119 protein-coding genes, 2 tRNA genes and 3 pseudogenes (2 of these 124 running past the window's edge) are annotated in these 110901 nt (G+C 73.4%); 63 read left to right on the top strand and 61 right to left on the bottom strand.

Annotated features, from left to right (window positions below; translation table 11 throughout):
- The 10 genes from RVR_RS29985 to RVR_RS30020 form a co-directional block, all read right to left on the bottom strand.
- Nucleotides 1-537, bottom strand: partial view of a restriction endonuclease gene (locus RVR_RS29985; protein ID WP_202237042.1) — the 5' portion only. The gene continues 78 nt to the left of window position 1, outside the view; only the first 537 of its 615 coding nucleotides appear in the window; its start codon is at nt 535-537; its stop codon lies beyond the left edge, outside the window.
- The gene (locus tag RVR_RS29990) at nt 534-1295 is read right to left on the bottom strand and encodes a hypothetical protein (protein WP_202237043.1); all 762 of its coding nucleotides are present in this window, start codon (nt 1293-1295) and stop codon (nt 534-536) included. The genes RVR_RS29985 and RVR_RS29990 overlap by 4 nt, the downstream gene beginning before the upstream one ends.
- Nucleotides 1292-1792 (bottom strand): hypothetical protein, encoded by a 501-nt coding sequence (locus RVR_RS29995; RefSeq protein WP_202237044.1) that lies wholly within the window; start codon nt 1790-1792, stop codon nt 1292-1294. The genes RVR_RS29990 and RVR_RS29995 overlap by 4 nt, the downstream gene beginning before the upstream one ends.
- Complete coding sequence (locus RVR_RS30000) at nt 1789-2160, bottom strand: hypothetical protein (protein WP_202237045.1); 372 nt, start codon at nt 2158-2160, stop codon at nt 1789-1791. The genes RVR_RS29995 and RVR_RS30000 overlap by 4 nt, the downstream gene beginning before the upstream one ends.
- 149 nt (nt 2161-2309) lie before the next feature.
- Complete coding sequence (locus RVR_RS30005) at nt 2310-3278, bottom strand: DUF2637 domain-containing protein (RefSeq protein WP_202237046.1); 969 nt, start codon at nt 3276-3278, stop codon at nt 2310-2312.
- Nucleotides 3279-3344: 66 nt separating this feature from the next.
- Nucleotides 3345-3515 (bottom strand): hypothetical protein, encoded by a 171-nt coding sequence (locus tag RVR_RS30010; RefSeq protein ID WP_202237047.1) that lies wholly within the window; start codon nt 3513-3515, stop codon nt 3345-3347.
- 9 nt (nt 3516-3524) lie between these two features.
- Nucleotides 3525-3653 (bottom strand): hypothetical protein, encoded by a 129-nt coding sequence (locus tag RVR_RS38730; protein WP_272933118.1) that lies wholly within the window; start codon nt 3651-3653, stop codon nt 3525-3527.
- A complete protein-coding gene (locus tag RVR_RS30015) occupies nt 3650-3808 on the bottom strand; it encodes a hypothetical protein (RefSeq protein ID WP_202237048.1) in 159 nt (52 codons plus the stop codon). The genes RVR_RS38730 and RVR_RS30015 overlap by 4 nt, the downstream gene beginning before the upstream one ends.
- A gap of 70 nt (nt 3809-3878) precedes the next feature.
- Nucleotides 3879-4010 carry a hypothetical protein gene (locus RVR_RS38735; protein ID WP_272933119.1) on the bottom strand — a complete coding sequence of 44 codons (132 nt, stop codon included), beginning with the start codon at nt 4008-4010 and terminating at the stop codon, nt 3879-3881.
- A complete protein-coding gene (locus tag RVR_RS30020) occupies nt 4007-4291 on the bottom strand; it encodes a hypothetical protein (protein ID WP_237405038.1) in 285 nt (94 codons plus the stop codon). Before RVR_RS30020 ends, RVR_RS38735 begins: the two co-directional genes overlap by 4 nt.
- Before the next feature lie 225 nt (nt 4292-4516).
- Between RVR_RS30020 and RVR_RS30025 the strand changes: the two genes are divergently transcribed.
- Entirely contained in the window at nt 4517-4840 is a 324-nt protein-coding gene (locus RVR_RS30025; protein WP_202237049.1) for a hypothetical protein, read from the top strand.
- Nucleotides 4833-5225 carry a DUF6221 family protein gene (locus RVR_RS30030; RefSeq protein ID WP_202237050.1) on the top strand — a complete coding sequence of 131 codons (393 nt, stop codon included), beginning with the start codon at nt 4833-4835 and terminating at the stop codon, nt 5223-5225. Before RVR_RS30025 ends, RVR_RS30030 begins: the two co-directional genes overlap by 8 nt.
- 60 nt (nt 5226-5285) lie before the next feature.
- Here RVR_RS30030 and RVR_RS30035 read toward each other — a convergent pair whose 3' ends face one another.
- From RVR_RS30035 to RVR_RS30085, 11 genes are all read right to left on the bottom strand, one after another.
- Nucleotides 5286-5831, bottom strand: a complete 546-nt coding sequence (locus RVR_RS30035; RefSeq protein WP_202237051.1) for a hypothetical protein — start codon at nt 5829-5831, stop codon at nt 5286-5288.
- 468 nt (nt 5832-6299) lie between these two features.
- Complete coding sequence (locus RVR_RS30040; RefSeq protein WP_202237052.1) at nt 6300-6605, bottom strand: hypothetical protein; 306 nt, start codon at nt 6603-6605, stop codon at nt 6300-6302.
- 78 nt (nt 6606-6683) lie between these two features.
- A complete protein-coding gene (locus RVR_RS30045; RefSeq protein ID WP_202237053.1) occupies nt 6684-6863 on the bottom strand; it encodes a hypothetical protein in 180 nt (59 codons plus the stop codon).
- Nucleotides 6860-7075 (bottom strand): hypothetical protein, encoded by a 216-nt coding sequence (locus tag RVR_RS30050; RefSeq protein ID WP_202237054.1) that lies wholly within the window; start codon nt 7073-7075, stop codon nt 6860-6862. Before RVR_RS30050 ends, RVR_RS30045 begins: the two co-directional genes overlap by 4 nt.
- Nucleotides 7076-7223: 148 nt before the next feature.
- Complete coding sequence (locus tag RVR_RS30055) at nt 7224-7493, bottom strand: hypothetical protein (RefSeq protein WP_202237055.1); 270 nt, start codon at nt 7491-7493, stop codon at nt 7224-7226.
- Nucleotides 7490-7681, bottom strand: a complete 192-nt coding sequence (locus tag RVR_RS30060; protein WP_202237056.1) for a hypothetical protein — start codon at nt 7679-7681, stop codon at nt 7490-7492. Before RVR_RS30060 ends, RVR_RS30055 begins: the two co-directional genes overlap by 4 nt.
- An 83-nt stretch (nt 7682-7764) precedes the next feature.
- Nucleotides 7765-8043, bottom strand: coding sequence for a hypothetical protein (locus tag RVR_RS30065; protein ID WP_202237057.1), 279 nt, complete (start codon nt 8041-8043; stop codon nt 7765-7767).
- Nucleotides 8044-8279: 236 nt separating this feature from the next.
- Nucleotides 8280-8432: a hypothetical protein gene (locus RVR_RS30070; protein WP_202237058.1), complete on the bottom strand. Its 153-nt coding sequence runs from the start codon at nt 8430-8432 to the stop codon at nt 8280-8282.
- Between the two features lie 91 nt (nt 8433-8523).
- Nucleotides 8524-8781: a hypothetical protein gene (locus tag RVR_RS30075; protein ID WP_202237059.1), complete on the bottom strand. Its 258-nt coding sequence runs from the start codon at nt 8779-8781 to the stop codon at nt 8524-8526.
- Nucleotides 8782-8799: 18 nt separating this feature from the next.
- Nucleotides 8800-9165: a hypothetical protein gene (locus RVR_RS30080; RefSeq protein ID WP_202237060.1), complete on the bottom strand. Its 366-nt coding sequence runs from the start codon at nt 9163-9165 to the stop codon at nt 8800-8802.
- Nucleotides 9166-9173: 8 nt separating this feature from the next.
- Entirely contained in the window at nt 9174-9512 is a 339-nt protein-coding gene (locus RVR_RS30085) for a hypothetical protein (RefSeq protein WP_202237061.1), read from the bottom strand.
- Between the two features lie 148 nt (nt 9513-9660).
- On the opposite strand from RVR_RS30085, the gene RVR_RS30090 reads away from it, so the two are divergent.
- Both RVR_RS30090 and RVR_RS30095 read left to right on the top strand, forming a co-directional pair.
- Nucleotides 9661-9906 carry a hypothetical protein gene (locus tag RVR_RS30090; protein ID WP_202237062.1) on the top strand — a complete coding sequence of 82 codons (246 nt, stop codon included), beginning with the start codon at nt 9661-9663 and terminating at the stop codon, nt 9904-9906.
- A gap of 181 nt (nt 9907-10087) precedes the next feature.
- On the top strand, nt 10088-10369 hold the full coding sequence (locus RVR_RS30095; protein WP_202237063.1) for a hypothetical protein: 282 nt from the start codon (nt 10088-10090) through the stop codon (nt 10367-10369).
- Between the two features lie 114 nt (nt 10370-10483).
- On the opposite strand, the gene RVR_RS30100 is transcribed toward RVR_RS30095, so the two are convergent.
- The gene (locus RVR_RS30100; protein WP_202237064.1) at nt 10484-10882 is read right to left on the bottom strand and encodes a hypothetical protein; all 399 of its coding nucleotides are present in this window, start codon (nt 10880-10882) and stop codon (nt 10484-10486) included.
- Between the two features lie 399 nt (nt 10883-11281).
- Here RVR_RS30100 and RVR_RS30105 point away from each other — a divergent pair, with 399 nt between their 5' ends.
- Nucleotides 11282-12118 carry a DUF3800 domain-containing protein gene (locus RVR_RS30105; RefSeq protein ID WP_202237065.1) on the top strand — a complete coding sequence of 279 codons (837 nt, stop codon included), beginning with the start codon at nt 11282-11284 and terminating at the stop codon, nt 12116-12118.
- Between the two features lie 222 nt (nt 12119-12340).
- Here the strand turns inward: RVR_RS30105 and RVR_RS30110 are convergent, their stop codons facing one another.
- From RVR_RS30110 to RVR_RS30130, 5 genes are read right to left on the bottom strand one after another with little or no spacing between them, the layout of a single operon-like run.
- Nucleotides 12341-12562 carry a hypothetical protein gene (locus RVR_RS30110; RefSeq protein ID WP_202237066.1) on the bottom strand — a complete coding sequence of 74 codons (222 nt, stop codon included), beginning with the start codon at nt 12560-12562 and terminating at the stop codon, nt 12341-12343.
- Nucleotides 12563-12612: 50 nt separating this feature from the next.
- Nucleotides 12613-12756 (bottom strand): hypothetical protein, encoded by a 144-nt coding sequence (locus RVR_RS30115; RefSeq protein WP_202237067.1) that lies wholly within the window; start codon nt 12754-12756, stop codon nt 12613-12615.
- 44 nt (nt 12757-12800) lie between these two features.
- Nucleotides 12801-12980 carry a hypothetical protein gene (locus tag RVR_RS30120; RefSeq protein WP_202237068.1) on the bottom strand — a complete coding sequence of 60 codons (180 nt, stop codon included), beginning with the start codon at nt 12978-12980 and terminating at the stop codon, nt 12801-12803.
- Between the two features lie 39 nt (nt 12981-13019).
- The gene (locus tag RVR_RS30125) at nt 13020-13559 is read right to left on the bottom strand and encodes an NUDIX hydrolase (RefSeq protein WP_237405039.1); all 540 of its coding nucleotides are present in this window, start codon (nt 13557-13559) and stop codon (nt 13020-13022) included.
- 52 nt (nt 13560-13611) lie between these two features.
- Complete coding sequence (locus RVR_RS30130; RefSeq protein WP_202239365.1) at nt 13612-14946, bottom strand: NsdA family TPR-like regulatory protein; 1335 nt, start codon at nt 14944-14946, stop codon at nt 13612-13614.
- 128 nt (nt 14947-15074) lie between these two features.
- Between RVR_RS30130 and RVR_RS30135 the strand changes: the two genes are divergently transcribed.
- Together RVR_RS30135 and RVR_RS30140 are read left to right on the top strand one after the other, a co-directional pair.
- Nucleotides 15075-15356 (top strand): hypothetical protein, encoded by a 282-nt coding sequence (locus tag RVR_RS30135; RefSeq protein WP_202237069.1) that lies wholly within the window; start codon nt 15075-15077, stop codon nt 15354-15356.
- A 142-nt stretch (nt 15357-15498) separates the two neighbouring features.
- Nucleotides 15499-15654 (top strand): hypothetical protein, encoded by a 156-nt coding sequence (locus RVR_RS30140; RefSeq protein ID WP_202237070.1) that lies wholly within the window; start codon nt 15499-15501, stop codon nt 15652-15654.
- A gap of 386 nt (nt 15655-16040) precedes the next feature.
- Here RVR_RS30140 and RVR_RS30145 read toward each other — a convergent pair whose 3' ends face one another.
- Nucleotides 16041-16277 carry a helix-turn-helix transcriptional regulator gene (locus RVR_RS30145; protein ID WP_237405040.1) on the bottom strand — a complete coding sequence of 79 codons (237 nt, stop codon included), beginning with the start codon at nt 16275-16277 and terminating at the stop codon, nt 16041-16043.
- Nucleotides 16278-16640: 363 nt separating this feature from the next.
- On the opposite strand from RVR_RS30145, the pseudogene RVR_RS30150 reads away from it, so the two are divergent.
- The 3 genes and pseudogenes from RVR_RS30150 to RVR_RS30160 form a co-directional block, all read left to right on the top strand.
- Nucleotides 16641-17051: pseudogene (locus RVR_RS30150) on the top strand (thaumatin family protein); the annotation flags it as partial.
- A 270-nt stretch (nt 17052-17321) separates the two neighbouring features.
- Entirely contained in the window at nt 17322-18029 is a 708-nt protein-coding gene (locus tag RVR_RS30155) for an alpha/beta fold hydrolase (protein WP_202237071.1), read from the top strand.
- Nucleotides 18030-18367: 338 nt separating this feature from the next.
- Nucleotides 18368-19228, top strand: a complete 861-nt coding sequence (locus RVR_RS30160) for a L,D-transpeptidase family protein (RefSeq protein WP_237405042.1) — start codon at nt 18368-18370, stop codon at nt 19226-19228.
- A 233-nt stretch (nt 19229-19461) separates the two neighbouring features.
- On the opposite strand, the gene RVR_RS30165 is transcribed toward RVR_RS30160, so the two are convergent.
- The gene (locus RVR_RS30165) at nt 19462-20550 is read right to left on the bottom strand and encodes a phosphatidylinositol-specific phospholipase C domain-containing protein (protein WP_237405043.1); all 1089 of its coding nucleotides are present in this window, start codon (nt 20548-20550) and stop codon (nt 19462-19464) included.
- A 341-nt stretch (nt 20551-20891) separates the two neighbouring features.
- Between RVR_RS30165 and RVR_RS30170 the strand changes: the two genes are divergently transcribed.
- Nucleotides 20892-21815 (top strand): LysR substrate-binding domain-containing protein, encoded by a 924-nt coding sequence (locus tag RVR_RS30170; protein ID WP_202237072.1) that lies wholly within the window; start codon nt 20892-20894, stop codon nt 21813-21815.
- Between the two features lie 126 nt (nt 21816-21941).
- Nucleotides 21942-23153 carry an allantoicase gene (gene alc, locus RVR_RS30175; RefSeq protein ID WP_202237073.1) on the top strand — a complete coding sequence of 404 codons (1212 nt, stop codon included), beginning with the start codon at nt 21942-21944 and terminating at the stop codon, nt 23151-23153.
- A gap of 37 nt (nt 23154-23190) precedes the next feature.
- Here the strand turns inward: alc and RVR_RS30180 are convergent, their stop codons facing one another.
- The 3 genes from RVR_RS30180 to RVR_RS30190 are packed head-to-tail and all read right to left on the bottom strand — an operon-like array spanning nt 23191 to nt 25262.
- Entirely contained in the window at nt 23191-23628 is a 438-nt protein-coding gene (locus RVR_RS30180; RefSeq protein WP_202237074.1) for an ankyrin repeat domain-containing protein, read from the bottom strand.
- A gap of 9 nt (nt 23629-23637) precedes the next feature.
- A complete protein-coding gene (locus RVR_RS30185) occupies nt 23638-24432 on the bottom strand; it encodes a hypothetical protein (protein ID WP_202237075.1) in 795 nt (264 codons plus the stop codon).
- 32 nt (nt 24433-24464) lie between these two features.
- Entirely contained in the window at nt 24465-25262 is a 798-nt protein-coding gene (locus RVR_RS30190; RefSeq protein WP_202237076.1) for a maleylpyruvate isomerase family mycothiol-dependent enzyme, read from the bottom strand.
- 216 nt (nt 25263-25478) lie between these two features.
- On the opposite strand from RVR_RS30190, the gene RVR_RS30195 reads away from it, so the two are divergent.
- Nucleotides 25479-27734: a DUF5107 domain-containing protein gene (locus RVR_RS30195; RefSeq protein WP_237405044.1), complete on the top strand. Its 2256-nt coding sequence runs from the start codon at nt 25479-25481 to the stop codon at nt 27732-27734.
- A gap of 30 nt (nt 27735-27764) precedes the next feature.
- Here RVR_RS30195 and RVR_RS30200 read toward each other — a convergent pair whose 3' ends face one another.
- Nucleotides 27765-28751 carry a ketopantoate reductase family protein gene (locus RVR_RS30200; RefSeq protein WP_202237077.1) on the bottom strand — a complete coding sequence of 329 codons (987 nt, stop codon included), beginning with the start codon at nt 28749-28751 and terminating at the stop codon, nt 27765-27767.
- A 195-nt stretch (nt 28752-28946) separates the two neighbouring features.
- Between RVR_RS30200 and RVR_RS30205 the strand changes: the two genes are divergently transcribed.
- A complete protein-coding gene (locus tag RVR_RS30205; protein ID WP_202237078.1) occupies nt 28947-30014 on the top strand; it encodes an RNA ligase (ATP) in 1068 nt (355 codons plus the stop codon).
- 150 nt (nt 30015-30164) lie between these two features.
- Entirely contained in the window at nt 30165-30593 is a 429-nt protein-coding gene (locus RVR_RS30210; RefSeq protein ID WP_202237079.1) for an SseB family protein, read from the top strand.
- A gap of 248 nt (nt 30594-30841) precedes the next feature.
- Here RVR_RS30210 and RVR_RS30215 read toward each other — a convergent pair whose 3' ends face one another.
- Nucleotides 30842-32299: a bifunctional phosphatase PAP2/diacylglycerol kinase family protein gene (locus RVR_RS30215; protein ID WP_202237080.1), complete on the bottom strand. Its 1458-nt coding sequence runs from the start codon at nt 32297-32299 to the stop codon at nt 30842-30844.
- A gap of 666 nt (nt 32300-32965) precedes the next feature.
- Between RVR_RS30215 and RVR_RS30220 the strand changes: the two genes are divergently transcribed.
- Together RVR_RS30220 and RVR_RS30225 are read left to right on the top strand one after the other, a co-directional pair.
- Nucleotides 32966-34189 carry an aminotransferase class I/II-fold pyridoxal phosphate-dependent enzyme gene (locus RVR_RS30220; protein ID WP_202237081.1) on the top strand — a complete coding sequence of 408 codons (1224 nt, stop codon included), beginning with the start codon at nt 32966-32968 and terminating at the stop codon, nt 34187-34189.
- Nucleotides 34190-34226: 37 nt separating this feature from the next.
- A complete protein-coding gene (locus tag RVR_RS30225; protein ID WP_202237082.1) occupies nt 34227-35348 on the top strand; it encodes an MBL fold metallo-hydrolase in 1122 nt (373 codons plus the stop codon).
- Between the two features lie 80 nt (nt 35349-35428).
- Here the strand turns inward: RVR_RS30225 and RVR_RS30230 are convergent, their stop codons facing one another.
- On the bottom strand, nt 35429-36109 hold the full coding sequence (locus RVR_RS30230) for a DedA family protein (protein WP_430393195.1): 681 nt from the start codon (nt 36107-36109) through the stop codon (nt 35429-35431).
- On the bottom strand, nt 36106-36906 hold the full coding sequence (locus RVR_RS30235) for an MBL fold metallo-hydrolase (protein ID WP_202237083.1): 801 nt from the start codon (nt 36904-36906) through the stop codon (nt 36106-36108). The genes RVR_RS30230 and RVR_RS30235 overlap by 4 nt, the downstream gene beginning before the upstream one ends.
- Nucleotides 36907-37265: 359 nt before the next feature.
- On the opposite strand from RVR_RS30235, the gene RVR_RS30240 reads away from it, so the two are divergent.
- Both RVR_RS30240 and RVR_RS30245 read left to right on the top strand, forming a co-directional pair.
- Nucleotides 37266-39362 carry a phage holin family protein gene (locus RVR_RS30240; RefSeq protein ID WP_237405045.1) on the top strand — a complete coding sequence of 699 codons (2097 nt, stop codon included), beginning with the start codon at nt 37266-37268 and terminating at the stop codon, nt 39360-39362.
- A gap of 77 nt (nt 39363-39439) precedes the next feature.
- The gene (locus RVR_RS30245; protein WP_202237085.1) at nt 39440-40276 is read left to right on the top strand and encodes a Clp protease N-terminal domain-containing protein; all 837 of its coding nucleotides are present in this window, start codon (nt 39440-39442) and stop codon (nt 40274-40276) included.
- A gap of 91 nt (nt 40277-40367) precedes the next feature.
- On the opposite strand, the gene RVR_RS30250 is transcribed toward RVR_RS30245, so the two are convergent.
- Nucleotides 40368-41099 carry a class I SAM-dependent methyltransferase gene (locus RVR_RS30250; protein ID WP_202237086.1) on the bottom strand — a complete coding sequence of 244 codons (732 nt, stop codon included), beginning with the start codon at nt 41097-41099 and terminating at the stop codon, nt 40368-40370.
- A gap of 147 nt (nt 41100-41246) precedes the next feature.
- Between RVR_RS30250 and RVR_RS30255 the strand changes: the two genes are divergently transcribed.
- Nucleotides 41247-41966: an SLATT domain-containing protein gene (locus RVR_RS30255; RefSeq protein ID WP_202237087.1), complete on the top strand. Its 720-nt coding sequence runs from the start codon at nt 41247-41249 to the stop codon at nt 41964-41966.
- Between the two features lie 98 nt (nt 41967-42064).
- Here the strand turns inward: RVR_RS30255 and RVR_RS30260 are convergent, their stop codons facing one another.
- Complete coding sequence (locus tag RVR_RS30260) at nt 42065-43891, bottom strand: AMP-dependent synthetase/ligase (RefSeq protein WP_202237088.1); 1827 nt, start codon at nt 43889-43891, stop codon at nt 42065-42067.
- Nucleotides 43892-44223: 332 nt separating this feature from the next.
- Entirely contained in the window at nt 44224-45114 is an 891-nt protein-coding gene (locus tag RVR_RS30265) for a LysR family transcriptional regulator (RefSeq protein ID WP_430393196.1), read from the bottom strand.
- Nucleotides 45115-45340: 226 nt separating this feature from the next.
- Between RVR_RS30265 and RVR_RS30270 the strand changes: the two genes are divergently transcribed.
- Nucleotides 45341-46333: a bile acid:sodium symporter family protein gene (locus RVR_RS30270; RefSeq protein ID WP_237405047.1), complete on the top strand. Its 993-nt coding sequence runs from the start codon at nt 45341-45343 to the stop codon at nt 46331-46333.
- Here the strand turns inward: RVR_RS30270 and fdhD are convergent.
- Nucleotides 46276-47130 carry a formate dehydrogenase accessory sulfurtransferase FdhD gene (gene fdhD / locus RVR_RS30275; RefSeq protein WP_202237090.1) on the bottom strand — a complete coding sequence of 285 codons (855 nt, stop codon included), beginning with the start codon at nt 47128-47130 and terminating at the stop codon, nt 46276-46278. The genes RVR_RS30270 and fdhD overlap by 58 nt on opposite strands.
- A gap of 165 nt (nt 47131-47295) precedes the next feature.
- Here fdhD and RVR_RS30280 point away from each other — a divergent pair, with 165 nt between their 5' ends.
- On the top strand, nt 47296-47649 hold the full coding sequence (locus tag RVR_RS30280) for a chorismate mutase (RefSeq protein ID WP_202237091.1): 354 nt from the start codon (nt 47296-47298) through the stop codon (nt 47647-47649).
- 257 nt (nt 47650-47906) lie between these two features.
- Nucleotides 47907-47994 (top strand) — tRNA-Leu (locus tag RVR_RS30285).
- 242 nt (nt 47995-48236) lie between these two features.
- Here the strand turns inward: RVR_RS30285 and RVR_RS30290 are convergent.
- Nucleotides 48237-48563 (bottom strand): hypothetical protein, encoded by a 327-nt coding sequence (locus RVR_RS30290; protein WP_202237092.1) that lies wholly within the window; start codon nt 48561-48563, stop codon nt 48237-48239.
- A gap of 290 nt (nt 48564-48853) precedes the next feature.
- Nucleotides 48854-49303, bottom strand: coding sequence for a hypothetical protein (locus tag RVR_RS30295; protein WP_202237093.1), 450 nt, complete (start codon nt 49301-49303; stop codon nt 48854-48856).
- Nucleotides 49304-49473: 170 nt separating this feature from the next.
- On the opposite strand from RVR_RS30295, the pseudogene RVR_RS30300 reads away from it, so the two are divergent.
- From RVR_RS30300 to RVR_RS30325, 7 genes and pseudogenes are all read left to right on the top strand, one after another.
- Nucleotides 49474-49905, top strand: a pseudogene (locus tag RVR_RS30300) (transposase family protein); the annotation flags it as partial.
- A gap of 73 nt (nt 49906-49978) precedes the next feature.
- Nucleotides 49979-50104, top strand: coding sequence for a hypothetical protein (locus RVR_RS38740; RefSeq protein ID WP_272933152.1), 126 nt, complete (start codon nt 49979-49981; stop codon nt 50102-50104).
- Between the two features lie 218 nt (nt 50105-50322).
- Nucleotides 50323-53838 (top strand): helicase-related protein, encoded by a 3516-nt coding sequence (locus tag RVR_RS30305; RefSeq protein WP_202237094.1) that lies wholly within the window; start codon nt 50323-50325, stop codon nt 53836-53838.
- Nucleotides 53835-56636, top strand: coding sequence for a DUF1156 domain-containing protein (locus RVR_RS30310; RefSeq protein WP_202237095.1), 2802 nt, complete (start codon nt 53835-53837; stop codon nt 56634-56636). Before RVR_RS30305 ends, RVR_RS30310 begins: the two co-directional genes overlap by 4 nt.
- 53 nt (nt 56637-56689) lie before the next feature.
- Nucleotides 56690-60070 (top strand): DUF499 family protein, encoded by a 3381-nt coding sequence (locus tag RVR_RS30315; RefSeq protein ID WP_202237096.1) that lies wholly within the window; start codon nt 56690-56692, stop codon nt 60068-60070.
- Nucleotides 60071-60160: 90 nt separating this feature from the next.
- Complete coding sequence (locus tag RVR_RS30320; protein ID WP_202237097.1) at nt 60161-61135, top strand: hypothetical protein; 975 nt, start codon at nt 60161-60163, stop codon at nt 61133-61135.
- Nucleotides 61136-61192: 57 nt separating this feature from the next.
- Nucleotides 61193-61756, top strand: coding sequence for a hypothetical protein (locus RVR_RS30325; protein ID WP_237405048.1), 564 nt, complete (start codon nt 61193-61195; stop codon nt 61754-61756).
- Nucleotides 61757-62610: 854 nt separating this feature from the next.
- On the opposite strand, the gene RVR_RS30330 is transcribed toward RVR_RS30325, so the two are convergent.
- Nucleotides 62611-62835: a DUF397 domain-containing protein gene (locus tag RVR_RS30330; protein ID WP_202237098.1), complete on the bottom strand. Its 225-nt coding sequence runs from the start codon at nt 62833-62835 to the stop codon at nt 62611-62613.
- A complete protein-coding gene (locus tag RVR_RS30335) occupies nt 62832-63701 on the bottom strand; it encodes a helix-turn-helix domain-containing protein (RefSeq protein WP_202237099.1) in 870 nt (289 codons plus the stop codon). Before RVR_RS30335 ends, RVR_RS30330 begins: the two co-directional genes overlap by 4 nt.
- Nucleotides 63702-64003: 302 nt before the next feature.
- On the opposite strand from RVR_RS30335, the gene RVR_RS30340 reads away from it, so the two are divergent.
- The 3 genes from RVR_RS30340 (at nt 64004) to RVR_RS30350 (ending at nt 66591) form a co-directional block, all read left to right on the top strand.
- The gene (locus RVR_RS30340) at nt 64004-64909 is read left to right on the top strand and encodes a helix-turn-helix domain-containing protein (protein WP_202237100.1); all 906 of its coding nucleotides are present in this window, start codon (nt 64004-64006) and stop codon (nt 64907-64909) included.
- Nucleotides 64906-66108 (top strand): methyltransferase domain-containing protein, encoded by a 1203-nt coding sequence (locus RVR_RS30345; protein ID WP_237405049.1) that lies wholly within the window; start codon nt 64906-64908, stop codon nt 66106-66108. The genes RVR_RS30340 and RVR_RS30345 overlap by 4 nt, the downstream gene beginning before the upstream one ends.
- 96 nt (nt 66109-66204) lie before the next feature.
- The gene (locus tag RVR_RS30350; RefSeq protein WP_237405050.1) at nt 66205-66591 is read left to right on the top strand and encodes a hypothetical protein; all 387 of its coding nucleotides are present in this window, start codon (nt 66205-66207) and stop codon (nt 66589-66591) included.
- Nucleotides 66592-66633: 42 nt separating this feature from the next.
- Here RVR_RS30350 and RVR_RS30355 read toward each other — a convergent pair whose 3' ends face one another.
- Nucleotides 66634-67500, bottom strand: a complete 867-nt coding sequence (locus tag RVR_RS30355) for a helix-turn-helix domain-containing protein (RefSeq protein ID WP_202237102.1) — start codon at nt 67498-67500, stop codon at nt 66634-66636.
- A 304-nt stretch (nt 67501-67804) separates the two neighbouring features.
- On the opposite strand from RVR_RS30355, the gene RVR_RS30360 reads away from it, so the two are divergent.
- A complete protein-coding gene (locus RVR_RS30360) occupies nt 67805-68791 on the top strand; it encodes an alpha/beta hydrolase (RefSeq protein WP_202237103.1) in 987 nt (328 codons plus the stop codon).
- Nucleotides 68792-68947: 156 nt separating this feature from the next.
- Here RVR_RS30360 and rpsN read toward each other — a convergent pair whose 3' ends face one another.
- The 8 genes from rpsN to RVR_RS30400 all read right to left on the bottom strand — a co-directional run bounded on the left by rpsN (nt 68948) and on the right by RVR_RS30400 (nt 75630).
- The gene (rpsN, locus tag RVR_RS30365; protein ID WP_202237104.1) at nt 68948-69253 is read right to left on the bottom strand and encodes a 30S ribosomal protein S14; all 306 of its coding nucleotides are present in this window, start codon (nt 69251-69253) and stop codon (nt 68948-68950) included.
- 13 nt (nt 69254-69266) lie between these two features.
- Complete coding sequence (gene rpmB / locus RVR_RS30370) at nt 69267-69503, bottom strand: 50S ribosomal protein L28 (protein ID WP_202237105.1); 237 nt, start codon at nt 69501-69503, stop codon at nt 69267-69269.
- A gap of 127 nt (nt 69504-69630) precedes the next feature.
- Nucleotides 69631-70071, bottom strand: coding sequence for a Fur family transcriptional regulator (locus tag RVR_RS30375; protein ID WP_202237106.1), 441 nt, complete (start codon nt 70069-70071; stop codon nt 69631-69633).
- 121 nt (nt 70072-70192) lie between these two features.
- On the bottom strand, nt 70193-70498 hold the full coding sequence (locus RVR_RS30380) for an ArsR/SmtB family transcription factor (protein ID WP_202237107.1): 306 nt from the start codon (nt 70496-70498) through the stop codon (nt 70193-70195).
- A gap of 155 nt (nt 70499-70653) precedes the next feature.
- The gene (locus RVR_RS30385) at nt 70654-71460 is read right to left on the bottom strand and encodes a class I SAM-dependent methyltransferase (RefSeq protein ID WP_346731485.1); all 807 of its coding nucleotides are present in this window, start codon (nt 71458-71460) and stop codon (nt 70654-70656) included.
- Between the two features lie 60 nt (nt 71461-71520).
- The gene (locus tag RVR_RS30390; RefSeq protein WP_202237108.1) at nt 71521-72795 is read right to left on the bottom strand and encodes an aminotransferase class V-fold PLP-dependent enzyme; all 1275 of its coding nucleotides are present in this window, start codon (nt 72793-72795) and stop codon (nt 71521-71523) included.
- A 1-nt stretch (nt 72796) separates the two neighbouring features.
- Nucleotides 72797-74146: a pyridoxal-phosphate dependent enzyme gene (locus RVR_RS30395; RefSeq protein ID WP_202237109.1), complete on the bottom strand. Its 1350-nt coding sequence runs from the start codon at nt 74144-74146 to the stop codon at nt 72797-72799.
- Entirely contained in the window at nt 74143-75630 is a 1488-nt protein-coding gene (locus RVR_RS30400) for a type III PLP-dependent enzyme domain-containing protein (RefSeq protein ID WP_202237110.1), read from the bottom strand. The genes RVR_RS30395 and RVR_RS30400 overlap by 4 nt, the downstream gene beginning before the upstream one ends.
- A gap of 492 nt (nt 75631-76122) precedes the next feature.
- Between RVR_RS30400 and RVR_RS30405 the strand changes: the two genes are divergently transcribed.
- The 9 genes from RVR_RS30405 to RVR_RS30445 all read left to right on the top strand — a co-directional run bounded on the left by RVR_RS30405 (nt 76123) and on the right by RVR_RS30445 (nt 83769).
- Nucleotides 76123-77106: a metal ABC transporter solute-binding protein, Zn/Mn family gene (locus tag RVR_RS30405; RefSeq protein ID WP_202237111.1), complete on the top strand. Its 984-nt coding sequence runs from the start codon at nt 76123-76125 to the stop codon at nt 77104-77106.
- Between the two features lie 2 nt (nt 77107-77108).
- Nucleotides 77109-78155 carry a metal ABC transporter ATP-binding protein gene (locus RVR_RS30410; RefSeq protein WP_237405052.1) on the top strand — a complete coding sequence of 349 codons (1047 nt, stop codon included), beginning with the start codon at nt 77109-77111 and terminating at the stop codon, nt 78153-78155.
- Complete coding sequence (locus tag RVR_RS30415) at nt 78142-79083, top strand: metal ABC transporter permease (RefSeq protein WP_237405053.1); 942 nt, start codon at nt 78142-78144, stop codon at nt 79081-79083. The genes RVR_RS30410 and RVR_RS30415 overlap by 14 nt, the downstream gene beginning before the upstream one ends.
- On the top strand, nt 79080-79943 hold the full coding sequence (locus RVR_RS30420) for a metal ABC transporter permease (protein ID WP_202237112.1): 864 nt from the start codon (nt 79080-79082) through the stop codon (nt 79941-79943). The genes RVR_RS30415 and RVR_RS30420 overlap by 4 nt, the downstream gene beginning before the upstream one ends.
- A 279-nt stretch (nt 79944-80222) precedes the next feature.
- Nucleotides 80223-80678, top strand: coding sequence for a Fur family transcriptional regulator (locus tag RVR_RS30425; RefSeq protein WP_202237113.1), 456 nt, complete (start codon nt 80223-80225; stop codon nt 80676-80678).
- Between the two features lie 65 nt (nt 80679-80743).
- Entirely contained in the window at nt 80744-80944 is a 201-nt protein-coding gene (gene rpmF / locus RVR_RS30430) for a 50S ribosomal protein L32 (protein WP_202237114.1), read from the top strand.
- Complete coding sequence (locus RVR_RS30435) at nt 80944-82098, top strand: CobW family GTP-binding protein (RefSeq protein WP_202237115.1); 1155 nt, start codon at nt 80944-80946, stop codon at nt 82096-82098. The genes rpmF and RVR_RS30435 overlap by 1 nt, the downstream gene beginning before the upstream one ends.
- A 69-nt stretch (nt 82099-82167) precedes the next feature.
- Nucleotides 82168-82410 (top strand): 30S ribosomal protein S18, encoded by a 243-nt coding sequence (rpsR, locus tag RVR_RS30440; protein WP_202237116.1) that lies wholly within the window; start codon nt 82168-82170, stop codon nt 82408-82410.
- A 195-nt stretch (nt 82411-82605) separates the two neighbouring features.
- Complete coding sequence (locus tag RVR_RS30445) at nt 82606-83769, top strand: cation diffusion facilitator family transporter (RefSeq protein ID WP_202237117.1); 1164 nt, start codon at nt 82606-82608, stop codon at nt 83767-83769.
- A gap of 40 nt (nt 83770-83809) precedes the next feature.
- On the opposite strand, the gene RVR_RS30450 is transcribed toward RVR_RS30445, so the two are convergent.
- Both RVR_RS30450 and RVR_RS30455 read right to left on the bottom strand, forming a co-directional pair.
- Nucleotides 83810-84334 (bottom strand): flavin reductase family protein, encoded by a 525-nt coding sequence (locus tag RVR_RS30450; protein WP_237405054.1) that lies wholly within the window; start codon nt 84332-84334, stop codon nt 83810-83812.
- 105 nt (nt 84335-84439) lie between these two features.
- A complete protein-coding gene (locus RVR_RS30455) occupies nt 84440-85036 on the bottom strand; it encodes a cupin domain-containing protein (protein ID WP_202237118.1) in 597 nt (198 codons plus the stop codon).
- 135 nt (nt 85037-85171) lie between these two features.
- Here RVR_RS30455 and RVR_RS30460 point away from each other — a divergent pair, with 135 nt between their 5' ends.
- From RVR_RS30460 to RVR_RS30510, 11 genes and pseudogenes are all read left to right on the top strand, one after another.
- On the top strand, nt 85172-85606 hold the full coding sequence (locus RVR_RS30460) for an RrF2 family transcriptional regulator (RefSeq protein ID WP_202237119.1): 435 nt from the start codon (nt 85172-85174) through the stop codon (nt 85604-85606).
- A gap of 140 nt (nt 85607-85746) precedes the next feature.
- Entirely contained in the window at nt 85747-86637 is an 891-nt protein-coding gene (locus RVR_RS30465; protein WP_237405433.1) for a DsbA family oxidoreductase, read from the top strand.
- A gap of 543 nt (nt 86638-87180) precedes the next feature.
- Nucleotides 87181-88755, top strand: coding sequence for an ABC transporter substrate-binding protein (locus RVR_RS30470; protein WP_202237121.1), 1575 nt, complete (start codon nt 87181-87183; stop codon nt 88753-88755).
- Nucleotides 88756-88792: 37 nt separating this feature from the next.
- Nucleotides 88793-89854 carry an ABC transporter permease gene (locus tag RVR_RS30475; RefSeq protein WP_202237122.1) on the top strand — a complete coding sequence of 354 codons (1062 nt, stop codon included), beginning with the start codon at nt 88793-88795 and terminating at the stop codon, nt 89852-89854.
- Nucleotides 89855-89858: 4 nt separating this feature from the next.
- Nucleotides 89859-90749: an ABC transporter permease gene (locus tag RVR_RS30480; protein ID WP_202237123.1), complete on the top strand. Its 891-nt coding sequence runs from the start codon at nt 89859-89861 to the stop codon at nt 90747-90749.
- Nucleotides 90746-91690 (top strand): annotated as a pseudogene (locus RVR_RS30485) (ABC transporter ATP-binding protein); the annotation flags it as partial. The gene RVR_RS30480 and the pseudogene RVR_RS30485, both read left to right, overlap by 4 nt.
- Before the next feature lie 215 nt (nt 91691-91905).
- Nucleotides 91906-92769 carry an ABC transporter ATP-binding protein gene (locus RVR_RS30490; protein WP_202237124.1) on the top strand — a complete coding sequence of 288 codons (864 nt, stop codon included), beginning with the start codon at nt 91906-91908 and terminating at the stop codon, nt 92767-92769.
- 61 nt (nt 92770-92830) lie between these two features.
- A complete protein-coding gene (locus tag RVR_RS30495; RefSeq protein ID WP_202237125.1) occupies nt 92831-94171 on the top strand; it encodes an NtaA/DmoA family FMN-dependent monooxygenase in 1341 nt (446 codons plus the stop codon).
- An 11-nt stretch (nt 94172-94182) separates the two neighbouring features.
- On the top strand, nt 94183-95910 hold the full coding sequence (locus tag RVR_RS30500; protein WP_202237126.1) for an FAD-dependent oxidoreductase: 1728 nt from the start codon (nt 94183-94185) through the stop codon (nt 95908-95910).
- A 261-nt stretch (nt 95911-96171) separates the two neighbouring features.
- Nucleotides 96172-97287: an LLM class flavin-dependent oxidoreductase gene (locus RVR_RS30505; RefSeq protein WP_202237127.1), complete on the top strand. Its 1116-nt coding sequence runs from the start codon at nt 96172-96174 to the stop codon at nt 97285-97287.
- Nucleotides 97288-97373: 86 nt separating this feature from the next.
- Nucleotides 97374-97865 (top strand): transketolase-like TK C-terminal-containing protein, encoded by a 492-nt coding sequence (locus RVR_RS30510; protein WP_202237128.1) that lies wholly within the window; start codon nt 97374-97376, stop codon nt 97863-97865.
- A 91-nt stretch (nt 97866-97956) separates the two neighbouring features.
- Here RVR_RS30510 and RVR_RS30515 read toward each other — a convergent pair whose 3' ends face one another.
- Nucleotides 97957-98952 (bottom strand): LysR family transcriptional regulator, encoded by a 996-nt coding sequence (locus tag RVR_RS30515; RefSeq protein ID WP_202237129.1) that lies wholly within the window; start codon nt 98950-98952, stop codon nt 97957-97959.
- Between the two features lie 70 nt (nt 98953-99022).
- Between RVR_RS30515 and RVR_RS30520 the strand changes: the two genes are divergently transcribed.
- Nucleotides 99023-99340, top strand: coding sequence for a hypothetical protein (locus RVR_RS30520; RefSeq protein WP_202237130.1), 318 nt, complete (start codon nt 99023-99025; stop codon nt 99338-99340).
- A 246-nt stretch (nt 99341-99586) separates the two neighbouring features.
- Here the strand turns inward: RVR_RS30520 and RVR_RS30525 are convergent, their stop codons facing one another.
- The gene (locus RVR_RS30525) at nt 99587-101104 is read right to left on the bottom strand and encodes a glycoside hydrolase family 3 protein (protein WP_202239383.1); all 1518 of its coding nucleotides are present in this window, start codon (nt 101102-101104) and stop codon (nt 99587-99589) included.
- Between the two features lie 501 nt (nt 101105-101605).
- On the opposite strand from RVR_RS30525, the gene RVR_RS30530 reads away from it, so the two are divergent.
- From RVR_RS30530 to RVR_RS30550, 5 genes are read left to right on the top strand one after another with little or no spacing between them, the layout of a single operon-like run.
- Complete coding sequence (locus tag RVR_RS30530; RefSeq protein WP_202237131.1) at nt 101606-102673, top strand: phytanoyl-CoA dioxygenase family protein; 1068 nt, start codon at nt 101606-101608, stop codon at nt 102671-102673.
- A 2-nt stretch (nt 102674-102675) separates the two neighbouring features.
- Nucleotides 102676-104037, top strand: a complete 1362-nt coding sequence (locus RVR_RS30535) for a DUF6271 family protein (RefSeq protein WP_202237132.1) — start codon at nt 102676-102678, stop codon at nt 104035-104037.
- An 8-nt stretch (nt 104038-104045) separates the two neighbouring features.
- Complete coding sequence (locus RVR_RS30540) at nt 104046-105224, top strand: type III PLP-dependent enzyme (protein WP_202239385.1); 1179 nt, start codon at nt 104046-104048, stop codon at nt 105222-105224.
- Nucleotides 105221-105829 (top strand): GNAT family N-acetyltransferase, encoded by a 609-nt coding sequence (locus tag RVR_RS30545; RefSeq protein WP_202237133.1) that lies wholly within the window; start codon nt 105221-105223, stop codon nt 105827-105829. Before RVR_RS30540 ends, RVR_RS30545 begins: the two co-directional genes overlap by 4 nt.
- 5 nt (nt 105830-105834) lie before the next feature.
- Nucleotides 105835-107037, top strand: coding sequence for an MFS transporter (locus RVR_RS30550; protein WP_202237134.1), 1203 nt, complete (start codon nt 105835-105837; stop codon nt 107035-107037).
- Between the two features lie 125 nt (nt 107038-107162).
- On the opposite strand, the gene RVR_RS30555 is transcribed toward RVR_RS30550, so the two are convergent.
- A complete protein-coding gene (locus RVR_RS30555) occupies nt 107163-107465 on the bottom strand; it encodes a hypothetical protein (protein ID WP_202239386.1) in 303 nt (100 codons plus the stop codon).
- Between the two features lie 244 nt (nt 107466-107709).
- Between RVR_RS30555 and RVR_RS30560 the strand changes: the two genes are divergently transcribed.
- Nucleotides 107710-107783, top strand: a tRNA-Met gene (locus RVR_RS30560).
- Nucleotides 107784-107881: 98 nt separating this feature from the next.
- Here the strand turns inward: RVR_RS30560 and RVR_RS30565 are convergent.
- On the bottom strand, nt 107882-108256 hold the full coding sequence (locus tag RVR_RS30565; RefSeq protein ID WP_202237135.1) for a DUF6343 family protein: 375 nt from the start codon (nt 108254-108256) through the stop codon (nt 107882-107884).
- Nucleotides 108257-108524: 268 nt separating this feature from the next.
- Here RVR_RS30565 and RVR_RS30570 point away from each other — a divergent pair, with 268 nt between their 5' ends.
- Nucleotides 108525-109484, top strand: coding sequence for a GNAT family N-acetyltransferase (locus tag RVR_RS30570; protein ID WP_202237136.1), 960 nt, complete (start codon nt 108525-108527; stop codon nt 109482-109484).
- Entirely contained in the window at nt 109456-110055 is a 600-nt protein-coding gene (locus RVR_RS30575) for a DUF1349 domain-containing protein (protein WP_237405055.1), read from the top strand. The genes RVR_RS30570 and RVR_RS30575 overlap by 29 nt, the downstream gene beginning before the upstream one ends.
- A 104-nt stretch (nt 110056-110159) precedes the next feature.
- Here RVR_RS30575 and RVR_RS30580 read toward each other — a convergent pair whose 3' ends face one another.
- Both RVR_RS30580 and RVR_RS30585 read right to left on the bottom strand, forming a co-directional pair.
- Nucleotides 110160-110798, bottom strand: coding sequence for a TetR/AcrR family transcriptional regulator (locus RVR_RS30580; protein WP_202237137.1), 639 nt, complete (start codon nt 110796-110798; stop codon nt 110160-110162).
- On the bottom strand, nt 110786-110901 hold the final stretch of the coding sequence (locus tag RVR_RS30585) for an enoyl-CoA hydratase family protein (RefSeq protein ID WP_202237138.1). It continues 628 nt past the right edge of the window; 116 of the gene's 744 nt are visible here — the last part of the coding sequence; its start codon lies off the right edge, out of view — the gene reads right to left on this strand; the stop codon is at nt 110786-110788. The genes RVR_RS30580 and RVR_RS30585 overlap by 13 nt, the downstream gene beginning before the upstream one ends.

The following is a 110901-nucleotide window of genomic DNA, read 5'->3' on the forward strand; positions in this document are numbered from 1 at the left end:
GGCCGCGTAGTCCTCCGCGGCCTCCGTGTACCCGGCCGTCGTGACGACGAGGGCGAGGTCGGCCCGGTGGACGATCGAGTACGTCCCGCCGACGCGCTGCACCTCGGGGCTGCCGACGCGGCGCCCGACGACGTACCGCTTGCACTGGATGAGCATGCGCCGCCCGTCGGGGAGGGTGGCGAGGATGTCCGCGGCGAGGTCGCCGGCGCCCCCGACCACGGTCACGTCACGGCAGCCGTCACGCCAGCACAGGCCCGCGACGGCCTGCTCGAAGTCGGACGGGTCGAGCGTGTGGAAGTCGTCGACGGCCGCGGCCTGTTCGGCGCTGCGCCGGGCGGCCCGGACGGGCGCCGCGGACTGGTACCAGGATGCCCCGCCGACCACGACGATGACCGTGGCGAGGACGGCGGGATGGGTCTCGATCCAGGTGGCGATGGACCGCAGCACGAGCCACGCCCCCGCCGCGGTGACGGCGAGGGCGAGCAGGATCGACGAGCAGTCGGGGCGCCACCGGCGGCGGCGCGAGCGGCGGTTCATCCGGTCCTCTTCCGGCGCGGGTCGAGGACCGTCACATGGGTCCGCGCGGGGTTGTCTGGATCGCCCTGGGCGACGATCCGGAGTCCCCCGTGCTCGGTGACAGTGGGCGTAGTTCGTGTAGTTGGAGCACCCGTAGTTGGGGTTGTAGTTGGGGACGTAGTCGCAGGTCGGGGCCGGGATTCGCTGTCAACTACAGCCCCTTCCGAAAGGGGCTGGGGGAGGGGTGGAAGGTCGGCCCGATACACACCCACGGTGGGCTTACCACCGGGGGCCCGGACGGTGGGGGTGACGGCCACCTCGGCGGCCTCGCACAGGCGCCGCACGTCGGCGATCTCCCAGGCGCCTCCGTGGCGGGTGGTGAGGGCTGCGGCGAGGGTGCGGAGGTGGACGCCTTTGGCGACCCCGAGCACGTCGTAGAGGAGGCCCAGGAACTCGCTCGGAGACACCTCGGGAAGACCGTCCCTGGTCTCCTCCGGGGCACCCTCAACGGGCGTCGTCGGCGCCTTCTTCGGGGGGCTTTTCGCGGCTTTGGTGGCGGCCCGCAGGGCGATCAGGCACACGATGACGACCGTGGCGATGAGGGTCTTCCACGACGACGACACGACCCCCCACAGCACATACCCGGGCACACCAATCATGACGGCACGGATGGCCGTGTCGAGCGGGTTCTCCCCTGCGAGAATCCACCGCCGGGGCCGGTCGAACCAGCGCTCCCCCAGCAGGCGCAGGCCCGCGGCAAGATGTCGGCTGTAGCTCATGCTGCACCCCCGTTGAACCAGCTCAGGACGGGGTTGCCCATGCCGTTGACGAGGTTCACGACGTGCACGAACAGACCCGCCATGCCCACCGTGACCACGAGCGTCGCCCCGCAGAAGAACCCGCCCAGCAGGCGGCGGCGCACCGTCTTGCTGGCGGCCCGCCAGGCGATGATGAATCCGATGAGCAGCAGGAACGTGATGACCGCGCCGCCCGAGGTGAGGGTCCCGGCCGTTCCGCGGTTGAGGGCCTGCGCCGTGTTGCCCGTCGCGCCGGATACGGCGTGCTTCCCAACGCCGTTACCTGCGGCGACGGACCATCCGGCGAGCACGCCGAGGAGACCGGTGCACACGGTGGCGAGGCCACCGAGGGCGAAGCCGCCGCCGAAGTGGGCAAGGTTCTTGGGGTCTTTGCCGGCCTTGTGCCACTGCCACAGGTTCGCCCCGGCGATGGCGAGAGAGACGGCGAGGGCACCGGCGGTCAGTGCGGGACTGCTCATTTCGTGACTCCAGTAACGAGGGTGACGATGTCGAAGGGGCTGGACTGGGCGAGGAGTCCGAAGCCGGCGATGGCGCACAGGGGTGTCGTCCACCAGCGGGAACGCCACCGGGCAAGCCCGATCGTGGCGCCGAGGACAATCGAGCCGAGGCACCAGCCGGCGAGGACGGACTCCGTGGCGCGGCAGTCACGAATCTGGTCGGCCCACCATCCGGCGAGGGAGTGCCCGTGGTACGGGGCGAGCGCGACGACCGCGCTCGCCAGGTGGTACCAGGTGAACCAGTCGTACAGGCGGTGCCACTGCCACTGCCGCTCCGGTAGGTGCACGGGCTGCGGCTGGACCGGGTACTGGACCTCGACGCGGACCACGATCTCCTGCGGGCCCGGAGGCGGTGGTGTGGGAGTGTGCGTCCACCACGGCGGGCGCGGCGGAGGCGGCGGGGGCGCATCGGCAGGTGCGGGCAGTGGCGCACCCGACCCGCCCGGCCAGATACGGGTAGGGGTGATCGGTTGCTTGCTCACGGGTAGTACCCCGTTCCGGTATCGGTGGCCCGCTTGTCGCGGGACAGGACGGTCCGCACGTACTTGGCGTCAGCCGCGATGCCATTGCGCATCAGCGCATCAGCGATCTGCGGCGCGGCCGCATCAGGAAGCGCCGCACGGACCGCACGGACCGCATCGGCCTTCGACAGCGCCTTGCCGCGCAGCGCATCGTCTGCCGCGGCCTGCGCATCGATCGGCATCACGGGCGCGGGCCGCAGGGGCGCATCAGTGGCTTGACCTGCGGGCATCGTGGGCGCATCACGCCGCGGCGGCACGGCCGGCTCGGGGGTCGGCGGGGCGATGGCCGCGGGCTGCTGCACGGTGATGACGAGGTGGTGCGGTGCTGCCGCATCAGGTGATGCAGTGGGGTGATGCGGCGCCGCATCGTCGCGCATCACCGTGGTGAGGCCGGGCGCATCGGTGGATGATGCGGTGGCGAGGTTGTAGCCGACGACCTTCCGCATCGCCTTGAAGGCCGTCGGGAGGTACATGAGCCACGCCCACTTCCCGAAGACGGGGAGAGCGGCCGGAACACGGCCTCGGGCGCGCAGGGACTCGCGGTGGACGTAGCGGTGGTACAGCTCGAATGCGACCTCGGCGATGACGGGCGCGGCTCCGAGGACGACGCCGCCGACGGTGCCCCAGCCCTTCATGTGGGCGTGCTCCCAGTTCGTCCACGCCGAGGCGGTGACGGTGGCGAGCATGGCGAGGCGGGGCGCGAATCCGGAGTCCGGGGAGGTGGCGTAGCGCTGGGCGAGACGGGCGAAGAACAGAGCTGCGGAGTCGAACATGGCGCAGCCGAACAGGGCGACGGTACGGGGGGCGTCGAAGCGCTCGTGGAGGAGCGTGTAGATGGACCAGGTGCCGACGGTGAGGGCGGCGACCATGACGAAGATCAGGGACGCGCGGGTGAGGCGGTCGCGGTCGTTGGCCGGCGAAGTCACGTCGGTCCTTTCTGGGTTGGGTGGCCGGCCCGCGGGATGGTGGTCGCCGCGGCCGGCCGGTCGGGGTTACTGCTGCTGGTTGAGGGAGTTGGTGAGGTGGGTGAGGGCGTCGGTCCCCTCCTCGATGACGGTGTGCGCGACGAGGCGGGCGGCGGCGTCGATGTCGCCGGACTGGACGGCGTTCTGTACCTCGGTGGCGCGCTGGTCGTAGAAGGCGCGGTCGTTGTTGCTGGGCATGGGGTCTCCTCAGGTGGTGCGGTCGGTCCAGGCGGCGCCTGCGCGGTCGGCGGCGCGGGCGGTGCGGTGGGGTCGGCCCATGGAGTCGCGCTGCTGGCGGGCTGTAAGGCGGGCGAGCAGTGCGTGGAGGGCGGTCACTTCCGCCCGAGGGTGTGGGGCTGCGGGGCGACGGCGCCGTCACGGGGTCCGCCGCGCTGGGAGTAGTCGGCCTTGCATGCCTCGACGGTGGCGGGCTCGTTGAGCACCACGTTGGGATGGGGCGGGTCGGAGGGCCGGTGCGTGGACTCGCTCACTGCTGGCCTCCGCATCGGTGCTGGACGTGCCAGACGGCGCGGCATCGGGGGCAGCGGAACGGGGGGAGGCTCACTGCTGGCCCCCACTCAGGCCGGTGCCCTGGCAGGCGGCGCAGGTCACCCACCTGCCGTCGACCGTCTTGCCCTTGTTCCCGGTGCAGGCGCCGCAGATGGGGCGCGGCTGGGGGACGGGTCGGCTCACGACTTCACCGCCGGGCGCGGGAGGGCGCGGCACTTCTCGGAGTGGGCCTGGGCGTGCTCGTGGGCGACGGTCTCGGCCCAGCCGAAGCCGCGGCTGCCGAAGGGACAGCCGCCACACCGGTAGTCGGCCTTGCCTCGGCCGGCGCTGGTGACGTCGACGGTCGCGCCGCCGACGGTGGCGTAGCGCGCGATGACGCCCTCGGGCCACGGGCTGGTCTGGTCGGCGAGGTGCTGGGCCATAGCCACGTCGCGGATGAGCTGGCGGCGCGTGAGTCGGCTCATCGGGAGCCGCCCTGGGGCGCGGGGCTGGGCCCGGGGGTGGGGTGATCGGTACCGTGGGTCACGGTCATCTCCTGGTGAAGTCAGGTGGATGGCTGGCCCCCACTCCGCGCTTCCAGGCAATCGGGGTGGGGGCCGTTCTGCATTGGCAGCGTGGGCCGCCTTGAGCCAATGTAGGGGTATCCCCTACATTGATGCAAGCGGCCCGCCCGAAGAGAGGTGCTGGGCGTGAGCGAGGAGGCGCAGAGGGTGTTCGATGCCATCGACGCTCTGAAGGAGATCGCCGACCCGACGGAGCGGGCACGCGAGGTCGGCAAGGTCCTGAAGAACCTGCCCAGCAGGAACAAGTCGTTGAAGGAGATCCGGCAAGCGGCCGTGCTGGAGATGCTCTCCGGCGACGGAGCCACATACCGTTCCGTAGCTGCCGAGTTGGGCGTTCACTTCACCACCGTGCAGGCGATCGTGACCGGCCACTCCACATCGGGCACGGTCAAGCCGAAGGCGAAAAAGAAGGCGGCCGAACCGCGGAAGGAGGAGCCGTCCGATGGATGACCTGCTGGCGTTCCTGCGGGCGCGTCTGGCGGAGGATGAGGCGGTGGCTCGGGCGGCCATGTGGGATGACGGCCCGTCTGCCGTGTGGACCGACCGTCCTCCGAAAGATCGGTACGAGCGCCACACGGTGACCGACTACTGCGATGACGGAGTCGTAGTCGTCACCCCCGAGAACGCTGACGCCGTCGGCGTCGGACCCCACATCGCCCGCCATGACCCGGCGCGGATCCTGGCCGAGGTCGAGGCGAAGCGGCAGGCCGTGGACCGGTACGCGTGGCTGCACGAGCACGGCGACACCGGCGGCATGGCATGGGTACTCCGCGCCCTCGCCGCGCCCTTCGCCGACCACCGCGACTACCGGCCCGAGTGGGCGCCCGACGCCTGAACCCGGACACGCCACCGCCCCGCCACCGAACGATCCGGTGGCGGGGCGGTGTTGCATCGGCTACTGCTCTACGTCGCCAACTTCAAGCGTCCACTCGGGACGAAAGCCCGAGCAGGCAGCCAGTGTCGTAGCGAGATACCGAAGCGCCGCATAGGCGTCAGCCCGGTCCTCCGCCGGGCCTCCAGGCCGAAGCCGCCACTCGCACCGCTCGATGATGTAGGCAAACGCCGCGCTCCAAGCGTCCCCGACCGAAACTTCCATCATGCGGGCGCGCGCGTCCTTCACGAACACCAGGAGTTCGCTCCAGTCGTCACCGGCCGCTTCGCTGTTCGATCGAGCCCGGTGCATGGCGTAGCCACACAGCACCAGGTACTTCGCCAGGACCACGGCGTGGTCGACCTGGTTCCGATCTGCATCGGTTGTCGCCGTGTTGCCGCCGCGAAGCGTGAAGTAGGTCGAGCGTGCGGCCTCGGAGAACGGCCAGTCGGTGAGGACGCGGACGAGGTTGGGTTGGCTGAGGCCGGAGATGGTGACGGCGTCGATGAACTGCTGTCGGACTTCGGCGTTGCCGAACAGGTCGCCCATTCGGTCAAGTGAGATGGACATGCGTCTCCTTCGGTTCCCCCGCGCCCGTTCGGATTATGGCACCGCCGTCGAGCGAAACTGCCCCTGCCTTTCACAGCCACAGGACCAGGGCCCGTAACGCAATCGCGGCGAGGATCCCGCCGACGAGGAGGAGAACCGCGCCCTGCGGCAACTCCGGGCGACGGGCCGGGCGGGGGCGTTTCGTGCGTCGGTCGCTGATGGCCTGCGCTGCTTCCCGTGCCAAGCCGGCCAGCATCCCCGGCACCTGCATGATGTCGTCCTGTGGCCGGAGCCCGTGGTGGGCTCGCTCGCGGTGGTCGGCTTGGTCCTGTCTGGCGTCGTGCCAGTCGGCGCGGGGGTCGGCCTCAGCCTGGCAGTTGTCGCAGCGGTAGACGTACGCACGTTGGGACCGTAGCGGCGGCGGCGCGGCGACACGCCGGAATCCCCGACACACACCCGCCCCGTCGCCTGTCACAGGCGGCAGGGCGGTCAGTGGTCGTCGGCGATACGGCGCGCCGAGATGTGCTGCTGTGCCTCCCGTTCGGCCTTGACCTTCTGGTTGAAGGCGGATGCGAGGATGTGTGCGAACCGCCGTTCCTTCGACCACTGCCACATGAAGTAGAGGACGGGGAGCTGTGCTCCGATCCACCAGGGCCAGCCCATGGCGTGGTGCAGCCACAGCCCGGGCGCTTCAAGGGCGGCGGCGATGACGACTTGTCCGGCCGTCTCGATGCTGCGGGGATGCCGGACCATCAGGTCTGGGTCGATCTGCTTGCTGTCGCGGTCGTTGGCCACGTTCCCCCCTTGTGTGGTGCTTCATGCTGCCACCGATCCCGCCCCGGCCGCCGGGGTTCGGCGGCACGGGGCGGAGGGTCAGGCGTCGCGCCGGCGCCGTATAGGCGGAGCGGGCCAGCGCACTTCGGCCCCCGGGTCGTAGTGCTCGCGGTGCTGGTCGTCAGCGCCGGGCCGGTCGTGGCCGGCGCTCTTGCCGCAGATGACCGTCCGGCCGTCGATCTGATCAACGGCGCGGCAGCGGGCGTGAATGCTGCTCACCGGACGATGTCCTCCCCGGTCATGGTGTCGAACCAGATCCAGCGTCCGTCTTCCCAGTGCTCGACGCGGGCCTGTTCGGCGGGGCTGTCGGGCCCGAGGGCGGCGCGGAGGAAGGTGTACGCCTTCGCTTCGCTGGTGTGCTGGCTGACGGCGTTGACGTCGGGGCCGGTCAGGATCACCCGCCAGGGCTTCGACGGGCGGCGCACGGTCACCGGGGCTCCTCTGTTGTCTGGGCGTCGGATCCCTGCTGCGCCCGGGGTTCGCCGTGGCATTCGCGTTCGTGGGCGGCGCCTCGGCCGAGTCCGTTCCAGTGGTGACCGTGAGGCCGGGGCAGCGGGCAGTAAGGGTCGTAGCCGGCGGTCACTGCCCCTCCTCGGTGTGGATGCGGTCGGCTCCGTCGCGGATGCCTTGGACGTACACGGCGGCCTTCGGCTGGGCGAGGAGCCCCTCTTCCTGGTCGGCGAACTCCCGCACGGTCTCGGCGTCGTGCCGGCGGACAGCGGCCACCAGCGTGTCGAGGAGTGCTTCGTCACGCGCGTGGTCGTAGGCGCCGACGGCCATGAAGAGGCGCAGCAGCAGCGCCTCCCGCGCCTCTTCCACGGCCTGCGCGGCATCGGACAGGGCGGTCACTGGTGCTCCTCCTTGGGGTGGCGGCAGGCGCCTCGGCAGTGGTCGCAGGTGCGGATCAGGTCGTGGTCCCGCTCGTCGCACGCCGCCCCGCAGGGGTTGCTGGCGGCGCGTTCGACCAGCTCAACATCGCGGGGCGCGTACAGGCCGTCGCCGCCACGCAGGTAGTAACCGGCGTCAGTGGCGAACATGCGCACACGCGTGATCTCCCGAATGTCGCCTGGCCCGGGCCCGCGCAGTACCCGCACCCGATCGCCAGCGTGGAGGAAGGCGGTCACTGGTCGTCCTCCTCGCGGGGGCAGTCGCAGCCGCACGCGTGGTCGGCGTGCTCCTCGCCGACGCCGTAGCAGAGGCAGCCGGACTCACCGCAGGGGATCGGCTGGTTGTCGGTCATGTGGGGCTCCTTGTTACGTCGGGCGCGCATCCGCGCCTTGATCTGCTGCTGAGTGGGTTGCGTCCACGGGTGCCAGCCGGCTTCGGTGGTCCAGTGCTGCATGTGTCCGCGCTCGTCGAGGCCGCAGTGGCGGCAGCCGCTGGGGTTGGGGGTGGTCACCGGTTGGCCGTCTCGCCGGTGAGTGGGGCCAGGGTGATGGTGAGGTCGTGGGTCCACAGGGTGTGCGTGGCGAAGCCGTACTCGCCGTCGGGGAGTCCGTCGGTGAGTTCGAAGACCCGGTCCTTGAGGTGGCCGATGGTGGTGCAGTGCTCGCCGCCGGTGCAGGTGTCGGGGCAGGTGTAGTCGAAGTGCCGCTCCCCTGGTCCTTCGTGCTGGTGGTCGGATAGTAGGGGCGGTCAGGCAGCGCGCTCGGGGTGCTGGTCAGCTCCCTCACGGGCGCGCTCCATGACCGACGTCACGTCGAAGCCGAAGGGCGCGGCGTGCAGCAGGTCGTAGATCGCGTCGTAGATCTGGTCCTGAGTCAGGTCGGCGGGGCCGTCGATGCGCATGGTCAGGGTGTAGGCGGTCGCGCGGGTTCCTTCCGTGGTCGGGGCGGGGCGGTCCCGGGTGCGCGGCTGGACCGTGCACCCGGGCGCGGGGTCAGGTCCGGCGGAGGTGGACGACGTCGGCGTCCTGCGGCTGCTCGATCGCGTCCAACTGCGCCTGGATGGCGCGCAGGTCGCCCATGGTGAGGCCGGTGCGGACGCCGTCGCCGTACAGGTCGCGGGTGGCCTGGACTGCCATGTGGTCGTCGGGGAGGTTGGCGTGGGCGCACAGAACGTGGGCCAGGGCCTCGGTGGCGTTCGCGGGGGCATCACCGTACTTCGCGGTGACCTCGCTGTAGAGACGGGAGTTCATGTCGGGTGGTCCTCCTGGTCAGGCGGGGAGGTGTACGTCGGTGATGGTCCGGCCGCGCAAACGGCGCTGGCGGCCAGGGACGTGTCGCGGGGTGGGCCCGTCGAGTTCGTCGAACAGCGACTCCTGCGCAGCCTGGGCCGGAACCCGCCGGGGCGACTGCTCGACGGTGGGCTTGCCGGTGGTGTAGCAGCGGCAGGTCTCGCCGTCCTTGCAGTGGTGGAAGATCTCGCGCTTGGCGTCTTCGTCCTGCGGCTGATCCCCGTCCTCCTGGCGCTGGCCGCACCGGCAGTAGGACCGGTCGAGCCACGGGTTGTAGGTGACGAACGGGTGATCACGGTGTGCGCACCACCGCAGGGTGGACTCCGAGATGGGAGGCGTAGGCATCAGGGCTCCTAGGCGGCGAGGAGGAAGTGCTGGCGGGCGGCGCGGTAGGCGGCGAGCCGGGGCCGGTATGCCGCGGCGATGACCGCGACCTGCGCGGCCGTGTACCTGCGGCAGTGGCGGGCGCGGCCGTGGGTGTACGAGACGCCCGGGCGGCCGGTGATGCCGAGCTTGGTGGCGACCTTCCGTAGCGACCCGGCGACCGTGCGGGCGGCGCGCGGGGCGAGCCCGGCGGCCATCGCGTGGGTCGCCAGCGTCCCGGCCCCGGTGCGACGGATGGCCGCGGCGGCGCGGTGGGTGCGGGTACGGGCCCGGAGGACGGCGCGGGCGGTGCGGGTACGGGCGATCATCTCGGGCTCCCCCTCGGTGCGTCTTCTTGTGGCCACAAACATACTCGGCTTTGTGGCCACAAAGCAAGAGAGATAGTGGAACTTTCGTGGCCACAAAGACGAAGTCGGCATCTTGCCGCTCGTGGCCACAAACCGATACGCTCGCGGGATGACGCCCGAACCTGAGACCAGCTACGACACCCAGCGGAAGTTCCGGGCGCCCGACGACGAATGGGAGCCTTTCGAGGCCGCCACCAAGGCGGTCCATCCCGAGGGGCGCAGCCCGCGCGGACGGGTCATCCGCGAATTCATCCGCTGGTATCTGCGCCGCCCGGGAGCCCGACTCCCCGAACGGCCTGCCGCCGGCCCGTGGTCCAAACCCGCCCCCGACCGCCCCGCGACCGTGGAGGATTGACCCATGACTGTGCTGCGCCGTATCCCTGCCGACATCCTCACCGGTCTGCGCGCCGCCCCCGGGCGGTCCGTGACCTACTACTGTGGGGCCGCGTCTACCCGGAGCCGACCCCGGGGCTCGCCGCGCGCCTCACGTCCGGGAGGAGCACGCCGCATGAGCGAACCAGCACTGGAGACCTCTCGTGACCCCTGATCTGATCCGTGATGCCGCAGTACCGATCGCTGAGGCGCTGAATGCCGTGCAGGATCTCGCCGTCAGGGTGCCGCCCGTAGATGTACTGGTCTCGTACACCAATGGCGGCGTCGTGGTGCGGGTGGCCGACCGCAGCAGCGCCCGCCGCGAGGAGATCGAGGCCGCCTTCCGCGCCGCGTTCGCCGCGGCCGGCTGGGGTATGGCCGTGCGCCGCGGGGGCGGCCTACGCCTGGACCACCCGGTGGGGCTGGCGCGCCTGTCGCATAGCTGACCTCTGCGCCGATCGTCGTATGGCCACCCGTCCTGTCCGGGTGCATGGTGGCCCCACCCCCAGGGCGCGCCCCGCCGAGTCTCCCCCTCCCGGCGGGGCCGCGTCGCGCCCACGTCAGGCTGTCATGCACACGCCGCACAGGCTGGTGTCCGGGAACGCGGCGAGCGCGGCCGGGTCGACGTCTTCGACCTCCGCGAGCGGCGTGACCCGCAGCCACTCGGCCCGGTCGGCGATCATCCAGCAGTCGACCCGATGGATCTCCGCCGTGGGCGGCGTGGCTCGGGTGTCCGCCGCCATCACGTAGGCCGCCGCAGTGGGGGCGGCCGGCTCGCGGGGCACGCCGTCGTAGTCCTCGCCGTCGACCTGCCGCGCTGCCGCCGCGGGCACGTACAGGGAGACCTCCGCCCACCAGGCTCCGGTCCGATCCTGCCGCCACCGCAGCAGCCGGCCCGTCACCCGCGCACCGCCGGGGAGGGCGACGTGGATGCGGGGAGGGGGCAGCGGGTCGGACATGCGTTCGATATTAAGCGGAGGAGACTCGCGCCAGACAGGACGTGACATCCCTCACGCCGGGCATTGAGTGCCGCGACACCGCATGGAACCAGGGGGAACCAACTGGACTCTGTGGCACAAGGTGACAGGTGTCCCGGATTTGCAAGATCGACTGCTTGTGAACCGTAGGGCGGTGATGTCCCGACTGGGGGTATCGTTCCGACCAATAGATCGTCAGAACGCAACAGGGTCACCACAAGAAGTGGCGGCAACCAGCACTCCGGCGGTCGCCAAGGAGAACGGCCCCCGCCGAGCCGAGAACCCGGCGAGGGCAAGACCAAAGGAGCGCACGTCTCCCGTGGTGCCCTACAACACTAGCGCGCAGGGCTGCGCGCTTACGGACCGCGACCGGGGCCGCCCGTGACCGCGTACCGAAGCACGCCCGCCCACCTCGGGCAACTGCCCAAGCTGCACGTCTACATCGACGAAACAGGCGACCGCGGATTCAGCTCTCAGTCGATCAGGCAGTCCCCGTTCTTCGCCATGACCGCGCTGCTGGTGCCAGGCGAGGACGAATGGATGATCAAGACCACTGCCGGCGGTCTGCGCGCGCTCATCCATGACGAGCGCCCCGAAGATCTCCTAAAGCCACTCCACTGGGTGAAGCACTTCAGGGCCAAGCACCCCGAGCGTCGGCAGCGAGCGGCCCGCGCCCTCGCAATGCTGCCCAATGCACAGGTCATTCACGTGATCGCCGACAAGTCCACGCTCGGCCAGGACTACGGCCTCTCCCTTGACGGCAGCATCTTCTACAACTACACCGCGCGACTGCTACTCGAACGCGTTGCACTGACCGCGAAGCACTGGCCCGGCGGGCCCCGCCTCGTAGTCACCCGCCTCGGTGCCGTCAAGCACATGGACCACGGCGAATCGCTCGCCTACCTCAGCCGCATCCGCGACGGCCTGATCTCCGGGCAGACCTGGAATGTGCCGTGGGACCACATCAAGTGGCCTCCCACCTGGGAGGCAACAAGCCGCGACGGCATTCAGCTCGCCGACATCCATGCCGGCATGCTGCACTGCGCCCTGGCGGGCGACCCCGCAAGCGCGGAATGCGCCCGCCACCTGCTGATGTGTAAGCACCAATTGCGCCGGTCGGCCGGCGGAACGGTCATGGGGTACGGGGTGAAGGTGATTGGGAGGGAGCGGTTCGTGACCTCTCGAACCTGGTACCGCGACTGGGTGACGAAGCCCTAGGTGGGAAGAGCGAAAGCCCACAGGGGGACTCCCGGGGGCCACAACCACCTCAGTAGGTGGAGGGATCCGTTTCCACGGTTCCGGCCTTGTTTTCCCGGCAGCCCTCCTGTGGGCTCCTCTTCCTACACACTACCCGCAATGTGATGTGGTTGCGCATTGGACGTCAACATCATCTAGTGACCTGCTCGTATGGCTCAATGCTGTGCCGCACGAACACCACATCTACTCGCCAGCCACCGCGTCCCGCACCCGCTTCTGCGCCCCAACCGTCGCCCACTCGGGGTGCTCCTCGCGCCAGGCCAGCAGCTCCCGGGCCAGTGCCGCCTCGGCCCGGGTTGCGGCGACGAGTTCCCCCTCGCCGGCTTCCCTGGTCGCCGCCATCGCGGCTTGGTGCCGGCGGGTGAGGTCGAGCAGGTCAGCGGGGATCGGGGCGTCGTCGGGCATGTGCGCAGCCTACGACTCGGGCCGGGCAATGGTGCACCAGGGCGCGCTGCTCAGTCTGACACCGGCCCCCGGTAGCGCCACACCAGCGGGTCGGCGCCCTCGTCCGGGGAGTAGTCGGCCCGGTCGACCCAGCCGTCCACAATCTGGTAGACGCCCTGCCGCACGGATTCCTCTGACCAGTCCGTGACGTCCATCGTCTGCCCATCCAGGGGCCCGCCGAGATACTGCACGATCCGCGTCACGCCGCCATCCCCTGCTCCCGCGCCACGGCCTCACGCCACTCCCCGGTCAGCCGCGCCAACTCGGCGCGCGCCGCCACCGTCCACACCACACGGCCCGCACACAAAGCCCGGATCTGCGCGTTGATATCCGCAGCAGACGGGCACGGCGAGGCGGCAGCAGGCGGCTTGGGGAACATGCGACAAGACTACGGGGCGGCACCCACACCAGGCGCAGTTCAGGACACGCGCATCTGGTGCAGCATCAGCAGCGCGGCAACCGTGTTAGCCGACCGCACCTCACCCTGAGCCACCAGCCCGGGCACGTCCACCAGCGGCACCCACTCCCGCCGCTCCGACTCGAAGTCATCCTCCGGATGCCCGACATACTCCGCGCTCTCCGACCAGTACACGTGATGCCGCGCATCGCTGAGCCCGTTCGACGGCTCCACGGTCAGCAGGTGCTTCAGCGGACCCGGCCGCCACCCCGTCTCCTCCAACATCTCCCGCGCGGCCGCCGCCTCAACGCTCTCGCCCTTCTCCGTCTCAACCACGCCGGCCGCCAACTCCCAGCCCCACGAGTCGGTGATGAACCGGTGCCTCCACAGCAGCAGCGCCTCGTTGCGTTCGTTGACAGCGGTGGCCAATGCGACGGGGCGCTGCCGGATGAGGTAGTGGTCGAGGTGTCGACCGTCGGGCAGTTCCACATCGGCGAGGTTCACCCGCAGCCACGGGTTCTCGTAGACGGTCTTCTCCCCGAGGTTCTTCCACACCGACACGCTGCACTCCCGTCCTGGACACCGGTCCAGGGACGCTACCGCAGCGCGCGCCTCACAGCGGCACCGACAGCGACGCGTCGATCTGCTCAACGGCGTTCCGGCCCGCCGCAGACCCGTGGTCGGCGAGCATGCCGCGCAGCCGCACGAACCGGTCCCTCAGCCGCTGAGACTCCTGCCCCCGCGCCAGGTTCAGCGCGTCCAGGGTGTGCGCCGCCGCCAGTTCCGCCTCGCCCCGCCCCAGATCTGCGGTCGCGAGCGTGGCCAGGCGGTGGATGGAGCCGCGGGCATGCGCCTGTGCCCGCACCGCCTCCGCCGCGTAGTCCTGAGCGGGCGCGAAATCGCGGAGGCTGATGAGCGCCTCGGCGAGCTGGGCCTCGACCAACCCGGGCTGCACGTAGCCCAACTCGGCTGGCTCCTCTCCCGGACGGATACGCCCGGCCGCTTCCTCCGCCGCGGTCATGCACCGGTGCGCCCCGGCAAGATCACCCATCCGCGAGAACGCTTTCGCCTGCATCGCGTACAGGTCCGTGGCCAGCGCCGGCGACATCGCGGTCCCGGCCGCCCGGATGCCCGCCTCAGCGAACGCTACGGCCTGCCGGTAGTCACGCATGAACAGACACTGGTTGACGAGCAGCGCGATCACATACCCGCCGAAAGCACGGTCCCCGGACGCCTTGGCGAGGCGCAGCGCCTGGTGGAAGTAGCGCTGCGCCAGGCCCTGCCGGTCGGAATCGTAGGAGCAGATCCCCGCGACCGCGACCAGGCCGCCGACCGCACGGTGTAGGTCACGCCCCGTGGCATCCGTGTAGGCGCCGCGGACCAGGGGCGCGGTCTGCTCCGCGAGGAACCGCACGATCCGGCCCCGGGTAGCAACGCCACCGGCCTGCCGGTACATGGCCTCATAGTGCAAGCGTGCCGCCCGCAGCACCTCGATGTCGCCGCTGCCGACGCGCATGCCGCCGGGCCTGGACACGTCCAGGTCATCGGGTGGGTTCTCCCACTCCCACACCGGGCCGATCGCGGGCAGCCCCGTGATGAGCGGAGTCTGCTCCACGTCGGCGCGTTGCTGCCCGTCGCCCCTCCACAGCGCCGTGGACCGCTCGATGAACCCGGCCAGGGGCGCGGCTGACGCGGGGTTGGCTGCGGGGCCGAGCCCTATGTCGGTAAGGGTGATGGGGCGTCCGAGGCGTTCGGCGAGGATGTCGCAGATCAGGTCGGGGACTATGCCGCGCGGTGTGGCTCCACGGAGCCAGCGGAGCACGGCGGTGTGGTCGTAACGCAGGGTCTTGCCGCGTGCCTTCCCGGCCTGGTTGATGCGCGTGGCGAGTCCGTTGAAGGACATGCCGGCCTCGTCGAGCAGGGCGTCGAGGATGTGGTTGGGCTCCATGTGGTCCTCGCTCACTCTCAGTTCATCGATCGTAGCTAAATCGCAAACACACAATGTGTGAATCGAGCACCCGCACACGGGCCCTGCACACACTCCCGCCGCCCGCACTTTCAGCCGACTCTCAAGACATGGCTGATGAGCTGACAGTCCGGCACCTCTTGGACGACACACTGCGCCTACCGCGGGTGCCGTCCCTGGAGGCCGTATGCGCCCGCATCGCGGACCGCCCGCTCAGCGTCACGCTCGCCGAGCTACGGCAGGTCGTCGCCGAGCCAGTGACTGGCGAAGGCGGTCGGCGCCTCCACGTGCTCGTCAGCACCCTGTACCACCGCGCGGGTGCGTCGCTCGCCCGCACTGAGGAACTACGGGCAAGCATCCATGCCGCTCAGACCCTGATCGTGAAGGAGTGATCGCCATGTCCTGTGACAACCCGAACTGCCGCAAGGCCGGCTGCACCACCGAGCCCACCGAGCCCACCGAGCCCACCCCTGCCCCCGCGCCGACCGGCGAGTGACAGTGACCGCCGGCGGGGGGCGCAGTTCCCTCACCCTGGTGCGGGGCAGCGCGGCGCTGCGGGATGCAGCACGGGCGGCCGCGTACCGGGCGTACCTGGACCACGGCCACACCTGCCCGCTCTGCCCCGACCACGCGTCGCGGTGTGACACGGCCGGGGACCTGTGGGCCGCCTACCGGCTGCTCTGCCGCTGACCACCTGACTGCCGCCTCCTGCAGGGCGGCAGGGCCTGGCGCCGATCACGTCCCCCGGCGCCGGGCTCACCCCATAGACGCCGCGGTCCGCATCCGCGGCGGACGGCTCTGGCGCCGGTCGTCGGGACCTGGGGCGCCAGAGCCGATCCACCCCCTGATCGCCGCGGCGGGGCCAGCCGCGGCGGGCCGTGTCTGGCGGCCGCCCCGGCGCGACCGTTCCGGCGCCGGGGCCACCCACGACCCGAGGAGAAGCGCATGCCCGAGCCCACCCCCGAGCCCGACGACAGCGACCGCGAGCAGCGATCCTGATGTTCACTCGATCGGGCGACAGGGCGCATGGTTGCCCTATGCAACGCGGCGCGAGATGGTGGTGACTGACTCTTGGGTCAGTCCCGGATCAGATCGGTCAGCGGGACACCCAGCGCCTGCGCGATGAGGACGAGGTGATCCAGCGATGGGGAGTGAGTCGCAAGCTCCGTCCGGTAGACGCTGTGCCGCCCGATGCCCGCCAGCTCGGCGAGACGCTCCTGGCTGAGCTGCCGCTCCTCGCGCGCCACCCGGATCCGGCGCCCGACACGTAGCCGCTCCTGCATCGCGGCTGGGGGGACCGGGGTTCTTGACACCCATCGAATCTCCGGCCACCAAGATCGTTTTGTCAGCAGCAAAAATGCGGCAGATTCAGATGCGACGGCCCCCCTCTCAAGGGGAGGCCGTCGGAATGTCGGTTCAACTGAATACGCGGACCGTGTTCGTAACGCGGCCGCCCCAAGATGCCGGCCCCGAGGCGCGTCCCACCCCCCAAGGTGAGCGCTTCGGGGCCGGTGCCGTCTCCCATGGGAGACGAATGGGAGACGATCTTGATGAGCTTGGGCTAACTTAAGGGAACTAAGGCTAACTAGAGTTAGCCACTCTGACGGCTTGGCAGGCCAGGGCCATGGGGCGACAGGCAGAGCGAACGGCCAATTTCATAACGGGAGTTCAACCTCAACGCGTGGGACGGCCTGGACTTCTACGACGTGAGCCTGGTGGACGGCTCCAACCTGCCGATGTTCATCAACCTCGTCGGCGGCACCACCAAGGACCCGATCAGCGCGTCCGGCTGCTCGGCGGCAGGGTGCGCCCACGCCGTCGACTGCCCCGCCGCCCTCCAGGTGAAGGCGGGCGGGCGGGTGGTCGGCTGCGAGTCGCCCTGCGGCGTGTTCGGCACCGACCAGTACTGCTGCCGGGGTGCGTGGGCGCCGCGTGACAAGTGCCGGCCCGACCAGTGGCCCGTCGACTACGCGGCGCTGTTCAAGAAGGCCGAGCCGTACGCGTACTCCTACGCGGACGACGACGCGACGAGCACCTTCACCAGCAAGGGGGAGGCGGGCTACCGGATCACCTTCGGAGTGCGCTGAAACTGGTCGCGGACGGCGGGAGCCGGGCCGTCCGGGGGCGTGCCGCCCGCTGCGAGACATGCCCAACGGGCTTTGTTTTCAGGACAGTTGGGAGCGGCACACCGTGTTGGCCGGTGCTTGATACGGCCGGTCGGCTGATCCACAGTGGGGGAGTTCCGCGCCGGACGCCGGTTCGAGGCGTGGTGGCGCAGGCGGACGCCGAGGGCGGTCTGCGGCCGAACGGCCCCACACCGTACGGCCGTTCGGCCCACGGGAGGACGGGAGAGACCGATGGCGACGTACGTACTCGTTCCCGGCGCGGACGGCACCGCCTGGTACTGGCATCTGGTGGCGCCGCTGCTGCGCGAGCGCGGCCACCATGTGGTGACCCTCGACCTGCCGTCCCGCGACACCGCGACCCTCGACGACTTCGCCGAGGCGATCACCGCGGCCGTGCGGGCCGAGGTGCCCTCCGGCGCGCCCGGACCGGAGGCGCCGCTGGTGGTCGTGGCGCAGTCGCTCGGCGGGTTCTCCGCGCCGCTGGTGTGCGGACGGCTGCCGGTGGACCGCCTGGTGCTGGTCAACGCGATGGTGCCGGTGCCCGGTGAGAGCGCGGGGGAGTGGTGGGGGAACGTCGGCCAGGCGCAGGCGCGCGAGCAGTACGCCGAGGCGCTCGGCCGGACCGGTACCGACGCCGAGTTCGACCCGCGCACCGACTTCTTCCACGACGTGCCGCCCGCGCTGACCGAGGAGGCGTTCGCCGGGGAGCCGTCCGGGCCGCCGCCCGCGGTGTTCGCCCAGCCCTGGCCGCTGGCCGCGTGGCCGGACGTGCCGACCCGCTTCCTCCAGGGGCGCGGGGACCGCTTCTTCCCGCTGGAGTTCCAGCGGCGGCTGGCCCGCGAGCGGCTCGGTCTCGACGTCGAGGAACTGCCCGGCGGCCACCTGCTGGCGCTCAGCCGGCCCCGCGAACTGGTGGACGCGCTGGTCCAGTCGGCGTGAACCGGCCCGCCGCGGGCGGACGCCCGTCGGCCCGGGGGTGCGGCCGTGCGGGTGAGCGGGGACGGCCGGACGACAGGGCGTGCGACCCGACCCGCCCCCGCGCGCGCCGAGGACCAGCCCCCACGCGCCGACGAGCTGCCCCCGCACCGGCAGCCTGTCCCGCGCCGACGACCTGCCGCTCGCGCGCCCCGACACGCTCCGCGCGCCCCGACCGGCCCGTCGTGAACGCGCTCGCCGTCCGCGCATCCGTGCGCCACGAAGGTGACTTGTGGGGCGAATCGGGCGTTGGCGGGGGTTGGATGATGTACTCCGGCTCCGGGTTTGCGAGGATCGTCGCGATGACTGCCGCCCTCCCAGACGCGACCACCCAGCGTCCCAGCGAAGACGACGACCGTGGCCCCCGCCGGCACCGGCGCCCGAACCGTACCGCGAAGCGGGTGGCGGTCGCCGTGTCGGTCACCGCCGTCGCCCTGGCTCTGCTCGGCGCCGGCTACGTGGCCACCGACCACTACGGCACCGCCTCGACCGACAACCGCGACGCCGCCGGCCACTCCGCCACCGGTGCCGCGCGCGTCGCGGCGGGCAGCTCGCCGTCGAGCGATCCGATGCCGTCGACCATCCCAGGGCTGGGCCCCAGGACGCGCGCCCGGATCCCGGCCGACAGCCGGCAGGTGCTGGTGGCGTCCGGCCGGGCCAAGAACTCGTCCGACTCCCTGGTCACCCTCTGGTCCCGGCTGTCCGACGGGCACTGGCGCCCCGGCGCGACCTGGTCGGCGCACAACGCCAAGGACGGCTGGACCACCGACCACCACGCCGGCGACCTGCACAGCCCGATCGGCGTGTTCACCCTGCACGACGCCGGCGGTTTCGACGCCGACCCGGGCACCAAGCTCCCCTACGACCACTCGTCGAGCTTCCACGCCGGCGGCGTCGGCTTCGACGGCGAGACGCTCGACGAGGCGTTCGACTACGTCATCGCGATCGACTACAACCGCGTCCCCGGCACCTCCCCGCTCGACGGCACCCAGCCGCTCGGCGCGAGCAAGGGCGGCGGCATCTGGGTGCACGTCGACCACGGGGGTCCCACGCACGGCTGCGTCAGCATCGCGGCAGCCCACATGGTGACCCTGCTGCGCACCCTGCTGCCCGCCGACCACCCGGTGATCGTGATGGGCGACGGCCAGTCCCTCGCCGCCTGACGCCCGCCACCGGCCGAGTCGCGAACACCCGCTCCCGGGAGTCCCCGTGGTGGGCCCCCGGGGCATTCGTGGAGATGGACGGCCGCCGGCGGTCGGCGGCCGTCCACCTCGGCCCGACCGGTGCGGGACGTGCCGGACGCAGGACCTGCCGGTCGGGCGCGCGACGTCCGGTGTGTGACGTCCGGTGTGTGACGTCCAGGTGTGTGACGTCCGGGTGCGTCGCGTCCGGGTGCTCAGCCCCGGGGCAGCACCGTCGACTGGACGTCGGTCAGCCCGGTCCAGTCGTTCGACGCGATCGTCGCGTGGGCCTTGGCCAGTTGGGCGATCCGGGCCTGTGCGTCGGCCGACGTCGGGTTGGTGTCGTCCAGCGTGGGCGGCACGTTCTGCGCGTCGGTCATGATCAGCAGGTAGTGGTGCGTGTCGTACCAGCTCGTGTCGATGCTGCCGTTCAGGTACGTCGCCGCGTCACCGTCGAAGACCACGAACCAGGGGCGGATCGAGGTCTCGGAGTAGCGCGAACGTGGGTCGCCGGCCGCCGCGTTGTGCACCGCGGGGAAGACGTTGGCCTGCGCCAGCTTGCCCTGGCTCTGGAGCCCGGCGAGGTAGTCGGCGTACTCCTTGTCGGTCCACAGCGAGTCCGTGGGGTTGGACTCCTCCACGGTGCCGGGGATCACCTCCAGCAGGACCCTGCCGGCGAGTTGCTGCCGGGTCGGCCAGTTGCCCGCGGTGGCCGCCGCGTCCAGCGACGCGTACTGGCCGCCGCCGGGCTTCGCCAGCAGGTCGGACGGCTTGTAGACCAGGCCGCCCAGGTGGTCGCTGATCGACTGGTCCAGCTTCGCGGGGCTCATCCCGTAGGTGGTCTGGAATCCGGCCTTCATCTCCAGCTTGATGATCAGCGGGCCGTGGCCGGGGTGCGCGCCCAGCCACACCCGCACGTCGTCGAGGCAGCTCTCCAGGTCCTTGTTGGCGCCGCCGGTGTAGAGGTCGGCCGGGGAGGACGCGTTGACGCAGTTGTTGCTGTTCCCCAGCGGGTTGGAGTGGCTGACCTTCCACTCCTTGGTGATGAAGTCGTCCCAGACGTCCAGTTCGATCATCGACGTCCCGGTGTCCAGGGACTGCGCGAGGTACGTGAACGTGGCGGGGTCGTAGGTGTTGTGCAACCCGGAGCCGGTGCTGCCGGAGAACGGCAGCGAGTCCGTGTCGGCGGCGGACGCGGCGCCGCCTCCGGCGCCCGCGACGGAGAAGGCGAGGCACAGCGTCAGAACGCCCAGTAGCGCGGCGCGAATGCGTAGGGAAGCTCGGCGGATCAACCGAACGGTCACGTGTCCTCCTGTGGGGGTGTCGCTCCGTCAAGACGGTGCCCGCGGGCCGTGAATCGACGGAGACATGACAGGTAACACGATCTGTCGACCCCCTGTCACCTCCCCTACCGGCCATACGATTCGGCCTCACGCGCCCCGGTCCCGCCGATGGTGGGACGAGCTGTGGCCCGGCGGCCGTGGCGGCCACCCGGGCGGCATGCCGTACGCCCTCCACGCGCTCGGACCCGGGGCGGACGCGGGTCGGACCCGGGGCGGCCGCGGCCGGGGCCGTGGTGCGGGACGTGGTCCGCGACGTGGTGGCGCAACCACACGATGGGACAGTTACTGTTTAGGCTGGCTGCATGAAAGAGTGGGACCTCAAGAAGCTCCAGATCCTCCGCGCCCTCCAGGACGCGGGCACCGTCACGGCCGCCGCGGCCGCCCTGCGGATGACGCCGTCCGCCGTGTCGCAACAGCTCACCGCGCTGGCGAAGCAGGCCGGGACGCCTGTCGTCGAGGCGCACGGCCGCGGGGTGCGGCTGACCGGAGCGGCGCACGTCCTGCTGCGCCACGCCGAGGTGGTCTTCGCGCAACTGGAGCGCGCGGGCGCCGAGTTGGAGGGGTACGCGCGCGGGGAGGCCGGACTGGTGCGGATCGGCACCATCGCCACCGCGATCAGCCGGCTCGTGGTGCCCGCCGCGGAGTTTCTGCGCGGGTCCGCGCCCGCCGTCACGGTCTCGGTGCGCGAGGTCGAGGCGGCGGCGGTCTTCGAGGAGTTGGCGGCGGGGGAGGTGGACGTCGCGGTGTCCCTCGCGGTCGACGCGCCGACCGCCCGTGATCCGCGGTTCGCGGTGTTCCCGCTGCTCACAGACCCGTTGGACATCGCCCTGCCGATCGGCCACCCGCTGGCGGCCGCCCCCGGGCTGCGGCTGGCCGCGCTCGCCGAGGAGGCGTGGATCTTCGGCAGCGGCGGGCCGTGGCGCAGCATCACGCTCGCCGCCTGCGCCGACGCGGGGTTCGTGCCGGAGCAGGCGCACGCCGCCTCCGACTGGCCGGCGATCTTCTCGCTGGTGGCGGCGGGCATGGGAATCGCGCTGGTGCCCCAGATGGCGGTCGTGGGCGGGTGGCGGCGCATGGTCGCGGTCCGGCCGCTCGACGCCGACCGCCCGGTGCGCCGGATCGTGGCGGCGGTCCGCGCGGGCACGGAGGAGGGGGCGCTGGTACGGCGGGTGATGGGGGCGCTGCGGCACGCCGCTGAACTGGACCCATTTGTGAAGTTGAACTGAACGGAATGTTCAAAAAGTATCGCTGGACCTGAAGTGTCGGCGGGGGGAGAGTGGGGGCATGAAACGGGTCGAGGGGCGACGCGGGACGACCCTGCGCCGCGGTTGACGGACGAGGAGGGAAACGCGATGGGCGGGGCATCAGGAACGGGACCGGAGGCACGGACCGCGTCACGGGCGGGCACGGGCACGGGCACGGAGGCGGAAGGCACGGGCCGGGAGGCGGCCTGCACTGCGCTGACCGACTTCACCGGCGACGCGCTGCCGTACGGCGGGGGGAACCCGTTCGCGGACTACCGGCGGGCCGAACTGCCCTTCACCGGGCTCGCGGAGCTGACCGACCGCCGGCTCGGCGCGGGCGTGGTCGCGGCCAATGACGAGTTCTTCGCCGAGCGGGAGAACCTGCTGCTGCCCGGCCCCGCGGTGTTCGACCCCGAGCGGTTCGGCCACAAGGGCAAGGTGATGGACGGCTGGGAGACCCGCCGGCGCCGGGGCGGCTCCGCCCTGACCCCGCACCCGGAGCCGGAGGACCACGACTGGGCGGTGGTGCGGCTCGCCGTGCCCGGGGTGGTCCGCGGCGTCGTGGTGGACACCGCTCACTTCCGCGGCAACTACCCCCGGTCGGTCTCGGTGGAGGCCGCCGCGCTGTCACCGTCGGCCGGCCCCGAGGAGGTGGCGGACCCGTCGGTCGAGTGGACCGTGCTCGTCCCGCGCACCCCGGTCGGCGGCCACGCGGAGAACGCGTTCGCGGTCCGCGTCGAGCGGCGGTTCTCCCACCTGAGGCTGCGCCAGTACCCCGACGGCGGCGTCGCCCGGCTGCGGGTGTTCGGGGAGGTCGCGGCCGACCCCGCCTGGCTGGCCGCGCTCGGCACCTTCGACCTCGTCGCGCTGGAGAACGGCGGCACCGTCCAGGACGCCTCCGACCGCTTCTACTCGCCGCCCGAGCACACCATCCTGCCGGGCCGCTCCCGGAAGATGGACGACGGGTGGGAGACCCGGCGCCGCCGGGGCAGCGGCCACGACTGGATCGAGTACCGCCTGGTCGAGCAGGGCGTGGTCCGGGCGGTGGAGATCGACACCGCCTACCTGAAGGGCAACGCGGCCGGCTGGGCCACGGTGTCCCTGCGCGAGGGCGAGGAAGGACCGTGGGTGCCGCTGCTCGACCGGGTCCGGCTGCATCCCGACACCGTGCACCGCTTCCTCGCGGACCGGGCGGTCCCGGCCACGCACGCGCGGATCGAGATCTTCCCCGACGGGGGCATATCCCGGCTGCGGCTGTACGGCTCGCTCACGGCGGAGGGCGCGGATCGGCTGGCCGCGCGCACCGCGGCGATCGCCTGAGCCGTCCGGCCGCGGCGACCCGCGCGGCCGCCCGCGGTCACTGCGCGCCGAAGAGCGCCAGCAGTTCGGTCCTGCCGAACACGCGGGCCGTGTCGATCGCCGAAGGGGCGCCCGCGGCCGGGTCGGCACCGGCCTCCACCAAGGCGTCGACCACGTCCTGTGCGCCCTTGAAGACGGCGCCGGCCAGCGGGGTCTGCCCGCGGTCGTTGGGCCGGTCGACGTCGGCGCCGCGCTGGATCAGGGCCTGCACCGCCGAGGCGTGGCCGTGGTAGGCGGCGAGCATGATCAGGCTGTCACCGCTGTCGTTCGTCAGGTTGGCGGGCACTCCGGCATCGACGTAGGCGGCGAGCTTGTCGGTGTCGCCGTGCCGGGCCAGGTCGAAGACCTGCGCGGCGAGTTGGAGCACCTCCGGGTCGTGCGCGGGCTCGCCGGTGGGCCCGGGGACGTTGGCGGGGTCGGGGCTGGACTCGGTCATGCCGCCACCCTACGCAGGGCAGCGTCCGCTGAAGAAGGAGATCACCACGTGCCGCGCCGGGGCGTCGCTGACCGCCACGTCCAGGGGCACGCAGGCGCGGCCGTCGCCGGCCACGAAGAACGAGCCGCGAAAGGAGGTGGGATCGCCCGGACACGGGTGGAAGATGACCGCGGGCGCGGGAGCGGAGCCGTACGCGCCGCCGAACTCCAGCCCGGCGCGGGCGCGCTGCGCGGCGCCGACCGTGACGGTGACGGTGGAGCCGGGCCGGACCAGCGCGTCGATGCGGTAGTTCCAGCCGCCGGAGTTCTGCCGGCCGTGGTCGAGTTGCTCGCCGCCGGCCAGGCTGCCCAGGCCCTGCCAGGTCAGCGGGCCGACGCTGATGTCGGAGCCGCCGGAGGTCGCCGAAGCGCTGCCGGTGGCGGTCGGGTGGGCCGGAGCGGTGGTGGGGGTGGGTGTGGCGGGTGCGGTCGTGGGGTCGGTCGGGGTGGCCGGAGGGGTGGCGCGGACGGTGGGCGTGCGCGCGGGACCGGTCGGGGCGAGGGCGTGGGAGGTGGGAGTCGCGGCCGGTGATCCGGCGGGATTGGTGGTGCGGCGCGGCGGAGGCGGGGAACCGTCGCGCTCGACGAGGCCGTCGGAGCACTCCACCGGCCGTGGGTGCTCGATGCTGCCGACGGGTGGTGGCGCCGAGGTGACGGAGGGCGGTGCGGTGGCGGTGACATGCGAGTGGGTGCCGAAGGAGCAGCCGGAGAGCACGACGAGCGCTCCGCCCACGGCCCAGCCCACCCGTAACGCTCGTCCTGACATGAGCATCACTCCTCAGTCAGGACGGTACGTGCTCAGTCCAGCGGCGACCAGACCGCCAGTTGCCGGACCAGGGCCGCGTCCCCGCCCACCCGCAGGGCGGCGGCGTCCCACGGGACCCGCCGGTACAGGCAGAGCAGCAACTCCTCGGCGGAGCCGGTGAGCGAGGCGTCGGGAGCGGGACCGTCGCCCGGGCCGAGCCGCACCGCGGACGCGCCGGTCGCGTCGAGGATCAGCGTCCACACCGGGCCCTCCGTGCTGACCAGGGCCACCCGGGCGGGGGAGTGCGGCCAGCCGTCCATGGTGCCGAACCCGATGTGCAGGAACTCGTCCACCGCGTCCAACGCCAGCGCCGGCGGCAGCGGTTCGGGGGCTCCCGCGGCCTCCTGCGCGTCCCGGGCGTGCACGGCCGCCTCCTGCACCTGGTGGCGGGCGACCGCGCCCGCCGTCCCCGGGCTGCCCGCCGACGCCCACCACGTCCAGCACTCCCGCTCCGGCCCGGCCGCCCGCAGCGCGTCCAGCAGCACGGCGGTGGAGCGCGCCGACCAGGACGCCAGTCCGCCGTCCGGGACCTGGTCGCCGGCCGCGTCCGGCTCCGGCGGCCGGGTGGCCGGACCGGCGGCCACGGCGGCCGCCCAGAAGCGCTGCACCCGTCCGACGTGCGCCACCAGGTCGCGTACCGTCCAGTCCGGGCAACCCGGCACGCCGGCCTGCTCGTCGGCGGTCTCCAGCGCCTTCCGCAGCGCGGCCGACCGGTCCTCCACCAGCTCCAGCCAGTCGGGAAAGCGCAGGGCCGGGAACGCCCCGGCGGGCGGGGTGTGGAAAGGCGTCATGGGCACCGTTCTAGCAGCGGGAGCCGGTACCGGAAGCGGCCCAGGGCGCCCCGGCCCGCGGACCGCCCCGACGCGCGGCGCGTTTTACCGGGCTTCCGACGGATTTGCCCAACCCTGTACGGTGCGTGCTCTGTTCAGCGGGCCGCCGAGGATGTTCCATGGTGATCACACGGCCGCCGTGCGGAAGGCGGCCGCCCGCGCCCGGATGAGGTGGCCTTGGCCAGGACCGCGACGACCGACGTGAACGCGACGACCGATACGACCGCGACGACCGTGCGGCGCGCCACCGTGCGCGTTCCCGCCGCACCGCTGGGCCCGGAGAACCCGCTCCCGGCGCTCCGCGAGCGCGCCGAGCCGCACCACCTCGATCCGGACCGGTCGGCGGACCTGCCCCCGGACATGGCCCGGCAGATCGGTTACGCCCCGCTGCGCACCGTGCTGCCGGTCCGCGTCCTCGACGGCTACGGCCGGGACCGCGCGCCCACCGAGATCGACGCGGTCGTCATCGAGAACGACCGGCTGCGCGCCACCGTGCTGCCCGGCCTCGGCGGCCGGCTCCACTCGTTGCTGCACAAGCCCACCGGCCGCGAACTGCTCTACCGCAACCCGGTGTTCCAGCCGGCGGACTTCGCGCTGGCCGGCGCCTGGTTCTCCGGCGGAGTCGAGTGGAACCTCGGCGCCACCGGCCACGCCGCCCACACCTGCGCGCCGCTGCACGCGGCCCGGCTCACCGCCCCCGACGGAGGCGAGATGCTCCGGCTGTGGGAGTGGGAGCGGCTGCGCGACCTGCCGTTCCAGGTCGACCTGTGGCTGCCGTCCGGCTCCGACTTCCTCTACGCCGGCGTCCGGGTCCGCAACCCGCACGACCGGACCGTGCCGCTGTACTGGTGGTCCAACACCGCGGTGCCCGAGACCCCCGACACCCGGGTACTGGTGCCCGCGGACGCCGCCTGGCAGTTCGACTACCACCGCACCCTCACCCGCGTGCCGGTGCCGCGTGCGCTTGAGGGACCCGGCGGCCGGGACGCGGAGGACGGCGCCGACCTCACCTACCCGACCCGGTTCGAGCACGCCGCCGACCACTTCTTTGACATCCCGGGCGACGACCGCCGCTGGATCGCCGCGCTCGACGGGCAGGGCCGCGGCCTGGTGCAGACGTCCACCGACGGGCTGCGCGGGCGCAAGCTGTTCCGCTGGGGCCGCGGCCGCGGCGGACGCCGCTGGCAGGAGTGGCTCACCGAACCCGGCACCGGCGGCTACCTGGAGATCCAGGCCGGGCTGGCCCGTACCCAGCTCGAACACGTGCCCATGGCCGCGGAGTCGGAGGTGAGCTGGCTGGAGGCGTACGGACCGCTCACCGCCGACCCGGCGCTGGTGCACGGCGACGACTGGACCGCGGCCCGCTCGGCGGCGGCGGCCGGCCTGGAGGCGGCACTGCCCCGGGCCGCGCTCGACGCCGCCCGGGACGCCTGGCTCGCCCGCGCCGACACCGACCCCGATCCCGCCGACACGCTCGCCACCGGCTCCGGCTGGGGCGCCCTCGAAGTCGAGCGCGGCCGCCACCGGCTGCCCGGCACCCCCTTCCCGCCCGCCACCCTCGGCGCCGACCAGAAGCCCTGGCTCGAACTGCTGCTGGCCGGCGTCCTCCCGCGGCCGGCCGCCGCCGACGCCGCGCCCGGCCCCACCCTGGTCTCGCCCGACTGGCGGGAACTGCTGGAGGCCGCCGACACCTACCCCGGCAACGAGTGGTACCGCGACTACCACCTCGGCATCGCGCAGTGGGCGGCCGGCGACCGCGCCCAGGCGGTCCGCAACTGGGAGCGCTCGCTCGCCGCCCACCCCTCGCCGTGGGCGCTGCGTGCCCTGGCCGTCGCCGACACCGTCGCAGGCCGGACCGAGCAGGCCGCGGAGCGGTACGCCACCGGGTACCGGGCCCTCGCCGACGCCCTGGCGTCCGCCGGGGACGCCGCGTCGGCCGCGTCCGCCCCGTCCGCCGCGTGCGCCCCGTCCACCGCCCGGTCCGCGCTGCGCGCCTACGCCCTCGAAGCGGTGCCCGCGCTGCTCGACGCCGGCCGCGCCGACGACGCCGCCCGCATCCTCGACCGCCCCGTCCCCGGCCCCGACGGCGCGGCCGTCCCCCTCGACGGCGGACGGATGCGGCTGCTGCGGGCCCGTACCGCGCTCGCCCAGGGCGACCCGGCCACGGCCCGCGCGCTGCTCGACGAGGGAATCGTCGTCGACGACCTCGCCGAGGGCGACGAGGTGCTCAGCGACACCTGGTACGCGGTCGCCGAGGCGCTCGTCGTACGCGACGGACCCGGTGGAGGCGGCGACGCCCCCGGCCCGGCCGACCCGAAGCGGCAGGACGGTGCCTCGGACGACGCGCGCGCCCGGGCCCACCGCGAGCACCCGCTGCCGGCCGTGTACGACTTCCGGATGCGCCCGCAGGAGCCGCCGACGTCCCACCGGTGACGCGCGCCGGGCCGCGCCCCCGGCCGCCGGTCAGCCGGCCGCCTCCAGCAGCGCCGCGCGTTCCGCCCCGGTCAGCTCGCCGGGGGCGCGGCGCTCGCGGGCGGCCCGGTTCGCGGCCCGGCGCAGCGCCTCGTTGACGGGCGTCGGCACCCCGAAGCGGCGGCCGAGCAGCACGATCTCGCCGTTGAGGTAGTCCGACTCGATCGACCCGGTGCCGCGGGCCAGGCTCTGCCAGGTCGAACTGCGCTTGGCACGCGGTGAGACCACCCGGTCCCCGCGGGTGCGCGCCTGCTGCTCGGCGCCGATGTACGCGATCCCGGCCGCCGTGAGGGCCGCCGCGCCCTCGGCCCGGGCCCGTTCGGCGAGCCCGCGCCCCGCCTCGTCGTCGGGGCCGAGCACCGCGTCGACCGCGTTCCCCAGGTTCCCCAGCAACTTGGCGTGCTTCCACGCCATCACGTCCTCGGTGACCGGTGCGGCGAAGCCCGCGCCCGTCAGGTCGGCCGCGATCGCGCGCGCGGTCGTGTCGCTCCCGGAGGGGTAGCGGCCCAGGTGCAGTATCCCGGTCAGCGGGGCGCACAACGCGCTCACCACGCCCGGTTCGAGGTAGGTCGCCGGCAGCCACACGCACATGCCGTACACGCGGGAGAAGCGGCGCAGCGCCAGCCGTTCGTTCTCCACGCCGTTCTGCGCGCACACCACGGCGGGCCCGGGGCCCGAACCGCCCGCCGCGGTGCCGTGGCCGTGGGTCCCCCAGGTCTCCAGGACGTCGGCGGTGTCCTGCGTCTTGACGCCGATCACGAGCACGTCGTCGTCGCGCGCCGTCAGCTCCGCCGGCCCCTCGACCACGGGGATCTTCAACCGCTTCTCGCCGTCGGCCAGTTCGAGTCTCAGGCCGTGCGCGCGCATGGCCTCCAGGTGCGCCCCGCGCGCGACGAGTACGACCTCGTGGCCGCTGTCGAAGAGCCGTCCGCCGAGGGCGCCGCCCACCGCGCCGGCGCCGATGATGATGTATCGCATAACCGGAAACCCTCGTCGGCCGCCGCGTCGAACACAACTCCCGCCGGCGGCGCGCCGGTCCCGGTCGGGACTCCGGCCCGGCGTTCCGGCGCGGGTGAAAACCGTTGGCCCGCCGCCCCGCGCACCGCGCAGAGTGGGCAGGCGCGGGGACGGGAAGACCCGCGCGCCCACGGACGTCAAAGGGGGGGCACCACCATGTCCGCACTGCGGGTCACCGCCGAACGGCTCACCATCCTCGACCACCCGGACGCCGACGCGCTGGAGCTGGCGCAGGTCGGGCTCTACCGCGCGGTGGTGGCCAAGGGGGCCTACCGCACCGGGGAGTTCGCGGTCTACATACCCGAGCAGTCGGTGCTGCCCGACGCGTTGATCGGCGAACTCGGCCTCACCGGACGGCTGGCCGGGTCGAGGCGGAACCGGGTGCGGGCGGTACGGCTGCGCGGCGAGCTGTCCCAGGGGATCGTGTGCCGGCCCGGCGCGCTCGACGGCGTCGACCTGGAACGGGCCGCCGCCGACGACACGGACTTCGCCGACCTGCTGGAGATCGTCAAGTGGGTGCCGCCGGTGCCGGTCTCGATGAGCGGCGACGTGGACGCCGCGCCCGACCTGCTGCCGTGGATCGACATCGAGAACCTCAAGCGCTACCCGGACGTCTTCGCGCCCGGCGACCTGGTCACCGTCACCGAGAAGCTGCACGGCACCGCCTGCTGCCTCACCTACCACGCCTCGTCGGGCCGCGTGCAGGTCACCTCCAAGGGGCTGGGCGCCCGACAGCTCGCGCTGCGGGAGGCCGACGGCAACCTCTACTGGCGCGCCGTGCGCGGGCACGGCCTGCCCGCTGTCGCCGCCGCCCTCGCCGACCGCCTCGGCGCGGACCGGATCGGGATCTTCGGCGAGGTCTACGGCAAGGGGGTGCAGGACCTCGGCTACGGCACGGACGCGGGCGCCGGACTGCCCGGGTTCGCCGCCTTCGACGTGTGCGCGGACCTTGGCGGCCGACTGCGCTGGTACGACCCCGCCGACCTCCTGGACGGCGAACTGCCGCTCGTGCCGCGGCTGTTCCACGGCCCGTTCGACCTGGCGACGGTGCTCGCGCTCGCCGCGGGCACCGAGACGGTCTCCGGCCGGGACCTGCACATCCGCGAGGGGGTGGTGGTCCGCACCGCCGACGGGAAGTACAGCCCCCGGATCGGCGGCCGGGCCGTCGCCAAGGTGGTCGGCGACGCCTACCTGACCCGCAAGGGGGGCACGGAGTACGAGTGAACCGGCCGCTTCCCGCCGTCCCGGGGAGGTTTCCGGCCGTCCCCGGGACGATTCCCGGAAGCGGTCGGCATGCTCCGCCACGTGCTGGGTACGCGCGGGGTTCAGCCACTTGCAGACCCCGAGCGCAGACGCGGCGAGAGGAACACGACGATGACGGACATGAACCCCGACGGCGCACTGCCCCCGGCGCAGCGCGCCCTCCACGAGATCTCGCACGGCAGTGAGAACGTGATCGCGCTGAGCACCCTCGCGGTCAGCGAGGTGCTGCTGCCGGTGCCGGGGGCCGAGGAGCAGCCGCCGGAGGCGGAGGCGGCCGCCCCCGAGCCGCCCCGGGAGATCCAGCTACCGGTCTACGAGCAGGAGGACGGCCGCCAGCTCGTCCCGGTCTTCACCTCGGAGACCCGGATGGCCGAGGCACTGCCCGCCACCCGCCGCTACCGCCTGGTCCAGCTCGCGGTGCTCAGCGGGGCCTGGCCCTCGGACGACCTGATCTTGTCCATCGACACCGGCAACGAGGACGCGCTGAGCATCTCCGGCGAGGGTGTGCGCGCCCTGGCCGGCCTCGTCGCCGGCAACTGACCGCCCGGGCCGCCTCGTGCCGCCCCGGGATGCGGGCCCCGGCGGAACACCGCCGGGGCCCGCATCCGTGCTCGGGGCACCGCTCGTCCCGCGGTCGTGCGCCCGGAAGGGGCATGTCGCCTGGCCGCCCCCGGAAGGGGCCGGTCGCACGTGCCCGGGGGAGAGCCCGCCGCACGGGCCGGCCCGGGGGAGGGCCGGCCGCGAGACCCGCGGGACCGTACCGGCACCGGCGACGACCCACGCCGCGCTCAGGCCCGGTAGACGACCAGGCCGCCCGGAACCTTGTCGAGCAGCACCTCCCCGGGGGCCGCGGCCACCTCCCCGTCGCAGGCGAGGTGCACGCCCTCGCCCGGCACCCGCACCCGCAGCCGCGGGACGGACGCCGTCGTGTAGACCGGCGAGGAGGTGAGCACGCCGGTCAGGGCCGCCCCCAGCATCCGGGTCCTGGCGAACGGCCCGCCGTCGACGATCCGCACGTCCAGCAGCCCGTCGGCCAGGTCGCGCCGCCGCACCGGCGCCGGCCCCCAACTGGAGTAGCGGCAGTTGCCCGCGAAGAGCAGCCACACCGACCGCGGCCGCCCGTTGACCACCACCTCGACCGGCTCGCAGGTGCGCAGCACGTGCACGGCCGCCAGCACGCTCGCCGGCCAGCTACCCACCCGCCGCGACCAGCGCTCCCGTACCCGGACCAGGTCCGGGTAGGCGCCGATGCTGAAGGTGTTCAGGAACGGCACCGCCCCGTCGGAGTCCGTACCGGTGCTGCGGGCCACGTCCACGTGGGACGCGCGGCCCGCCTCGACCGCGCCCGCGGCCAGTTCGACGGACAGCAACCCCAGGTCCGCGGCGAAGTGGTTGCGGGTGCCGCCGGGGAAGACCGCCAGCGGCAGACGGTGCCGCAGCGCCACGGCCGCCGCCTCCCGCACGGTGCCGTCGCCGCCGCACACCCCCAGCGCGCCGCCCTCCTGCGCCGCCGACTGAGCCGCTAGCTCCAGCAGTTCGGCCAGGTCGTCGTCCTCGGTGCACTCCGCGACCGCGGCCTCCGGCAGGGCCGCGGAGATCCGCTGCGCGGGTGTGCTCAGCAGCGGCGGGGGACCCGACGCGGTGTTCGCGACCACGTGCAGGCCGCGCCCACCCGGCAGGCGGGGCGCGTGGGCCGACGGACCCGGCTCCGGGCGCCGCTGGACCGGCAGCAGAGCCCGCACCGCCAGGGCCGCGCCGACCCCCAGCGCGGCACCCGCCAGCACGTCGCTCGGGTAGTGCACGCCGGTGTAGACCCGGGAGAACGCCACGCTCGCCGCGACCGGCGCCACCGCGGCGCCCCACGCGCCCGACTGCGAGGCCACGCCCGCGGCGAAGGCGGCCGCGGAGGCGGAATGACCGGACGGGAACGACGTCGTGACGGGCTGCCGCCGCAGTTGCCGCACCACCGGGACCGCTTCCAGCAGCGGGCGCGCCCTGCGCACCGCGCCCTTGCCCACCGTGTTGACCGTCAGCGAGGCCAGCGCCAGCGAGCCCAGGCCCCGCAGCGCCGCCTTGCGGCCGCTCATGCCGCCTACCACCGCCATGCCCGCGGCCACCCCGAACCACAGCCGCCCGTGGTTCGCCGCCCGGCTCAGCCGGGGCAGCACGGGCTCCGCGCCCGGCCAGTGCCGGCCGGCCACCGCCGCGAACAGGTCGCGGTCCCAGTCCTTCCAGGGATACGTCATGCGGCTCTGCTACCCCGGCACGGCGCCCACGCACCTGCGGAACCGCCGGTCGGAGGACCTGCCCGAACGGTGCCGCGGGGAGGCGCGGCGAGGCCGGCAGCCCGTGCACTCGGGAGAGGGCAGGTACCGCACTCTTGAGCGGGCCGCGACGACTCCGGCAGCCCGTGCGCGCGGGAGGCGGCAGCGCCGCGACCGCACAGGGCTCGGTCCAGCGGCGGAAGCCCGTGCGCGCCGCCTGCCGCCCCTTGTCCCTGGCGGAGCATCGGCCGGGGGTCGTTCGGCTCCCGCCCTCGGGGCCGGGGCTGGCACCGCGCCGGGACGGTTCGACGTGGCGCGTCCGCTCGTCCGTGAGCCTGGCCGCAGGAGCCGGTCGCCTGCGACCCGGCCCCTTGCCCGGCGGCGGAGCACCCGCGGCTCACACCTACCCGCCCACCGCCTGCCGTTCGTTCGTCGCTGCCGCCTGCCGCCTGCCGCCTGCCGCCTGCCGCCTGCCGGCCGCGGCCCCGCGTCGGCCGTCCGGTCGTCGCCCGCGTCGCGGCCGGGGCGGGGCCGCGACGCGCGGCGCGGGCGTTCGAACGCGCGTGCTTCCGCCGTCCGACGGGCATCCGCGGGGGAAAAGGGGGAAAGTGGGGCACAGGGGGTCTTCTTCGCGCCTGGAGGTGCGCCATGCCGTGGGCGGATGGGGTCCGGCCCGATCCGGGACTGCCGGTGCCCGGTTACTGGACGGCGCGCATGGGCGCGGGGGCGGACGGGACGGAGCCGGCCGGGGGCGGCCGGGCCCTGCTCGAAGCGGCGGACGGCTACTGGTCCCGGCGGGCGCTGCCCGGCGGCGCGGCACACGTGCTGGCCGCCCCGGGCGCCGAACAACTGCTGCTCGCCGTGCTGGCCGCGAGCGAGGGCGACCCGGTGCTGGCCCGGCCCGCCGCCGCGTGGCAGCACCCGGTGGCGCGGTTGCTCGGCCGCCGTGTGCACAGCGTGCCGACCCCCGCGGAGGGCGGCGGCGTACCCGACCCGGTCGCGCTGATGGAGGCGGTACGGCGGGCCCGGGCGGAGGGCGCGGACCCGCGGCTGCTGGTGCTGTCCGCCGCCGACGACCCGACCGGCACCGTCACCGCGCCCGAGCTGATGCACGAGACGTGCGAGGCCGCGGCGGAGGCGGGGCTGCTGATCGTCTCCGACGAGACCTACTCCGACACGCTGCACCACCGCGAGACGGTCCTGCTCAGCCCGGCCGAGATGCTGCCCGAGCACACCGTGGTGCTCACCGACCTCGGCGCGACGCTGGTGCCCGCCGGGCACCCGGCGGCGCTCGCCCGCTTCCCCGCCACCGGGCACGGCACGTCCTGGCGCCGGCGTGCCGCCGAGGTGCTGGCCGCCCTGCGGGCGGTGCTGCCCGCGCCCGTCGCCGCCGCGACCGCCTACGCGCTGGGCGAGCCGCCCGAGGTCGCCGGGCGCGCCGCCGCGGCGAACCGGCTGCACGCCCGGACCGCGGCGGCGGCCTACCGGGCGATCACCGGGGCGGGGGCGTCCTGCCGGCCGCCGCGGGCGGGCTGGCAGCTCTACCCGACCGCCGGGCCGCCGGGCCCCGGCGCGGCGCGGCGGGTCGAGCGGCACCTCACCGCCGCGCTGGGCCGGCCGGTGCCCGGCGGCCACCGCTTCGGCGACGACCCGGAGGAGCCGCGGGCCCGGATCGGCACGGGGGTGCTGCTCGGGACGACCGAGGCCGAGCGGGAGGTCGCGCTGGCGGCCGCGGACCCGGTCGCGGTACCGCACGTGGCGGCCGCGCTGGCCGCCCTGACCGACGCCTTCACCGCGCTGACCGGCATCGGGGCGGTCAGCGGTTCGGCCGACACGGATCGCGGGGGAGTGGGGCCTGACATACGTTCGTGAGGACGTTCCGGCCAGGCGGGGGAGCGAGGGAGCCCATATGAGGGACCAGCGCGCGTCCTCCCTGACCGAGCCGGGGGCGGCCGGCGGCCGGCGTACCGCGGAGGGCGCCGGCGCCCGGGGCGGCCCCCGCCCTGCCGGGGGTCCCCGCACCGCCGACGGCGCCCGTGTCCTCGACGCCCCGCGCCCCACCGACGCGCCCGGGCCGTTCGCCGAGCCCCGGCGCTGGCCGGCCACCTTCGTCGACCGCCTCTCCGAACCGCTCCCGGTGCCCGGGGTGCGCGACATCGCCCGGCTGGTCCGCGAGTGCGCGGTCCGCCCACCCGCCCACACCCTCAAGGACGTGCCGCTGCTGCCGGTCGAGCCCGGCCCCCTGCCGACCGCCGGGCCCCGCACGGTGAGCGTGACGTGGGCCGGCCACGCGAGCTGGGTGGTCAGGATCGGCGGGCTGACGGTCCTCACCGACCCCGTCTGGTCCCGCCGCATCCCCGGCACGCCCCGCCGGATCACCCCCGTCGGCGTGCCCTGGCGGGCGCTCCCGCCGATCGACGCGGTCGTCATCAGCCACAACCACTACGACCACCTTGACGCGCCCACGGTCAAGCGGCTGCCGCGCACCACGCCCTGCTACGTGCCGGCCGGCCTGGGCGGCTGGTTCCGGCGCCGCGGGTTCGAGCGGGTGACCGAACTGGACTGGTGGGAGGGCACCTGGCTGCGCGGGGTGCGGTTCGACTTCGTGCCCGCGCACCACTGGAGCCGCCGCACCCTCACCGACACCTGCCGAACGCTGTGGGGCGGGTGGGTGCTCACCGACTCCGACGGGCACCGGGTCTACTTCGCCGGCGACACCGGATACGGCGCCTACTTCGCCGAGATCGCCCGGGTGCACCCCGGCATCGACCTGGCACTGCTGCCCATCGGCGCGTACACGCCCCGCTGGATGCTGCGGCCGGTGCACGCCGACCCCGACGAGGCGGTGCAGGCGTACCTCGACCTCGGCGCGGCCGCGATGGCGCCGATGCACTGGGCGACCTTCCTGCTCTCCGGGGAGCCCCCGCTCGAACCGCTCGTCCGGCTCCGCGCCGCGTGGGCGGCCGCCGGGCTGCCGCGCGAGGCGCTGTGGGACCTGCCGATCGGCGCCTCCCGCGTCCTGGTGCCCTGAGATCCCGGCGCTTCGGTACCAGGCCGCATCGCAGCACGCCGCGCCCCTTCAGCTCCGGCGCTCCCGCCGCCCCCTCGCCGTCAGGGCGCCGTACGCGGCTGCTCCGGCCGGTCCCCGTGCGCCCGCCGCGCCTTCCGCACCCGGCCGCCGACCGCCGGGCCCGCCGCGATCACGACGGTCAGCGCCACGGCCAGCACCACGCCCTGCCACGGCTTGTCGAAGAGCGACCCGCCGAGTATCCCGATGAGCTGGTACGCCGCCGCCCACGCCAGGCACGCGGGAACGTCGCCGCGGACGAAGCGCCGGAGCGGCATCTCCGCCAGCAGGCACGCCACCATGACCGGGATGCGCCCCGCGGGCACCAGCCGGGACAGCACCAGGACCGCCGCGCCGTGCCGGTCGAGCTGCCGTTCCGCCCGCTCCAACGTGCCCTGCTCGGCGCGCTGCTGGAGCCGGTGCAGCCAGCGCGAGCCGTTGCGCGACCGCACCCCGCGCAGCCCCAGCCAGTACAGCGCCACGTCGCCGATGAACGCCGCCACCGACGCCACCGCGAAGACGAAGGCGAGCGCGACCGGTTCGGTCTGGTGGAAGGCGACCACCGCGGCCCCCGACACCAGCGCGCCGGTCGGCACCACCGGCACCAGCGAACCGAGCACGACCAGGAAGAACAGCGACGGGTAGCCGATCGCCGACTGCGTGCCCTGTGACGCCGCCGGGTGCGAGGCGGGATGCGCCGCCGCCGCGGCCAGCAGACCCATCATCCGCCGGCCCCCCGCCCCGCGCGGCCCACGTCCGTGACCCGCACGCTCTGGCCGTGCGCCGGCCGGTGCACCGCCACCCCCGGCGCGAGCCGGGCGGCGAACCGCTCGAACTCCTCGCCCGGCGCGTGGAACTCGTGCGGCCGCACCGCCTCCATCCCGATCGGCCAGTACGTGCCGTAGTGCACCGGCACCGCCGCGCGCGGGGCCAACTCCGCCAGCGCCCGCGCCGCCCGCTCGGCGTTGAGGTGCCCGGGGCCGAGGAACGGCCCCCAACCCCCCACCGGCAGCAGCGCGATGTCGCACGGACCGACCGCCTCGGCCATCCCCTCGAACAGCCCGGTGTCCCCGGCGAAGTACGTCCGCGCCTCGCCGGCCAGCACGTACCCGAGGGGCGCGGCGCGCTGCGGCCCGTACGGCAGCCGCCGCCCGTCGTGGGCGGCCGGCACCGCGCGTACCGCCAGGCCGCCGAACTCCACCACGTCGCCGGCCGCCACCTCGACCAGCCGCAGCCTGTCCCGCACCCGCCGCAACGCCGGCACCGCGGCGCCGGCGCCGCGCGGCAGCAGCACAGTGGTGCCGGGCGCGAGCCGCGCCAGCGAGCCCACGTGCAGGTGGTCGGCGTGCAGGTGCGACACCAGCACCACGTCGGCCCGGGCGGCCCGGGCCGTGGGCAGCGCGCCGCGCCGCCTGCGCAGGTGTGCCAACCGCCGTACGAACAGCGGGTCGGTGAGCACCCGCACGCCCGAGTCCTGCACGGTCACCGTGGCATGCCCCCACCACGTGATCTCCACCACCACGCCGCCACGCCCTTCCCGGCCGCCTCCGCCGACCGCTCCGCGACCGGCCGTCCACGCTCCCACCATCCAACACGTTCGCCCCGCCGGGTCCCCCGGCACACAGCCGGAGGCACCGCCGGTCCGGACCGGGCGGCCGTGGCGGCCGCCCCGCGGGAGGACCACTGACGCCCGCCGGCGGTCGCCCCGTCCGGCGGCACGGCTCCGCTCCCGTCGGGCCGCCGCGCGACGACCCGACCTTGAGCGTATGCCCTGCTCCGCGGCCGCCCACCCGCCGGACCGGAGCAGACCTGCGGATATGGCAGGCTGGGGAGGTGCCTCAGCCGGGAGAGAGTCGGAGACGGGCCGCGAGGCGCAGCGCCGTGCGGACCGTCGGCCGCGTTCTCGCCGTGTGGGTGGTCGCCTCCGCGACCCTGGCCGTGCTCGCCGCGGTGCTGCCCGACTTCCGGCTGGAGGCGCCCGGCGGCGACAGCCCCACCCAGGTCGCGGTCACCGCGGGGATCGGGGCCGGCGCGTTCGGGGTGCTCAGCGCGCTGGTGTGGCCGCTGCTGGTGCGCGCGCTGCTGCTGGTGCCCGCGCTGGTGCTGGGCGCGCTGGTGTTCTTCCTCAACGGGTCGCTGCTGCTGGTCGCGTTGAGCCTGACCCCGCACGGCCGCAGCGAGGTCACCCCGGCCACCGCCGTGGTGATCGCCGCGGTGATGTCCGCGGCGTCCTCGGCGACCAGCACCGGGCTCGCCGTGCGCGACGACGCCGCCTACGGGCGCCGGCTGGCCCGGTTGGCCGGCCGCAGGCGGCGGCACGCCGACGACCCGCCGCTGCCCACCACCCCCGGCACCGTCTTCCTCCAACTCGACGGCGTCGGCCACGACGTGCTGCGCGACGCGCTCGCCGCCACCCCGCCGGCGATGCCCACCGTCGCGTCCTGGCTCGGCCGCACCCACCGGCTCGTCGGCTGGCGCACGGACTGGAGCAGCCAGACCGGCGCCAGCCAGCTCGGGATCCTGCACGGCACCAACCACGACGTCCCCGCCTTCCGCTGGTACGAGAAGGAGACCGGGCAGGTCATGGTCTGCAACCGGCCCTCCAGCGCCGCCGAGCTGGAGCGGCGGGCGGTGCGGCGCACCGGCTGCGGGGGGCTGCTCGCCGACGGCGGGGCCAGCCGCGGCAACCTCTTCACCGGCGGCGCCGCGCAGTCGGCGCTGGTGATGTCGGTGGCGGCGCGGCGTGCGAAGTTCACCCGCTCCCGGTCGGGTTACTTCGCCTACTTCTCCGACCCGGCCAACGCCGTGCGCACCGCCTGGTCGTTCGCGGCCGAGGTCGGACGGGAGGTCGCCGAGTCCACCGCGTCCCGGCTGCGGCGCGACCGCCCGCGGATCAAGCGCGGCGGGCTGTACCCGCTGCTGCGCGCGTTCGCCACGGTCGTCGAGCGCGACGTCGCGGTGGCGGCCGTGGTCGGCGACATGCTCGCCGGGCGCGCCGCGGTCTACGCCGACCTGGTCGCCTACGACGAGGTCGCCCACCACTCCGGCCCGCGCAGCCGCGACGCCCGCAAGGTGCTGGCCCGGCTGGACCGCTCGGTCCGGCTGATCGCCGACTCCTCCCGCTACGCCCCGCGCCCGTACCGGATCGTGCTGCTGTCCGACCACGGCCAGAGCGCGGGCGAGACCTTCGAGGGCGCCTACGGTACGGGGCTGCGCGACCTGGTCCGCGCCGGCTGCGGGTTGGCCGCGCACGGGAACGGCGGCGGGCGGCGGACCGCGCGGCGCGGCGGTGGCGCGGAGGCGCGTACGGCGGCGCGGACCGCACTGCGGCGCCCGGAGCGGGGCCGGCGGGCGGAGGAGGCGGAGTGCGAGGGGCCGCCGTCCGACCCGGTGGTGCTCGCCTCGGGGAACCTCGGGCTCGTGGCGTTCCCCGACATCGCCGGGCGGGCGACGTTGGAGGAGCTCCAGCGGCGCTGCCCCGACCTGCTGCCGACGCTCACCGGGCACCCCGGTGTCGGCTTCGTGCTGGTGCGCAGCGCGGCGCGCGGCCCGGTCGTGCTCGGCCGCGACGGCGCGCACGACCTGGCCACCGGGCGGGTGACCGGCACCGACCCGCTGGCCGCGTTCGGCCCGGGCGCGGCCGCCGCGGTGCTGCGCGCGGACGCCTTCCCGCACACCGCGGACCTGATGGTCAACTCCGCCTGCGACCAGGCGGCGGGCACGGTGCACGCCTTCGAGGAGCAGGCCGGCTCGCACGGCGGCCTCGGCGGCCCGCAGACCCACCCGTTCCTGCTGCACCCGGTCGAACTCCCGCTGCCCGAGGGACCGCTGGTGGGGGCGGAGGCGCTGCACCACGTCTTCCACGGCTGGCTCACCTCGGCGCCCGCCCCCGCCCCGGCACCGGGCGCCGCCACCTGCCGCCCGCCCCGTCCGGTCGGCGACCGCATGATCGACGCGGGAGGCGCCGGCACCGGCTGAGGCACCGGCACCACACATGGAAGGAAGTCGTCAACGATCGGTTGACGATCCGGCTGTCGTCAACTTACGGTTGACGCATGACGGAACAGCAGCCCGTACGACTCGACGACCTCATCGACTACGTCAAGCAACTGCACCCCGGCGACGACCCGCTCCAGCACCTGGAACGCGCCGTCGGTGTCGCCGGGCACCTCGGCGACGTCGCGGACCACCTGATCGGCCACTTCGTGGACCAGGCCCGCCGGGCGGGCGCGTCGTGGACCGACATCGGCCAGCACATGGGCGTCAGCAAGCAGGCCGCGCAGAAGCGGTTCGTGCCCAAGGTCCCGGAGGACCTGGAGTTCCTGGGAGCCGAGGCGACCTTCTCCCGCTTCACCCCCCGGGCCCGTACGTCCGTCGCGACCGCCGAGCAGGAGGCGCGCGAGGCGCGGCACTCCTTCGTCGAACCCGAGCACCTCGTGCTCGGTCTGCTCGCCCAGAGCGACACCCTCGCCTACCACGCGCTCTCCGCGCTCGGGACGGAGCCGGACCGTGTCCGGGCCGCGGTCGCCACCCCCGGCACCGAGGAGCAGCCGCTCATGGGCCACATCCCGGTGGGCGCGGCCACCAAGCGCACGCTGCAACTGGTGCTGCGGGAGGCGCTGCGGCTCGGCCACAACTACATCGGCACCGAGCACATCCTGCTCGGCGTGCTCAGCGACGAACAGCAGCCCGCGGCGGTGGCGTTGACCGGGCTCGGAGTCACCCACGAGGCCGTCGAGCGGTGGGTGCTGGCGACGCTCGACAGGTTCGTCGAGGCCAACCGGGCGGCCGAGCAGGCGGCGTTCGGGACCCCCGGCCCGGCGTCCGGCGACGCGTCCGGCGGGTCCTCCGGCCCGGCGTCCGGCGGGTCCTCCGGAGAGGCGAGGGGATAGCCGTTCGGCCGGCCGGGCGGTGCCGACGCGCGCGGCGCCGCCCGGCCGCGCCCGGCCGCGCCCGGAGGCGTGAGCCCCGGTGGCCCGCGGCTCACGCCTCCTTGCGCAGCGCCAGCAGCCGGTACACCGGGTCGGCGCGCGGCACTTCGGGGTCCGGCAGCAGCGACAACCGCCGGGCCAGCGCGCCGGACTGCTCCGGGCCCAGGGCACGCACCGGGGCGAAGCCGCCGCGCGCCACCTCCCCGGCCGCCCGCGACGGCGACATCCCCTGGCCGTGGCCGGTGAAGCGGGCCTCGCCCGAGCGGCGCAGCCCGTGCTCGGCGCCCACCGTCAGCACCCGCAGGGTCGCGTCATGGGCGCGGGCGGGCCGGTAGGGCGCGAGGAGTTCGCTCACGTCGCTGCCCATGTCGTGCCCGGCGTCGTGGTCCACGGTGGCCACGAGAACCCCACCGGGCCGCAGGATCCGGGCGCACTCCGCGACCACCGCGGCCGCGTCCGGCAGCAGGTGCAGCAGCCACACCGCGCTCACCGCGTCCAGGCACCCGTCGGCGAACGGCAGCCGCCGGCAGTCGCCCGACACCAGTCCGCCGCCCAGCCGTTCGGCCGCGATCCGGGTCATGCCCGCCGAGGCGTCCACCGCGAACACCCGCAGTCCGGGCCGCAGCATCCGCTCGGTGACCAGTCCGGTGCCGCAGCCCACGTCCAGCAGGGTGCGGGCCCCCTCCGGGACCAGGGCGAGCACCGCCCGGGCCGCGGAGCCCGCGCGTGGAACGTCCTCGCGGGCGGCGTCGTGACGCGCCGCCCCCACGTCGTAGTCCAGCATGTCGACGAATGTACGGGTCCCGGATGAACGCCGGTCCACCCCGCGTCTTGCGCTCCGGTTACACCTGCGGGTGCTGTGCGACAAGCGTGTGTGCCGTACCCTCACGGCCGGGCCCGCACGGGGGTGCGGCGGGAGGGGAGGGGCGCCATGGCGGACACCGGCGGCGGCGCGGAGACCGGGACGGACGCGGGTACGGGCACGGTGGCGGGAGCGGTCACGGGCGGGGCGGCGGGGCTGCCGCGCGGGCGGGGGCACCGTGACCTGGAGCTGCGGCCCTTCCCCGCGATCACGGCCGGTACCCCGGCCGCCCAGCGCCAGGCCCTGGCCGACCTGCGGGCATGGGCCGAACAGGGCGCGGTGGACGCCATCGACTGGTACCTGCGCGACAAGCGGGCCAAGCGGACCGCGTCGCGGCTGCTCCAGGGGCTGGCGATCGTGTTCGCGGTCGCGGGCACCGCGATCCCCCTGGGGGCCGCCGCCACCGGCTCCTCCGGCCAGGGCTGGGGATACGTCCTGCTCGCGGCCGCGGCCGGCTGCAAGGGCTTCGACCACTTCTTCGGACTGTCCGCGAGCTGGATGCGGGACATCGCCGCCGCGCACGCGCTGCGCTTCGAACTCGGCGAGGTCCGGCTGGAGTGGGCCGCCGACGTGCTCCGGGCCGGGCCCGCCGGCCAGGTCCGGCCCGACGCGCCCCTGGAACCCGCCGAGGTCGAGCGGCAGTTGGCCCTCATCGGCCGGCTCACCGCGGCCGTGCGCGGGCAGGTGGAGCGCGAGACCTCCACGTGGCAGGCGGAGTTCGGGGCCGCCACCCGGCAACTCCACGAGCAGGGCGGTCTGCCCGTCCCGGACCGGCCGCCGGGCGCCTGACCTGCCGGACCCCGCGCCGGACACGGTCGGCCCGGGGACCGCGTCCCCGCGCCCCCGATCCTGCGCGATCAGCCCCGGTGCGGTCGGCCCTCGAACGATCAGCCCCGGTACAGCGCGTCGATCTCCGTCGCGTAGGCCGTCTCGATCGCCCGCCGCTTGAGCTTCATCGACGGTGTCAGGGTGCCGCGCTCCTCGGAGAACTGTCCGCCCAGGATGCGGAAGGTGCGGATCGACTCGGCCTGCGAGACGAGGGTGTTGGCGGCGACCACGGCCCGCCGGATCTCCGTCTCCAGCTCCGGATCGTGTACGAGCCGGGCCACCGGCATCGCCGGCTTGCCGCGCATCCGCAGCCAGTGGGCGACCGCCTCGGGGTCCAGTGTCACCAGCGCGGCGACGTAGGGGCGGTTGTTGCCGACCGCCACGCACTGGGCGACCAGCGGGTGAGCGCGCACCCGGTCCTCCAGCGGGGTCGGCGAGACGCTCTTGCCGCCGCTGGTGACCAGGATCTCCTTCTTCCGCCCGGTGATGGTCAGGTAGCCGTCCTCGTCGAGGGAGCCGATGTCCCCGGTGGCCAGCCAGCCCTCCCGGAGCACCTCGGCGGTGGTCTTCTCGTCGTTGAGGTAGCCGCTGAAGACCTGCCCGCCGCCGAGCCAGATCTCGCCGTCCTCGGCGATCAGCACCGTGGTGCCGGGCACCGGCAGCCCGACCGTGCCGAACCGGGTCTGCTCCGGGGGGTTCGCGGTCGCCGCGGCGGTGGTCTCGGTCAGGCCGTAGCCCTCGTAGATGGTCACCCCGGCGCCAGCGAAGAACAGGCCGAGCCGGCGCTCCATCGCCGAGCCGCCGGAGATGCCGTGCCGCACCCGGCCGCCGAGGGCGGCGCGCACCTTGCTGTAGACCAGCTTGTCGTAGAGCTGGTGCTGCATGCGCAGGCCGGCGCCGGGGCCGGGCCCGGTGCCGAACGCCCTGGCCTCCTGCGCCTCCGCGTACCGCACCGCGATGTCGACGGCCTTCTCGAACGGGCCGAGCCGGCCGCCCGCCTCGGCCGCGCGGCGGGCGCCCTGGAAGACCTTCTCGAAGACGTACGGCACGGCGAGCACGAACGTCGGCCGGAAGGAGGCCAGGTCCGGCATGAGGTCTTTGGCCGACATGCTCGGCTGGTGGCCGAGCTTGACCCGGGCGCGGATGCAGCCGACCTCCACCATCCGCCCGAAGACGTGTGCGAGCGGCAGGAACAGCAGCGTGGACGGCTCCTCGCCCGGCCGGCTGCGGAAGACCGGCTCCCAGCGGGCCACCACGTTGTCGGTCTCGGCCATGAAGTTGGCGTGCGTGATCACACAGCCCTTGGGACGGCCGACCGTGCCCGAGGTGTAGATGACCGTGGCGACCGCGTCCGGGGTGACGGCGAGGCGGTGCCGCTCGACCACCTCGTCGGCCAGGTGGGCGCCGGCCGCGCCGAGTTCGGCGACGCAGTCGGCGTCGAGCTGCCACAGCCGGGTGAGCCGGGGCAGTTCGTCGACGGCCGCGCCGATCGTCATCGCGTGGTCGCCGTGCTCCACGACCGCGGCGACCGCCTCCGAGTCGTGCAGCATCCAGCGCACCTGCTCGGAGGAGGAGGTCGGGTACACCGGGACCGGCTGGGCGCCGATCGACCACAGCGCGAAGTCGAAGAGCGTCCACTCGTACCGGGTCCTGGACATGATCGCGACGCGGTCGCCGAACCGTATGCCCTCCGCCAGCAGGCCCTTGGCCACCGCCAGCACCTCGTCGCGGAACCCGGCCGCCGTCACGTCGGTCCAGCCGCCCTGTCCGTCCGCGCGTCCGAGCACCACGTCGTCGGGGTGGTCCCGGCCGTTGCCGAAGACGGCATCGGCCAGTCCTCCCGCCTGCGGTGTCGTGACCAGTGGGGGGACAGTGAACTGGCGCAACGGTTGTTCTCCTAGGGGGCCTGGGCGAGCCCGTAAAGTACCCGATCCCCGGCACCCGCGGGAGGGGTCGGAGCGTGCCCGCTCCGTCACTCGTTCATGCAGTTCACCCCCCTGTTACCGGACGTAGCGGGGGCGGGGCCCGGTGGCCGGGCCGGTCGCGCGGGCCGGACCCGGTGCGGATCTGCACCGAATCTGCCCCGATCGGCCACTCCCACTCCACCCCTGCCGGTTCCCGGCCACCTCCTGGTCAGCGGTTTCACGTCACTGGCGGGTGTCCGCCCGTCCGCGCCCCCGGGCGTCCCCGGTCGGCGGCCCACGTAGCCGCCCGGAACTCAGGGCAGCGGGCGGTGGAGGGTGTCGCCGGCGGCCAGGAGCGACCGGGACAGCGCGTCGGCCGCCTCCTGGGCGGCGCCGCGCGGACGGCCGCCGCGGGGCGCGCGGCCGTGCAGCAGCACGAAGTCCACCCCGCCGAGTTCCGGGAGGTTCGCCGCGCGCGACGGCAGCGGCACCAGCCCGGCGGGCACGAGCGACCGGGCGTGCGCCATCACGCCCAGGCCCGCGCGGGCGGCCGCGACCAGGCCGCTGAGCGACGCGCTGGTGCAGGCGACCCGCCAGTCCCGGCCGTGCCGCTCCAGCACCTCCAGCGCGCGGGCGCGGGTGATGCCGGGAGCCGGGAACGCGATCAGGGGCACCGGACGGCGCGGGTCGAGCCGCATCCGCTCGCTGCCGATCCACACCAGGGTGTCCCGGAAGACGAGTTGGCCCGCTCCGTCGGGCGCCGAGCGCTTGGCGAGGCACAGGTCCAACTGCCCCGCGTCCAGCATCCGGTGCAGGGTGCCGGACAGCTCGACGGTCAACTCCAGGTCCACTTCGGGGTGTTCGCGCCGGAAGGCGGACAGGATCTCCGGCAGCCGGGTCAGCACGAAGTCCTCGGAGACCCCGAACCGCAGCCGCCCGCGCAGCCGGGTGCCCGCGAAGAAGCCGACCGCCCGCTCGTTGGCGGCCAGGATCGTGCGGGCGAAGCCGAGCATCGCCTCGCCGTCCTCGGTGAGGTCCACGCCGTGCGTGTCCCGGACGAACAGCCGGCAGCCCGCGGCGTCCTCCAGTCGCCGCACGTGCTGGCTGACCGTGGACTGCCGCAGGTCGAGCCGCTTCGCGGCCTGCGTGAAGCTCAGCGTCTGGGCGACGGCCAGGAACGTCCGCAACTGCACCGGTTCGAACACGGTACCCAGTCTAGCCCTGCCATCGCTTTGCGTGATGACAGTGAGTGTGGTGTGCGGGGTTCCCGATCACCGGGGGAACGGGCAGGCTGGGGCCGTGTCCAGCCCCACCGAGAGTGTGTTCGGCCCCACCGTGAAAGAGTCCGGTGCCGCCGTGAGCGAGTCCGGTGCCGCCGGGGGCCCGCGCGGTCCTGGCGTCGGTCCGCGCGGCTCCGTCCTCCGGAGGCGGTTGCCCCTCGACCCCTACATCGCCGCGCTGCTGTGCACCGTGCTGGTCGCCGCCCTGCTGCCGGCGTCCGGGAGCGGGGCCCGCGTGGCGAGCGACGCCTCCGACGGCGCCGTCGGGCTGCTCTTCTTCCTGTACGGCAGCCGCCTGTCCACCGGGGAGGCGCTGGCGGGGCTGCGGCACTGGCGGCTGCACCTGACCGTGCTCGCCTCCACCTTCGTGGTCTTCCCGCTGCTCGGACTGGCCGCGCACGGCCTGGTCCCGTACGTCATCGCGCCGAGGCTCTACCCGGGCCTGCTGTTCCTGTGCGTGCTGCCGTCCACCATCCAGTCCTCGATCGCCTTCACCTCGATCGCCCGCGGCAACGTGGCCGCGGCGATCTGCGCGGGCTCGTTCTCCAGCCTCGCCGGGATCGTGGCCACCCCGCTGCTCGCCGCGCTGCTGATCGGGGGCGGCGCCGGGATCAGCGGGCACGCCGTGACCGGCATCGCGCTGCAACTCCTCGCGCCCTTCCTCGCCGGGCAGTTGCTGCGCCGCTGGACCGCGCCGCTGCTCGCCCGCCACCGCAGGGTGCTCGGGTACGTCGACCGCGGCTCGATCCTGCTCGTGGTCTACACCGCCTTCAGCGAGGGCATGGCGGAGGGGATCTGGCACCAGGTGGCGCCGCCGCGGCTGCTGGAACTCGTGGCGGCCGAGGCGGTGCTGCTCGCGCTCATGCTGACGGCGACGTCGTACGGCGCCCGCGCGCTCGGCTTCGGCCGCGCGGACCGGGTCACCATCGTGTTCGCCGGCTCCAAGAAGAGCCTCGCCTCGGGGCTGCCGATGGCCACGGTGCTGTTCGGGTCGGGCGCCGGGCTCGCGGTGCTGCCGCTGATGCTCTTCCACCAGATGCAGCTCATGGTGTGCGCGGTGATCGCGAAGCGGTGGGCGCGGCAGGCTCAGGACCGGGCGCCCTCCGGTGTGTCCGCGAAGGAGAAGCGGCTCTCGCCGGCGTAGACGTTCATGGAGCTGCCGCGCAGGAAGCCGACCAGGGTGAGCCCCGACTCGGCGGCCAGGTCCACCGCGAGGGATGAGGGCGCCGAGACCGCGGCCAGCACCGGGATGCCGGCCATCACCGCCTTCTGCACCAGCTCGAAGGAGGCCCGGCCCGAGACCATCAGCACCCGCCCGGCCAGCGGCAGCAGCCCCTCCCGCAGCGCCCGCCCGACCAGCTTGTCCACCGCGTTGTGCCGCCCGACGTCCTCGCGCACGTCCAGCAGTTCGCCCCCGCCGTCGAAGAGCGCGGCCGCGTGCAGCCCGCCCGTACGGTCGAACACGCGCTGCGCGGCCCGCAGCCGGTCCGGCAGCCCGCTGAGCAACTCCGGTGTCAGGCGCGGGATTCCGGGGTCGAGCGGTGGCATCCGGGTCGCGGTGCGCACCGCGTCCAGGCTCGCCTTCCCGCACAGCCCGCAGGAGGACGACGTGTACACGTTCCGCTCCAGGGCGATGTCCGGGAGCGGGACGCCGGGGGCGAGGGCCACGTCCACCACGTTGTAGGTGTTGTGGCCGTCGGCGGTCGCGCCGGCGCAGTACACGACGCTCGCCACGTCGTCGGCCGAGGCGAGCACCCCTTCGCTGACCAGGAAGCCGACCGCGAGTGCGAAGTCGTCGCCCGGGGTGCGCATGGTGATCGCCAGCGGGCGGCCGTTCAGCCGGATCTCCAGCGGCTCCTCGGCCACCAGCGTGTCCGCGCGGTGCCCGACCACGCCGTCCCTGATCCGCAGTACGCGGCGTCGCTCGGTGACACGTCCCATGCCCTACCAGCCCTGGTGGTCTCGTCGGTTGTCCCGGTCGTCCTCGCCGGTGGCCGGCCGCCCGTGCGGCCGCCCGAGCGGTGCCTCCACCGCCCGCGCACCTTGTCATAGGGTGTGCCAGGCAGAAAGCGGACCACCACGTACTTCCCAGGATGGCAGACCGAGATGACAGACCAGCCGACGTCGGGCGCGGAGCGCACCCTGGGCGGTAACGAGGAGGCGCTCGCGAAGCTGCGCACCCTGCGCGGCAGCATCGACAACCTTGACGCGGCCCTCGTCCACCTGCTCGCAGAGCGTTTCAAGTGCACCCAGGAGGTGGGGGAGTTGAAGGCGGCGCACGACCTGCCGCCGGCCGACCCGGCACGCGAGGCCGACCAGATCGACCGGTTGCGGCGGCTGGCCGCCGACGCGCGGCTCGACCCGGCGTTCGCGGAGAAGTTCCTCAACTTCATCATCGACGAGGTGGTCCGCCACCACCGGGCGATCGCGGCGCGGCAGGACGGGACGACCGAGGAGTGAGCCGCGCCTCCGTGAGGTCCGCCGTGTGAGGCCCGCCCCGGGCCTCCGCCGTGTGAGGCCCGCCCGGGCCGGACCTCCGCGGCCCCGGCGGCCGCCCGCGCGGCCGGGCCGTGAGGCGGGCCGGGAGCCGGGCCCGGGACTCCCGCGGCCGGCCGGCGGCACCCCTTCCGCCCATCGGAATCCCAGGTGAGGAGCACCCCGAATCCTTGGTATCGTGGAGTCGTCACCGAGACCCACCGGTCCCGGCGGCTCCACCGGTCCGGGTGGCGGAATGGCAGACGCGCTAGCTTGAGGTGCTAGTGCCCTTTATCGGGCGTGGGGGTTCAAGTCCCCCCTCGGACACCACGTGAGACGTTCACGAGATCGTCCCGAAGCGTTCACGAATTACCGGTCGAGTCATGTGACTCGCCTGCATTTCGTCGTTTCTGTGGGCCTTGAGTCTCGTGGTCGGCCCGGTGAGGGGGTGGGGCGGTGGCGGTCCAGGTACTGCGCCTCTCGCCTGCGGAAACCCCACATGCCTGCGCCACGGCTGGTAGCCGTGGCGCAGGCATGTGGGGTTTCAGGGGGCGGAGCGCGGCGGATGTGTGTCACTCGCGTGGGGGAGGCTCGACCTGCTCAGTCGGAAGCGGTCGCGCCTGAGGCGAGTCGGAGGGCTCACCGGGTTGGATTGCGGCGCTCTGCGTGCTGGCTTTGCGGGGCTGGATGCCTTGGTCGCGGAGGAACCGTCGGATGGCTCTGAGGTTCGCCACGAAGATGATTACGGCATTGAGCAGGGTCTGTGCGACGCGTCCGTGCGGCAGGCGGAGCTGGGGATTGTCGATGCTGTCGAGGGCGGATTTCTTGAGGTTGCCGTTGCCGCCCTCGTTCTGACTGCGCAGTCCGGACCAGGCTTCCTGCCACAGAGGGGTGAACAAGGGGTATTTCTGCCGCCACTTAGCCAACACGGTGCCTGGGACGGTGATGCTCTTCCCCCTGCAGATGTCGGGGTAGACGGGGCTGTCCCGCTTGGGCCTGGGGATGGTGGGCAGGGCTGCCGGGGTACGGACAGTAGGGGCGTCGAGGTCGACGACGGTAGATGGGCGTGGCTTGGGCCGGCGGTAGCAGGTGACCGTGGCGTGCGGCCCGAGGGCGGGGCACTGTCGACGCTAGTCCCCAGCGGGGCCGTATCCCTTGATCTTGGTCTGGTAGTCCTTCCGGGACTGGATCAGGTCGAGTGCGTGGGCGCGGTCCTCGTCAGTGCGGCTGTCGATGTATGTGGCGCCTGCAGTGACGAGCGGGTGGGCATGAGCGGGCAGTAGAACTCGCCTCCGACCAGCTGCATGCCGCGGAACTCTCCCTGCCGGTCGACCTTGTCGTCGTTGTAGTGCTTCACCGAGTTGAGGCCGAGTTTGAGCAGCTGCAGATGCAGGTTGTGAGGCTTGGCCTGGGTGATGCCCCGGTCGGCGCAGAACAGGTCTTTGACCAGGCCTCGTTCGAAGTCCGGCTGGATGGCGCGCAGGGCGGCCGGGCCCAGGTCTTTGAGAAGTGCTGAGGTGGGCGGTTCGCCTGCTGGGTGCCGGATGTGACGGCTTGCCGACTTCTGTCGGCGGCCACCCAGGACGCAGAACAGGCATGGCCGCTGGTGATCATGTGGGTGTCTAGTCCGTATGAGCACCGAGCGAGTCCATGCCTGCGCACCTATCTTTCCGCATGCCGTCATGTCTCCGGCAACTGGGGGACGCCTCCGGCCCAGTCCCGTTGGAGACAGCCGCCGACCTGCGGACATATCTGGCCACGGTGCCTGACCCACGGGCCCGTCGCGGCATCCGCCACCCGTGGACGGCCATGCTCACCGCTGCAGCCGCTGCCGTTCTGGCCGGCGCCGCCTCGATCACAGCGATCGGCGAGTGGGTCGCCGACGCACCGCAGGGCGTTCTGGCCCTGCTCGGCTTCCGCCCAGACCCGCTGACCGGCTCAATCCGCCCGCCCCACGCAACGACCATCCGGCTCGTCCTGGCCGCCGCAGACGGCGACGCCCTTGATCGCGCCCTCGGCGCCTTCCTCCAGGGACGCAAGGCCCCGGCCCCGGGACGAAAGGTCATCGCCGTCGACGGCAAGACACTCGGCGGCTCCCGCACCGCCGGCCGGACTGCCACCGCCCTGATCGCCGCCATGACCCACAGCGGACAGGTCCTCGCCCAACGCCAGATCGACAGCAAGAGCAACGAGATCCCGGCCTTCGCCCCGCTCCTGGACGGCATCGACCTGACCGATGCCGTGATCACCGCCGACGCCCTGCACACCCAACACCACCACGCCGCCTACCTGCACGAACGCCCTGCCCCGCGTCATGGCCGGCCTGCGCAACCTCGCCATCGGCGTCCACCGCCAGGACGGCCATACCAACATCGCCGCCGCCCTCCGCCGCACCGTCCGCAACCACCTGCGGCCCCTCACCGCCCTCGGACTGACCTAACGAACCCGGACACAAGATCACTTTTCAAAGACCCTGCCTCAAGGACCGGCGACGGTCATGATCACCTCAGCGCCACCCGTCGCCGCGGCGCGCCGCTCACGGTCCCTTGATAGGTCACCCGTGAGCCGGTGAATTCCGTGAGCCCCGCGTTTTCGGTACGGCATTATTGACGTCGAGGAAGGGGCACCTTCATCGGCCGGAGCAAGGGGAGAGCAAGGATGCCTGAGCGAGGCCGGCTGGGCCTCGGCGATCTCGTGCCGGGGCGTGCCGTGTCGGGCATCGTCACCGGCGGTGACGTCACGGTCGTCGCGGTGCGGATGTTCGGGTCGACGGCGGCGCAGGTTACTTACCGGCGTCCCGAGGGCACCGTGGAGGAGCGGATCCTCTATGAGGAGGACGCCGAGCGACTGGCCGAGGCGGCCTCCGGCGCGGCGGGCGGCGGTTTCGACGCAGACCCCGGGCTATTCCGGCTGGCGGCCGAGGCGCTGCGGATCAGGATGGCGGCGCGCGGCGACGCCATGCTGGCCGTGTCCACCAGCCTCCTCGACCCACTGCCCCACCAGATTCAGGCTGTCTACAACGAGCTCCTGCCGCGCACCCCCCTACGTTTCCTCCTCGCCGACGACCCTGGCGCCGGAAAGACCATCATGGCCGGGCTCTACATAAAGGAGCTTGCGCTCCGCGGCGACCTGGAGCGCTGCCTGATCGTGGCGCCGGGCGGGCTGGTCGAGCAGTGGCAGGACGAACTGCTGGAGAAGTTCGGCCTCGACTTCACCCTGCTCACCCGGCAGCTGACCGACGCGACGATCGACGGTAATGTCTTCGACCGGCACCCCCGGCTCATCGCGCGCATGGACGCCCTGGCCCGTTCCGAGGACCTGCGGCGGCTGCTCGGGGAGAGCGGCTGGGACCTGGTCGTCGTGGACGAGGCGCACCGGATGAGCGCGAGCTACTTCGGTGCGGAGCTGAAGACGACCAAGCGCTACGAACTGGGCCGCCTCCTCGGCCGCCTCACCCGCCACCTGCTCCTGATGACCGCGACGCCGCACGCAGGCAAGGAGGAGGACTTCCAGCTGTTCATGACCCTGCTGGACAGTGACCGGTTCAGCGGCCGGTACCGGGCGGGCATCCACCGGCACGACGTGTCCGGCCTGATGCGCCGCATGATTAAGGAGGACCTGCTCACCTTCGACGGCAAGAGGCTCTTCCCCGAGCGCCGCGCCTATACCGTGCCCTACGAACTCTCGCCCGCCGAGCAGGAGCTGTATGAGCAGGTCACAGGGTACGTCCGCCAGGAGATGAACCGCGCGGAACGGCTGGACGGCCGGCGCGGCAACCAGGTCGGTTTCGCACTCACCGTCCTCCAGCGCCGCCTCGCCTCCAGCCCGGCGGCGATCCACCGTTCCCTGGAGCGCAGGAGGCTGCGGCTGGAGGCCCGCCGTCAGGAGATGCTGTCGGGCCAGGTCGTGGCGCATGCCGGTGCGGTTCCCGCGTCCGTGCCGTCCTCCGACGACGACCTGGACGAACTGACCGGCGGTGAGCTGGAGGAGCTGGAGGAGCAGGTCGTCGACGCGGCGACGGCCGCACGCACCCTCCAGGAGCTGGAGCTGGAGATCGCCGCGCTGAGCGAGCTGGAGCGGCTCGCCGCCCGCGTCCTGGCCTCCGGCGACGACCGCAAGTGGCGGGAACTGTCGGGGCTGCTGCAGGACGACCCGCTGCTGCGGGACGAGGGGGGCCTGCCCCGCAAGCTGATCGTCTTCACCGAGCACCGAGATACCCTCGACTACTTGACACGCCGCATCAGGAACATGATCGGCCGCCCCGAGGCAGTCGTCGCCATCCACGGCGGCACCCCGCGCCCGCACCGCCGTGACATCCGCGACGCCTTCAATCAGGACCCCGATGTCCGCGTCCTCATCGCCACCGACGCCGCTGGCGAGGGTCTGAACCTTCAGCGCGCCCACCTCATGGTCAACTACGACCTGCCGTGGAACCCCAACCGCATCGAGCAGCGCTTCGGCCGCATCCACCGCATCGGCCAGACCGAGGTCTGCCACCTGTGGAACCTGGTCGCCGCCGACACCCGTGAGGGCCAGGTCTTCCTACGGCTCCTCGACAAGATCGAACAGCAGTCGAAGGCGTATGACGGCAAGGTCTACAACGTCCTCGGCGAACTCTTCGAGGGCGAACCGCTGCGCGGCCTGCTCCTTGAGGCCATCCGCTACGGCGACCGGCCCGAGGTCAAGAGTCGCCTCGACCAGGTCATCGACGCCCGGGTCGGCGCACGCGCCGTCGAGTTGATCAGGGGGCTCGCGCTGGACGCCCACGTCATGGGCCTGGAGGACGTCGAGGCGGTACGTCTGCATATGGAGGAGGCCCAGGCCAAGCGGCTGCATCCGCATTACGTTCGGGCCTTCTTCCGGGATGCCTTCGACCGCCTCGGCAGCCACCTCAGGGCGCGGGAGAGTGGCCGGTACGAGATCACCCACATCCCGGCGGTTCTGCGTGACACGGGTCGCTTCGGGCTCGGGCTTGGCGGGGTCGTGCAGCGCCGCTATGAGCGGGTCTGCTTCGACCGCGAGCGCGTGACCGTCCCCGGGGCTGCCCGCGCCGACCTGATCGCCCCCGGGCACCCGCTCTTCGACGCCGTGCTGGAGGAGACGGTCCATCGGCACGGGGACCTGCTCACGCGGGGCACGGTGCTTGTGGACGCCTCGGACGCGGGCACGCGCCCGCGGCTGCTGACCGCGCTGGTCCAGGAGGTCGTCGACGGGCACGGGCGGTCGGTGGACCGTTCCTTCGCCTTCGTGGAACTGCACCCCGACGGCACGGCTCATGACGCGGGCCCCGCTCCGTATCTCGACTACCGTCCGCCCACGCCCAGGGAGGCCGAGGCGGCGGGGGTGCTTCTCAAGGAGGAGTGGCTACGGGACGGCGGCCCTGCCCGCGCGATGGAGTGGGCGGTACGGGAGGCGGTGCCCCAGCACCTGAACCGGACCCGGGAACGCCTCTTGCCCGTCATCGGGCGCACGCGCACCCAGGTCGAGCAGCGACTGCGCCAGGAGATCAGTTTCTGGTACGCGCAGGCCGGGAAGCTTGAACTGGATGTGGCGGAGGGCAAGAAGGTCCGCCACCGCCCGGAGACCGCGCGTGCGTGGGCTGAGGATCTGGAACGGCGTCGAGAGCAGCGTCTCGCCGCTCTCGACAAGGACCAGGCGCTTCAGGCCCGGCCGCCTGTGGTGGCGGGGTGTGCGCTCGTCGTGCCGATGGGCTGGCTGGCCGGGCATCTGGGGTCGGCCCTGACTCCGGCTGAGCGGGCTGTGCTGGATGGCCTGCACGCGGTCGACGGCTATGAGACCGACCGGCGTGCTGTGGCGGCGGTGCTTGGTGCCGAGCGTGGCCTGGGCCGTGTCCCTGAGGAGATGGCACACAACAATCCCGGCTACGACATCCGATCGCATACTCTTGACGGTCACCTCGTGCACATCGAGGTGAAGGGCCGCCGGGAGGGCGCGGAGCACTTCTACGTCAGCCGTAACGAGGTCCTCGTCGCCAAGAACCGGGGCGAGCAGCATCGTCTCGCCCTGGTCTCCGTCAGCCCGCAGGGGCCGGAGCACGACGAGACCCGGTACCTTACCGACGCCTTCGCCGATACCGACTTCGGCGACCTGAAGACCGAGGGTGTCCTGCTGTCCTGGCAGGACGCCTGGAACAAGGGAGGAACCCCGCAGTGAGCGGTGCAAGCGAAGAGACGGCCGACGCCCCGGAGCGCCGCACCAAGCTCATCGAGGTCTCCCTCCCGCTGGAGGCGATCAACAGGGAGTCCGCACGGGAGAAGTCCATCCGGCACGGGCACCCGTCCACGCTCCACCTGTGGTGGGCCCGCCGGCCGCTGGCGGCTGCCCGCGCGATGCTCTTCGCCCAGCTCGTGGACGACCCGGGCTCACGGCCCGATCTGTATCCGGGGCCGGAGGAGCAGAAGGCTGAACGGCAGCGGTTGTTCGACCTCATCGAGGAGATGGTCCCCTGGGAGGCCACGCGCGATGAGCGGATCATGCGCAAGGTTCGGGAGAAGATCGCCGAGTCGCATGGCGACGGTCCGCTTCCGCCTGTCCTCGACCCCTTCGCGGGTGGCGGCACAATTCCGCTGGAGGCGCATCGGTTGGGGCTCCAGGCCCACGCCAGTGACCTGAATCCGGTGCCGGTCGTCATCAACAAGGCGTTGATCGAGATCCCGCCGAAGTGGGCTGGGCGTAAGCCGGTGTCTCCGACTGCGGAACTGCGTCACGAGGGGAGCTGGCGGGGGGCGAGTGGTCTCGCGGAGGACGTGAGGCAGTACGGCAAGTGGATGCGGGAGCAGGCGTACGTCCGCATCAGCACCCATTATCCGAAGACCAAGCTGGAGGACGGGAGCGAGGCGGCGGTCATCGCTTGGTTGTGGGCACGGACTGTGGCCTGTCCTGACCCGGCCTGTGGGGCCGAGATGCCGTTGGTGCGGTCGTTCTGGCTGAGCAAGAAGAAGGACCGGCCTCGCTATATCGTCCCCGAGCTGGTGGACGGGCAGGTGACGTTCACGATCGGCGGTCCCGAGGGCGAGCCCCGTGAGGGAACTGTCGACGGCAAGGGCGCCGAGTGCCTGGTGTGCGGTAACCGGACCACACTGAAGTACGTCCGGGCTGAGGGGGTGGCCGGGCGCATGGGCGCGGTGATGACGGCCGTGGTCGCGGAGGGGAAACGACAGCGGATCTATCTGGCGCCAACTGCGGAGCAGGTGGGGGCGGCGGATGTGGGGCGGCCTGCCGATGCGCCCGAGTCCGAACTGCCTGAGCAGGCGCTGGGGTTCAGGGTGCAGGGGTATGGCATGCGGAAGCATGCGGACCTGTTCACCAACCGGCAGCTGCTCGCCCTGACCACGTTCAGCGACCTCGTTGGTGACGCCCGCGAAAAGGTTGAGCGGGATGCAAGAGACGCTGGCATGGAGGAAGCTGAGGCGGCCGAGTACGGGAAGGCAGTGGCGCTGTACCTTGGGTTTCTCGTGAGCGCGGTAGCCGACGACTTGTCCACCATCTGCTCTTGGCGTTCATCTCATGGCACAGGTGCCACACGCTCTACCTTCGCTCGCCAAGCTCTTCCCATGGTCTGGGACTTTGCCGAGTCGAACCCATTCGCCGGTGCAGCTGGTGACATGGAAACAGCCGTCGTATCGATCGGGCGGGCTATCGACGCCCTACCGGCGGCAGGAACAGGGCAGGCGCAGCAAGCGGACGCCCGCACCGTTGACCTGTCGCGTAATCCCGTCGTCAACACTGACCCGCCCTACTACGACAACATCGGCTACGCCGACCTCGCCGACTTCTTCTACGTCTGGCTCCGCCGTTCCCTCGGCGACATCTACCCGGAGGTCATGAGCACGATCCTCACCCCGAAGGAGCCCGAACTCATCGCCACCCCGTTCCGCCACAACGGGAACTGGGAAGCCGCCGAGAAGCACTTCGAGCGGGGCTTCGTCGAGACGTTCACGCACATGCGCGCGGGCCACCACCCGGACTACCCGCTCACCGTGTACTACGCCTTCAAGCAGTCGGAGACCGACGCGGAGGACGGCACCGCCTCGACCGGCTGGGAGACCTTGCTGAGCGGCCTGATCGAGGCCGGCTGGTCGGTCACCGGCACCTGGCCGGTCCGTACCGAGCGAACCGGCCGCTCCCGTGACATCGGCTCCAACGCCCTCGCATCCTCTGTAGTGCTCGCCTGCCGCCCCCGCCACGTCACCGCCGGCTCCACCGACCGCCGCGGCTTCCTCCGCGCCCTCCGCAGCGAACTCCCCGACAAACTGCGGAAGCTGCAGGAAGGCAACCTCGCCCCCGTCGACCTCCCCCAGTCCGCGATCGGCCCCGGCATCGCAGTGTTCTCCCGATACGCCAAGGTCACCGAGCCCGACGGTTCCTCGATGCGCGTACGCACCGCACTCGGGCTCATTAACGACGTACTCGCCGACGTACTGAACGAACAGGAGGGCGAGTTCGACCAGGACACCCGGTGGGCGATCCGCTGGTTCGAGCAGTTCCAGTGGGGCAAGGGCACGTTCGGGGACGCCGAGACGCTTGCGAAGGCGTACAACGTGTCCGTGAAGGGGCTCCAGGACGCCCACATCACCGCGTCCGGCGACAGCAAGGTGTGGCTCGTCGCGCCGGCCGACCTGCCGGAGTCGTACGACCCGGAGACCGACGCCCGTATCTCCGTGTGGGAAGCCGCCATGCACCTGTCCCGGGTGCTGGAGGGCAAGGGCGCCCAGTCCGGCGTGGGACCGGCCGGTGAGCTGCTCGTCGGGATCCGGGCGCGTGGGGAGTTTGACGAGGACGCCATCCGCGACCTCGCCCACCTGCTCTACAGCATCTGCGACCGGCGGCGCTGGTCGGAGAGCGGGCAGCGGTTCAACAACCTCGCCAGTGCATGGTCCGACCTCCAGACCGAGGCCCGCAACGCGGAGAAGCGCGGTCCGCGCAAGCCCCAGCACCAGCCCCTCTTCTGAACGCCCGGCTCACCCACAGGCATCTGGAAAGGCAGGACACCCGCACCATGGCGGTGAACAACCGAGACCGTGTCTACCGCATGATCGACATCCTCGGGGAGGGGCTGCTGCCCTTCCTGGAACGGGAGATGGTCAAGCGACAGGGCGACAGCTGGTTCGAGGACGCGGAGAGCGAGGCCCGGGAACAGGGGAGACAGGTCGGCAAGAACGATCCGCAGTTCCTGCTGAACCTCCTCCAGCGCTACTGGAGCACCTACTTCCGGCATCTGCTCCCGGCGAGCGCCCGTGGGTTCGCCAGTGAGCTGAACGCCGTACGCAACCAGTGGGCGCACGGCGAGAAGTTCACCGCGGATGACACCCTGCGCGCGCTGGACACGGCGGAGCGGCTGCTGCGGGCCGTGCACGCGGACCCCGCCCTGGTCGAGGAGGTTCGCGAGTCCCGGCAGACGCTGCACAGGCAGGTGACGGAGGAGGAGACGAAGAAGGCGGCCCGTCGGGCGCGTGCCGTGCCGAGCGTGGCCACCGAGGGGCTGCGGCCCTGGCGTGAGGTGCTCACCCCGCACCCGGACGTCGCGCGCGGCGACTTCAACGCCTCCGAGTTCGCCGCCGACCTCTGGCGGGTGGCGCGCGGGGAGGGCGCCGCCGAGTACACCGAACCGGAGGAGTTCTTCCAGCGGACGTACCTCACCGATGGCCTTGAGGAACTGCTCTCCAAGTCGCTGCGACGGATCAGCGGTGACCCCAACGCCGCCCCCGTCATCAACCTCCAGACGAACTTCGGCGGCGGCAAGACGCACTCGATGATGGCGCTGTACCACCTGTACGCGCCGGGTCTGAAGGTGAACCGGCTGCCGCAGGACCTTCAGGAGCTGATCGCCGCCGCACCGGGTGGCGGTCTTCCCGGCGGAACGGTCCACCGGGCCGTGCTGGTCGGCAACGAACTCGGCATCGGGCAGGCCGACGTCAAACCCGACGGCACCGTCGTCAACACCATGTGGGGCCAGCTCGCCTGGGGGCTCGGTGGCAGGCAGGCTTACGACATCGTCGCCGAGGCCGACCGCACCAGCACCAGCCCCGGCACCGCCCTGCTCCAGAGCCTGATCGCCGCGTACGCGCCCTGCGTCATCCTCATCGACGAGTGGGTGCAGTACGCCGGTCCGCTGCTCGGCAACAACAATCTGCCCGCCGGATCCTTCGAGGCGCACTTCTCGTTCGCGCAGTCCCTCACCGAGGCCGTCGCCTCCGTCGATGGAGCCCAGCTGCTGGTGTCCATCCCGGCCTCCGCGACCGGTGAGATCAGCGACGCCGACCAGTACGACATCGGCGGGGAGAACAACCGCATCGCGCTGGAACGACTTCAGAACGTCGTCCACCGCAAGGCCGACGCCTGGCGGCCCGCCAGCTCCGACGAGTCCTTCGAGATCGTGCGCCGCCGTCTCTTCCAGACGCCCACCAGTGAGGTCCAGGCCGAGATCAACAAGGTGGCGCGGCTCTACACGCAGTTCTACGGCACCGAGAAGCGCGAGTTCCCGGCCAGCTGCGACACCATGGACTACGAGCGGCGCATCAAGTCGACGTACCCGATCCATCCGGAGCTGTTCGCGCGACTCTACGAGGACTGGTCGACGCTGCCCAGGTTCCAGCGCACCCGGGGCGTGCTGCGGCTGATGAGCACCGTCATCCACGCGCTGTGGCGCGACCAGAACCAGAGCCCCATGATCATGCCTGGTGACGTGCCCATACACGACACCCGTGTCAACCAGGAGCTGACGTACTACCTGGAGGACCGCTGGAAGCCGATCATCGACGCCGACGTCGACGGGCCGGACTCCACCCCGGCCTCCGTCGACACCGAGAAGCCCGTGCTCGGACAGCGCGGCATGAGCCGGCGGGTAGCCCGTACCGTCTTCATGGGCTCCGCGCCCCGCGTGCACGCCGCCCGCAAGGGCCTGTCCGATCCACACACCCGGCTCGGCATGGCCATCCCCGGTGAACCGCTGGGCAACTTCCGAACCGCGCTCAACGCCCTCGCCGACCGCTCCACCTACCTTTACGGCGACGGCGAACGCCACTGGTACGACACCCACGCCAACATCACCCGGACCGCCAAGGACGAGGCGAACAAGCTCCTCGACGATGTCGACAAGGTGTGGGCGGACGTGGTGCGCCGGCTCAGTGTGGTCCAGGGCGTACGCGGGCAGTTCGACGCCGTCCACGCGGCACCGCTGCCCGCGAGCGACATTCCGGACAACGACCGCGCCCGCCTGGTGCTGCTGCATCCCCGCTTCACCCACCGCAGTGCCAGGGACATGCCCGACACCGAGGCCCTGCGCTTCGCGCAGGAGGCTCTGGACCAGTACCGCTCCAGCACCCGGCAGCACCGCAATGCCCTCGTCTTCCTCGCCCCCGACCGCAAGGAGATCGAGGAGGTCGCGGAGGCCGTACGCGAGTACCTGGGCTGGAAGCAGGTCCTGACGCAGCACGTCCAGCTTGACCTGACCGAGAATCAGAAGACGCAGGCCAGAACTCGGATGGAGAAGGCCGAGGAGACGGTCAACCTCCGGTTGGGCAAGGCCTACCGCTGGGTGCTCGTCCCCGAGCAGGTCCCCGGCGCCAAGATCGAGTGGGTCAACTTCAAGGTCGACCTACCGGCCATCGACGACGCCGCCATCCAGGTCGGTGACCGCCTCAAGCGCCAGGGCATGCTCTACGTCCAGCAGGCCCCCGCCGTCCTGCACCAGCGGATCGTGGATGCGTTGGGCCAGGAGTGGAACCGGGACGGCCACATCAGCGTCGGCCGCCTGTGGGAACTGCACACCAAGTACCCGTACATGAACCGGCTGCGCGACCGCGCCGTTCTCGACCAGGGCATCGAGGACGTCCTCACTCACATCACCTGGGAGACTGACGGCTTCGCCCTCGCCACCGGCCAAGACCCCGCCACCGGCCGCTACCAGGGGCTCGTCCTGCCCTGCCGGGGTGGCTCCTTCGGTCAGATCACCGACTCCTCCCTGCTGGTGCGGGCCGATCTTGCCGCCGCCCAGGAGGCCGCCGACCTGGCGGCCGCCGCCGCCAGGCACCAGGAACCGGCCGATCAGGACGAGGACGCCGACGACAGCACCGGCTCCGGTCAGGGCGCCGGCGGACCGTCGGTGTCGCCCCGCCCCGGCACCCCGGTTCCGGCGCCGACCCCGCTGCCCCGAGTCCCGACCCGCTTCTACGCCCACGCCCTGCTGGACACCGAGCAGTACAGCAAGCACGCCACGAAGTATGCCTTCGAGATCCTCCAGCACCTCGAAGCCATCGGGGCCGATGTCGAGATCACGGTCGAGATCCAGGCGACCGCGCCCGGCGGCTTCCCGGCGGACAAGGTGCGCACCCTCACCGAAAACGCCAACACCCTCAAACTGCAAGCCCAGTTCGAGGAGGAGTAGGGCATGCCGACCTGGTCGTTTCGGCGTCCGCCGGCCCTCTCGATAGGCTGGTCGATGCACGTCGTCCCAGACCGCCACGGGAGCACAGTCATGGCCGCACGTAATCGGGACAGAATCGTCCACTTCTACGAGATCGCCGACGCCGACGCCCCCGCATCCTCACGTCTCCCGCACCGCGACTGGGGAGCGCACATCCGCCGTCTGTGCGCCCAGCCGCCCGCCCAGCGCACCTCGCGCACCGGCGACGAGATCCTGATCGGGGCCGTAGATACCCTCCAGACCGCCCCCCACCTGCTCCTCGCCAAGGTCCGCCAGGACGTACCGCAGCTCATCGACCACGTCGACGGCACCCTCAGCCACCTCCAGCTCGCCGCGGACAAGGAGTTGGTGGACGTCACCACGGTGTACTTCCTGCCCTTCGGTAACGTCCTCGCCACCATGGCCGGCGGTACCTCGGCACCCCGCGCCCAGGCCCTGAAGCGCTGGCTGGACGACATGCACGCCGCTGCCCCCGATGTCCGCAACATCGAGCTGCGGCCGGTGGTCAACGCCCGGTCCCGGGAGAAGCTCGCGCACGCGGCGGCGATCGAGCAGCTGACTGTTCGCATCGCCCCCGAGCCGCCCGACAGCCCCACGGCCCTGCGCGCCAGCTCCGACCTAGGCACCGCACTCAGCCGCCTGCACGAGGACAACCCGGACATGATCATCACGCTGAAGTTGGAGGTGCCGAAGAAGTCCCGCGTCCTCTCGCCCCGCCGTCGCGCCCGTGGGCACAACCAACTCCTCGCCTCCACTCAGGTGTTCGCCAACGACATCGCGGACTGGCTGGACAACTCCGACGCCGTCGACACCGCCGCCGCGCGGGCCCGCATGGAGGCGTGGCACAGCGAGGCCGACGACGAGAAGATCGACTTCGTCAGCGAGCGCATCACTGCGAAGTGCGTCGTTCCGTTCTCCTCCAGCGACGGTCACGCCATCGACTTGCAGGTGGCCCTAAACCAGCTGGAGCGGGTCTCCCTGCAGAACGAAAGGGTGCTGCGGGCCGCTGTCAGTGCCGACCTCTAGCCTGGAGGGCAGCTGGGGGCGAAATCCCTGGTCGGCGCGCGCGGGGGAGGGGCGGGAATGCAGAGGCTGGTCGAGACGGCACGCAGACTGTTGCAGCGGTGGCGATCACGTCCGGCGGCGGACTGGCTGCTGACCGCAGTCGTCCTCGGCGGGCACGGTCTGTCGGTCGCACTGACCGGACGCGGTGACATCCTCGGTGCGCCCGGCCGCGAACAACGCTTGACGATCTACACCACCGGTGCCACCGTCGTCGCACTGGTCGGCAGCTTCGTCACTGCCGCCATTGCGCAGTACGCTTCCGCCACAGGACGCCGCATGCGGGTCCTGCGCACTGCGCCCCACCTGGCCTCACAGTTCCGGCGGAACTGGGTAAGCGTCCTATCGGCCACCTTGCTCATCTCCGGTGTCTGCCTACTTGCAACCGCCCTCGACACCACCGAGACAGACCCTGGGGGCGTTCACTGGGCCGTGGAAGGTGTCCTGATCCTCGGTGCCGTCCGGGCCTACCGCCTGCTGTGGCTGTTCAACTCTGTCATCCAGGTGACGGACAGAGACCTCGCAGACTCCCCTCAGTCAGCGACCCAGCATCCCCCTTCGTGTACCTCCGGTGATGCTCCTTGAGAGGCTGCCAGGCCATGAAGATGTATAGGCAAGTCTTGGTGGCCTAGGAAAGTCAGCTGGCATCTGAGCTGCCAGGGACCACCAAAGTCTCGTGCTGGTACCTGATTCTCGGCGCATTGCCTATGTCGGTTATCGGCTCAACGGTGCCTGAAAGCTAGAGCCGGGATTAAGCCTCTGGCGGCTAGGTGACGGCAGATGTCCACTTGGACTCCGGAGAAGGCGTCGATATGGTCTCCGTTTCGCCGCGGAGTCGTATGGAGCCACGCGCATCGGCGTGGCCGACGACGGGCGCGAGGACGCGCGTACCCCTCGTGATCGGGCTCGCCGGGCCCCAGTTCGGCAACCATACGCTCAGCCGGCGGCTCCGCCGCCAGGTGGGCGGTATCGAAGAGCTCCAGCCCTTAGTCGTGATCTCCACTGCCCGCACCCGTCGGTCACCCGCAGCTGGCTTGCGTATGGCGAGACCCTTGCGCTTCAGAACATCCACGATGCGCATAAGCTCAGACTTGTCCGACCTCGTCGCCGCCATCAACGTAAGTACATCGCGACAATAGTTGAATGCGCATACACTCGGCAGCGATCACGCGGCCTGCGGGAACCTCGACATCAATTGGCCCTGTTACGCCTGGTCAAGGGGTCTCGTGAACGACCCACCACGTGAAACCCCTGTTCATCAGGGGTTTTCTGCGTTTCCGGGCCCTGTGGCGGCCTGGTCGCATCCTGGCTCGGCCTGGCGGCCCTCCCGTGACGGCCGGCGCTCGGGCCGGATGCTCGGGATCATCCACCCCCACGGGCGCGGCCCCCGCTCTCGGCGGAGCGGGGGCCGGGGGCGCGCCTCGGGTGGGGCGAAGGTGTCAGGGGAGGAGGAGGTCGCGCTGGCCGTCGCGGACGCTCCGGGTGAAGAGTTCGTAGTCCTTCTCGGAGATGATCAGCACCTTGGCGTCGGGGTCGCCCACGTCCACGGAGTCGCGCAGCGCCACCACCCCGTCCACGAAGGCGACCTCCAGGCAGTTGTTGCCGGCATCGGACATCTCGCTCTTGGCCCAGGTGGCGTTGGTGAGATCGACCCTCTTGTTCATGTGCAGCAGTCCTTGATCAACTCGTGGATGAGGCGGCGCGACGCCGGGCCGTCGAGAGACTGGGCGCGGAGGAACTCGAGGGCCGACTCGTACCTGCCCACGTCCCCATCTTCCTCCAGGTAGAGGGAGGTTGTCATCGTCTCGACGACGGCAACCGGCGGCCCCGCCGGGAAGTGCAGCAGCCGGAAGGAGCCGTTCATGCCCGCGTGGGCGCCGACGCCGAGGGGCAGTACCTGCAACTCCACGTGGGCGTATTCCTCGGTCACGTCCAGGAGCCGTTGGAGCTGCGCGCGCATCACCTCCGGGCCGCCGACCACACGTCGTAGCGCCGCCTCGTCGAGCACGCAGGACACATGGAGGGGCGCCTCGCGGGCGAGCACTGCCTGCCGGGCGATGCGGAGGTCCACGAAGCGGGTCATCTCGCGCTTCGACGGCCACTGCTGGCTCCGCTCCACGACGGAGGCCGCGTACTCCCTCGTCTGGAGCAGGCCGGGCACCATGGTCAGGTAGGACTCTGCCTTCGACGCCATCCCTTCGAGGTGCAGGAAGTCCTCGAACTCGTCGGTCTGGATGACTTCCTTGTACTCGTCCAGCAGGTTCGTCCGCTTGCCCGGGGCGGCGAGGGACGCCATCGCCTTGATCTTCGTGCGGGTCTCGTCGGAGTCGACGCCGTAGATCTCGAAGAAGGCCGTCAGCCCGAGACCGGAGACGCGCTGCTTCCCGTTCTCGATCTTGCTCAGCGCGGGTTTCCCCGCGAGACCGAGCCGGTCCGCCGCCTCCTCCATCCCGAGCCCCGCGGCTGTCCGCAGGGACCGCAGGGCCGATCCGAGCCTGCGTCGGTGCACGTTGGGCCTTGCTTCCGCCATCGGCCTGCCTCTCTTGTGTCGGTTGCAGGGTAGCGCCGCCAACGTTGCCGGAATATGCCAGGCCGACTCTTCAACTCTTCAGTTGAGAAGAGGTTGCTAGCAACGTTTCCCATGCGTCACAGTTTCATCCGGGCGCTCTCCACGCAGCGTGTTGGCACCGTCATTCTCCGGTACCGGCGTGCGGGCTGGCCGCGTCCGGGCGGACCGCGGCGGCGGGTCCGCCGCGTGCCCCGTACCGGTTCACCGTCGGGGCGCGCTCGCCGTCGCCGTCACGCACCACGCCATGGAACAGGGGTATCCGTATGACCGGCAGCAGCGGCAGGGGCAGGGTGGACTACGAGGGGTTGTCGGCGCGGGAGTGGTACGCGAGCGAACTGGCCTGTCTGCGGCAGAAGTCGGGGATGACGCTGGTGCAGCTCGCGGTGAAGTGCCGTTACGAGCAGTCGTACCTGCACCGGTTGGAGCGGGGACAGCGTCTGGGCACCGTGGAAGCCGCAGCGGCGCTGGACCGGGTGTACGGGACCGGCGAACTCCTGGTCAAGCTGTGGCACTTGGCGAAGCGGGAGACGAAGGACCGCCCGTTCATGGGGCTCGCGCCCTTGGAGGCGGACGCGGCCGGTATCCAGGAGTACGCGGTCAGCGTGGTGCCGGACCTGCTCCAGACCCGCGCCTACGCGGAGGAGCAACTGCGTGCCGCCCGCCCGGGGAGCCCGGAGAAGCTGGATGCCCGGGTGGCGGCGCGGCTGGCCCGCCAGGAACGGCTCGCCGAGCCGGATCCGCTGCACTACCGGGCGCTGATCGACGAGGCGGTGCTGCGGCGCAAGTCGCGCGACCCGCGGACCTGGACAGCGCAGCTTGAGCACCTGATCGAGGTGGCCCAACGCCCCGACGTCTCGCTGCACGTGGTGCCGTTCGGAGCCGGACCGCACCAGATCGGCAGCTCGCTGGAACTGATCTACTTCCACGACGGCCACAGCGTTGCCTACGCGCAAGGCGGCTCGAACGGCCACCTCGTCGAGGAGCCCGAGGACGTCGAGCCGCTGCGCCTGGCCTACGACCTGCTGCGCGACAGCGCCCTGTCCCCGACGGAGTCGCTGACGTTCCTCCGCGCCCTCCTCGACGACCACGTCGCAAACGCCCCCTGGACCCCGCCGGAGCCCAGTCCGGACGGTCAGAGTCCGGAAGGCGACGGGCAGCACCGCAAGTGACACGATCGACACGGGACGACGGGCGGCCCAGTTCCGCGGAGTTGGGCCGTCTCCTGGTGGAGAAGGGCGCCCTGACGCCCGACTGGGGACCCGCGTTCGCGGCCGTGCCGAGGACCGGCTTCCTTCCGGAGGTGATGTGGCCCCACGACCGGGACACCGGCAGGGCCACCGCGGTCTCCAGGACCGACGACCCCGATGCCTGGCACGCGTACGCCGACTCCGACGTGCCCATCGTCACCCAGTGGGACGACGGCGAGCACCAGGGAGCCGAGCCGGGCGTGGTGTTCACGTCCTCGTCGTCCATGCCCGGTCTGGTCTTCTCCATGCTCGCCGATCTCGACGTCCGTCCAGGGCAGCGCGTCCTGGAGATCGGAGCGGGCACCGGATGGAACGCCGCTCTGCTCGCCCACCGGCTGGGCGCGGAGAACGTCGTGACCGTGGAGGTGGACCCCGCCGTGGCGCGGTCCGCTCGGGAAGCGCTGCGCCGTGCCGGGTACGGGGAGGTGGAGGTCGTCACGGGAGACGGGCTGCTGGGCCACCCGCCTCGCGCGCCGTACGCGCGGGTGATCGCCACCGTCGGCCTGCGCGGCGGGCTGATGACCTGGGTACGGCAGACCACTCCGGGGGGAGTGATCCTGGTGCCCTGGGGGACCTACTACGGCTTCAGCGAGGCCACCGCCCGCCTCGTGGTCGCAGAGGACGGCCGGTCGGCGTCCGGCCGTTTCACCCAGCCGGTGAACTTCATGCGGCTGCGGTCACAGCGCTTCGCGTACCCGCGGCACAGTGCGTACGTACCGGCGGGGGCGGCCAGTGGTGCGAGCACATCGACCACGCGGATCACGGAAGCGGAACTCCTGCCCGACAGCACCGCCGTGGTGGAGTTCGCCCTCGGTCTGCGCGTCCGGGACTGCACCCACGTCGCCGACCGCAAACGGGAGGGCAGGCGCCCCGTCTGGTTCTACGGCCTCACCGACAGATCATGGGCTGTCGTCGTCTTCCGCGACGATCGTGGGACGGCCACCGTCCACCAGTCCGGACCCCGGCGCCTGTGGGACGAGGTGGAGGCCGCTTACCGGTGGTGGGAGGACCGGGGCCGGCCCGGCTTCCCACGGTTCGGCCTCACGGTGTCGGCCGCCGGGGAGGACGCCTGGCTGGACAGCCCGCTCAACCTCGTGGCCCCGGCCGCGGGTCCTGCGTGAACGGGGCGGGTCCGGACGACCGACCGGCCGGACGCCGCGCCGGGCCGCGGTGCGGGCGCGGGAATAGCCGCGCCGCGGCGGGACTTGTCCCCGGGCATGCGGATCTTTCGTACCTACGCGCGCGTCTACGCCGCGGACCTGGACGCGGTCGTCGGACCGCTCGCCGCCCTCAGCGGTGAGCCCGTCACCAGCCGGTTCGCGATGCCGAACGGCCTGGAGCTGGCCGCCGTCGGACGCGTGCTGGTGGTGGCCGGGGACGACGCGACGCTGGAGCCCTACCGGGCGACGTCGGCGACCCTGATCGTGGACGACCTCGACGAGTGCCGGCTGCTCCTCGACCGGGAGGGGGCGGCACTCGTGCGCGGGCCGCAGGACGTCCCCACCGGCAGGAACCTGACGGCCAGGCTGCCCGGCGGTGCGCAGGTGGAGTACGTCGAGTGGGACGACGCGCAGTGGGAGCGCGCCGGCGGGCGGCCCGCGTGACGTCCCCGGCCCACGGAGGAGCCGGGAGGCCGGGCGGTCAGGTCACTCGGCCCGGTCGGCGGCCGGCTGCCCCGCGTGCCATGAGGCGAGGATACGCAGCGCGTCGTGGGAGGGGCTGCCGGGCTCGGCGGTCAGGATCATCAGGCGCTGCCCGGAGCCGTCCGGGCCGGCCCACGTGTCGCAGTCGAGGGTGAGGTCGCCCACCAGCCGGTGGCGGTAGTGCTTGGTGCCGTAACTGGCGCTGTTGACGCGGTGTTCGGCCCACCAGGTGAGGAAGTCGGGGTCCTGGAGGGACAGTTCGCCGACGAGCTGGGCCAGCTCGGGGTCGTCGGGGTCGGCCGCCGCCTCCATGCGCAGCGCGGCCACGGCCTCCCGGGCGTCGTGGTCCCAGTTCCGGTGCAGTCGCCGCACCTCCGGGTGCGTGAAGACCAGCCGCAGGTAGTTGCGCCGGTTCGCCGGCAGCGCGGCGAAGTCCGTGTAGAGGGCGACGGCGGCGGGGTTCCACGCCAGGACGTCCAGGCGCTTGCCGAGCACCAGGGCCGGGCTCTGGGTGAGCTGGTCGAGCAGGCGCCGCATGGGAGGGCGAACCCGCTCGGCCGGCCGGCGGCGGCGCGGGCGGGCGTCCGCCCGGCCGGCCAGCTCGTAGAGGTAGCGCTGCTGGTCCTCGTCGAGGCGCAGGGCGCGGGCGAGGGTGGAGAGCACCGGCACGGACGCCCGGACCCGGCCCTGCTCCAGCCGCGTGTAGTAGTCCACGCTGATGGCGGCGAGGCCGGCGACCTCCTCGCGGCGCAGCCCGGCGACCCGGCGGCCCGAGTCCGCCTCGGGGAGGCCGCACTCCCGTGGTGTCAGCTGCGCCCGGCGGGCCTTGAGGAAGGCGCCCAGCGCCCGGGAGTCGGAGTCCGAGGTCATGCTCCCCAGTGTCCCCGCGCCACCGCGACCAGGGCAAACGTCCAAGGGGGGCACGTTCTTTCCCGGGCAGGAAGCTGTCTCTCCCGCTCCCGCGCGGACCGGTGGAAGGTGGGGGACGTGCCCGGCGGGGTGCGGGTCGCGGCCCGCCGGGCGGCCCCACGGCGCATGGCCCCACGGCGCACGGCCCCGCGGCGCATCCAGCGCTTCGGCGCCCCAGCGCCACGGCGCGCACGGCGGCTCAGGCGCCCATGGCGCCCGTTTCCCCGCGCCCCACCGTTCCGTCAACCGTCCGACAGGGAGAACCATGGCCAGGACCACCGTCAGCTTCGACAGCAACGGCATCAGGATCGCCGGTCACCTTTACACCCCCGACACCGCCCACGAGACCTCCTCCGGCGCGCCCGCCGCGGGACCGTGGCCGGCCCTCGTGGTCGGCCACCCCGGCACGAGCGTGAAGGAGCAGACCTCCGGCACGTACGCCCGGCGGATGGCCGAGCGCGGCTTCGTCGCCCTCGCCTTCGACGCCGCCCACCAGGGCGAGTCCGGCGGCCTGCCGCGCGGACTGGAGGACCCCGCCCAGCGCGTGGAGGACTTCAAGGCCGCCGTCTCCTACCTGGCCACCCGCGACGACGTCGATGCCGGACGCGTCGGGTTGCTGGGCATCTGCGCATCCGGCGGCTACTCCCTCGCCGCCGGGGGCGGCGACCACCGCGTCAGGGCGGTGGCGACAGTCTCCGGGGTGGACGTGGCCCGCCAGTTCCGGCTCGGTGCCGACGGCACCCAGGACCCGGCCGTCTTCCGCGGCCTGCTCGACGCCGCCGGCCGCGCCCGTACCGCCGCGGCGCGCGGCGAGGACCCCGGCGCCATGCCGGTCTTCCCCGAGACCGCCGAGCAGGCCGAGGCCCTCGGCGGCGCGCACGGGGCCGAGGGCTTCGCGTACTACTGCACCTCCCGGGGCCGGCACGAACGCTCCACGCGGGCCATGCCCTGGCAGAGCGTCGACAAGCTGGCCTCCTTCGACGCCTTCCACGCGGTGCCGCTGCTCGCGCCGCGCCCCCTGTTGCAGATCGTCGGCAGCCGTGCGGTCACCTCCTGGATGGCCGTCGAGGTCCACCAGCGCGCCACCGGTCCCCGGGAACTGCACTGGATCGAGGGCGCCAGCCACGTGGACCTCTACGACCGGACGCGGTTCATCGACCCCGCGGTCGACAAGCTCGCCGCGTTCTTCGGCGCCCATCTCTCCGCCGCGGACCCCGCCGCCGGCCCCGCGCGTCTCGCCGCCGCCCGCTGAGCGGCGGGGCCGGGCGGTCAGGGTGGTCCGGGCGGGCCGGCGGTGGGACCCGGGTCGGGGCGGAGGGCGGTGCGCCGCCCCGGGCCCGGGGACAGGGGGCCGGCGCGCCCGCTTCGGAGCGCGGAACCGCAGCGCGGACCCGCCCCCCGCCTCCGCCTACCAGCTCGCCTTGCGGACGCCCGGGAGGTGCCCGGCGTGGGCGTGGGCGCGCATGCCGACCCGGGAGAGGCCGAAGGCGCGCAGGTAGCCGCGGGGGCGGCCGTCGACCGCGTCGCGATTGCGGACCCGGGTGGCGCCGGCGTCGCGGGGCTGCCGGCCCAGCTCGCGCCGGGCCGCTTCGCGGTCCTCGGCGGAGGAGGCGGGGGAGGCGATGACGCGCTTGAGTTCGGCGCGGCGCTCGGCATAGCGCGCCACGACCGCCCGGCGCGCGTCGTTCTTCGCGATCTTGCTCTTCTTGGCCATGGCGGTGGACCCCTCAGACCTTGTGGCCGCGCGCGCGGACGAGCCGGACGGCCTTCTCGACGCCCATGCGGTCGACGGCCTTGATGCCCTTGGCGCTGAGGGTCAGCCGCACGTGGCGGTTCTCGCCGGGCAACCAGTACCGCTTGGTCTGGATGTTGGGGTCGAACCGGCGCGGGGTGCGCCGGTGGGAGTGGGAGACGGCGTTGCCGAAACCGGGCTTGCGGCCGGTCAGTTGGCAGTGGGCGGACATGGGGCTGCCTTTCCGTGGCGGAGCGGACGACCCCACCTTATGGAAAAGCGTTTTCATTTCCAAACTCGGGTGCCGGGTGCCGGGTGCTGCCGGGGTTCGGGCTCGGGGTTCGGCAGCGCGCGCGCCGTCAGGGCCCCTGCGTCGCCGCCCCCTCCGGGCCCGCGGCCGCGCACGCGGCGCAGGTGCCGAAGACCTCCATGGTGTGCGCGATGTCCACGAAGCCGTGCTCCGCGGCGATCGACTCCGCCCACCGCTCCACCGCCGGCCCCTCCACCTCCACCGCCTTGCCGCAGGAGCGGCAGACCAGATGGTGGTGGTGGCCGCCCTCGGAGCAGCGGCGGTAGACCGACTCGCCGTCGCCGGTGCGCAGCACGTCCACCTCGCCCGCCTCGGCGAGCGACTGGAGCGTGCGGTAGACGGTGGTCAGACCCACCGACTCCCCGCGCAGCTTCAGGATGTTGTGCAGGTCCTGCGCACTGCGGAACTCGTCGACCTCGTCCAGGGCGGCGGACACCGCGGTGCGCTGCCGGGTCGAACGGCCGCGGACGGACTGCCCGGCTGCGCTCACGGCTCTTCCCTCCGATGGTGGTGCGGTGTGTACGGCCTCCGCGGTGTGTACGGCCTCCGCGGTGCGAACGGTGCCTGCGGTGCGTACGGCCTCCGCGGCGGCTCCCGGTGCGGCCGGGGGGTCACTCCTCGACATGCCGGATGGCGTCGAGCACGATGTGCGCGACGTGGTCGTCGACGAGGGTGTACTCGACCTCGCGGGCTTCGCGGTGCGTGGTCACGATGCGCGAGGTGCGCAGGACCCGCAGGTGTTGCGAGACCAGGGGCTGGTTCACCCCGAGTGCCGCGACGAGTTCGTGGACCCGCTTGCCGCCGGTGGACAGCTCGCGCACGATGCCCATCCGCACCGGGGAGGCGAGGGCCCGCAGCAGCTCGCTGGCCGCCCGCAGCGCGAGGGTCCGGTCGTCCGGTCGGGCGGGAGCCGTCATATGCAGAATCTAACATATGAGAATCGGTCTCATGTAGGGCTCGGGCGCGGCGGATCGTGGGATCGCCCTGGGCCCCGGGCTCCGGGCCGTGGCCGCGGTCCTGATCGCCGTCGCCGTCGCCGTCGCGGTCACGGTCGCGCCGGGGGCGACCGCGGTCAGGCCACCGCCACCAGGACGTGGCTGCCGCCGCACTGCCAGACGGAGCCGGCCTGCCCGAAGCCCGCCGCCCGGAGCAGGCGCACGTGGTGGGAGAGCGGCAGGTTGCTGTCCTTGGTGCTCGGTACGGTCGCGGCGCGCCGGCGGCGCTCGGCGACGAGGTCGGCGAAGGCCGGGTCACCGGCCACCGCGTTCCACCACTGGTCCCAGTCCTCGTGGTCGAACGCCCGCTGCCGCTCGGCCCGCAGCCGCCCGATCCGGGCGCTGATCTCGCCCGGACCGGTGGCCTCGGGCGCGAAGTGGTCGCCGTTGACCAGGACCCCGCCCGGGCGCAGGAGTCCGCCGAGCTGCCGGTAGGCGCGGCGCAGCAGCGGCTCGGGCAGGCAGTGCAGCGTGGTGGTGGAGACGACGGCGTCGGCGGGGCGGTCCAGGCCGAGTCCCGCGGTCCACCCCTCCGCCCCGATCGCCGCCTCCGCGAAGCGGACGGCCGACCCGTGGCACTCGCGGGCCAGGCCCAGCACGACGGGGTCGCGGTCCACCCCCACGAACTCGACGCCGGGCAGCCCGGCCGCGAGCCGGGCCGTCAACGTCCCCGGCCCGCAGCCCAGATCGATGACGAGCGGGCGCTCGCGCCCGGCCGTGACGTGCTCGACCACGTCCGCGATGACGCCGGCGCGCTCCTCGCGCGCGATGGCGTAGCGCTGCTGCTGGCCCTCCCAGCGCTCCGCGTACTCGTGTGCCCTCACCGTGTCCATGGCCATCGCCGCCTGCCTGAGCCGTCCGCCGCCGTCCTGTGTCCCCGTCACCGGCAACCCTACTGTTGAAAACAGTTTTCATTCCAATGGCGGGCCGCCGGTGCCGCGGTTTCAGTCCAACGCGCGCAGGGCCTCCACCAGGCGGTCGATCTCGTCGACCGAGGTGTAGGCGTGCGTGCTGACGCGCACCGATCCGGTCCGCTCGCCCGAACCGCCCTGGCAGTGCTGGTCGCTGCGCACCATCAGGCCGCTGTCGAACAGGACGAACCCCAGGTCGCCCGAGGGGATCGCGCGGTGCCGGAAGCTCACCAGGCTCTGCCGGCGCTGGACGGTGGACTCCGCGGCGAGGCTGGTCCGGCAGCCCAGCACCTGGTACGAGCCGAGCCGGCTCAGCGCGTCGGTCAGGCGGGCGGTCAGCGCCCGCGTCCACCGGTGGACGCGCGCGGTGTCGGCGGCCCGCAGCCAGTCCAGCGCCGCGGACAGCGAGACCGCGCCCACGGTGTTCGGGGTGCCGGCCCAGCCCGCCGGGCGCAGCGCGGGACCGCGCGCCTGCCGCGCCCACAGCGCGCCGGTGCCGGGCAGGGCCAGGGCCTTGTGGCCGGAGAAGACGGCGAAGTCGACGTCGAGGGTGTCGAGCCGGATCGGCTGGTGGCCGACGCTCTGCGACGCGTCGAGGCAGATCGGGACGTCGGGACCGACGGCGGCGCGGATCCGGTGGACGTTCATGTCGTTGCCGTAGACGTGGTGCACGTGCGTGGTCGCGACGAACCGGGTCCGCGGGGTGACGGCCTCGGCGAGGGCGGCGTGGTCGTAGTCGCCCGATCCGCTCTGATAGGGCATCGGCCGCAGCCGGACGTGGATTCCGCGGCGGGCGAGCAGGTCGCGGACCTCCTGCCAGGGCGTGATGTTCGCCTGGTGGTCGGCGAAGGGCACGACCACCTCGTCGCCGTCGGCGAGCTGGTCGGCGAGCCAGTCGCGGGCGACCGTGCGCAGTGCCTCGGTCGCGCCGCTGGTCAACAGCACCTGCGAGGTGTCGGGGCAGGGGTCGCCGAGGGCTTCCCCCACCTGCTGCCGGGCCTTCTCGACCAGGGCGGTGGTGCGGTTGGCCCAGGGGTAGGACCCGCGGCCGGCGTTGGCGTTGGCGGTCGTCAGGTAGGTCTGCACCGCGTCCAGGACCGCCTGCGGCTTCTGCGAGGTGGCGGCGCTGTCGAGGTAGGCGAGGCCGGGCGCGGCCCGCAGGATCGGGAACTGGGCGCGCAGTTCGCGGTGCCAGGGCTCCAGCGCGCGCAGCACGTCGTCCGGGTGCTCGGGGGGCTCCGGGAACTCGGGGGACTCGGGGGACTCGGCGGGATCGGGGCGGCCGTGGCCGGGTTCGGGCGTCGTCATGTCAGTCCCGGGTCAGGGGCGCGCCGGCGTCGCGCCAGGCGACGATGCCGCCGGTGAGGCTGCGGGCGTCGGGGTGCCCCATCCGGGTGAGCAGCGCGGCGTACCGCGCGGACTGCTCACCGACCGGACAGGCCAGCAGGACCGGCCGGCTGCGGGCGAACGGCAGTCCCGCGCGCAGGAGTTCGCCGAGGATCTCGTCGGTGATGTTGACGGAGCCGGCCAGGTGCAGGGCGTTGTAGGCGTAGGTGCTGCGCAGGTCCACGATCAGCGGGTCGGCGCCCTCGATCCAGGTGCGGGCCTCGTCCACCGTCACCGCCGGCGCGGCGGCGACGTCGGCGTCCGACAGGCCGGCGAGCGTGTTCGGGGTGCGCGCGGTGTCGCCGAGCAGGTCCGGTCGGCGCTGCCGGATGTAGCTGAGGTAGCCCTCGACCCGGTCGCAGACGATGAACACGGCGGTCCTCCGTTCGGCCGGCGGCCCGTCGTCCCGCTGCTCGGCCAGTCGCGCGTCGGCCTCGCGCAGGTGCCGCAGCGCGCCGTGGTATGCCGCGCCGCCGGTGGGTCCGGCGAGCAGCCCGCAGCGGCGGATGAGGGTCACCATGCCCTCGATCGCCTGCCCGGAGTCCACGGTGGCCAGCGTGTCGTAGGTGTCCGGGTCGAACAGGCCGACCTCGTGCACTTCGTCGCGGGTGCGGATGCCGGGGATGAAGTCGGACTTCGCGGCGACCAGGCCGACCACCTCGACGTCCGGGCGGTGGGCCCGCAGCGCGCCCGCCACGCCGGTGGAGGAGCCGGCCGTCCCCACGCAGGCGATGAAGTAGTCCGGCGCGCGGCCGTCGAGGTCGGCGACGATCTCCGGGCCGGTGCCCTCGAAGTGGGCCGCGCTGTTGCGGGGGTTGAAGTACTGGTCGGTGTGGAGCAGCGGGGTCTCGGAGTCCGCGAGCGCCTGGTGGAAGAGGGTCAGCGGGTCCTCGGTGTCGGTGGGGTCCAGGCACTCGCTCTGCCCGGGCAGCTCCTCGATCTCGGCGCCGAGCAGCAGGAGCAGTTCCTTGGTCTCCGGGATGCGCATCCGGTTGGTGACGCTCTTGAACGTCAGGCCGTGCATGCCCGCGATCACCGCCAGCGCCTTGGCGGTGTTGCCGCTGGACAGCTCCACGATCTGGCTGCCGTCGGCCTCGGCGCCGGGCAGCCCGGCGCGGGCCATGTTCCACGCCGCGCGGTCCTTCACCGAGCCGAACGGGTTGAGCATCTCCAGCTTGGCGAACAGGTCGATGTGGCGCAGGCCGTGCACCGCGGGATCGATGCGCACCAGCGGGGTGTTGCCGATGGCGTCGGTGATGCGGTCGTACCTCACTGCGGGTCCCCCTCGGTGGAGAGCGGCCAGTACGCGTCGTCCAGGCACCACGTCCAGCTCCCGCCGGACCGCCAGGCGGCGATCTTGCGGGCGGCGGGGTGGCGCTGGGAGCGGCTGGAGTGGAAGTCCATGCAGTACGCGGCGGTGTTCGCGAACACCAGCAGGTCGCCGGGGCGCGGTGCGCGCGGCAGGTGGACGAGGCGGCGGGTGATCAGGTCGGTCTCCAGGCACAGGTGCCCGAACAGGTGCACCGCCACCGGTCCGCCGCTGCCGCTGTCGGTGCTGGTGCCGGTGGAGCCGGGCCGGGGCAGGAGCACCGGGTCGAGCAGGACGCCGTGCTCCTCCAGCGCGATGTCGTCGGCCTTCGCGGCCAGCCGCACCCACAGGTCGGCGCCTCCGTCGGGAGGGCGCCGCACCTCCTGCACGGTCGCCAGGGTCAGCCCGCACTGGTCGAGCAGCGCCCGGCCCGGTTCGGCGTGCACGTCGTACAGGTGCTCCAGCGCCAGCGAGGCGAGCGGCCGGCCGCCCAGGGCGGACGAGGACGGCGCCGAGAGCAGTTCGTCGAGGTAGTGGCCGCCGGCGGCCGGCCGCCAGGACGGGTAGAGGGCGAGCGATCCGCGCAGGGTGCCCTTGTCGTTGCGCAGGCCGTAGCCGTGGCCGCCCCAGGTGAGGGCGGGCCGGGCGCCGAGCGCGGCCGCGGCCAGCTCGCTGGTGTAGGCGTCCCACTCCTCGCGGTGGGCGAGGTAGCTGATCCCGAAGCCGCCGCCGATGTCCACGACGTCGGGGGCCAGCCCGTGGTCGCGGCAGGCGCCGAGCGCCTGGAGGCATCCCTCGAACGCGGTCGCCTTCTCGGTGAGGCTGGTGGTGTCCAGGTGGTAGCTCACCCCGACGAGGTCGAGCACGTCGCGGTACCCCGCCGCCCGGGCGAGGACGTCGTCCAGCGCGGCGACCGGTATGCCGAAGCGGCTGAGCCGGGAGCGGACGCGCACGCCCGGCGCGCTGAAGCCGCTCAACCGCAGCAGGGTCCGGCAGCGCGGCAGTCCGTGGGCCCGCAACAGGCGGGCCAGCATGTCGAGTTCGTCCGCCGAGTCGACCGCCACCGCGGCCCCGGTGCGCGCGGCCAGCCAGAGGAACCGCAGGCTCTTCGGGCCGGTCGCGGTGATCCGCTCCGGCGCGAAGCCGCAGCCGAGCGCGTGCCGCAGCTCGCCCAGCGAGGCGGCGTCCACCCCGGCGGCGGTGGCCGCCAGGCGCCGTAGCAGCGCGCTGGAGGCGGACGCCTTGTGCGCGAACAGCACCCGGCCCTTCAACCGGTGCCGGGTGAACACCTCCTGGAAGGCGTCGGCGTTGGCCGCGGCCTGCTCGGGCAGCACGACGTTCAGCGGCGACTCCAACGCGTCCACCAGCGAGTGGAGCAGCCCCGGTTCCGCCAGGAGCGAGGCCGCCCGCCCGTCGAGCCGCGGGCGCAGGTAGAGCGGCTCCGCCATCGTTTCGTCCTGCCTTCCGTCGTCACCGGCCGTCCCGGCCCGGCGGTGGCCGGGCCGTCGGTGGCGTGCCGGCCCCGGCTCCGGTCCCGGTCGTGGCGGTCCGGGTGGGGTCCGGCCGGCGGTCGCGGCCCGGTCGTGGTGGAGCCGGTCGTCCCGGACCGGCCGTGGTCGAGTGCGGTTGCAGCATGTCCACCGCGCCGGTCGGCTAAGCCCGGCGCCGACCGCCGCGAGCGCCGGTACGGGCCCAGGAGCGCCCTGCGACCACGGTGGTCCGCGCGGCTTGCCCCGCCGTACACCGCCGTGACCTGCGATGACGCGGCGTCCGTGGACTCCGTTCCCCGGACGGCGGACCCGAAGGTCAAGATTCTGTAATGATTTTCATCTCGCGTTGGCTGAGGTGGGATTGGGAGTCATTTTCAATTACGGTGAGGGGGCCGCGGCCGGACGGGTCGCGGTCCTGCCCGTACCGCACGTACCGCACGAGGAGAAACCATGACCAGCCCCGCCGCCCGCAGCACGGCGCACCGCCGCCGGACCACGCTCGCCGCCGGCGGGATACTCGTCGCCGCCCTGGCGGCCACCAGCGCCTGCTCCACCGGCTCGAAGTCCTCCGACGACGACAAGGCCGCCTCCTCCGGGGGGAGTTCGAGCGGCGGCAAGGTCATCCAGGTGGTGGCGGCGGAGAACTTCTGGGGCAGCATCGCCGAGCAGGTCGGCGGCAGCCACGTGAAGGTCACCAGCATCATCACCAACCCCGACACCGACCCGCACGACTACGAGCCGACCGCCGCCGACGCGCGCACGGTCGCCTCCGCCGGGTACGCGATCGTCAACGGCATCGGCTACGACTCCTGGGCGTCGAAGCTCCTGGCGTCCAACCCCTCCTCGCAGCGCACGCTGCTGACCGTCGGCGACCTGGTCGGGGTGAAGGACGGCGGCAACCCGCACCGCTGGTACTCACCGGACGACGTGCACAAGGTGATCGAGAGGATCACCGCCGACTACAAGAAGGCCGACCCGGCGGACGCGGCGTACTTCGACGCGCGGAAGAACACCTTCGAGACCAAGACGCTCGGCACCTACAACTCCCTGATCGCCGACATCAAGGCGAAGTACGCGGGCACCCCGATCGGCGCCTCGGAGTCGATCGTCAGCCCGCTGGCGGACGGCCTCGGCCTGAAGATGCTCACGCCGTACTCCTTCCTCAGCGCGATCAGCGAGGGCGCCGACCCCACCGCGCAGGACAAGACCACCATCGACCACCAGATCGCCGCCCGGCAGATCAAGGTCTACGTCTACAACAGCCAGAACGCCACGCCCGACGTGCAGGCGCAGGTCAAGGCGGCCAAGGCCAAGGGCATCCCGGTCGCCACCGTCACCGAGACCCTCACCCCGGCCGGCGCGTCGTTCCAGCAGTGGCAGGTGACCGAGCTCAAGGGCATCCAGCAGGCGCTGGCGAAGGCGACGGGGAAGTAGCCGTGCATCCGCTCACCAGACTGCGCGAAGCCGTCCGACCCGGCGTGCCCGCGCCGCGTGCGGACGCCGCGGCCCCGGCCCGGCCGACCCCGACGGAGCCCGCCGCCACCCTGCCGGAGCACGCCGTACCCGAGCACGCCGTACCCGAGTGCGCCCCGGCCGAACGCGCCGTACCGGAGGCCGTCGACCGGCCGGGAGGGGCGCGCCCGGCCGGGCCCGCGGTGGTCTCCCTGCGCGACGCGGCGGTGCGGGTCGGCGGCCGCACCCTGTGGTCGCATGTCGAACTCGACATCGCGCCGGGGGAGTTCGTCGCGGTCCTCGGCCCCAACGGGGTCGGGAAGTCCACCCTGGTCAAGGCGATCCTCGGGCTGGTCCCGACGGCCGCCGGCAGCATCAGCGTGCTCGGGCGGCCGCCGGGCCACCTCGCGCAGCAGGTGGGCTACCTGCCGCAGCGGCGCAGCTTCGACGCCGGCCTGCGCATCCGCGGCGTGGACATCGTCCGGATGGGCTGGGACGGCGACCGCTGGGGGCTGGGCCGCCCGGGGTCGGCGCGCGCCGCCCGTGAGCGGATCGCCCGGGTCGTGGAGATGGTCGGCGCCTCGGCGTACGCGCACCGCCCGATCGGCCAGTGCTCGGGTGGCGAGCAGCAGCGGCTGCTGATCGCCCAGGCGCTGGTCAGGCGGCCCCGCCTGCTGGTGCTGGACGAGCCGCTGGACAGCCTCGACCTGCCCAACCAGGCGGCGGTGGCGGCCCTGATCGGCCGGATCTGCCGTGAGGAGGAGGTCAGCGTGGTGATGGTCGCCCATGACGCCAACCCGATCCTCGCGCACCTGGACCGGGTGGTGTACCTGGCGGAGGGCGGGGCGGTGGCCGGCACCCCGGCCGAGGTGATCACCTCGGCCACCCTCACCCGGCTGTACCGCACGCCGATCGAGGTGCTGCGCACCTCCGACGGGCGGCTGGTCGTGGTCGGGCAACCCGAGGCGCCGGCGGTGCACACCGACCGCCACCCGCCGGCGGGCGAGGGGGCGGCCCGTGCTGATCGCTGACGGCACGGCCGGCTGGTCGTGGAACCCGGTCGCCGACCTCCAGCAGATGTGGGCGTTCCCGTTCATGGTCAACGCCTTCCGGGCCGGCGCGATCGTGGCGGTGCTGGCCGGTGTGATCGGCTGGTACATGGTGCTGCGCCGGCAGAGCTTCGCCGGCCACACGCTGTCCACGGTGGCCTTCCCCGGAGCGGCCGGCGCCACCCTGGCCGGGGTCGGCGCGGTCTACGGCTACTTCGCCTTCTGTGTCGGTGCCGCCCTGGTGATCGCCGCCGTCCCCCGGGCCGGCCGCGAGTCCGGCGGCGGCGAGGAGGCGGCGGTGACCGGCACGATCCAGGCGTTCCTGCTGGGCGCCGGCTTCCTCTTCATCGCCCTCTACAAGGGTTTCCTCGGCGGGGTGAACGCCCTGCTGTTCGGCAGCTTCCTCGGGATCACGACGACCCAGGTGCAGGTGCTGGCCGTGGTGGCCGCGGCGGTCCTGCTGGTGCTGGCCGTGGTCGGGCGGCCGCTGCTGTTCGCCTCCGTCGACCCGGCGGTCGCCGCCGCCCGCGGGGTGCCGGTCCGGCTGCTGTCCACCGTCTTCCTCGTCGTCCTGGGAGCGGCGACGGCGGCGACCAGCCAGATCACCGGTGCGCTCCTGGTGTTCGCGCTGCTGGTGATGCCCGCCGCCACCGCCCAGAACCTGACCGCCCGTCCGGTGCACGGCATCGCCGCATCGGTGGTGATCGCGCTCGCGGTGACCTGGACCAGCCTGGCCGTCGCCTACTACTCGCCCTACCCGATCGGGTTCTGGGTGACCACCTTCGCCTTCGCGGCCTACGCCGCCAGTTGGGGCGCGCGGCTGGTGCACGAGCGCCTCGGGCGCGCGCCGGACCGCGGGGCCGCGGCCGCCGGCGGCGCGCCCGCGTGGACCTCCGGGAGCGTGCTGTGACCGTCCTCGCCCTCGGCTGGCCCGGCGCGCTCGGGCACCCCTTCTTCCTCCACGCGGTCCTCGCGGGCGCGGCCATCGCCGCCGCGTCCGGCATGGTCGGCTACTTCCTGGTGCTGCGCGCCCAGGTCTTCACCGGCGACGCGCTGAGCCACATGGCGTTCACCGGCTCGCTCGCGGCGCTGGCCGCGGGGATCGACCTGCGGCTGGGGCTGTACGCCGCGACCATCGCGGTCGCGCTGCTGCTCGGCACGCTCTCCCGCTCCGGCCGCGCCGACGACGTCGCCATCGGCAACGTCTTCGCCTGGATCACCGGCCTGGGCGCCTTCTTCCTCACCCGCTACAGCACCTCCGGCGGCGCGGACAACGCCGGCGCCGGCGTCCGGGTGCTCTTCGGCTCCATCTTCGGGATGTCCGCCGGCCAGGCCGGCACCGCCGCGGCCGTGGCGGCCGGGGTCTGCGGGCTGGTGCTGGCCGCCTTCCGGCCGCTGCTGTTCGCGTCCGTGGACGAGGCCGTCGCCGCGGCCCGGGGAGTACCGGTGGGGCTGCTGGGATACGGCTTCCTCGCGCTGGTCGGCGTCACCGCGGCCGAGGCCACCCAGGCGGTCGGGTCGCTGCTGCTGCTCGGGCTGCTCGCCGCCCCGGCGGGCGCCGCCCAGCGGCTGACCGAGACGCCGGGGCGGGCGTTCGCGCTGTCCACGGTGCTCGCGGTCGCCGAGATGTGGGGCGGCCTGAGCCTCAGCTACGCGGTACCGAAGATGCCGCCGAGCTTCGCGATCATGGCGCTGGCCACCGCCGTCTACGCGGCCGCCTTCGCGGTCGGCGGGTGGCGCCGCCGCGCCCCGCGCCTCGCCCCCGCCTGAGAGCAGCCCGGCGCGCCGGGGGCTCCGCGGCTCGCCGCACCTCCGCCGTGTCCGGCCGGGCGCCCGGTCCAACGCCCCGCGCCGGTCCGCCCGTCCGTCGACGGCCCCGCGCCCGTCCGCCCGTCCGCCCGTCCGCCCGTCCGTCGCCTGCCCCGCGCCCGGGCGGGCCGCCGGCGGACCCGGGGGTGCGGGCGTTCCTGCCGCGGGGCCCTCGACGTCCACCGGCCGGTCCCAGGGCGGGCCCGGTCCGCAACCGCACGCATCCCAGGGGGACGCACCGTGCACAGCACCTCCGACGGCGCGCAGCCGCCGCGCGGCACCCGGGTCCCCGGGCGCCGTACCCACCAGCGCCGGGTCCTGCTGCGGGCCCTGATCGACGCCGACGGCTTCGTCAGCGCGCAGAGCCTGCACGCCGCCGTCCTGGCGGAGGGCGTGCACGTCGGCCTGAGCACCGTCTACCGCACGCTCGCCGCGCTGGGCGCCGCGGGGCTGGTGGACGTGGTGCGCGACGCCGGCGGCGAACGGCTCTTCCGGCACCGCCCGAGCCAGGAGCACCGGCACTACCTGATGTGCCGCGCCTGCGGCGCGAGCAGTCCCGTCGAGGCGTCCGCGGTCGAGAACTGGGCGCGGGCGGTGGCCGAGGCGTCGGGCTTCGCCGAGGTCGAGCACACCGTCGAACTCACCGGTGTGTGCCGGGACTGCCGGAGTCCGGCGGCGCGGCGCCCTGGGCCCTGATTGCAAATGGAAGTCATTTTCATATAACGTCCTGCTGTCACCCCGACCCACCGGAGAGGACCACCATGGCCGTTCCCAAACGCAAGACGTCCCGCAGCAACACCCGCCACCGGCGCGCCCAGTGGAAGGCGAGCACGCCCCGACTGGTGCCCGTCACCATCGACGGCGCCTCCCACCTGGTGCCGCGGCACCTGGTCAGGGCCTACGAGCGCGGCCTGCTCGACGCCGGGCGCGCCGGCCTCGGCCGCGTCCACGGAGGCCGCTGATGGACACGCGCGGCAGGCTCCCGGTCGTGGTCGTGGCCGGTATGCACGCGGAGGCGCGGCGGACGGCGGTCGGGAACCTCCTGACCATGGTGCCCGGAAGCGTGGCGCTCCACCACGACCTCTCGTCGGCCGCCGACGGCACGGTGCGGCGCACCGTCCGCGACGCCGACGGCCTCCTGTCCCACGGGGAGACCCCGCTGGTCGACGACTGCGCGTGCTGCGCGCTGCGCGCCGACCTCGTGCCGGAACTGGAGCGGCTGGCCGCCGACGGGGCCACCCGGCTGGCCGTGGTCGAGCTCTGGGACTCGGTGGAGCCGCAGGGCATGGCCGAGGTGATCGCCGGCCACGGCGGCGACGTCCTCGAACTGTCCAACGTCATGACGGCGGTCGACCCCGGTCTGGTCCTGCCCTGCCTCGCCAACGGCGACGACCTGGAGGAGGCCGGCCTCGCGGCGGCCCGGGCGGACCGCCGGACGGTAGGCGACACCTGGGCCCGGCAACTGGAGTACGCCCCGGTGCTGGTGATCGCGCAGGACGCGGAGGCGACGGACGAGGACCGCGCGCTGCTGGCCCAACTGCACCCCACCGCACGGCAGGTGTCCGACCGCTCGGCGGACCTCGCCCGGGCGGCGTTCGCCGGCTTCGACGTGGAGGCCGCCGCGGCGGCGCAGCACCCGGCCTGCTCGCGGCTGCCCCAGCAGGCGGACGAGGCGGGGGTGACCACCCTCGTGTGGCGCCGCCGCCGACCCTTCCACCCCGAGCGCCTCCACACCGCGCTGGAGGACCTGGTTTGCGCCGCGGCCCGCAGCCGGGGCCGGTTCTGGCTGGCCGACCGGCCGGACACCCTGCTGTCATGGGACGCGGCCGGCGGGGCGCTGGTCGTGGAGAACGCCGGGCCGTGGCTGGCCGCGCTGCCCGACGCGGCCTGGGAGATGGTGCCCGCGATGCGGCGCGCCGCCGCCACGCTCGACTGGGACCCCGAGCACGGCGACCGCTGCCAGCACCTGGTGTTCACCTCTCCCGCGCTCGACCAGGACGGCCTGGAGCAGGTGTTGGAGTCCTGCCTGCTGACCGACGCGGAGTACGCCTCGGGGCCCGACGGCTGGCGCCGTTTCCCGGCCGCCTTCGACGAGTTGCTCGACCCCGTCTCCTGAGGGCGGCCTGCCCCCGAGACCCCCAGCCGTGCCCCTACCGGTACCCGTACCCGAGACGAAGGAGTGCCCGTGGCCCGCCGCCAGGACCCCCGCAAGCCCCTCAAGCCCCGCGTCAACCCGCTGGACGCGGCGAAGATCACCTACATCGACTACAAGGACACCGACCTGCTGCGGAAGTTCATCTCCGACCGCGGCAAGATCCGCAGCCGCCGGGTGACCCGGGTGAGCGTCCAGCAGCAGCGCCGGCTGGCCCGGGCGATCAGGACCGCGCGGGAGATGGCCCTGCTGCCGTACTCCGGTACCCCGCGCTGACCGCGTGCCCGGATCGCGCGGCCAGACCGCGTGCCCGTACCGGCTGCCCGTACCGGCTGCCCGGATCGGGTGGGCCTGGCGCCGCAGGTCCGGCCGCCCGCGGCGGCAGGTGCGCTGTTGCGACGGTATCGCAGCAGCTCAGGGCATGTATCAGGGTGATGGCTGCAATCGGCCGGAGCTGGCACCGTAGGGCGCATGGACTCCGGCGAGCACACGCAGGGACACGGGCACACCCCGCCGCACGGGCACCCGCACGAGGGCGCCGACGGGCATCCGCGACCCGACGGGCATCCGCGACTCGACGGGCAGGCACACGACCACGGGCACCCGCACGGCCACGGCCACGACCACCCGCACCCGCACGGCGGCACCGCGCGGGCGCGGCTGCGCCACCGGCTCGCGCACCTGGCCAGGCCGCACAGCCACGAGCCGATGGACAAGGTCGACTCCGCGCTGGAGACCTCCCGCGAGGGACTGCGGGCCCTGTGGCTGTCCCTCGGCGTCCTCGCCGCCACCACCGTGGTCCAGTTGGCGGTGGTCGCCGCGTCGGGCTCGGTGGCGCTGCTGGGCGACGCGATCCACAACGCGGCCGACTCGCTGACCGCGGTGCCGCTGGGCATCGCGTTCGTGCTGGGCCGCCGCGCGGCGAACCGCCGTTACACCTACGGGTACGGGCGCGCGGAGGACCTGGCGGGCGTCGCGATCGTGCTGACCGTCGCGGCCTCCTCGGCGGCGGCCGGCTACGAGGCCGTGCACCGGCTGCTGGAGCCGCGCGGCGTGACGCACCTGTGGGCCGTGGCGGTTGCGGCGCTCGCCGGGTTCGCCGGGAACGAGTGGGTGGCGCGGCACCGGATCGCCACCGGCCGGCGGATCGGCTCGGCGGCGCTGGTCGCCGACGGCCTGCACGCGCGTACCGACGGGTTCACCTCGCTGGCGGTGCTGCTGGGCGCCGGGGGCACCGCGATCGGCTGGCGGTGGGCCGACCCCGTGGTGGGCCTGCTGATCACCGCGGCGATCCTCGCGGTGCTGAGGGACGCCGCCGCGCAGGTCTACCGGCGGCTGATGGACTCGGTCGACCCGGCGGCGGTGGACGCCGCGGAGGAGGCGCTGCGCCGGGTGCCCGGCGTGCGGGACGTCGGCGCGGTGCGGATGCGCTGGATCGGGCACGCGCTGCGCGCGGAGGCGGACATCGTGGTCGACCCGCACCTGACGGTGGTCCGGGCGCACGAACTGGCGGTCGCCGCCGAACACGCCCTGATCCACGGCGTGCCGCGGCTGACCGCCGCCACGGTGCACATCGACCACGTCGCGCACGGCGCCGACCCGCACGCCGCGCTGCGCCACCACGCCGCGGCCTGACGGAGCGGCGGCGCCCGCCGCCGGCGGCCGAACCCCCGTGTCAGGTGCGGGAGTCGACGTCCAGGGCGGTGTGGGTGCCGAACACCCGCGCGTGGTAGGTGAGCGGCCGGGCCGGCGCGGTGTCGGCGCTGAGCACCCGGCCGAAGACCACCACGTGGTCGCCGCCGGTGACCAGGTCGGCCACCTCGCACGCCAGGAAGCCGCTCGCACCGGGCAGTCTCGGCACCTGCGCGCCCAGGTGCCAGTCGACGCCGCCGAACTTGGCCGGACCGCCCTTGCGGGCGAAGTTCAGCGCGAGCTCCGGCTGCTGGGCACCCAGGATGTTGAGGCCGAACCGGCGGCTGCCGTCGATGACCGCGAGCAGGTCGGAGGACCGGTCGAGGGAGACCAGCACCATCGGCGGCTCCATCGACAGCGAGGTGAAGGCGCTCACGGTGGTGCCGTAGGGCGACCGGCCCGCCATGGCGGTGACCACGGCGACGGGCGTGCACACGCCGGCCATGGCCTCCCGGAACGCGGACTTCAGGTCCTGCTCGGTCTCCGGGCGGGACTCCGTACTCGTCACCAGGGTTCCCCTCTGCGTCGTCGGTCCGGCGCGCCGCCGGGCGGCGCGGGACCGCGCGGAAACTGCGTTGTCGGCAGCCGTCGGCCTGCCGGGACGGCGGGGCGCTCAGCCCTCCCTGGACTCCCCGGGCTCCCCGGGCTCCTCGGGCTCCCGGCCCGTCGCGGCCTCCCCGTCCGCTCCCGCCCCGGCCGCGTCCCGCGGTGCGGACCCGAGGGCGTGGAGCCGGGGGAGGTTGACCACGACCGCCTCCTGCGTGCTGCGCGCGATGACGACCACGGCCTCGTCGTCGGGGTCGGGGTTCTCCTCCCGGTGCGGCACGAACGGCGGGACGAAGACGTAGTCGCCGGGGGAGGTGCGCAGCCGTACCTCCTGCGGGGTGCCGCCGGAGTCGTCGACGAAGACGAACTCCGGGTGCCCGCTGACCACGTGGATCGCGGTCTCCGACGCGCCGTGGTGGTGGTCGGAGGACGCGGTCGAGGGGGCCACGTGGGTCTGGCCCATCCAGAGCTTCTCGGAGCCCACGGTCTTCCCGCTGATCGCCGCGAACCGGCGCATGCCGCCGGTCTGCGCGGTGTCGCCGTCCAGCGCGTCCGCGCGGACGTGGTGCAGGCGAGCCCGCAGGGACGACGTCGGCGGGGTGGTCGGGCTGTCGTGCAGATGGGGGTGGAAGCCCTCACCGGGCTGCGTCGGCGGCGTACTCATGGCTGAGGACGCTAGGCGGCCGCCAAAAAGGATGTCAAGAGGTGTCCATTACGCTTCACCTGCGGCAACGTTCCCGCAATGGTCGGGACACGGCGCCGATCCCCGCGTGGGGCGAGCTTCGGGCATCATGAGGTCATGCATATCTCCGCGAAGGCGGACTACGCCACGCGCGCCCTCCTGGAACTCGCCAGCGAGCCCGCGCGCCCGCTCAGTTGCGAGGCCATCGCCTCCGCACAGGAGATCCCGTTCCGGTTCCTGAAGTCCGTGGTGGCCGAGTTGCGAAGAGCCGGGCTGGTGCGCAGCCAGCGGGGCTGCGAGGGCGGTTACTGGCTGGGCCGGGCGGCGGACGAGATCACGCTCCTCGACGTCGTGCGCGCGGTCGACGGGGAGTTGATCACGCTGCGCGGGGAGCCGCTGGCCGGGCTCGCCTACCCGGGCCCCGCGGCCGGGCTCACCGAGGTCTGGCGGCAGGTCGAGGCCGAGGCCGCGGCGGTCCTGGGCGGGGTGACCGTGCAGGCGCTGCTGGCCTCCGCGACGGGCGGGCGGCCGGCCCGGAAGCGCGCGGCGTGACGCCTGCGGGGCAGCGGAGGGCGACCGCGGGTCCGGCGGCCGCGGGGTCTTCGGCAGCCGTGGGGTCTCCGGCGGTCGGGGGGCCCGCGACCGCGCGGGCCGCGGCGGACGGCGGGGGCGGCACGGGCGCGGACGGCGCGGTGGAGGTCGTGGAGTACACCGACCCGCTGTGCCCGTGGTCCTGGGGCGCCGAGCCGGTGCTGCGCCGGCTGCGGGCCGCGCTGCCCGACCGGGTCCGCTGGCGCCGGGTCTACGCCATCCTCTTCGACCACGACGACGACCCGCCGCCCGATCCCGCGGCCGAGACCGCCTGGTACGCGCGGTACGTCGCGGGGGTCACCGAGCACACCGGGGCGCCGTGCGCGGCACGGCTGAGCCGGGTCGCGGCCAGTTCCTGGCCGGCCTCGCTCGTCGCCAGGGCCGCCGAACTCCAGGGCGCGCGGGCGGCCGAGGCGGTGCTGCGGCGACTGCGCGAGACGGTGTTCGTGCTCGGCGAGCCGGCCGACACCGCCGAGCTCGCGCTGGCCGCGGTTCGCGGGCTGCCCGGCCTGGACCTGCGCAGGCTGGCGGCCGACGCCGCCTCGGCACAGGTGCTGCGGCAGGTGCGCGCCGACCGGGCCGAGGCGCGGCGCCCGGTGCCCGAGGCGCTCTCCGCGCCGGCCGGCTCGCCGCACCCCGGCCTCGCCAAGGAGACCGCCGACGGCGACCGCCGCTACGCCCTGCCGACGCTGCTGCTGCGGGCGCCGGCGGGCTACCGCGTGGTGCCCGGCTGGCGGACGTTCGAGGAGTACACCGCGGCCCTCGACGACCTGTGCCCGGGGCTGCTGGCCGGTGGCGTGCCGCCGCCGGACGCCGGCAGGCTGCCCGCCGCGACGGCGCTCGCCCGCTACCGCAGCCTGACCGACCCGGAGCGGTTGCTGCTCGCCGAGGGCCCGTGGCCGCCGCCGGACGCGGTGCGGGTGGAGACCGGGAACGGCCCGCTGTGGCTGCATCCCGCCGAGGCCGCCGGGCACCCGGCGGCCCGGCGGTAGCCGACACCGCGCGCGGGTCCGGCCGTCGTCCGGAGGAGGGAAGCCGCCGGTCCGCCGAATGAGACACCAATTGGTGTCCATTGACAGCCGCTCGCCGTTGCCCACAAGATGTGCAGCATGCTCTCGACGCACCCTGGTGTGGTGTGCCGCTACGTGGACCTGCGGCGCACGTGCAGCGCCCTCTGTCGCTGACCACCCGTCACCGACCGTCCACCGGCGCCTGACCGCCCCGTCGGTACCGGCTCCCTCCTCGCGCCGCAGAGCGGCGCCCCGCCGTTCCGCGCCATCGACGCCGCGCACCGGCGTGCCCTGCCTCCCTTGCCCGGCCCGCTCCCAGCGGCCCGTTCCGCCTGCCCCCGAAAGCCCCGCGCCCTGATCGGCGGCACGTCCCGTACGGGCGGTCCGGGTGCGGTGCGGCCGACGCGCGCCCTCCAGCCGTACCGGCATGCCCGCGCCGTGGGTCGGCGCCGGTGCCGAGCCCGCCCTCCGCCTTGCCGCTCCCGCCCTTCCCCCGGCGGGAGTGCGTCGAGAAGAAAGTACGAGATGTCCATACGCATCGCCCTGCGCCGTTCCCCGGCCGGCTCCCCCTCCCTCCTGCGACGGCGGCCACGCCGCACCCGGCTCGCGGCGCTCTCCGCCGTGCTCGTCACCGCCGCGGGCGTCTCGCTCACCGCCTGCGGCGGCCAGTCCGCGTCCGCGGGCGCCGGCGACACCCTGAAGTGGGCCTCCTCCTCCTTCCCGGCCCACTGGGACCCGGTGGTCAGCGGCAGCGGCGCGCAGTTCCGTGAACTCGCCCTGGTGTATGCCTCGTTGACCCGTACCGACGCGACCGGCAAGGCCGTTCCCGACCTCGCCGAGAGCTGGGACTACAACGCCAGGGGCGACCAGGTCACCTTCCATCTGCGTCCGCACCTCACGTTCAGCGACGGCACCGCGCTGGACGCGACCGCCGTCAAGGACGCCATCGTGCGGGCCAAGACGCAGAAGGACTCCGCGCTCTTCGGCGACCTGACGTCGATCAGGTCCGTGGACGCCGACGGGCTCGACGTGGTCGTCCACCTCAGCCAGGTCGACTACCAGATCCCGCAGTTGCTCGGCGAACGCGTGCTCCAGGTCGCCAGCCCCAAGGCGGCCGCGGACCCGAAGAAGCTCGACCAGGCCCCGGTCGGCGCCGGGCCGTTCACCGTCACCCAGCTCGTGCCGGGCACCAAGGTGCTGCTGAGGAAGAACCCGGACTACTGGGACGCGAAGGACATCCACATCGACAACGTCGAGCTGACCTCCGCGCCGGACGCGTCCACCGTCGTCTCCGGCCTCCAGACCGGCGTCTACAACTTCGCCGACATCGAGGCCAGCCAGGCCGACGCGGCGAAGAAGGCGGGCCTGGACGTGTTCGTGCAGCCCGGGTTCAACGCCGAGAACATCAGCCTGAACGTCAACAAGGCGCCGTTCACCGACGACAAGGTGGTCGACGCGGTCCGCTACGCCGTCAACCGGCAGGAGTTCGTGGACAAGCTGACCTTCGGCTACGGCTCGGCCACCGACGAGCCGTTCCCCAAGGGCTACGTCGCCTACGACCCCGCGTCGGCGGACCTCTACCCCTACGACCCGGCGAAGTCCCGGAAACTGCTCGCCGAGGCCGGCTACCGGCCCGGTGCCCTCAAGCTGACCCTGGTCATCCCCGCCGCCGACCCGCAGGCCGAGATCGTCCAGTCCCAGCTCGCGAAGGTCGGCATCACCGTCACCATCAAGGTGGACAAGAACTGGGCGACGCCCTTCTTCGCCAAGGACCTCACCTTCTCCCTCTACGGCACCACCGGCCGCGACTCCGCCGTGCAGACGCTCACCGCGCACTTCGGCCCGAACGGCCCGCTGAACCTCAGCACGCCCTACGAGCCCGCCGGCTTCGAGGCGGCCGTCGCCAAGGTCCGGCAGACCAGCATCGACGCGCCGGACTACGCGAAGGTCCTCCAGGCCGCGACCCGCACCGGACTGCGGAGCAAGGCACTGGTCTTCACGTACTCCGCGCCGAACCTCTTCGCCAAGAGCAAGGCGGTGTCCGCGCTGCCCGAGAACCCCGGCCACATCGACTGGACCGGCGTGACCATCGGCCACTGACACCCACCCCGCACAGAGAAGAGAGGGGGCCACCCCCATGACGACGACAACGACCACGGCGGCGCCACCGGCCCAGGAGGGCACGGCGCCGGCCGCGCCCGCCCGCCGGCGCGGGGTCGGCGCGGCCGGGACCCGGCACGCGCTGGGCCGGGTGCTGGCCGCCCTGGCCCGGTCCGCCGCGATCTTCGTGCCGGTCTTCCTGGTCGCGACGTTCGTGACCTTCGCGCTGCGCTCGCTGAGCGGGCTCAGCCCCGCACGCATCCAACTCGGTGAGGACGCGACGCCCGAGGCCATCCACCGGGTGGAGGCCCAGTGGGGCCTGGACCAGCCCTTCCTGGTCCAGTACGGGCACTGGTTCAGCGGCGTCCTGCACGGACAGCTCGGCACCAGCTGGACCAACGGCGCGGACATCTCCACGCTGATCGGCCTCGGCCTGGGCGTCAGCCTGTCGGTGGCGACCTTCGCGCTGGTCATCGGTGTCTGCGCCGGCTTCCTGCTGGGCACCGCCGCCGCGCTGCGGCACACCACCTGGGTCGACCGGGCGATCACCGGGTTCGTCACCGTCATCTCGGTGATGCCCGCGTTCGTGGTCGGCATCGTGCTCGTGGAGGTCTTCGCGGTCGGGCTGCACCTGTTCCCGGCGGCCGGCTACGTCCCCGCGGCGCAGGGCCTCACCCCGTGGCTGGAGCACATCACCCTGCCGGCGCTCGCCCTGAGCTTCGACGTGATCGCCGACGTGGCCCGGCAGTTGCGCACCAGCCTCATCGCGTCCTACCGGGAGAACTACGTCACCGGCGCGATCGTGCGCGGGCTCGGCCCGCGGCGGATCTTCTTCGGGCACGTGCTGCGCAACGGCATCGGACCCGCCCTCGCCACGCTGGGGCTGAAGTTCCCGGCGCTGGTCGGCGCCTCGGTGGTCACGGAGTGGGTGTTCGGCCTCCAGGGGTTCGGCCGGTTCGCCAACGACTCCGCGCAGTCCGGCGACGTGCCGGCGGTGCAGGGCGTCCTGGTGGTGTCGATCGTGCTCGTCGTCGTCTTCAACCTCGTCGTCAACCTGGTGCTGGCCCGCGTGACGCCGGCGTCCCAGCGGGGGGTGTGAGGAGATGTTCCGCCGCGTACTGTCGCTCCCGACCGGCCGGATCGCCGTCGTGATCCTCACCGTGATCGCCCTGCTCGCCGTCTTCGGCCCGCTGCTCGCGCCGCAGGACCCGCTCGGCACCAGCACCCACACACTGGCGGCCGGCTCCGGTGCCCACTGGCTCGGCACGGACTACCTCGGCCGCGACGTGCTCAGCCGGCTGCTCGACGGCTCCCGGATCAGCGTGCTCGGCTCCCTCGAAGTGGCGGTGACCGCCCTCGTGGTCGGGGTGGTCCCGGGCATCCTGTCGGTCTACCTCGGCCGGGCCTTCGAGTGGATCACGCTGCGCGTGGCCGACACGCTGGTCGCGCTGCCCTTCCTGCTCTTCGCCGTCGCGGTGATCGCGCTGCTGGGCAACGGCATCACCCAGGCCATGCTGGTCACCGGGGTGCTGGTCTCCCCGCTGTTCTACCGCGTCTCGCGCGCCGCCACCCTGACCGTGGCCCGCTCGCCGTACGTGGAGGCGGCGCTGATCGCCGGCGCCTCCGTCGGCTGGGTGGTGCGCCGCCACGTCTGGACGAAGGTGCTCCCGCCGATCGCGGTCGCGCTCGCCCAGACCGTCGGCGTCGGCTTCGTCATCGTCTCCAGCCTGACCTTCCTCGGCATCGGGGTCCAACCGCCGCAGCCCACCTGGGGCGGGCTGCTCGCCTCGGACCTCGGCTACCTGAGCTACCAGCCGTGGGCACCGCTGGTCCCGGCCCTGCTGATCATGGTCACCGTCTGGGCCAGCAACCTGCTCGCCGACGCGATCCGGGACGTCTCGGGCGAGGCGGGCCGCGCGCTGGTCGTCCACCGCAAGGTCCGCGGCCGACGCCGCGACCGGTCCGCACCCGCTCCGGCCGGAGGCACGTCATGACGGCACCGTCCCAGAACCTGTCCGCACCCGCGCGCACGCCCGTTCCCGCCGGCCCCGCGGCATCCGGCGACCTGCCCGCGGCCGCCTCCGAGCCGTCCGAGCCGTCCGCGGCGCCCTCCGCCGGACCGGCGGACGGCGCGGCGGTGCTGAAGGTCGCCGACCTGCACATCACCGACCGGGCCACCGACCGCGAGATCGTGCACGGTGTCAGCTTCGAGCTGACCCCCGGCAAGGCGGTGGGCGTGGTGGGGGAGTCGGGCAGCGGCAAGACCCTCACCTGCCGCGCGGCGCTCGGCATCCTGCCCGCGCACTTCGAGATCTCCGCCGGCTCGGTCGAGATCGCCGGCACGGACGCCGCCACCCTCACCCCCCAGCAGTGGACGGCGCTGCGCGGCGCCACGATCAGCGCGGTCTTCCAGGACCCGGCCTCCTACCTCAACCCGTCGATCAAGGTGGGCGCGCAGATCGCCGAGGTGGTCCGCGCCAAGAAGGGCCTGGGGCGCCGGCCGGCCCGGCAGCGCGCCCTGGAGCTGCTGCGCGCGGTCCACCTGCGGGACCCCGAACTCGTCTACGGGCAGTACACCTACGAACTGTCCGGCGGGATGCTCCAGCGCGTGCTGATCGCGGCGGCGATCGCGGCCGGCCCGCGGGTGCTCATCGCGGACGAGGCCACCACCGCCCTCGACGTGACCGTGCAGGCCGAGATCCTCGACCTGCTGTCCGACCTGCGTCAGCGCACCGGCCTGGCGCTGGTGGTGGTCTCCCACGACCTGGCCGTGGTCGCCCAGACGTGCGACGAGGTGCTGGTCATGCGGCAGGGCGAGGTGGTGGAGCACGGCCCGACCCGCGAGGTCCTGCACGCCCCGCGGCACGCCTACACGCGGCTGCTCGTCGCCGAGCACGAGACCTACGGCCTCGACAGGTTCCGCACCGCGCAGGACACGGGATCGGCGCAGGACACGGAAGCGGCGCAGGACGCGCCCCCCGGGGACGGCCCGCACCACGCGGACGACGCGAACGGCCCTCGCACCGCCGCGCGTCCGACCGCCCCGACGGACCCGGGCCCCTCGACCGGCGTGACGGACTCCCCGACCCGTCCGACCGCCCCGACCCGTCCGACGCAGTCGACCGCCCCCGCCCAGCCGAAGGAGGCGTCATGACCGGCGCACCCCCGCCCGCAGGGTCCGCCGCCGCGACCGGCGCCCCGGTGCTCGCCGTCGACGGACTCGACGTCCACTACGGCCGCCGCCGGCGCCGCCGGCCCGCCCTGAAGGGCGTCACGCTCAGCGTCGCCCGCGGCGAGACCGTCGGCGTCATCGGCGAGACCGGCTCGGGCAAGTCCACCCTGGCCCGCGCCGTGCTCGGCCTGGTCCGCGCGTCGGCGGGCTCGATCACCGTCGGCGGCGAGGAGGTGACCGGCCACGGCGCCGGCAAGTGGCGCGCGCTGCGCCGCCGCGGCGTGGTGCAGTACGTCTTCCAGGACCCGCTGCGCAGCCTCGACCCGGACCTGACCATCGCCGACTCGCTCGTCGAGCCGCTGATCCTGGCGGGCGTCGCCCGCGCCGAGGCGCTGACGCGGGCCCGGGCCTTCCTCGACCGGGTCCGGCTGGCCGGGGACCTGCTCGACCGGCTGCCCGGCGAGCTGTCCGGCGGCCAGCGGCAGCGGGTCGCGGTCGCCCGGGCGCTGGTCACCGAACCCGAACTGGTCATCCTCGACGAGCCGGTGAGCGCCCTGGACTCCGCCAACCGGGTCCAGGTCCTGGAGATCCTCAAGGACCTGCGCGCCACCGGCGTGGCCATCGTGATGATCTCCCACGACCTGGGGTCCGTCGCCGGGATCGCCGACCGCGTCGCCGTGCTCTACCGCGGCGAGCTGGTGGAGGTCGGCACCGCCCGCGAGGTCATCGACACGCCCCGGCACCCCTACACGCGGCTGCTGGTCAGCTCCGCGCCCACCCTGCACACCGCCCCCGCCGACCGGGCCGAACGCGACGCCCTGCGCGCGCTGCTGCACGCCTGATCCCGCCGCGCGACGGCACCGCGGCGCCCCGCACGTTCCCCACCACCGAAGAGGGAGAACCATGTCCCGCAAGATCCACCTCGCCCTGCACCCCTACGGCGTCGGCGGCCCAGGCCAGCACGGCCTGTGGAAGGACCCGAGCGTCGCCAAGAACGCCAGCATCGACATCAACTACTACATCCGGCAGGCCCAGGCCGCCGAACACGCGCTGTTCGACGCCCTGTTCATCGTGGACAGCCAGTTCATCAACGCCACCTACCCGGCGCACTACCTCAACCGGCTGGAGCCGCTCACCCTGCTCTCCGCGGTCGCCACCCACACCCGGCACGTCGGCCTGGTCGGCACCGCCAGCTCGACGTACAACTCGCCGTTCAACCTCGCCCGCCGGTTCGCCTCGCTCGACCACATCAGCGGCGGCCGCGCCGGCTGGAACGTGGTGACCAGCTTCGACACCGGCGCCTCGCGGAACTTCGGGCTGGAGGAGCACCTCGACTACGCCGCCCGCTACGGCCGCGCGCTGGAGTTCGTGCAGGTCGCCCGCGGCCTGTGGGACTCCTACGAGGACGACGCGTTCCCGGCCGACGTCGAGCGGAACGTCTTCCTCGACCCGGACAAGCTGCACGCGCTCGACCACGTCGGCGAGCACCTGCGCGTGGCCGGACCGCTCAACCTCTCCCGGTCACCGCAGGGCCAGCCGGTGATCTTCCAGGCCGGCGTCTCGGAGGAGGGCCGCGACCTGGCCGCGCAGGTCGCCGAGGGCATCTACGCGCCCGGCGGCGGCCTGGAGCAGGCCCAGGAGTACTACAGCGACATCAAGCGGCGGACCGCCGCCTACGGGCGCGACCCCGAGCACATCAAGATCTTCATCCACGGCAGCCCGATCGTGGCCGGCACCGACGAGGCCGCCCGGCGCCGCGAGCGGGAGATCTTCGAGGAGGACGACGACTTCGCGCGCAACCTCGCGCTGCTCGGCCGGTCCTTCGGCGCCTACGACTTCAGCGTGCACGACCTGGACGCCCCGTTCCCGGACGTCGCGCACCTGGCCGAGCGCGGCGGCCGGACCGGCGCGGCCAGGATCATCGAGCGGGCCGCCACCGACAAGCTGACGCTCCGCCAAGTAGCCGCAACACTCAGGGAATTCCGCCGCTCGCCGTTCGTCGGCACGCCGAGGGGCGTCGCCGACGCCATCGAGGAGTGGTTCCACGCCGGCGCCTTCGACGGCATCAACCTCGCCTTCCGCACCGAGGCCGAACTCGGCGCCTTCGTGGACGGCGTGGTGCCGATCCTCCAGCAGCGCGGGCTGTTCCGCACCGCGTACGAGGCCGACACCCTGCGCGGCAACCTCGGCCTGCCGATCCCCGCCAACCGCTACTCCCGCGAGCGCCAGCTCGTCAACGACTGAGGAGCCGGCAGATGAGCGTATCCGTGGATTCCCCGTCCAGGACCGAGCCGCCGGCGCTGTCCCCGACCGGCGGGCGCGACGTGCACACCGTCCGGTTCCCGGCCGGCACGCCGCCGCGCTCGGTCGACGTCCTGATCGTCGGCGGCGGCCCGACCGGGCTGGCAGCGGCGGTCGAACTCACCTCGCGCGGCGTGCGGGTGGCCGTCGTCGAGCGGGCCCGCACCGCGACGCTGGTGCGGGCCGGTGCGATGGGCCACACCCCGCGCGTGGTCGAACACCTGCGCCGCTGGGGGCTGTTGCAGCGGGTGCGCGACGCGTGGACCTTCCCCCCGGAGTGGAACCAGGGCATCAGGCTGGTCACCTCCCTGGCCGGCCACGAGCTGGTGCCGGTGCCCCGCCCGGAGTTCCGCGGTGCGCCCGGCGCGGGCCACTCCGCGGGCGAGGCGCTGCGCCGTCCGCAGACCGTCTTCCAGCACGTCTTCCTCCAGCACCTGCGCGAGCAGGGGGTGAGCGTGTCCGGCGGCTGGGAGCTGCGCGCCCTGCGCCAGGACGCGGACGGGGTGGACGCCGAGGTCGTGGACGTCGACTCCGGCCGGGCACAGACGATCCGGGCCGGCTACGTGCTCGGCACCGACGGCGGCCGCAGCACCACCCGCACCCTGTCCGGCGTCGAGCGGGAGGGGGAGCACGCCACCGAGAAGCGGCTGCGGCTGATCGTGCGCACCGGTGACATCGCCGACCGGGTCGGCGCCGCGCCCAGCGGCACCAACATCGTCTTCAACCAGCGCGCGTCCGGCTTCCTCGCCGCCGTGAGCACCCGGGAGTGGCGGGTGTACGCGGGACCGTTCCCGCTCGAACACCAGCCCACCGAAGAGGAGTTGCTGGACACCGCCCGGGCCGCCTTCGGCTTCGACCTGGACCTGGAGCTGGTCTCGGCCACCACCTTCTACCACGCGACCCGGATCGCCCGGACCTTCCGCAGCGGCCGGGTGCTGCTCGCAGGCGACGCGGCCCACGTCCGCACACCCGGTGGCAACCTCGGCGAGGGCATCGGCGACGTGGTGAACCTCGGCTGGAAGCTCGCCGCGGTCCTCGGCGGCCAGGCCCCGCCCGCCCTGCTCGACTCCTACGACCAGGAGCGCCGCCGGCACAACTGGCGGATCGCCGACCACGCGCTCGGGCGGGCCCGCCGGGCGCAGGCCACCCTGGCCGACATCCGCGCCGGGGGCATCCCCGACGACGCCGACCTCGGCCCGGCCGCCGGCGCCCGGCGTGCCGAGATCGGCGAGCGCCTGCGCCGGGACCGGCCCGGCGGCGACGGCGTCACCTTCGACGAGCGCTACGACGACTCGGCCGTCGTCTGGTACGAACCGGACCAGCTCGACACCGAGCCCGGTTGGCGGGCCGACGTCTACGAGGACGACCCCCGCCCCGGTCACCGGGCCCCGGACGGGATCGTGGACCCCTACGGCGGCACCCTCTACGACCGGATCGGCACGTCCTTCGCCCTTCTGGTGCTCACCGAGGAGCGCGGCGTCGAGCGGGACTTCGCCGAGCAGGCGGCGGCGCGATCGCTGCCGTTCACCGTGGTCCACCTCACCGACCCGGCGGCCCGCGCGCTCTACGGCGCCGCGAACGTGCTCGTCCGCCCGGACCAGCACGTCGCCTGGCGCGGCGCGGAGCTTCCGGACGGCGGCGCGGCGACCGTCCTGGACCGGGTGCTGGGCGGCCGCGCCTGACACCGCGGACGGCGGGCCCGTACGCCTTGCGAGGCGGGCGCGCCCCCGCGGCAGGCGACGCCCGGGTGCGGCGGCCGTGCGCGACGGCGGTGCGCGACGGCGGTGCCCTTCGGCGGTGCGATGTCCCCGGGCACGCCGGACGCGTGCGACCGCCGCCGCGCCGACCGGTGTCCCGCCAAAGGCCGCACCCGCCGCTCTGCGAGAATCGACCGCGGCGCCACGAGCGCCGCGAGACCGCCGCCGGAACCCTGGAGGAACCCCGTGCCACCTGCCTCGGAGCCGCTGCGGAAGCTGGGCTTCCTGACGATCGGCCTGTTCGACGAGGCCGATCCGCGCGCCGGCCACGAATCGACGCTGCGCGTCATCGAGTTGGGCGAGCAGCTCGGCTTCGACAGCGCCTGGGTGCGGCACCGGCACCTGCAGTACGGCATCTCCTCGCCGGTCGCGGTGCTCGCCGCGGCCTCGCAGCGCACCCGCCGGATCGAGCTGGGCACCGCGGTCATCCCGCTGGGCTGGGAGAACCCGCTGCGGCTGGCGGAGGACCTGGCCACGGTGGACCTCCTGGCCGGCGGCCGGCTCAACCCCGGCGTCAGCGTCGGCCCGCCGACGCGCTACGACCAGGTCAGGGACGCCCTCTACCCGGACACGGCCGACGTCGAGGACTTCGGGTACGAACGGGTGCGGCGGTTGCTGTCCTTCGTGCGCGGCGAGTCGGCGACCGCGACCGGCGCGACCGAGGGCTTCGAGGTGTTCTCGCCCCGGGTCCAACCGCACTCCGCCGGGCTCTCCGACCGGATGTGGTACGGCGGCGCGAGCCTGCGCTCGGCCCGGTGGGCGGGCGAGCAGGGCATGAACTTCCTGACCAGCAGCGTCATCAAGGCGGAGGAGCCGCAGGAGGGGGCGGGCGGGCCCGGCCCGGAGGCCCCCGCCGCACCGGAGGACGCGGCCGGGGCGGACGACGACGGCGGCGCGGCCGCGGCCACCGCCCGGTTCGCGGCGCTCCAGCTCGCCCAGATCCGCGCGTTCCGCGCCCGCCACCCGGCCGGTGACCGGGCCCGGGTCTCCCAGGGCCTCGTGGTCATCCCGACCGACTCGGCCACGTCCGAACAGCGGTCCAGGTACGAGGAGTTCGCCCGCAAGCGGCTGCCGCGCACGGCCTCCCCGCAGGGTCCCGGGCGGATGCTGTTCGCGCCCGACCTGGTCGGGGAGTCGGAGCGGATCGCCGAAGTGCTGCACGCCCACGCGGCGTTCCGCGAGATCGACGAGGTCGCCTTCGCGCTGCCCTTCACCTTCGAGCAGGCCGACTACGTCCAGATCCTCACCGACATCGCCACCCGACTCGGCCCCGCACTGGGCTGGCGCCCCGCCACGCCCTGACCCGCGACGCGCTGACCCGGCGCGTTCGCGCGCCAGTCCGGCCCTGGTCAACCGGCCTTCAGCCGCCGCACTTGAGCCTCAGCACGTTGAGCCGTCGCGCCGTGAGCCGCCGGGCCGTCGGGCCGCCGTTCGGTGGGCTGGCCGTACGGCGTCTCCCGTGCGACGAGCCGTCGGCGCCGGACGGCACCGCAGGCCCGGGCGGCCCCTCCGGCGCGGGCACGGCCGCCGACCCGGACGTGGTCGTCATCGCCACCGGCTCCGAGGTCGCGGTCGCGGTGGGCGCCGCCCTGCTGCCGGCCGGCGAGGGCATCCGGGCGCGGGTGGTCTCCATGCCCTGCCGCGAGTGGTTCGACGCGCAGCCCGCGGCGTACCGGGACCGCGTCATCCCTCCGGCGGTGCGCCGCCGGATCGCGGTGGAGGCGGGCGTCGGCCAGAGCTGGTACGACCTGGTGGGACTGGACGGGCGGACGATCGGCGTGGAGGACTTCGGCGCCTCGGCCTCGGCCGCCGACCTGTTCACGGACTTCGGGATCACCCCGGAGGCCGTCGCGAAGACGGCCCGCGACCTGCTGCGGTGACCGCGGGCGGACCCGCGAAGGCGTACGCGCGGGTGACCGCGGGCGGACCCGCCGGTGGCCGCGCGGCCGTCCCCGTTCCCGTTTCCGCGGCTCACGCCGGCGCCGGGTCGCCCGCGCTCCCGTCGCCGGCCGGGTCGCCCGCGCGGTCCCCGTCCCCGTCCCGGTCCCGACCCCTGTCCCCGTTGCGGCCCCGGTCCCGGCCCCCGTCCTGCGCCGCGCCCGCGTCCGCCGCCTGCTGCCTGCTCGCGGTGACCGCGGCGGCGACGAACGACGCGACCAGGGGCCGGCGGTCGAGCTGCGACCAGGCGACCACGAGGCGGCTCGGCGGCGAGTCGACCACCGGCACACACACCAGCCCCGGGTAGACGGGCCCGACGAGCGAGCGCGGCAGCACCGCGATGGTGCGGCCGAGCAGGATCAACTGGACCATCTGCGGCACGTCCTCCACCTCCGGCCCGCTCCCGTCGCCGGACGCGCCGGGCCAGGGCACCCCCTTCCAGCGCGGCATCGTCTCCTCCGCGAGGTCGGCCACCCGCACCTCCGCGTGCTCGGCCAGCCGGTGGCCGCCCGGCAGCACCGCGACGCGCTGCTCGACGTACAGCGTCTCGGACGCCAGCCCGGTCAGGTCGTCGAAGGGGGCGTAGAGCAGCGCCACGTCGGCCCGGCCGTCGCGCAGGTAGTCGGCGCGGTCGGTGGCGCCGCCGAACAGGACGTCCACCCGGCGGGCGTCGGGCTGGCCGGCGTAGGCGGCGAGGATGCCGGACAGCAGGTTGGCGTCGCCACCGGGCTTGATCACCAGCCGAAGCTGGGTGCGGGCGTCGCCGGCCCGGCGGGCGGCCTCGGCCGCCGCGCCGACCGCGTTGAGCGCGTGCCGGCCGTGGTGCAGCAGCGCCTCGCCGGCCGGGGTCAGCGCGACATGCCGGCTGGAGCGGACCAGCAGTTGCACGCCGAGCCGCGCCTCGACCCGCCGGACCGTCTTCGACAGCGCCGGCTGCGCGATGGACAGGCGGGCGGCGGCCCGGCCGAAGTGCAGTTCCTCGGCGACCGCGACGACGTACTCGAGTTCCCGGGTCTCCAGATCAACCATGCCCACAGGTTATCGCCGGAGAACGGATCGATCTTGGACTTCCGCCAGCCGCGGAGGTTCGATTGACCGCATGATTCAGCACACGATGATCGTCTCGTTCACCGACCCCGTACCCGACGCCGACCTGGACCAGTTCCTGAGCGACATGGAGAACGTCATGCGTGCGTCGGGGCACCTCCAGTCCTTCTCGGCGCAGCGCCACATCCGCGTGCCCGCCGACGACCACAGCCCGGTGTTCGTGGCCACCGCGATCGTGCAGTTCGGCCTCGCCGACGTGGACGCGCTCAACGCGGCCTTCGAGGTGCCGGGAGTGGAGGAGCTGATCGGGCGCTGGCAGGCCCGCCACCCGTACAAGGTCGTCTGGGCCAACCACGAGCCGCTGGGCTGAGCGCGGCGGTTCACGGGCGGGTGCCGCGGCGGAGGCCGGGGCGGGAGACCGGCACGGGAGGCCGGGGCGCAGGGGGCCGTGACGCGATCGGCGTCGCGGCCCCCTGCGGTGTCCACCCGGTCCGGGTTCCTGCCGGACCGGGAGCTTCGCCGGGTCGGGTGCCCGGATCCCCGGATCCCCGGCCGCCCGGCCGCCCGGGTGCCCGGGTGTGTCGGGCTCGCCCGTGGCGGACGCCCCGGGGCGGGCCTACCGGGCCGGGACCCCGGCGAGCACCTCCGCCGCCGCCACGCCGGACGCCGCGGTCGCGCCGTGGGTGAACACCCGGACCGCCCCGGTGCCCGAGTCGTCCGGCAGTCCCATCTCGACGACGACTGCGTCCGGGCGCGCGGTGGTGAGGTCGGCCAGCGCCTTGCCCATCCACTTGTTGCGCGCCGCGTCCCGGACCACGACCACCAGCGGGCGGCCGGCGGCGGGGGCCAGGGCGTGCTCGTCGAGGACGGCGGGCCGGTCGGCAAGCTGCTGCGGGTGCACCCGGACGAAGGTGGTTCCGGGCAGGCGCTCGCGCAGCGGCACGGCGACGCCCCACGGCGTCTCCTTGCCGATCGCCAGGTTGGTGGACGGCACCAGTTCGACCACGTGCGGGGCGGCCGGCAGCGGCAGCGCCGCGTCGGCGGGGCCGCTGACCCGTATGGCGCGCCGGGCGGCGGCGTAGCCGATGTCACCGCTGACCGGGTCCACCGGCACCGCCCGGGACAGCCCGATCGACCAGTCGGCGAACTCCCGTACCCGCCGGGAGGCTTCGGCCAGCCGGTCCTCGGTGAGCCCCCCGGTGCGCACCGCGTCGGCGAGCGCGCCGGCGAGCAGTTCGAAGGTGTCCTCGCCGGCGTGCTCGCCGCCCACGCAGATGGCGTCGGCGCCGGCGGAGATCGCGCGCACGGTGGCGCCGTCGATGCCGTACCGGTCGGTGACCGCGCCCATCTCGATCGCGTCGGTGACGATCAGGCCGTCGAAGCCGAGTTCGCCGCGCAGCAGGCCGGTGAGGATGCGGCTGCTGAGCGTCGCCGGCACGTGCGGGTCGTAGGCCGGCACCAGCAGGTGGCCGCTCATGACCGCGCGCACCCCCGCGTCGAGAGCGGCCCGGAACGGCGGCAGTGCCTGGGCGGCGATGGTGTCGAGGTCTGCGTCGTAGCTCGGCAGGCCGTGGTGGGAGTCGACCGCGACGTCGCCGTGCCCGGGGAAGTGCTTGGCGCAGGCCGCCACTCCGCCGGACTGGAGGCCGCGCACCCAGGCGGCGGCGTGCCGGGCCACCCGGTCCGGCTCGACGCCGAAGGACCGGACCCCGATGATCGGGTTGTCCGGGTTGGAGTTGACGTCCACGCTGGGCGCGTAGTCCAGGCTCACCCCGGCGGCGTGCAACTCCCGGGCCAGGTCCCGGGAGACGGCCTCGGTGAGGGCGACGTCGTCGACGGCGCCGAGCGCGAAGCTGCCCGGCCGGGTGGAGCCGGTGGAGGACTCGATCCGGGTGACGTCACCGGCCTCCTCGTCGATCGCGATGATCAACGACGGGTTCTCCGCGCGGAGTTGGGCGGTCAGCCGGGCGACCTGCTCGGGCGAGGCGATGTTGCGGGAGAAGAGGACGACGGATGACAGGCCGTCAGCAATGGCCCGCAGCACCCAGTCCGGCGCCTCCGTGCCGACGAAACCCGGCTGGAGGACGGAGAGCGCGAGCGCGCGCAACTCGTTGCTCTGCTTGCTGGTGGACACCAACTTGCTGGCGGGCATCAACGGGGCCTTTCGTGTGGGGCCGACGCACTGACCGCATCCGGCGGTGATTGGTACAGACCAACGGATACTGACTCAGGCTGCTCAGGGGTGTCAAGGTGAGCGCCGGCCGCGATTTCCCTCACCGCTGGTGCCGAGGTCATCGCGCAAAGCGACGAAAGTGCAGGTGGGGGGAGGGTGTTCGGCAAGAGGCCATTTGACAGCGCCAGTTGGTCTAGTCCAACTTAGGAGAGCGCGAGTTCAGCGAGCGGCAGCCGTGGCGTGAGTGACGACGGATGTGCAGGTTGACTGGCGGAGCCGCAGGCCCACCCGGCACACCGGGCGGCCCCCGAGCCCCAACGGCCAGGCGTCCGTCGGTACCGGGCGCCGATATCCAGGGCTGCCCGCGTCCCGCTGGGCCCGCACAGTCGACCGGACCACGTGCGCACCCCCCATCGCGCGGCGGACCGCTCAAGAACTTCCACCCTTGGAGCGACTGTTTTGATGGCGCCTCAGAGCCCGCACCGGGCTTCCTCGGAGTTCCCTTACTACAGCACGGACGGCGAGATCTACATCGCCCCGGTGCCCCTGCGCGACCTGCGCAAGACGCGGAAACTCCGCGTCCTGTCCGACGAGGACTTCGCCTTCTGGCAGAAGTACGGCTACGTGGTCGTCGAGCAGGCAATCCCCGCGACCGCCGCGCAGGAACTGCTCGACTTCGCCTGGGACTTCCAGGGCCTCGACCCCGCCCGACCGGAAACCTGGTACGAGGAGCGGGAGTTCCGCTCCGACCTCGACCGCGAGCTGCACATCTACGGTTTCGTCGAGGCGTACCAGCACCAGCTCATCTGGGACAGCCGCCAGGCGCAGCGGGTCTACGACGCGTTCGTCGACGTCTGGGACTGCGAGGAGCTGTGGGTCACCCTGGACCGGCTCAACCTCAACCCGCCGAACGTCCGGAACCGCGACCGCGCGCTCATCGCGCCCACCGAGCGCGGCTTCGACATCCGGCTGCACTGGGACATCGACAGCACCCTGGACGTGCTGCCGCAGCGGGTCCAGGGGATCATCGCGCTCGCCGACACCAAGCCGGACCAGGGCGGGTTCCAGTGCTGCCCCGAGCTCTTCCACCGGTTCGACGAGTGGAAGACCACGCAGCCGGGGGACCGCGACCCGATCCGGCCGGACATCGACACCGACGAGTACCCGATCATCCGCCCCGAACTGCGCGCCGGTGACCTGCTGATCTGGAACGGCGCGCTGGCGCACGGCGTCGCGCCCAACACCTCCGCCGACGGGGTGCGGGCCGCGCAGTACCTGTCGATGATGCCCGCGCTGGAGACGCACGAGGAACTGCGCCGCTCCCGTGTCGAGTCCTGGCGGACCCTGAGCACGCCGGAGTGGAACAAGACGCTCGTCGGTGACGCGACCCGGCACGAGTCGCTGCGCTACGGCCCGGCCGAGCTGACCGAGCTGGGCGAGAAGCTGCTCGGACTGCGGTCCTGGCACCCGCAGGGCACCGCCGACGCCGACCAGGACGCCGTGCCGGCGGCCGCGGAGGCCGGGGAGTAGCGATGCGCCGAATCTGCCTTGCGCTTCCCACCAACAGATCCTGCCTCCCGGCGATCTCCGCGCTGCACGACGAGGCGGCCTACGCCGCCGCGCACTTCGACGTCGAGGTGCACATGCTGGTCCTCGACTCCTGCGGGGCGGAGGCGTTCGCCCGGCACGCGGCGGCCGTCGGCGCGCTGCCGTCGACGCCCGGCGTGGTCACGCACCACCTCGGCGAGGCACAGCAGCGCGACTTCCTGCGGGCGGCGATCGGCGCGTCGGGCGCGGACAAGCCCGACCTGCTGCTCGACCTGATGCTCCCGGAGGCGCTGTCCTACGGGGCCTGCACCAACCGCGCGTTCCTGGTCGCGGCCGCGCTCGGCTGCGTGTCGGTGCACCGGCGGGACTCCGACAGCAGGTACCAGGAGCTCGCGGGGGAAGCCGGGCAGGACGGCGGCGGGCGGGACGGGACGGCCCCGGGGGCGGCCTTCCCGATCCACCACGAGCTGCTCACGCTGGGCCGTCGCGCGGGGGACGCGGCCGCGGCGGTCACCGCCACGGACCTCGACCCGCGACACGCGGACAAGCCGGTCTCGATGGTGGGCGCCTCCTTCGTCGGCGAGATGTCCGTGGACATCGCGGAGATCCGCGAGATCGACCCCGACGCCTACCACGAGGTCGTCGGCCTGTGGGCGCCGTTCGACTGGACGGCCGAGCGCAAGAGGGAGTTCGCCGACGACTCCTTCCGCGGCGCCGGCACCGAGCCGTTCACCGCGGACCACTCCACGCTGACGCACGTGGACCCGATGCGGGTGGACATGTGCAACATTGCCTTCCAGGGCGTGCAGGAGGCGGTGCCGCTGCTGCCGGCGACCGACACCATCGGCAGCGACTACTTCCTCATCCACCTGGTGCACGACGCGACGCTGCCCGGGGTGCTGCACAACCGCAACATCGTCAACTACTACACGCCCGAGCGCCGGACCGGCCCGGGGTTCACCGCCTACCAGACCCGGTTCGCCAAGTTCTTCCTGTCGATGCTCTACCTGAACTTCGTCTACGACCGGATGGAGCGGGCCGGCGCCTCGCTGCTCGACGGGCAGCACCGGGTCAGGACCGGCGCGATCGTCGAACTGCTGTGGGAGAGCAGCCGGTTGGACCAGACGGAGAACGTGCAGCGACTCGACGTCCTGGACCGCGTCTACCGGAGTCTCGGCGGGAGGTACGCCGAGTTCGCCGACGTGTTGGCCGACAGCCGGGAGCGGCTGCTCGACGAGGCCCGGCGCGACATCGAGGAGTTCGCGGTGCTCACCGAGGTCTGGCCCGCCCTGGTGCGCGGCGCGCGAACCGCCGGACCCGCCCTGCTCCAGCGGCAGCCGGACTGACGTCGGTGATCCACGACGAGACGCTGCTCGCCGCACTGGCGGCGACCGACGAGGACCGGATCGTCTTCGACCTCAGCGGGATCGAGGACCGCTACGCGTCCCTGCTCGCCGAACTGCCCGGCGTCGCCGTGCGGTTCGCGCTCAAGGCGTGCCCGGTGGACGAGGTCCTCGACTGCCTGGCCCGCAAGGGCAGCGGGGTGGACGCGGCCAGCGTGCAGGAGATCGGCCAGGCCCTGCGCGCCGGCGTCCCCCCGGAACGCATCCACTACGGCAACACGATCAAGTCCGACCCGGACATCGCGCAGGCGTACCGGCTCGGCATCAGGGACTTCGCCACCGACAGCCTGGAGGACGTCACCGCGCTCGCCGAACACGCGCCCGGCGCACGGGTGTTCTGCCGGCTCGCCACCGACGGCGGCGGCGCGCTGTGGGGACTGAGCCGCAAGTTCGGCTGCTCGGCGCAGGACGCGGTGGCCGTGCTGGAACGGGCCCGCGCTTCGGGCCTGGAACCGGCCGGGCTGTCCGTGCACGTCGGGTCCCAGCAGATGACCGCCGGGGCGTGGGGCCGGGCGTTCGACCAACTCACCGAGGTGATCGCCGTGCTGGCCGAGCGCGGGATGTCGCTGCGGTACGTCGACATCGGAGGCGGGCTCCCGGCGCTCGGCTACCTCGACGAGCGCGGCGAGGTGCTCGACCCGCCGCTGGACAAGATGTTCGCCGTGATCCGGGAGGGCATGCAGCGCTGCCGGGACGCGGGCGGCGAGCTGGACTTCGTGGTGGAGCCGGGCCGCTACCTCGTGGCCGACCACGGCGCGGTCCGGGCGCACGTGGTGCGGATGTCGCTGCGGCACACCGCGGCCGGCGAGCCGCACCACTGGCTCTACCTGAGCTGCGGGAAGTTCAACGGCCTGTACGAGATGGACGCGTTGCAGTACCGGCTGGTCTTCCCCGGCCACGACGGAGGCCGGTACGTCCCGGCGACCGTCGCGGGGCCCACCTGCGACAGCGACGACGCGTACCCGGGCGGTCACCGGCCGGTCCGGGTGCCCGCGGGGATCGCTTCGGGCGACCCGGTCTGGGTGCTGTCCAGCGGTGCCTACGCGGTCAGTTACATGACGCGGGGCTTTAACGGCTTCGGCCCGCTGCCGTGGACGTGCGTGCGACGGGCGGAGGGCGGGGGCCGGTGAACGGGCACGTGCTGATCCGGCCGATCGCCGACGGGGACTGGGACGCCATCGTCGAGCTGGAGGCGGCCACCTACGCCCCCGGCGGCCTGTCGGAGGGACGGGCGGCACTGGAGTCCAAGGCCCGGGTCTCCCCGCGGACGTGCTTCGCGCTGGAGTGGGGCGCGGACCCGAGCATGGGTGCGGGTGCGGGTGCGGGTGCCGGTTCGGGTGGACCCGGCGGTCCGCCCGGCCCCGCCGGCGCGCGGCGGCTGGCGGGCTACCTGCTGGCCCTGCCCTACCCGGAGGACTCCTACCCGGGCTTGGCCCACGGCGAGGAGGCCGCCTTCACCTCGCGCAAGCTGCACCTGCACGACCTGGCGATCGCCGGGGACGCGCGCGGCCGCGGCCTCGGGACGCGGCTGCTCGGCCGGCTCACCGAGGCGGCCCGGGAGCAGGGCTTCGACCGGATCTCGCTGATCGCGGTCGGCGGCAGCCACACCTTCTGGTCCGCCCACGGCTTCACCGCGCGCCCCGGCGCGGTGGACGTGCACGGCTACGGGCCGGACGCCGTGTACATGACGATGCCGCTGCCGAGCGTGACACCGGCACGAGACGAAGTGGGATGAGCCCGATGCTGCGCGTTCACGATCCTTTCCGCCGGGGCCAGTTGGCCACGGCCGCGCTGTTCTTCTCGCTGGGCTTCCAGTACGCGACCTGGGCGGCGCGGCTGCCCGCGATCAAGTCGCACCTGGACCTGACCGCGGCGGAGGTCGGCCTGCTGCTGATGGCCACCGGCATCGGGGCGGTGGCCACCTTCCCGGTGGTGGCCGTGCTGATGAGGCGGCTGGGCTCGCGTCGGCTCGCGCTCGGCTCCGCGGCGTGCCTGGCACTGCTGCTGCTGGCGATGTCGGCGCTGCCGGACTACCCGGTCGCCCTGCTGGTGATGCTCTGCGACGGCGCCCTGGTCGGCGCGCTCAACGTGTCGATGAACGCGCAGGGCGCCGCTCTGGAGGCGGTGTACGAGCGCAACGCGATGGCCCGGCTGCACGCCGTCTTCAGCGCCGGCTCGCTGGTGGCGGCCCTGCTGGCGTCGGCCATGAACGCCCTGACCTCCACCCTGGTCGTGCACTTCGCGGTCGCCGCCGCCCTGGTCCTGCTGCTCCTCGGCTTCGCGCGGACCGGACTGCTCGCGCAGGACCGGCAGCCGGAGGAGAAGAAGGAGAAGGGCGGCGGCCGGTGGTCGCTGCCGTCCCGGGCCACGCTGTGGCTGGGCGCCGCGATGGTGTTCGGCACGGTGACCGAGGGCGCCATGAACGACTGGTCCGCCCTGTACATGAAGGACGTCGCCAAGGCGTCGGCCGAACTGGCGCCGATGGGCATCGCCGTCGTGTCGGTGATGATGGTGCTCGCCCGCGTCTTCGCCGACTCCTGGCGCGGCCGCTGGGGCGACGGCCCCATCGTCCGGGGCGGCAGCGCGCTGGCGGCCGTCGGGCTGGCGCTCGCCCTGCTCAGCGGGGGAGCGGTGCCCGCGCTGATCGGCTTCGCCTGCGTCGGCCTCGGGATCGCCTCGGTCACGCCCTGCGTGTACGTGGCCGCCGCGAGGAACGGTTCCGACGCGCTGACCGTCGTGGCCACCATGGGCACGACCGGACTGCTCGCCGGGCCGCCGGTGATCGGCTTCATCGCGAACGCGAGCGGGCTGGTCTGGGCGCTCGGGGCGGTCGCCGCCGCCGCGATGCTGGTGTCCGTGTGCGGCACCCGGATCCGCTGGACCCCGGTCGGCGCGGAGCCCGACGTCGCCGCCGAGGCGGGGGTGCCGGCCGGCTCCGCGTGAGCGGGACCCGCCGCCCCGATGACGGCACCGCGATCCGGACCACCGCCGGCCCGCCGGGGTCGCCGGCCCGCGCTCCATCCGCCCTGCGCCGACCGGGCCGTGGGCCGTGGGCCGAAGACCCCGGGTCAGCGGTTGCGGTCGGAGACCGCCCAGGAGGCGGCGGCTATGCCGGCAGCCACCGCGAACACGGCTGGCCAGGCGCCGACCTTCTTCGCCAGCGGGTGCGAGCCCGCGAACGCCGCCACATACGCCCCCGTGAGGGCCGCCGCCGGAGCCGCGCCGCTGCTGCGGCTCCACTCGCGCGCCGCCACCACGCCGGCAGCCGCCAGCGCGACACCGCCCAGCTCGCGCCGCTTGGTCCAGCGGGCCACTCCGTAGCCCCCGATCAGTCCGGCCGCCGCCACGGCGCCCGCGTTCACCCCGGCCATCACGTCCTCCTTCACCCCGCGTGCCACGCCCGCGACCTCGCCGCGGGCCCCCTTGATCTTCGACTCCACGAGACTAACCCTCGGCCGTTCCCGCCCGTCGAAGGGCCTGTGGACAACTCCGACCCGCACCCGACTCCCCGGGCCCGACCTGCGGTGCGCGGCCCCGGCGGGGCCGACCGCGTCCGGCCCCGCCCGGAACGGATTTGGCGCGCGGGCATCCACCCCGTAAGGTGGTGTTCACCGACGCGGGGTGGAGCAGCTCGGTAGCTCGCTGGGCTCATAACCCAGAGGTCGCAGGTTCAAATCCTGTCCCCGCTACGAAACGAAGGGCCCGGCACTTGTGCCGGGCCCTTCGCGCGTTCTCCTTTCCGCGTGCACGGGCCTGTTCCGCGCCCCGCACCCCGCCCCCCGCCCGCTCAGCGCCGCGCGCCACCACCGGAGCGGGGCCGGGGGCCGGGCCGGGCATCCGCCGGCGGGACCGGAGGCTCGTCCCGGCCGGGCTGGTAGCGGGTGCCCTGCCGCATCCGGTACCTGACGACGAAGACGTCCACCAAGGCGACCAGCGCGATGAGCGCGCACACCGCCGCCCAGCCCGGCCGGTCCGCGTACGCGCAGCCGACGGCCGCGCCCGCACCCCAGACGACGCCGAGCAGCGCCAGCGTGAGCCGCAGCCGTAGCGCGCTGCGGGCCTTCGTGGGTTCGTACCCGGTCCTGGACGTCCTGACGTGCCCCGGGGGCCCGGGGGCCCCGGGCGTTCCGCCGGTCCTGGTGGTCCCGGAGGTTCTGGACACCGTGCCCGCCTCCTCGACGTGCGTGCCGCCCCCCTTCCCCTCCAGGGTCCACCCGCGGGCCCCGATCCGGGCAGCGTGGCCGGGATCGAAGGAAACAGGTCGTTATCGGTCGATACCTTCACGAATCGTCCCGCACCTGCCCGCATCGGATCGGACCGGGTCGCATCGGGGCGCACCGACGGCCGAGCCGCGGCCGACCCGCGGCCGACCGGCGGGAGTGCCGGAAAACAGGCGCGGTCGGCCGTACCGGCGCGTAAGGTGCGGCAGCATGGTGGCGACGAGGGACTCCGGGGCCGTGACCGTCAGGGAGTACGTACCCGCGGACGCCGCGGCCGTCTGCGCGCTGCTGCGTGCCGAGGAGCCCCAGCAGGTCGCCACCCCCAGGAGCGTGCACGCGCAGGCGGTGGCCATGCCGGCCCGGCAGCACTGCCGGCTGCTGCTCGCGGAGATCGGCGGGCGGATGGTCGGGTGCGCCAGGACCGGGCTGTTCGCCGACGCCCAGGACGCGGGCGCGGGCTTCGCCAACGTCAACGTCGCGGTCGCCGACCGTGGGCGCGGCGCCGGCCGTGCGCTGCTGGCCGCCGCCGAGGCGCACCTGGAGGCGGTCGGTGCGACCTCCTGCTACGCGTGGGCGCATCCCGAACCCGCCTGTGAGGACTTCGCGACCGCGCACGGCTACCGGCCCGGCCGGGAGGCGCGGTTCCTGCGGCTCGACCTCGGGCCCGGCGGCCCCCTGCCGAGCCGTCCGCGGCTGCCGCGCGGGGTGCTCCTGCTGCCGGCCGTCGCCTGGGAGCGCGACCCCCGGCCGCTGTGGCGCACGGACGTGGAGTGCTTCCGCGACGAGCCCGGCGACGTCGCCGCCGACCACCTCAGCTACACCGACTGGCGCGCCCTGAACTGGGACCGCCCGGACTTCGACGCCGACCTCTCCACCGTCGCGGTGGTGGACGGCGAGGTCGCGGGCCTGGTCATCGTGCAGACCGACGGGGAACGGCACTACGCCTCAGGCGGCACCGGCGTGCGGCGCCACTTCCGCGGCCGCGGCCTGGCCAAGGCCGCCAAGGCCCACTCCCTGCACCTGGCCCGCGCGAAGGGCTACCGCGAGGCCACCACCAGCAACGACGACGGCAACGCCCCCATGCTCGCGGTCAACATCTGGCTCGGGTACCAACTCAGCGGCTCCGAACGGCGGTACATACGTGACCTCTCCCCAGTCCGCCCCGCATGACCTGCCCTGGTCGCAGGCGGAGTGGCTCAACCCGCCGCAGGACGTCGCCACCGACGGCACCGACCTGCTGGTCACCGCCCGCTCCGGCAGCGACTTCTGGCGCACCACGAGCTACGGCTTCGTGCGCGACGACGGACACGCGCTGCTCACCGGCCTCCCGCCCGGCAGCGCCGTCGAGGTCGGCTTCCGCGCCGACTTCGCCGAACTGTACGACCAGGCCGGCGCGCTGGTCCGGGTCGACGCCTCGACCTGGATCAAGGCCGGCCTCGAGATGTCCGACGGCCATCCCCAACTCGGCGCGGTCGTCACCCGCGGCACCTCCGACTGGTCGCTGGCCCCCGTGCCGGACTGGGCGGGCCGCGAGGTGACCGTCCGGGTCAGCAGGTCCGGTGACGCGGTCACGGTGCGGGCCCGCCGCGAGCAGGAGCCGTGGCGCATGGTCCGGCTGGCGTGGCTCGACCCGGCGGCAGAGGCACGGGCCGGGCTGTTCTGTTGCAGTCCCGAACGGGGCGGGCTGACCGTGCGTTTCACCCGGCTGGCGACCGGTCCCGCCGACACGTCGCTGCACTGAGCAGCGGGACCTGCGTCCACGCGCGCACCGGCGCCCGTCGTACCCCGCCCGGGCCGTGAGCCCGCCGCACCCCGCCGCACCCCGCTCCGCCCGGCCCAACCGGCTCAGTTCCCCTCGGCCGGCGGCCGCAGCACCGTGTCCAGCGTCCGCGACCACTGCCGTACGATCCCGGCCCGGCGCGCCGAGTCGTCGCTGAGCAGGTTGGCCAGTCCCAGGCCGCGGGCCATGTCCAGGGTGCCCTGCACCGTCTCCCGCACGCCCGGCACCGACTCGTCGGCACCCAGGAACTCCACGGCCAGCCGGTGCGCCTCGCGCCCGATCCGGGCCTCCAGCGCGGCCACCCGGGGCTGGAGCGCCGGCTCGTCGGTCGCAGCCACCCACAGGTGCAGGGCCGCGCGGAAGAGGGGCCCGGTGTGCACGTCGACGAGCATGTCCACGACCGCGTGGGTACGGTCCCGGCCGCTGCCGGGCAGCGCGCGGGCTCGTTCGCGGACGGCGGCCAGCCACTCCTCGGCCATGTGCGCGATCGCCGCGGTGAACAACTCCTCCCGGGTGCGGAAGTGGTGCTGCGCGGCGCCGCGGGTCACCCCGGCCCGCGCGCACACCACCGCCACGGTGCTGCCGGACCAGCCGCGTTCGGCCAGGCACGACACGGCCGCGGCCAGGATGCGCTGCCGGGTGGCGCGGGCCCGGTCCTGCTTCGGCTCGCGGTCGGCCGCCGCCGCATCGGTCACAACGCCCATGACGGGTCCCGGCGTTCGAGGAAGGCGTGCATGCCCTCCGCGGCGTCGGCGGACGCGAAGAGCCGGCCGCTGAGCTCGGCCATCGCCTCGGTGTCGGCGTCCA

It is taken from the genome of Streptomyces sp. SN-593 (genome assembly GCF_016756395.1).
Taxonomy (GTDB): Bacteria; Actinomycetota; Actinomycetes; order Streptomycetales; family Streptomycetaceae; genus Actinacidiphila; species Actinacidiphila reveromycinica.

Excerpts from the sequence above, each read along its gene's own strand:
- RVR_RS29990 (WP_202237043.1), bottom strand. The coding sequence starts at position 1,295 with ATGAGCTACAGCCGACATCTTGCCGCGGGCCTGCGCCTGCTGGGGGAG.
- RVR_RS29995 (WP_202237044.1), bottom strand. The coding sequence starts at position 1,792 with ATGAGCAGTCCCGCACTGACCGCCGGTGCCCTCGCCGTCTCTCTCGCC.
- RVR_RS30010 (WP_202237047.1), bottom strand. The coding sequence starts at position 3,515 with ATGCCCAGCAACAACGACCGCGCCTTCTACGACCAGCGCGCCACCGAG.
- RVR_RS30020 (WP_237405038.1), bottom strand. The coding sequence starts at position 4,291 with ATGAGCCGACTCACGCGCCGCCAGCTCATCCGCGACGTGGCTATGGCC.
- RVR_RS30030 (WP_202237050.1), top strand. The coding sequence starts at position 4,833 with ATGGATGACCTGCTGGCGTTCCTGCGGGCGCGTCTGGCGGAGGATGAG.
- RVR_RS30035 (WP_202237051.1), bottom strand. The coding sequence starts at position 5,831 with ATGTCCATCTCACTTGACCGAATGGGCGACCTGTTCGGCAACGCCGAA.
- RVR_RS30060 (WP_202237056.1), bottom strand. The coding sequence starts at position 7,681 with ATGTTCGCCACTGACGCCGGTTACTACCTGCGTGGCGGCGACGGCCTG.
- RVR_RS30070 (WP_202237058.1), bottom strand. The coding sequence starts at position 8,432 with ATGCGCATCGACGGCCCCGCCGACCTGACTCAGGACCAGATCTACGAC.
- RVR_RS30075 (WP_202237059.1), bottom strand. The coding sequence starts at position 8,781 with ATGAACTCCCGTCTCTACAGCGAGGTCACCGCGAAGTACGGTGATGCC.
- RVR_RS30080 (WP_202237060.1), bottom strand. The coding sequence starts at position 9,165 with ATGCCTACGCCTCCCATCTCGGAGTCCACCCTGCGGTGGTGCGCACAC.
- RVR_RS30085 (WP_202237061.1), bottom strand. The coding sequence starts at position 9,512 with ATGATCGCCCGTACCCGCACCGCCCGCGCCGTCCTCCGGGCCCGTACC.
- RVR_RS30090 (WP_202237062.1), top strand. The coding sequence starts at position 9,661 with ATGACGCCCGAACCTGAGACCAGCTACGACACCCAGCGGAAGTTCCGG.
- RVR_RS30100 (WP_202237064.1), bottom strand. The coding sequence starts at position 10,882 with ATGTCCGACCCGCTGCCCCCTCCCCGCATCCACGTCGCCCTCCCCGGC.
- RVR_RS30110 (WP_202237066.1), bottom strand. The coding sequence starts at position 12,562 with ATGCCCGACGACGCCCCGATCCCCGCTGACCTGCTCGACCTCACCCGC.
- RVR_RS30115 (WP_202237067.1), bottom strand. The coding sequence starts at position 12,756 with ATGGACGTCACGGACTGGTCAGAGGAATCCGTGCGGCAGGGCGTCTAC.
- RVR_RS30120 (WP_202237068.1), bottom strand. The coding sequence starts at position 12,980 with ATGTTCCCCAAGCCGCCTGCTGCCGCCTCGCCGTGCCCGTCTGCTGCG.
- RVR_RS30130 (WP_202239365.1), bottom strand. The coding sequence starts at position 14,946 with ATGGAGCCCAACCACATCCTCGACGCCCTGCTCGACGAGGCCGGCATG.
- RVR_RS30135 (WP_202237069.1), top strand. The coding sequence starts at position 15,075 with ATGGCTGATGAGCTGACAGTCCGGCACCTCTTGGACGACACACTGCGC.
- RVR_RS30155 (WP_202237071.1), top strand. The coding sequence starts at position 17,322 with ATGGCGACGTACGTACTCGTTCCCGGCGCGGACGGCACCGCCTGGTAC.
- RVR_RS30160 (WP_237405042.1), top strand. The coding sequence starts at position 18,368 with ATGACTGCCGCCCTCCCAGACGCGACCACCCAGCGTCCCAGCGAAGAC.
- RVR_RS30170 (WP_202237072.1), top strand. The coding sequence starts at position 20,892 with ATGAAAGAGTGGGACCTCAAGAAGCTCCAGATCCTCCGCGCCCTCCAG.
- alc (WP_202237073.1), top strand. The coding sequence starts at position 21,942 with ATGGGCGGGGCATCAGGAACGGGACCGGAGGCACGGACCGCGTCACGG.
- RVR_RS30180 (WP_202237074.1), bottom strand. The coding sequence starts at position 23,628 with ATGACCGAGTCCAGCCCCGACCCCGCCAACGTCCCCGGGCCCACCGGC.
- RVR_RS30185 (WP_202237075.1), bottom strand. The coding sequence starts at position 24,432 with ATGTCAGGACGAGCGTTACGGGTGGGCTGGGCCGTGGGCGGAGCGCTC.
- RVR_RS30190 (WP_202237076.1), bottom strand. The coding sequence starts at position 25,262 with ATGACGCCTTTCCACACCCCGCCCGCCGGGGCGTTCCCGGCCCTGCGC.
- RVR_RS30200 (WP_202237077.1), bottom strand. The coding sequence starts at position 28,751 with ATGCGATACATCATCATCGGCGCCGGCGCGGTGGGCGGCGCCCTCGGC.
- RVR_RS30205 (WP_202237078.1), top strand. The coding sequence starts at position 28,947 with ATGTCCGCACTGCGGGTCACCGCCGAACGGCTCACCATCCTCGACCAC.
- RVR_RS30210 (WP_202237079.1), top strand. The coding sequence starts at position 30,165 with ATGACGGACATGAACCCCGACGGCGCACTGCCCCCGGCGCAGCGCGCC.
- RVR_RS30215 (WP_202237080.1), bottom strand. The coding sequence starts at position 32,299 with ATGACGTATCCCTGGAAGGACTGGGACCGCGACCTGTTCGCGGCGGTG.
- RVR_RS30220 (WP_202237081.1), top strand. The coding sequence starts at position 32,966 with ATGCCGTGGGCGGATGGGGTCCGGCCCGATCCGGGACTGCCGGTGCCC.
- RVR_RS30225 (WP_202237082.1), top strand. The coding sequence starts at position 34,227 with ATGAGGGACCAGCGCGCGTCCTCCCTGACCGAGCCGGGGGCGGCCGGC.
- RVR_RS30230 (WP_430393195.1), bottom strand. The coding sequence starts at position 36,109 with ATGATGGGTCTGCTGGCCGCGGCGGCGGCGCATCCCGCCTCGCACCCG.
- RVR_RS30245 (WP_202237085.1), top strand. The coding sequence starts at position 39,440 with ATGACGGAACAGCAGCCCGTACGACTCGACGACCTCATCGACTACGTC.
- RVR_RS30250 (WP_202237086.1), bottom strand. The coding sequence starts at position 41,099 with ATGCTGGACTACGACGTGGGGGCGGCGCGTCACGACGCCGCCCGCGAG.
- RVR_RS30255 (WP_202237087.1), top strand. The coding sequence starts at position 41,247 with ATGGCGGACACCGGCGGCGGCGCGGAGACCGGGACGGACGCGGGTACG.
- fdhD (WP_202237090.1), bottom strand. The coding sequence starts at position 47,130 with ATGGGACGTGTCACCGAGCGACGCCGCGTACTGCGGATCAGGGACGGC.
- RVR_RS30280 (WP_202237091.1), top strand. The coding sequence starts at position 47,296 with ATGACAGACCAGCCGACGTCGGGCGCGGAGCGCACCCTGGGCGGTAAC.
- RVR_RS38740 (WP_272933152.1), top strand. The coding sequence starts at position 49,979 with ATGGCCGGCCTGCGCAACCTCGCCATCGGCGTCCACCGCCAGGACGGC.
- RVR_RS30305 (WP_202237094.1), top strand. The coding sequence starts at position 50,323 with ATGCCTGAGCGAGGCCGGCTGGGCCTCGGCGATCTCGTGCCGGGGCGT.
- RVR_RS30320 (WP_202237097.1), top strand. The coding sequence starts at position 60,161 with ATGGCCGCACGTAATCGGGACAGAATCGTCCACTTCTACGAGATCGCC.
- RVR_RS30325 (WP_237405048.1), top strand. The coding sequence starts at position 61,193 with ATGCAGAGGCTGGTCGAGACGGCACGCAGACTGTTGCAGCGGTGGCGA.
- RVR_RS30330 (WP_202237098.1), bottom strand. The coding sequence starts at position 62,835 with ATGAACAAGAGGGTCGATCTCACCAACGCCACCTGGGCCAAGAGCGAG.
- RVR_RS30335 (WP_202237099.1), bottom strand. The coding sequence starts at position 63,701 with ATGGCGGAAGCAAGGCCCAACGTGCACCGACGCAGGCTCGGATCGGCC.
- RVR_RS30340 (WP_202237100.1), top strand. The coding sequence starts at position 64,004 with ATGACCGGCAGCAGCGGCAGGGGCAGGGTGGACTACGAGGGGTTGTCG.
- RVR_RS30350 (WP_237405050.1), top strand. The coding sequence starts at position 66,205 with ATGCGGATCTTTCGTACCTACGCGCGCGTCTACGCCGCGGACCTGGAC.
- RVR_RS30355 (WP_202237102.1), bottom strand. The coding sequence starts at position 67,500 with ATGACCTCGGACTCCGACTCCCGGGCGCTGGGCGCCTTCCTCAAGGCC.
- RVR_RS30360 (WP_202237103.1), top strand. The coding sequence starts at position 67,805 with ATGGCCAGGACCACCGTCAGCTTCGACAGCAACGGCATCAGGATCGCC.
- rpsN (WP_202237104.1), bottom strand. The coding sequence starts at position 69,253 with ATGGCCAAGAAGAGCAAGATCGCGAAGAACGACGCGCGCCGGGCGGTC.
- rpmB (WP_202237105.1), bottom strand. The coding sequence starts at position 69,503 with ATGTCCGCCCACTGCCAACTGACCGGCCGCAAGCCCGGTTTCGGCAAC.
- RVR_RS30380 (WP_202237107.1), bottom strand. The coding sequence starts at position 70,498 with ATGACGGCTCCCGCCCGACCGGACGACCGGACCCTCGCGCTGCGGGCG.
- RVR_RS30390 (WP_202237108.1), bottom strand. The coding sequence starts at position 72,795 with ATGACGACGCCCGAACCCGGCCACGGCCGCCCCGATCCCGCCGAGTCC.
- RVR_RS30400 (WP_202237110.1), bottom strand. The coding sequence starts at position 75,630 with ATGGCGGAGCCGCTCTACCTGCGCCCGCGGCTCGACGGGCGGGCGGCC.
- RVR_RS30405 (WP_202237111.1), top strand. The coding sequence starts at position 76,123 with ATGACCAGCCCCGCCGCCCGCAGCACGGCGCACCGCCGCCGGACCACG.
- rpmF (WP_202237114.1), top strand. The coding sequence starts at position 80,744 with ATGGCCGTTCCCAAACGCAAGACGTCCCGCAGCAACACCCGCCACCGG.
- RVR_RS30435 (WP_202237115.1), top strand. The coding sequence starts at position 80,944 with ATGGACACGCGCGGCAGGCTCCCGGTCGTGGTCGTGGCCGGTATGCAC.
- RVR_RS30445 (WP_202237117.1), top strand. The coding sequence starts at position 82,606 with ATGGACTCCGGCGAGCACACGCAGGGACACGGGCACACCCCGCCGCAC.
- RVR_RS30455 (WP_202237118.1), bottom strand. The coding sequence starts at position 85,036 with ATGAGTACGCCGCCGACGCAGCCCGGTGAGGGCTTCCACCCCCATCTG.
- RVR_RS30460 (WP_202237119.1), top strand. The coding sequence starts at position 85,172 with ATGCATATCTCCGCGAAGGCGGACTACGCCACGCGCGCCCTCCTGGAA.
- RVR_RS30470 (WP_202237121.1), top strand. The coding sequence starts at position 87,181 with ATGTCCATACGCATCGCCCTGCGCCGTTCCCCGGCCGGCTCCCCCTCC.
- RVR_RS30475 (WP_202237122.1), top strand. The coding sequence starts at position 88,793 with ATGACGACGACAACGACCACGGCGGCGCCACCGGCCCAGGAGGGCACG.
- RVR_RS30480 (WP_202237123.1), top strand. The coding sequence starts at position 89,859 with ATGTTCCGCCGCGTACTGTCGCTCCCGACCGGCCGGATCGCCGTCGTG.
- RVR_RS30490 (WP_202237124.1), top strand. The coding sequence starts at position 91,906 with ATGACCGGCGCACCCCCGCCCGCAGGGTCCGCCGCCGCGACCGGCGCC.
- RVR_RS30495 (WP_202237125.1), top strand. The coding sequence starts at position 92,831 with ATGTCCCGCAAGATCCACCTCGCCCTGCACCCCTACGGCGTCGGCGGC.
- RVR_RS30500 (WP_202237126.1), top strand. The coding sequence starts at position 94,183 with ATGAGCGTATCCGTGGATTCCCCGTCCAGGACCGAGCCGCCGGCGCTG.
- RVR_RS30515 (WP_202237129.1), bottom strand. The coding sequence starts at position 98,952 with ATGGTTGATCTGGAGACCCGGGAACTCGAGTACGTCGTCGCGGTCGCC.
- RVR_RS30520 (WP_202237130.1), top strand. The coding sequence starts at position 99,023 with ATGATTCAGCACACGATGATCGTCTCGTTCACCGACCCCGTACCCGAC.
- RVR_RS30530 (WP_202237131.1), top strand. The coding sequence starts at position 101,606 with ATGGCGCCTCAGAGCCCGCACCGGGCTTCCTCGGAGTTCCCTTACTAC.
- RVR_RS30535 (WP_202237132.1), top strand. The coding sequence starts at position 102,676 with ATGCGCCGAATCTGCCTTGCGCTTCCCACCAACAGATCCTGCCTCCCG.
- RVR_RS30550 (WP_202237134.1), top strand. The coding sequence starts at position 105,835 with ATGCTGCGCGTTCACGATCCTTTCCGCCGGGGCCAGTTGGCCACGGCC.
- RVR_RS30555 (WP_202239386.1), bottom strand. The coding sequence starts at position 107,465 with ATGGCCGGGGTGAACGCGGGCGCCGTGGCGGCGGCCGGACTGATCGGG.
- RVR_RS30570 (WP_202237136.1), top strand. The coding sequence starts at position 108,525 with ATGGTGGCGACGAGGGACTCCGGGGCCGTGACCGTCAGGGAGTACGTA.
- RVR_RS30580 (WP_202237137.1), bottom strand. The coding sequence starts at position 110,798 with ATGGGCGTTGTGACCGATGCGGCGGCGGCCGACCGCGAGCCGAAGCAG.